Genomic DNA, 115,343 nt, shown 5'->3' on the forward strand with positions numbered 1-115,343 from the left:
TATTTCATCAACGGTTGGGCGCAATGATGGCCCGCTCTGACTGCTATGCCGTCCATATCCAATGCAGTCGCTAAGTCATGCGGATGCAATCCCGTTAAATTAAAAGATATAACGCCGTTACGATACTGAGGATCTTGTGGCCCGTAAACCGTCAATCCCGGAATTGCCAATAACTTAGGCAATGCATAATCAACTAGTTGGTTCTCATAATCAGCAATATTTTGCATACCAATATCTTTCAAATAATCAATTGCTTTCCCTAAGCCGATAGCTCCCGCAACATTTTGGGTACCTGCTTCAAATTTCCAAGGAATATCAGCCCAACTACTCTGATACTTCTCTACAAAATCAATCATCTCACCGCCAAATTGGTAAGGTGGCATCGATTTTAGAAGATTACTTTTACCATACAAAACGCCGATTCCCATCGGTCCTAACATCTTATGACCTGAAAAAGCATAGAAGTCAGCATCCAATGCCTGAACATCAACTGGTTGATGTGGTACTGCTTGAGCACCATCAGCAACTATAACGGCGTTATGATCATGTGCCATTATAGCTAACTGTTTTATATCATTGGTAACTCCTAAGACATTACTTGTTTGCGTCAGAGCAACGATCTTCGTTTTGTTTGTGATTTTTTGATTGGCATCATTCAAATCCAATTGGCCATCGGCTGTTAGTTCAATGTATTTTAAAGTTGCATGTTTCCTCAGTGCCAATTGTTGCCATGGAATTAAATTACTGTGATGTTCCATGTAGGAAACTACGATTTCATCCCCAGCTACAACATTATTTTCTCCATAAGTTGAAGCCACTAAATTTAAACCATCGGTCGTACCCTTAGTAAAGACAATCTCACGACTACTGGCAGCATTGATAAATTTCTGAACTTTCACTCGAGCAGCCTCATATTCTTCGGTTGCCCGTTCACCTAACGTATGGACACTGCGATGCGTATTAGCATTGTCATTTTGATAAAAACGAACCATTTCGTCAATTACTACTTGTGGCTTTTGACTTGTAGCGGCGTTATCCAAATAAACTAATGGCTCGCCATTAACTTTTTGATTTAGAATTGGAAAATCATTACGAATTTTCTGAAATTTTTTGTCCATTTTCCAACTTCCTCTCAATTGTCTGCACTAATTGCTCACGAATTTCTTTTGATGGAATAGAAACTAACACATCCCCCAGAAATCCACGAATAACCATCCGTTCAGCGGTTTTCTTATCAATCCCACGACTCATCAAGTAATAAAGTTGGTTTTGATCAACTTGACCAACACTAGCCGCATGTCCAGCTAAAACATCATTTTCATCAATTAACAAAATCGGATTAGCATCTCCATGCGCTTTACTCGACATCATCAGAACACGATTTTGTTGTTCGGCATTAGCACCAGAGGCTCCGTGAATAATGTGACCAATACCGTTAAAAATCAACTTAGACCGATCCATGATCACACCACGTTGATTAATGTGGCCAATCGAATGCTTTCCATAATTAGTCACCCGTGTATTAACGCCTTGTTGTTGGCGACCCGCAGTAATATCCACTACTTTGATTTCCGCGTGTGAACCTTCACCGTATAGATCAGTGTCAAAATCAGCCACCGTGTTACCGAGGTTCATCATCCCAATTGACCAATCAACTGAAGCATTTTGGCCCACATAAGCTCGACGGCTCAAATAAGTTGTGACATTTTCGCCTAATTCATCAACCGCCGCATATTTAATATCACTATTATTCTTAGCAACGATTTCGACAATACAATTGGCAATCGCCTTTTGGTCACCTGAGGTCGTCATTTTTTGAATAAATGAAAAGTGCGTATTTTCTTCGGCAATAATTAAAACGTGTGAGACAAAGGGTTTTTCAGCATCTTGTACAAGATTTATTTCGATTGGTTCACGCACGGTAGTATTTTTCGGCACGTACAAAACAACCCCCTGATTCATGAAGGCTGTATGATACGCCGTTAATTTATTTTCATCTGGACTGATAACTTTTTGCATATAATACTTTTGCATTAGCTCGGGATATTTATTAATTGCATCAAAAATATCCATCAATTCATAATCATCATTAGATGTTACCGGAGTAGTTACGTTACCCTTTACATCCGGTGTCATTTGCCAATTATGAAAATCAAAGCGCTGAATCTTTGGCAAAGATAGTTCATCCATCACATCCAAAGCCATTCGCCTTTTTTCAATAAACCAATCTGGCTCTTGATTCTCAGTAGCGATTTGAACTAATTTTTCTGGCGTCATAACGCTACCTCCTAATCTTCATCAACCAATTTAACGTCGAGACCTAGTTCGTCTCTTAAACCAGCATATCCTTCATTTTCCAACTTCATGGCTAAATCAGCTGGGCCAGTTTTAACAATTCGACCACCCATCATCACGTGAACAACATCAGGTTGGATATAGTTTAGCAAGCGTTGATAATGCGTAATAATTAAGGCACCAAAGTTATCGCCCCGCATTGAATTGACACCCTTTGAAACTACCTTGAGAGCATCAATGTCCAATCCTGAATCAATCTCATCCAATAAAGCAAAATTAGGTTTAATCATCAAAAGTTGCAAGATCTCATTACGCTTCTTTTCACCACCAGAAAAGCCTTCATTGAGATATCTTTCGGTCATTGATTGGCTCATATCCAGTAATTCTAAATTTTTATCAAGTTCCTTCAGAAATGCCATCACTGAAATTTTGTCATTTTCTGGACGACGAGCATTAATGGCTGCACGTAAAAATTCTGCATTAGTCACACCTTGAATTTCGGCTGGATATTGCATTGCTAAAAAAAGACCTTTGCGTGCTCTTTCGTCAACTGGCATATCCAAAATACTCTCGCCATTTAACAAAATATCACCTTCTGTAACGTGGTATTTCTGCTCACCCATAATAGTTTGCGATAAAGTAGATTTTCCCGTTCCATTAGGGCCCATGATGGCATGGATTTCACCTGTCTTCATGGATAAATTTACGCCCTTAAGAATTTCTTTTTTAGTTTTCTTTTCTTCGTCTTCAATTTCAACATGCAGATTTTTTACTTCAAGTGTAGCCATTATTTTCCTCCAAATTATCCGTAGATATAGTCATTATAGTATAGAAAAAAATTATTTCCTGTTAATCTTATATATCATTTTCATAATAAATTTAATAAAAGTAGTAGAATCAATGGTATAAATATTTTTAAAATTATCGAGGAATAATTTGGTAGGAGGGGAATTAAATATGTTTAAAAAGGGAAATAACATATTTAGCCTACTGATCATAATTTTGTCTGTTCTTATGACCAGCTCAAGTTACATTATTAAAGCAGATAATACGGATACCGGAACTGCCTCAACAGCACCGAAAGATTGGGGTGATTCATTAATTACTAAGGGACAACTTCAAGATTTAAATGGCAAACCACTGACTGAATTTAACCAAAACCAATCAATGCGTGCTTATTGGGAATTTTCAAATCGAAAAAACGGTATTAATCAAGAAATTCATGATGGCGATACAATGGTCGTCAAAGTTCCAGAACAATTGGCACTAACGTCAAGTAAAACAAACGACGCAGATATTTATGCCAATGGAACCAAAACTTCTATTGGAGTCGCCCATTTGAACCCTAATGATAGGACTATCACCGTAAAGTTTAATCAAAACGCTGATGATCTATCAAAAGACTCAGCCTTATTGAAGGGATCCTTTTGGGTCGATAAAATTTCATGGAATACTCAAATGGACCTAAGTAAAGAAATCCATTTAGTTTGGACCACTAATGGTTCTGCAGCTTCAAATCCGGATACTACTGGTCCAGTAACTGTTAAACCGTCAGTACCCGATAGTAGTGAAGTTTTATATAAATATGGTGGATTCGACAAAAATAATATCATTCATTGGACAGTCCGAATTAACTATGCTGGAAAAGAAATTCCTAATGCTGTATATAAAGACATAATCGGACCCCATCAAACACTTTTACTTGATACTATTGTTGCTCATCACGCAACTTTTGATAAAACTACTGGGCAAATGACTGAAGATAAAGATCCGTTTACCATACATCCTGTTAAAAATTCAACTGATGGTTCTACAGGATTCACAATAAACTTGGGTACCATTAATCAATGTATAATGCTCGATTATGACACCCAAACAACTGATGACTCTAAATCTTCATATTATGGAAATACCGGTGATTTGCTTTCTAATTCAAAAGTAATAGAAAACGTTCCAGTTAACCTTTCAACGAACCAACTAGGTGGACAGGCTACTAATAGTGGGGCTGTCACTTCTATTAGAGGATATAAATTATGGAATATTCCTAATACTATGACTAAACCTAAAACCGTTACAATTGATTTATTTCAAGGAACCTCAACTGAACCATATAAAAAAGCAATTGTCTCAGAGGATAAAACAACCGGAGATTGGTACTACGAATTTAATAACTTACCAAAATATGATGACAATGGTAAAGAAATTAGTTATGACGTAAAAGAAGATCCTAAAGAAGCAGCGGCTTTAGGATTTACAGGTATCAGAGATTATACTAATTACAATATAACCAATATACCAACACCCGATAAAACTGTATTAAAAGTAACAAAAATATGGAATGATAATAATAACTCTGCCAACAAACGACCACATGAAATCACAGTGGGACTATATAATGGTGATGGTCACGGTCCTGCAAATTACAAAAATACGGCCACTTTGAGCGATGACCCAAAAAGTAATTGGAGTACCGAATTTACAAATCTTCCAGCAACTGGTATTAGTGATCCTAACTGGTACATTTCTGAAGATTCTATTGCCAACTATATTCATACTTCTGATTCTAATAACTACGACAATCCCAACGACAAGGTTATTACCAATACTTTAGCAACCAGTCTAACAGTGACAAAAAATGGACGGATAGTACCGGCAAAGATATCACATCAAATGATTATCCTGCAATTCAAGTTCAGCTCTACCAAAATGATAAGGCTAAAAACGATGGTAAGGACGAACCTGTAGGTAAACCAATTACCCTAAATAGTGCTAACGATTGGACAGATACGTTCAAAATTAATGAACCAACCGATTCAAGGGATAACCCAGATCAAACTACAAAACTTCCAGTATATGACAGTGATGGTAATAAAATAACTTACCACGCAGAAGAGGTAGCCAGCTCTATTCCAAGCGGATACAGTTCAAATCCAGAATATTCCACAAACGCCGATGGTACTAAAGTAACCATCACGAATAAACAAGCTGATACTAATAACCCAGCAGATGATACAACCAACCTAAACGTCACAAAAATTTGGCACGACGATAATAACAAGGATAATCTTCGTCCTGATCAAGTAACTGTGCATTTATTCAAAAATGGTATTGAAATTGATAAAGCTGATCTTAATAAAATAATAGTTGGGCACACAACTTCACCGGATTAGATAAAAACGCTAAATATACTGTTACTGAGGATAAGGTTGCTAACTACTCAACTAACATCGATAACACTAGTTCAACTGACGTTCAAATTACTAATACTCACACACCAGCGACAACTACGACAACCGATAATAAAACTAATCTAACGGTTAAAAATCTTGGAATGACAACAATAATCAAGATAACCTACGTCCAAATCAAGTTACTGTTCACCTATTAAAGAATGGTAAAATCATTGATCAACCCGTAACACTAAGTTCACTCAATGCTTGGTCATACACATGGAACGACTTAGATAAAAATGGAAAATATACCGTTCAAGAGGATACTGTTGCCGGTTATACAACTACGCAAAGCGACTCCAACGGCGTTATAACGATAACTAATACACACAACGTAACAAAGACACCAGATAATCCTGACAAACCAACTATTCCTGGTGGCAACAATGATAACCACGACAACTCATTCACCAACAATAACGGTGATGGCGATAGCAATCAAAACAATCCTGGCAACGGTGATGGTTCAAACACAACCACCAACTTCACGCCAGACAATCCCATGGTTCCAAGTCCAATTTATCAACAAAACAATCCAAAGAATGGACTCTTACCTCAAACTGGAGCTAAGGACACCAACATTATTTATTCAATCGTTGGATTATTACTTCTAGGATTAATCACTGCATTTGGAATTAAACGTAAACAAGCCTAAAAAAAGGATTCCCATTAATCTTGGGAATCCTTTTTAAATTTCTCTGTATATTCATTACGTAATGCATTGATTCTTAATTCCACAACTTCATTGCGATTAATTTTAGCAAATGCCGAAGCTTCAGTTAACAAATTCTCAACTTCATCTCTAGGTCGATCTTGACCAATAGCAATTTTAGCAGCCAAGAACTTTAAACGTGGTAAATAATAAGTCATATGTTGTTCTGAACATAATCTAATTCCACGATTGACCAAATCTTGTCCTTTATCAAAATCAGTCACTTTGATATAAAAGTCGGCCGTGAAGTAAACAATCGTCAAGATACGTAAATAGGCGTTGACGCTATCCTTGGCATACAACTCTTTCTCATTTTTATCAATGTAATCAAATACCTTTTCAAAATAGAAGGTTGCTTCTTTAATTTGGTTGATACGCAAATAAAACGTTCCCAAACCTACATAAGCAATGTACGAATAAATTGTCTGATGTCGTTCGTCCAAATCATCTAGGATCTGTGAGAAGTAGAAAAACATCTCTTCAGCCTTACCGTTCGTAAGTGCCGTGAACAATCCCTTTTGATAATAATATTGCATCCTCAAAGTTGCATTATTAATCGTATTTACATCAATTTCATTTAAACTTTGAGCAACTTCGGGATAACTTTCCATCATAAATTCACGTTCAATGCGTTCCAAAACTGTTCGCATATAAGAAGTAGAATCTGTCGAATTTTTATAGAGATCATCAACAGATAATCCTAAGCGCTCACAAAGTTTATTTAAGATATTTAATGAAGGTACGTGTCCGTTGTTTTCAAACTTACTTAAGGTTGACTGTGTACAAATGCCCTTGCACAGCTTTACCTGTGACATTTTTAACGACTTTCTACGTTCAATAAAAATATTTATATCCATAATTTTATCCTCATTAAATTTTCGAACCCCTTAGTTAAATTATGCGGAATAGAGGGTAAAGTTACGCCTCATATTCCGCACCATCGCTCAGATCCAAAAGTCCCTTTACTAATACTTGTTATTATCTAATTTATAGGACGATTTGTAAATATATATAAACAAATTTATATTGAATCACAAAATAAAAAAAATAATCAAGAATATTAATCAAACAAGAATCAACAAATCTTTTTCATTATAATGTGAAAAAACATATGACAATTTCACAATACTGCGTTATGATATATCCCATGTAAAAAATACAAGTGTTCAGGATATGTGAACAAAAGGTGGGTTTATATATGGCTAAGGAAAATTTAAGCCGAAGTTTATCTTCAAGACAAATGCAAATGATTGCTTTGGGCGGGACCATTGGGGTTGGCCTGTTCATGGGATCAGCTTCCACTATCAAGTGGACCGGACCTTCAGTCTTGTTGGCTTACGCTCTAGCCGGGTTGATTTTATATATGGTAATGCGTGCTTTAGGAGAAATGCTTTATGTTGATCCTTCAACTGGTTCGTTTGCTAAATATGCGACCGAATATCTGCATCCGGTCGTCGGATACTTAACTGCTTGGAGCAATGTTTTTCAATATTTGGTAGTTGGTATTAGTGAAGTTATTGCTGTGGGAACTTATTTGGAATTTTGGTTCCCAACGATGCCTAAATGGATTGCTGGTGTCGTGGTTGTTGTAACGCTCTGTTTAGCCAACTTAACTTCAGTTAAAGCTTATGGCGAATTGGAATTCTGGTTTGCTTTAATCAAAGTTTTCACAATTATTATGATGATCATCTTAGGTTTCTTCGTCATCGTCTTCGGTGTCGGTAACGGCGGTCATCCTGTTGGTATCAGTAATCTTTGGACAAACGGTGGCTTCTTCACTGGTGGTATAAAAGGATTCGTCTTTGCGTTATCAATTGTTGTCGCCTCATATCAAGGTATCGAAGTTATTGGTATCACTGCTGGTGAAGCTGAAAATCCTCAAGAAAATATCGTTCGTGCCATTCGTTCAATCGTTGGTCGTATTTTGATTTTCTATATTGGAGCAATTTTTGTGATCGTTTCAATCTACCCTTGGGATAAATTAGGTACAATTGGATCACCTTTCGTTGAAACTTTTTCTAAAGTTGGTATTACTTTTGCGGCAGAAATTATTAACTTTGTTATGTTAACAGCCGCAATGTCAGGTTGTAATTCTGGTATTTTCAGTTCGAGTCGTATGCTTTATACACTAGGCCTTGAAAACCACTTACCTAAATCATTTTTAAAATTATCACGACACAATGTTCCTTATATTCCCGTTATAACAATTTCTGTGGGAATCTTAATCGGTTTAATTTTGAACTACTCATTGCCATTGCTTTTCCACACATCAGGTAATGTCTTCGTTATCGTTTATAGTTCTAGTGTTTTACCAGGAATGGTTCCTTGGTTCGTTATCTTGCTCAGTGAATTACGTTTTAGAAAAATCAATCACGACAGAATGAAGGATCATCCTTTCAAAATGCCATTGTTCCCAATCAGTAATTACCTAGCAATCGCATCACTGTTAGTTATTTTAGTATTTATGTTCTTAAACCCCGAGACAACTGTTTCATTATTAGTCGGCGTTGTGTTCTTGATTGTTATGACGTTGATTTACTTCTTCAAAGAACGTAATAAAGAACCAATCACGACAAAATCAACTCAATCTTCTGTTGATGAAGAATTAGATTAAAATTTAAAAGATAAATAAGAGCAGTAATCCGATATTGGATTGCTGCTCTTATTTTGTCTAAATGGAAAAAATTAAGGAGCGGTAACTTGATTTTTTAGTAGGCGGTCAGTCAAACCACCCAATCACATTTATACGCAAACGCTTTCGCGGTATAATTAATATATTAATAACGCGTAATGCTAATTAAATTTTCGACTACGGCTTTAAAATTACTCACTATTCAAACGAACTAGTCGGAAAGAGCAAGCGATTTTGGTCGCTGTGCAGGTGGCGTTGGAACTTTATGTCTACACCACGGGACGGCTTTTGAAACTCGCGGCTTTTGCGAGGTTCAAAATCGAGATTCGAGACCGCCCTTTGGCTCGAATCGGTCCCCATAGCGACCAAAATTGTTTGCTCTTGGAGGCGGTATATTTAATTAGCACCACGCGTTATGAATAATTCTGATAGGAGATAAGCTTAATGGATGAGACAAAGAATCTAATAAATAACGATTTTAAGGATATTATGTTGAACCGTCACTCGTATCGTAAATTTCAAAAAGATGTAGTAATTTCTCGTGAAGAGATTTCTGAAATGCTTGAAGAAGCTATCTCAGCCCCTTCAGCATGCAATCTACAATCATGGTACTTCGTAGTTTGTGACGATGCCAAAGGTAAGGAAAAAGCTCATTCAGTCATGATGCCTTTCAATTACCCACAAGTAGACAGTGCTTCGGCAGTTATCTTCATTTTAGGTGATACACAATCACACTTGAAGTATCGTGATGTTTGGAATAAAGCTTGTGAGAATGGTCAAATCACACCTGAAGAACGTGACAAAGTCTTTAAGACATTCTTGCCATTGTATGAACATGCTGACAGAAGTTTCTTGGAAAAAGATGCCACAATCGATGGCAGTATGGCCGCCATGCAATTATTATTAGTTGCTAGAGCTCATGGCTATGAAGCTAACCCAATGTCAGGTTACTTCTTCGATAAAGTTGTTGATGCCTTTGGCTTAGATAGCAAACGTTATATCCCAATCACGGCCGTTGCTATTGGAAAACCAGAAGGAACGTTTACTAAATCAGTTCGTTATGACGTTAAAGATGTAACAGACTTTATGTAATTAAAAACATGCATCATTGAAAAAAACTTAAAAATAGACACTTGTGAAAATCTCAATTCACAAGTGTCTATTTATTATCAATAACAAATAAATTAGTCGGAAGTCAAAAACGAGAAAAGCCCGCAGTGGCAGCGGTGTTAGGTCGAGTGATTTTCTCGGCCTTACAGCACAGGACGTATTTTGAAATTCGTGTTCTTTGCGAAGTTCAAAATCGAGACCGGAGACGCAAGGCTTCGGTCGGTCCTCACAGCAGGCTTTTTCTCGTTTTTGACTGGAGACGGCAACTACTTAAAAACTGCCAACCCACCAGCTGGATTCTTCCAATCAGGTTCTTGAGCTGTTACAACAAGTTTTTCATTGGTAAAGGCATTTAGTCCTAATTGGCTCATTTCACGACCATAACCTGAACCTTTAACACCACCAAATGGCAATTCTGGCAATGATACTAAGAATGAGTTAACGAAAACCATTCCAGTTTCAATCTTTTCAGCTATAGATTTACCGTGTTGAGGATCGGCTGAAACGACAATTCCACCTAATCCTAATTCCGAATCATTGGCTAAATCAATTGCTTCTTGGTCAGAGCTTACTTTAAATACTTGAGCTACTGGTCCAAACATCTCATCATAAAATTCAGGATTATCTTTATCGATATCGGTCAAAATAGTTGGTTGAATAAATTGACCTGGCAAATCAATTGGTTGATTACCGTAATAAACTTTGGCACCACCAGCAACAGCCTTATCAATTTGGCCTTGTAGCTTTTCCTTAGCACGTTTTGAGTTCATTGGGGCAATCGTTGTCTTAGGGTCCATTGGATCACCAGGAACTAGTTTTTCAAAGTTAGCTTTAAGTTTCTTCAAAAATTCATCGTACAAATTATCTGCCACGATAAAACGTTTATCTGAAGTACATACTTGTCCAGCATTATAAATCCGGACCCGCCATGCTAAATCAACGGCTTTATCAACGTCAGCATCTGATAACACAACGAAGGCATCAGAGCCACCTAATTCCATTGAATTCTTCTTCAAATTCTTGCCTGCAGTTTCGGCAACTGATTGACCGCCACGCTTGGAACCTGTCAATGCGACCCCTTGAACTCGAGGATCAGCAATAATATCGGCTACTTGATCATAACTAGCAAATAGATTAGTTAAACTACCAGCTGGGGCACCTGCTTCTTGAACAATTTTTTCAAAGGCAGCTGCAGAACCAGGAGTATTAGATGCATGCTTTAAAATCATTGGATTACCGACCATAAAGTTAGGCGCAAAGACACGCATAATTTGATAATATGGGAAGTTCCATGGTTCAACCATCATTAAAACACCTGTGGCTTGGTGCAAAATTTCGGCATCCCCAGTATTGCGACTACTGATTGGTGTTGGTTTCAATAAATCAGCCCCATTGTCAGCATAGTAATCGGCAATAATCGCGCAAAGTTCAACTTCACCTTTTGATTCAGCATAAAGTTTTCCCATGTCGATCGTAGCAATCTTAGCTAACTTATCTTCATTCTCACGCAGACGGTCCGCAATTTCATGCAAAATAACTGCACGGCTCTCTACTGGTTCATCACGCCACTTCTTATAAAGGGCATGCCCAGTACTCAAAGCTGTTTCAATTTCCTCACTAGTTGCATCAGGATACGATTTAACAAGTTCATTTGTATATGGATTGACTGTTTTATATGCCATAATCAATTCCTCCTCAATATTTAAGCGAAAAATCTAATAAAACTCTTTTACGTATCCATTGTAAGACAGCGATTACATTTTTCAAGGATTTGCACTCGTCCACTTCTGATATTGGTACGTACCTATTATGAAAAATAGACAAATTATGAACCTTTTTCAAAATTTTTCAAAAAAGTGTAACATAAGGGCATATAAAGTAAGATGAAGGGTGTTTTTTATATGAGTGTCTTCTTTTCGAGTATCCAAGGGATTCTAATTATCATCGGTTTAATTGCAGTCGGCTATGGGCTGAGCGCACTGGGCTGGTTTTCTGAAAACTCAACTCGTTTAATTGCAAAAATTGTTACCCAAGTAGCCTTGCCTACTTATATGATTTCGACAATTACCAAGGACTTTACAGCTGATAAATTAATTAAATTGTTGCCTAATTTAGCAATTCCAGTCATTTCAATGACCATTTTAATTTTTATCTCCATCATTTTAATCAAAGTTTTGAAGATTGACCCCAAACACAAGGGGCTATTCTCTTCCATGTTCTTTAACTCCAATACCGTCTTCGTTGGCTTACCCGTTAATATGGCGCTTTTTGGTGAGAAAAGTTTACCTTACGTGTTGGTTTATTACATGGCCAATACAACTTTCTTCTGGACTCTAGGAACATATTTGATTCAGATGGATGGCGAGATCAAAGGACACTTCAAACTAAAAACAACCCTTAAAAAAGTCTTTTCACCACCACTAATGGGCTTCATCATCGGTTTGATTTTGGTCATGTTGCACATTCAACTCCCTAAATTCTTAATGTCCGATTTTGAATACCTTGGTAATTTGACCATTCCACTTTCCATGATCTTTATCGGTATTTCAATTTACAACGCTGGACTTAAAAATATTTCCTTCCACAAAGACAACTTGGCAATCCTCTTTGGACGTTTTATCTGTGCCCCATTATTGATGGCTGGACTATTTCTCTTCATCCCTGCCAGTCCTTTAATGAAACAAGTCTTCATTGTTCAGGCCGCTATGCCCGTCATGACGAACGCACCCGTTGTTGCCAAACTTTACCATGCTGATTCCGATTACGCGGCTATCATGGTTACCGAAACAACGTTGCTGAGTTTAATCGTTGTACCAATTATTATGGTTTTAATTAAGTAAGAGAGTGGAACAAAACATGCTCAGCTTTCGAGCATTAAGGCAAATAGTGCCAGTAATCCGATTTTGGATTGCTGGCACTATTTGTTTTAAGCGGAAAAAGCTATGTTTTGTTCCACGTTTATGCTACATGTTTAAGGCAAAAATAGTTATGTCACAGCCCCTTTTTAATACTTGAAATTAATCCTATTTTTTACTAACAAATTTTTCAATACCTGTCTTCAAACGTTCAGCCCCATCAACCACGTTACTCTTTGGAGTTGCCAAATTAACTCTCAAGAAACAATTACCATTGCCACGATACTTTGTTCCTTCAGCTAAATACAATCCGGTTTCGTCACGTAAGAATTGATTGAAAGCATCTGATTTGTCAGTCAACTTACTACAATCAAGCCAAGCTAAGTAAGTCGATTCCGCTGGAATAACTTTAATTTCAGGAATATTATCTTGTACAAACTTTTCCAAATATTCTCGATTGGTTTGGATATATTTTCTTAATTCATGAAGCCACTCATGGCCCTCGGTATATGCTGCAATCGATGCGTCAATCGCCAAAATACCAGGTTCACTCAAACCATCAACTGAAATAGCTTTTTCAGCTAGACCGCGCAGATGTTCATTAGGAATAATCATTGTTGATGCATGCAAAATAGCCACATTAAAAGTCTTACTTGGAGAAACTAACGAAATACTGTTGTCAGTCACATCACTATCTAATGAAGCAAAAGGTACATAATCATGACCTGGCATAGTTAAATCACCATGAATTTCATCGGAAATAATCAAAACATGATGTCTCTTAGCCATCTGACCAATTTTGGTTAATGTAGCTCTATCCCAAATATGACCACTGGGATTATGTGGATTGCAGACAATCATTACCGTTGTTTGCGGATCAAGCATTTTATTTTCCAAATCTTTCCAATTAATGCTGTACTTACCTTGTTTATAAATAAGCTCACTGTTCAAAATATGCCGACCATTATTTTCGATAGCTTTGAAAAATGAATTGTAATTAGGTTCTTGAATTAAAACATTGTCACCAACATCAGTTAAATGACGCAAAATCGAACCAATCGTAGGCATAATTCCCGTACTAAAGATTAGCCAATCCAATTGTAGTTCAAAATTGTGTTCTTCCTTATACCAACTAGCAACCGCCTCATAATAACGTTTAGGAACATATTGATAACCAAAAATACCACGATCAACGTCTTTGTGCATGGCCTCAATAATTGCCGGTGCTGTTTGAATATCCATGTCAGCAACCCACATTGGCAATTCATGTTCTTTAACATTCCACTTCTCAGAATTAGAATTACGACGGTCATTTATTTTATCAAAATTAAATTGCATAACCTTTCCCCCTTTTACTTAATCACTCACAGAGTATCATCAAGTTAACTTGGATTGCCAGTAGGGCCACTTCCGGGAACGAGAAATTTAGGCTGCTGTGGGGACCGACGAAAGCCAAGGTCTTTCGTCTCGATTTTGAACTTCGAGAAAACCGCTCGAATTTCAAAACTCGTCCCGTGGTGTAATGGCTAAAGCCATAACGCCACCTGCACTGCTGCCTAAATTTCTCGTTCCCTCCAGCTAATGTATTTGTTATTTTGTATGGTATTCAATCATTGAGGTTCAAATTTCATTAAAATTCACCATTTTTCTTCCAACAGATTAAAAAAATTCATAAAATACAACAAGTCGGAAGAGCTGAGGTAGGTTAACTCGCCGTGAAAGTGCTGTTAGATCGAGTGCTTTTCTCGGCCTTACAGCACCGGGCGTGTTTTGAAATTCGCGTACCTTGCGAAGTTCAAAACCGAGGACTGAGACCTTGGCTCAGTCCGGTCCGCACAGCGAGTTAACCTGCCTCAGCTCTGGAGACATCCCCCCAAGTTAAAGCTGTAAATTTAATTCTAATCATGTAATAATGTTATGTACATTAAATTAGAAAGTGTGTTAATTATGCCCTCTTTATTTCGAAAAAAAGACATTGCTAATGATCTTTTACACGAAGAAACAAGCCTTAATCGGACTTTAACAGCCAAAGACTTAGTCATCATGGGTGTTGGGGTTATTGTCGGTTCTGGTATTTTTATTACTCCCGGTATCATCGCTGCAAACTATGCCGGACCTGGTGTGATTTTGACATATCTTTTAGCCGCCTTAGTTTGTATCGGTGCTGCTTTTTGTTACTCTGAATTTTCATCAACCATCCCGTTAGCTGGTAGTGCTTATACATATTCCTACTCTGTCTATGGCGAAATTGTCGCTTGGATCGTTGGTTGGTCGTTAATTTCTGAGTATCTCTTTGCTGCATCTTCAACGGCTGTTAGTTGGTCAGCTTATTTTCGTAACTTGCTGGCTGGCTTTGGAATTCACTTGCCTAAAGCATTACAGTCCGCTGCTGGAACGGTTGGAAATCCCGAAGGCCGTTTTGATATCGTGGCTTTTGTGATTGTTTTAATCGCTACAACGCTACTACTTCAAGGTATGACGGAATCGATGAAAGTTAATACTATCATGGTTTACATCAAAATATTCGTTATCCTATTATTCGTTGCCGTTACGGTCTTCTATGTTAAACCTAAAAACTACAATCCTTTCTTGCCCTTTGGTGTCGGCGGAATCGGACGTGGTGCTGCGGTCGCCTTCTATGCTTTCTTAGGTTTTGATACTGTATCTTCAGCTAGTGAAGAGGTTAAAAATCCAAAGCGTAACATGCCGATTGGTATCATCGCTTCCCTATTGATTGTTGCTATTCTTTATAGTCTCGTTTCATTAGTCTTAGTTGGAGCTGTTAACTACAAACAACTCAATGTGGCTGATCCCGTTTCACATGCCTTAAATATTTTAAATCTTAACTGGGTCTCCGGTATCGTTTCGTTAGGTGCCATTATGGGTATGACTACCGTTTTGTTAGTCGTTATTTACGGTGGAACTCGTTTGATTTTTTCCCTCAGTCGCGATGGTTTATTGCCTCGCCAGTTTGAAAATCTCAGTAAACAAGGTGTGCCAATCCGGAGCACTTTCTTAGTTGGATTAGTAGCCGCTACTGTTGCCGCTGTTATTCCAATTGAGAAAATCACTGAACTAGTTAATATTGGTACTTTGCTGGCTTTTGCGGTAACTTCAATTGGAGTTATCTCGCTTCGTCACAGTAAAAATACCAAGAATTTAAAACCGGCTTTCCGTGTACCGTTATATCCAATTTTTCCAATCGTGTCCTTTGCCGCCTGTGTTTACTTAATGACACAGTTACAATCGTTCACTTGGAAAATGTATGCCGCATGGACTGCTGTCGGCTTAATTATTTACTTTAGCTATGGTTTCCGTCACAGTAATGAAAAATAAGAGTACTGGGTAGCTTCAAATCTGCCCAAGACTCTTATTTTTTTACTATTATTTTTGTTTCACATACTGAAACTTTTATCATAATTTTGGTTTTAATTTCAAAACATACTATCTTACTATTTGAGAAAGGAACCGCACATGCCAAATTCAGCATCGACTTTACGCAATGGTTTAAAAATCTTGGAAATTTTAAAAAGTACTAGCGGACTTCGTCTAACAGAAATATCTCAACAATTGGGATTGAATAAAACGACTGTTTTTCGACTCTTAAGTACCTTAGTTGAGTTAAATTATCTCAAAAAAATTGATAATAAATATTCTTTAGTTCATCAGACCGATATCACTAACCAATATAACGATCCGTACTTAAATTGGGTCGCCATTCCAGTTTCCAAAAATATCACTAATAAATTCCAAACAACCGCTTTTATTGGAATTTTACGTGGTAAAGACGTCGTTATCACTCAAGTATTTCCAGCTAATCAGGGTTTCGATGAATTCAAAGTCCTGGGAAATGTGACTCCAGTTAATTTGAGTGCTCTCGGCAAAGGAATTGTTGCCTTCCTACCCCAAGATGAACAGACTAATATTTTAAAACAATTGAATTTTGATATTGCGACTAAATACACCTTATCTGATCAGTTAACTTTCCAACAGAATTTAAAAATCATTGCCCAACAAGGATACGCCCTTGATGATGAAGAAAGCACCATTGGAATTCGTTGCTTAGCTGTGCCAATCTTTCGCAATCAAAGAGTCATTGCTGCCCTCGGAATCTCAGGAACTTTTGATAAAATTCCTCGTGGCAAATTAAAGCAAATGGCTCACGAACTCATTAGTTGTAGTCGGGAAATAACTAACGAGTTTTTCTAGAGGAGAATAATATGAAAACAGTTGTAATTACAGGTGCCGCTTCTGGTATGGGACTTTGCGCAACTAAAAAGTTTTTAAATAATGGCTGGCAAGTTGTGATGGCCGACTACGATATTAAAAATGGTCAAGCTCAAGCTGATTTATTAGCCAAAGAATTCAAGGATGCGGTTCAATTCAGACAAACTAACGTTGCTGATGCTAAGTCGGTCGCTGATTTAGCAACCTTCAGTCATGAAACTTTCGGTAACATTGATGCCCTAATTAATAATGCTGGAGTCTTTGTGAAGGGCGCTTTGCATGAAGTAGGCGAAAACGATTGGGATCGAATTATGGCAATTGACGTTAAATCTGTCTATTTAATGACTAAGAGCTTTGTTCCTGACATGATTCAACAACGTAACGGCGTTATATTAAATACCGCCTCAATTTCCGGCTTGATGGGCGATTTCAACATGGCTGCTTACAGTGCCGCCAAAGGTGCCTTAACCAATCTTGTTAAATCAATGGCCTTAGATTATGGAAAGTATGGTATTCGAGTAAATAATATCGCTCCTGGACCAACTAATACTCCAATGTTCCAACAAAACCCTCAAGCCGTTATTGATGAATTTAAAAATGCTAGTCCGATGAAGAAAATCGTTGAACCAGAAGATATTGCTAATATGATGTTTTTCTTGGCCAGTGATGAAGCTGCTTCTGTTACCGGCCAAAACGTTGGTGTTACAGCTGGTTTCGGCATTTATAGTAGTCAGCCTCAACAATAAATTTACGTAATAAAAAAATAAATAACATTAATTCGAGCAAATGGGTTCCATTTTCGCGCAAAAGAAGGCATACTATATACATTGTATTAGAGTTGGTTAGAGACTTAATTTTTCATTCGAATGGTTACTTTCTGAGATTAGCTTAATAATGCAAAAAAAGTTGCGCAAAAAGCGCTGGAGGTTCTCATTCATGGAACAAGGTACAGTTAAATGGTTTAACGCTGATAAAGGTTTTGGTTTTATTACTCGCGAAGATGGTAGTGACGTATTTGCTCACTTCTCAGCTATCCAAGGTGATGGTTTCAAGACTTTAGACGAAGGTCAACACGTAACATTCGACGTAGAAGACGGCGACCGTGGACCACAAGCTACTAACATCGTTAAAGACTAATTAGTAGTTTAAAATTTTAAAGGGACTTTAGTAATCAAAATTATGATTACTAAAGTCCCTTTTTTTGATGTCCATTATAATTAACTTACAATTAATTGTTCTATCTCCTTAATAGTTTAATATATAAACCAAAATATTATTTGATTATAAAAAAATACCATTTTCGTAAAAGATTCTTACAAAATATGAAGTAAATAATTTTATCCCAATTCTATAATTTGAAAGTGACATATAGTGACAATTTGTACATATTTTCTCACTAAATATATAAACAATCAGGGGGATATTTATGAGATTTCAACAATTAAAACGTGATCCTAACGCAATCATGAGGAAAAAGTTAGTCAAATCCAAGAAGGCGTGGGTCGTAGTAAGTAGCCTTTCCTTTGCTGGTGGACTATTACTTCTAGGAGGCCCAAATACCATTGCTAAAGCCGATGTCACCACAGAATCAGCTAAAGTAGCGACCGTTGTTGCTCAAAGTAATAGCGTAGAAACCCAGGATTCCACGCAAACTACTCAATCGAATAATAAAGAAACCAGCCTAACGGGCTCAGACACAACAGTTAATAGTGATTCTAAAAATCCAATCGACACTTCTGCATCCTCTAACATAGACAGCAATACAGCGGAAAAGGATACGAAAATAGCTACAAATACTGTAACGAAAGATGACAATGCAACTCCATCATCTGAAGAAAATTCCACTGTAGAAAATGATTCCATTTCGACTCCTTCAGGAGCACCTGTTACTTCAGCTGCTAAAATATCTACATTTTCGTCTACCACACCTACCGACGTAGAGGATAAAGTGATCCTTACTGATAGTTCAACCACTAAAACGAGTGACTCAGCAAGCGCTGATTCTAACAATCTTAAAGATAATGAAAAGGTAACTAATGAGTCAGTAGTTATAGATCCGGTATCAACCGACTTAACTGCCGATAAACTAACTAGTGATGCACTTGCAGCCCCCATTTCCGAAGACACCAGCGTCACCACTGATTCTGGTACTGGTTGGACCTATGATTCAACCAGTACAACCTTAAATATCACTGGTCAATTGGATGATTTTAAAGGTGGAGATACAGAGCACTGGGGCGGAAATACAGGCTCAATCACCACAGTTAAAGTGACTGCTCCAGTTAAAGCACCTACCGATTCATCATACATGTTCGCAAATATGACAAGCTTAAAAACCATTGATATCGCGAAACTAGATACTAGCAATACGACTAACATGCAGGGCATGTTTAAAAATGATACTAATATAACAAACATCGATCTTTCTAGTAATAATTTAAGTACAGCCACAGACATTAGTCATATGTTTGAAAATGACACTAGACTTACAAATGTGGATATAGCTTCTGGTAACACAACAACTGACCCTAGACCCGGTAAACCGTTTAAAAAATTAACAGATGCAAGTTACGCTTTTGCAAATGATATAAACCTAACAAATATGGATAGTTTGAAGAGTTGGCAAGGCTGGTATCTTACTGATTTAAGTGGCATGTTCAAGGATGATGCCAAAATAAAAAGTTTAAATCTTAGTAATTTAATGTGGACCATGATGGGAGGAAGACCTAATACAGGTGATTCTTCCATCGGTGAAGGTATGTTTGATGGAACTGATTTACAATCAATTACTTTAAGTTCATCACTATCCTTCAGCCCTAAAACTGCCCTTACCTCATCGTATGGTGGTCAGTGGACATCTAACGTTGGTGAACTATCCGGCAAATCATTCAGTTTTCTAGGTGTACCGTTGATTGATAATTCTGGTACAGCAACTAGTGGTATTGGTAGTTTATACAACGGTAAAGCCGTATCTAATGATATTACACTTACTTATAATGCTAACAAATTATCTGATGGTACTACTGTATCTAATTTGATTACTATTAACACTAATCATGGTCCGATTTCATTTATTGCCCAAGGAACAGTCGGTCAATCTAGCACTATTAACGTTCCAGACACATTTAAATTTGAAGATGGAAATACATATACAAGAACTTCTGCCCCCACCGTTCAAGTAACTTTTAATCAAACACAGTCTACAGCAGCTAATGAAGCTACCTATGTAGGTGCTCTAATCTCAAATGGTACAGCTACTATTTCCACTAATGATGGCAATCAAGTGGTTAACGATATCTCTGGACATATTGGTGATACCGTTGATATCACTGTTCCTACTAAAGAAGGCTATACACCTGATAAATCCACTGTTGCTGGTATCATCCAACCCGATGGTTCTGTCAAAGTAACTGACACTGTTACTTACATCGGTAACGAAATTACTGCTCCTATTACTATTTCTACTAATAAAGGGGAAATCACAGTTAATGACGTTACTGGTAAAGTTGGCGATACTGTTGATGTTACAGTCCCTACTAAAGAAGGTTACACACCCGACAAGTCCACTGTTAAAGCTACTATTAATCCTGACGGATCCATCACTACTTCTGATACTGTTAAGTATAGTGGTAATTCTATTACAGACGGCAAGGCAACCATTTCTTCTAACTTGGGAAATCAAGAGGTCGATAATATTGCTGGTACCGTTGACGATACTGTAACAGTAACAGTACCAATTAAGACAGGTTATACACCTGACAAAACTACTGTTTCTGGTGTCATTCAACCTGATGGGTCCGTTAAAGTTACTGACGCCATTACTTATACTGGTAACTCCATTACAAATGGTTCAGCTTCAATATCCTCTAATGACGGTGAAAAAACTGTTACTGATATCTCTGGTAAAGTTGGTGATACTGTTGATGTCACTGTTCCTACTAAGGAAGGTTACACACCTGACAAAACTACTGTTTCTGACGTCATTCAACCTGATGGGTCTGTTAAAGTAACCGACACTGTTACTTACACTGGTAACTCCATTACAAATGGTTCGGCTTCTATCTCTTCTAATGATGGTGAGAAGACCGTTACTGGTATCTCTGGTAAAGTTGGTGATACTGTTGATGTCACTGTTCCTACTAAGGAAGGTTACACACCTGACAAAACTACTGTTTCTGGTGTCATTCAACCTGATGGGTCTGTTAAAGTAACCGACAACGTTACTTACACTGGTAACTCCATTACAAATGGTTCGGCTTCTATCTCTTCTAATGATGGTGAGAAGACCGTTACTGGTATCTCTGGTAAAGTTGGTGATACTGTTGATGTCACTGTTCCTACTAAGGAAGGTTACACACCTGACAAAACTACTGTTTCTGGTGTCATTCAACCTGATGGGTCTGTTAAAGTAACCGACAACGTTACTTACACTGGTAACCCTATTACAGATGGCTCAGCTTCTATCTCCTCTAACGATGGTAATAAAACCGTTACTGGTATCTCTGGTAAAGTTGGTGATACTGTTGATGTCACTGTTCCTACTAAGGAAGGTTACACACCTGACAAAACTACTGTTTCTGGTGTCATTCAACCTGATGGGTCTGTTAAAGTAACCGACAACGTTACTTACACTGGTAACTCCATTACAGATGGCTCAGCTTCTATCTCCTCTAACGATGGTAATAAAACCGTTACTGGTATCTCTGGTAAAGTTGGTGACACTGTTAATGTCACTGTCCCTACCAAAAAAGGCTATACATCTGACAAAAACACTGTTTCTGGCGTCATCCAACCTGATGGGTCTGTTAAAGTTACTGATACTGTTACTTACATCGGTAACGAAACTACTGCGCCTGTTACTATTTCCACCAATAAGGGAGAAGTTACAATCAAGGACGTCACTGGTAAAGTTGGTGATACTGTTGACGTTACCGTTCCTAATAAAGAAGGTTACACACCTGATAAAAACACCGTTAAAGCTACTATCAATCCTGATGGGTCCATCACTACTATCGACTCCATTACTTATACTGGTAATCCCATTACAAATGGCTCAGCTTCTATCTCCTCTAACAATGGTGTGAAAACAGTTACTGGCATATCTGGCAAAGTTGGCGATACTGTTGACGTTACCGTCCCTACTAAAGATGGTTACACACCCGATAAGTCCATTGTTTCTGGTGTTATCCAACCTGATGGGTCTGTTAAAGTTACTGAAACTGTTACTTATACTGGTGATCCTATTACAAATGGCTCAGCTTCTATCCCCACTAACGATGGTGAGAAAACTGTTACTGGCATATCTGGTAAAGTTGGTGACACTGTTGACGTTACTGTTCCTAATAAAGAAGGTTACACACCTGATAAAAACACTGTTTCTGGTGTCATCCAACCTGATGGGTCTGTTAAAGTAACTGACATTGTTACTTATACTGGTAACTCCATTACAAATGGCTCAGCTTCTATCGCTACTAACAATGGTGAGAAAACTGTCACTGGTATCTCCGGTAAGGTCGGTGACACTGTCGAAATCACTGTTCCTACTAAAGATGGTTACACACCTGATAAAACTACTGTTTCTGGCATCATCCAACCTGATGGGTCTGTTAAAGTAACTGACGCTGTTACTTATACCGGTAACTCTATTACAAGCGGCTCAGCTTCTATCCCCACTAATGATGGTGATAAGACCATTACTGGTATCTCTGGTAAAGTTGGTGATACTGTTGACGTCACTGTACCTACTAAAGAAGGCTACACACCTGATAAAAGTATTGTTTCTGGTGTCATCCAGCCCGATGGTTCTGTCAAAGTAACTGACACTATAACCTATACCGGAGTTGATAATCCATCCCAGACACTAACAGTCAAAAATCCAGATGGTACAATTTCACAATTATTAATTCCTGCTGGTAAATATGGCGATAATCCTGTGTCAGTAACTGCTAAGGAAATGTCTGGATACAAAGCTCCATCAGTAATTGTCACTTACAATGCAGACGGAATACCAACAATTACAGATGCCATTGACACCTCAAAATCCATTTTAGAAACAGATGAACTTTCATATACGAAGAATCCATCTCATGGTTCGGGAACCGTTAAACCTGTAATTCCAAACTCCGACGAAGGAACAATTGAACACAAGGTACAAACAATTTCCACATATTCCGACAAACCAGACGTCGAACTTTACCAACTAGGTGCTGATAACAAGATGGCTCCAATCACAAGTCGCTATCTAGCCACAGCCTCAAACTGGTACAGCGATGCTACAATCACAATTGATGGAATTAGCTACTTCCGTGTTGCTACTAATGAATGGGCTAAAGTTGGAGAAGTCTATCCATATCAAGCTCTCAATTTACACATCAGAACTTACGACGATTCTGAAAAAGATCTCTACAAGGCTGAAAACGTCCTAATTACTAAAGAAACTCTCGCTCCAGACAGCAGTTGGATTACTGATCGTGAAACTTACGTTATCAACAATACTAAATACTATCGTGTTGCTACCAACGAGTTTGTTAATGCTAATGATGTCTATGTTTACTCACCTGTAAATATGATCGTAACAACTCATGCTGACAAATACACACCTCTTTACACTGCTAAGGGCACTGAAGTCACAAATAGAACTCTATCAAATAATACTAGTTGGAAAGTTGATAGTGTCGTATATATCAACGGTGACAAGTATTACCGCGTCGCTACTAACGAATTTGTTAAAGCTAGTGACGTTGATGTCGAGAATTATCGTTAATACAAGTCCAGATAACACAAAAGGTCCTATCGAACTTATTTAAAAGTTCGATAGGACCTTTTTATATAGTCAGCGGCTCTAAAACGAGCTACAACAGGTCAGCTCTCTATTTTAAAACGAGTTCCACAGGCCAATTTCTTCCGCTTTGCCTAACTTCCCAAATCATTCGCAAAACCCAGCGAATAATTCGTGAAGTCATGCAAATGCTCGGAAATTACCGGGCCTGTTCCACTCTCTTATTTTACTGAGTAATTAGGAGCTTCCTTAGTAATAGTAACATCATGTGGATGTGATTCTCTCAAACCAGCATTTGAGATTTGAACGAATTGTGCATCTTGTAGTTCCTTCAAGTTATGAGCACCAACGTAACCCATACCTGAACGCAAGCCACCAAGCAGTTGATAAATTACATCGCCAACGGCACCTTTGGCAGCAACTCTACCTTCGATACCTTCCGGAACTAACTTGTTAGCTTCATTAACACCACTTTGGAAGTAACGATCTGATGAACCATGTGACATGGCAGCTAAACTACCCATTCCACGGTAAGTCTTAAAACGGCGACCTTGATAAATTTCGAATTCACCTGGTGCTTCGTCAGTACCAGCCAACATTGATCCAAGCATAACGGCGTTACCACCACCTGCTAGAGCTTTCACAATGTCACCTGAATACTTGATACCACCATCGGCAATAATTGTCTTACCGTATTCGTGAGCAACACTTGCTGCATCATAAACGGCAGTTAGTTGAGGAACACCAACACCGGCAACGATTCTTGTTGTACAAATTGAACCAGGTCCAATACCAACTTTAACAACATCAACACCAGCATCATAAAGTGCTCTTGTACCTTCAGCAGTAGCAACGTTACCAGCAATTAATGTTGCCTCTGGGAATTGTTCTCTAATTTGAGCAATCTTTCTCAACACACCAGCTGAATGACCGTGAGCTGTATCAATAATAATTGCGTCAGCACCAGCCTTAAGTAATGCTTCAGCACGTTCAAATGTATCACTTGTCACACCAACAGCTGCAGCAACTAATAGGCGACCATATTGGTCTTTAGCAGCGTTAGGGAATTCTTTAACTTTTTCGATATCTTTAATTGTTACTAAACCACCTAAACGACCATTTTTGTCAATCAAAGGTAGTTTTTCAATCTTATGTTCTTGGAGAATTTCTTCAGCTTCTTTAAGTGATGTACCAACTGGAGCTGTGATTAAATCTTCACTTGTCATAACAGAGCCAATTTTAACAGAATAGTCTGTAATGAAACGAAGATCACGGTTAGTAATAATACCAACTAATTTCAAATCTTCTGCATTTGTAACGATAGGAACACCACTGATACGATAAGTACCCATCAATTTTTCTGCTTCACTAACTTTATCATCGGCTGTTAAATAAATTGGATCGATAATAACGCCGTTTTCTGAACGTTTAACTTTTGAAACCTCGTCAGCTTGTTGTTCAACACTCATATTCTTGTGAATAACACCTAATCCACCTTGACGAGCCATCGCAATAGCCATTGGTGCTTCGGTAACTGTATCCATACTTGCACTCAAAATTGGAGTGTTTAGTTTAATATTCTTAGCTAATTGAACTGATAAATCTACTTCATTTGGTAAAACGTGACTCTCTGCTGGTATTAATAAAACATCATCAAATGTGAATCCCTTTTTATCAAATTTTGTATCCCATGCCGACATGATATTCCTCCTAAGATTTTATCTTTACCTATTAGTGGGTAAAATTTATAAACATGGTATCTAATTTTTCTAAGTTAGTCAATTAAAGTTTGTGAAAAAAAAGAACCTATCGTTGATACGACAAGTTCATTAATACATCTTTATAGATATAACTTTATAATTTAACAACTTCTGTTTTTTTAAATAAAAGTCAAAACTACGCTTCTTCAAACATAATTTATATTTGATGATATTGCCCTTTTTGGAAATTAATTCGTCAATGCGATATAGATCATCGTTATAATTCCGTTTTAAATAATCAGCTGTTGCGCTATCAGCTGATATCTCGGCTATAACATCTTCATCTTCTAGGGCCCTTTTACAAGCTTGAATCATTCTTCTACGAATAAAATCATTTATAAACAACGCAATAATTATACCCGATATTATCAGCAAAAGTAGCCCACCATATAATTCCATAGTAACTACACTGGTTAGATTCATAATCATCAACACTTTTTATAATTTTATTTAAATAAATCATATCATTTCAACATTATTGTTATCAAATTGGACGCTTAGTATACATGTTATAATTTGGCACTTTTTTATCTTCATGGTAAGATTTCTCTACAGATGTTTTAGGGGGACTATTTAAATATGAAAAAGTTAGTTCGGGACAAAATACCCGATATTATTCCTGACGAAGCTACTTTTGAAGTTCTCTCCAACGAGGACTATCGACTGTCACTCCGTGACAAAATCACCGAAGAAGCCACCGAAGTCAAAAACGCCGAAACACGGGCTAATCTAGTCGAAGAATTAGGGGACCTCGAGGAGGTTATCCGTGCTATTTTGGAAGACGCATCCATTACTTATGAAGAAATGGATAGTTTGCGTCAGGCAAAAATTAATCAAAAGGGTAAATTTGCTCAAAAATTTGTTATGATAAAACCCGATGAAGAATCGTAATAGTGTTATGGTTCTTCTTTTTGTTTGCTTGATTGCGATTCTTGTATAAACGTTTACGGGACTAGGGTGTGTCTTCAAATTATTTATATTATAGATATGCCGTCTCCAGATTCGGACAGTGGTTACTGGCAGTGCGGAACGGCCCGAGCCACGGTCTCGGACCTCGGTTTAAGCCTTGCAAGTTCGGCAAGTCTTAAACGCGCCCGGTGCTATAAGAACGACAAAAACGGTCGTCCTAACACCACTTTCACTGCCATTAACCACTGTCCAAATCTTCCGACTAGTTCTTTATTAACTCAAGGATAGCTTGATACCACAAATATTTTTCATGGCTTTTATTACCATCTTGATAGGACTATGGAACAACCATACTATATAAAATATTTATCCTTGTCAGAATAGATTCTTATCAGACTAACTTGAAGACAGACCCTAGTTTGAACCAAAGAACAACCTCGAAACTCGCTTTTGAACTTTGCATTTTTTTGGCTTCTGATTCAATTTGTACATCAAAACAAAACGGTTTAATATGGTACTTATACTTTTAATAGAAAGAAGATTACAATGCAAATCTTAACTTTATTTTTGGTGGCATTAGTTGCTCTTGAGCACATTGGCATCGCCGGTTTAGAAATGTTTGCTAAACCTGAAATTCAAGCTAATGCTTTTGATATGCCAGTTAACTTTGTAAAAACCAAAGAAGCACAAACTGCTTTAGCCAATCAAGGCATTTACAATGGTATGCTCGGCCTTTTAATTTTAGTAATGATTTTATTTTTCACTGGTTCAGTTTTAAAAACGATTTTAATTTTATTGATGCTCTATATCATCGTAGTAGCAATTTACGGCGCCGTTACAGCAACAAAGAAAATCCTTTACCTTCAAGGTGCACCAGCACTAATAGCCTTGATTTTTGTTGCCATTTTTTATCATTAAGGTAATTATTTATATGATATAAATAATCAACAACATCAAATTTACTAAAGTTAAAAAATAGTCGGAAGAGCTGAGAAAGATTAACAGGCAGTGAAAGTGGCGTTAGGGCTTTAGCCCTTACACCACCGGGCGTATTTGAAGACTTGCTTGCAAGGCTTCAAATCGAGGTCTGAGACCTTGGCTCAGGCCGGTCCGCACAGCCAGTTAATCTTTCTCAGCTCTGGAGACGGCACAACACAAGTAATTTACAAAGAATGGAAAACAAAATGAAAAAAGATTCATTATTAAAGAGTTCCTTATGGATCTCACTTAGTGGGATTCTTTCCCGTATTCTCTCGGTTGTCTACATCATCCCGTGGAATATTTGGATTGGGCCTGTTGCTGTCGGAGCTGCAAATGCTTTGTATGGTAAAGTCTACAATATCTACAACTTATTTTTGATTATCGCAACCGCGGGTATTCCTTCTGCCATTTCTAAAGAAGTCGCCGCTCATAACGCTTTAGGTCGCTTTGATCAAAGTGAAAAACTTTTTAAAAAATATACGATTTACATGTCCTTAGTCGGAATCGTCTTAGCACTGATTATGTTTTTTGGGGCTAAATACGTTGCTATTGTTTTGGCAGCCGGCGATATGCGCGTTGTAACGCCAATCAAATACTTGAGTATCGCGATGTTGATCATTCCGGCACTTGGTATTTTGCGTGGTTATATTCAAGGATATGCCTTTATTTCTTATTCAGCTTTTTCACAAGTTATCGAACAAATTGCTCGTGTAGCATACATGCTTTACGCTACTTACACAATTATGATTTTACAAAAGGGTAACTATATGTCAGCTGTTAACCAATCAACTCTGGCATCATTCATTGGTGCAACGCTTGCCTACGTATTCTTACTTTGGATTCGAATTAGAGTACGCCGTTCGGTTACCGTTACAGATATTAAAACAACTGCTGATATACCAACCGATGAAAATGTTCCAGAAATCAACTTCAGTTCTATGCTTCGTTCAGCTATTCCATTCTTGCTAGTTGATACGATTATGACCGTTCTACAATTGTTTGACCAAACTACATTTACTTGGATTTATGAACTGATTCTACATGCCAGTCAAAAAACTATCGATGATCTATATGCGATGTTTGGTTTCCAAGCTAACAAGTTGATCATGGTCCTAGTTTCTCTAGCTATTTCAGTTTCTGCATCAGTTATTCCCGCACTTTCAGCAATGGTCAGCCGTCAAGTCGGTGCCGAACAAATTCAAAAATTGATGCGTAATATCGTTCAATTTACCTTGTTCATCATCTTGCCCGCTACTTTCGGTATGATTGCTATCAGTCGTCAGCTTTGGACTGTTTTCGTTTTCTACGACCAGAGTATTCTTGGTTCCAAAGTTTTGATGGTTTCTTGTTTGGAAGCTTTCTTCTACTGTGTCTTCCTAATTTTGGAAAACATTTTGCAAGTCTCTCATCATGTCAAAAAATCACTTGTCTACTTAGTGATTGCATACCTACTTAAAATTGTTCTACAACTACCATTAACCCTCGCTATGGGCGTTTATGGACCTCTAGCAGCCTCAACAATTGCTTTCATGGTTATGGGACATTTTGCTTTCCGTTTGATCAACAAGCAATTTAACGTCGTTGATAAAGAACTTGCCAAAAAATTATTCAAGATTTTCATCGATGGCTTAATCATGCTAGTTGTCGTGGTTATCGCTGATTTCTTGGTTGTGAAAGTTATTTCTGACGCCACTAAGATTGGTGCTACTATCGTTATTATCATCTGTGGTTTGATTGGGGTTGCCGTTTACGGATTCCTCAGTTACAAAGATGGTTCATTGAAGATTTTGAAAGATATTCGTGATACAAAGATTTATTAAAAGTAAAACGAAACATATTCAGCTCTTGAGCATTAAAACAAACGAGACTAGTAACCCGATTTTTGGGTTGCTAGTCTCGTTTGTTTTAAGCGAAAAAAGCTATACTTTACTGAGCGATACGAACTTGACCTGATCCACTCTTGATAATTAATGGATGACTACCATTTTCACGATAACGTTGTCCACTGCCAGCTTTTTTGATGCCATTTAATTTGAACTGACCAGACTTAACTGAAACATCCAAACCATCACTAGTTAACTGATATAAATCAGTCCGTCCATTGTGTTTATCCAATTCACCATGACCTGTAATCGTTAATTTACGAGCAATGGTCGTCCCATTAGAATGTTGTAATTGTAAATCTTTAACAGTTAGATCATTCAATTTCAACGTTCCATTCAACTGTTCAATTTGAAGATGATTTAAAGTTTTAGGAGGTAATGTCAAAATAATTTTGGCACTCTGACCTACTTCCCACTGATGTTTTGAAAAGTTATTCTCTGTGATACTTAATTGACCGTCTATTTGCTTGATTTGACACTGTTTTTGACCTACATTGGTCAACTGTAAATTAGCCTTTTGTCCTGTTCTAACTTGGATAGCAGCCGTGCGTACCGAAATATCAATCGAGTTGATTTTTTCAGCCACATTCATATTTTTAGTTTCCAATTTTGTCATTGTAAACTGATTAACATTCAAACGTTGATTAGTATTCGCTGTCCAACCAATCAAGCCAACAATCACGACAGTAACGATTGCAACTAGTATAAGTAAAGCAATTAATATTTTTTTCATTTTATTCCTCTTAACTATGAATGAATAATTTTTACATTCATTCATTTTCTTTCAAAAAAAATAATTTTAAAATATGCTTATTTTAAAATCACCAATAAAATCCCATCAATTAAGTCATTTAAAACTTGGAAATAATTATCTGTTTGAATCTCACTTTGATGGAAATCTATAACTGTTAAGGCATTGAACAAACTAATAATTCGTTCCTTCGACATGCCCACTTTCAACAGTTTACGTTTCTCCCAGCTATCAATCAAAGTCATTAAAGTCGCATAAACCACACTATCAGTTACTGCGTTTTTATTTGTTTTAGAGATTTGACGATTGAGGGCTGCGTTTACAAACCATTCTTGCAAGATTAAATTGGCTTGCGACTGTTTTAAAATCTCTTGAACTATCTTGCGCACTACTTTTTTAGGATCACCAGTTAAATCCACTTCACTTAAAATGGACTGCTTAACTTGTTCATTTTCAGCGTTATAAATATCAATAAAAATAGCCGATTTAGAAGGATAGAAATTATAAAAGGTGCCGACAGCCACCCCTGCTTTGGAAGCAATGGCCGCAATATTAGTTGCCTTGAAACCTTGCTCTAAAAATAGCTTTCGAGCTGCATCATAAAGCTTTGCTTGTTTTATCTCCATCAGAAATTACCTTTCATCATTTTATGAATGAATAATAATTTAATTCATTCATTTTGTCAAACGATATTTTTATACATCATTTATTTGAACTATAATAATGGTATATATTCCTAGGAGGTGTTTTTGTATGGCGTACGATAAAAAGTATATGGAACTTGCAGCTAATGAAGCTCAAAAAAATGTTGGTACTCATGAGGGTGGTCCCTTTGGAACTGTCATTGTTAAAGATGATTTAGTTATCGCTCAGGGACGTAATCACGTTCTTTCTAGCAATGATCCAACGGCTCATGGTGAAATTTATACAATTCGGAAGGCATGTAAAAAATTAGGCACCTACGATTTATCCGATTGCGAATTATACACCAATGCTTATCCCTGCCCAATGTGTCTTGGAGCAATTATTTGGGCTAACATCAAAACTTGTTATTATGGCAACACGGCAGAAGATGCGGAAGAAATTGGTTTTCGTGATGATAATATTTATAAATTTATGAATGACGGTTGCCAAGATAAGAGTATGTTGAATCTGGAGCAACATGATCATGATTTAACTATTAAGTCATTTGAGAGTTTTGCGGATAACGCTGAAAGTAAGATTTACTAAAAATAATAATCTCTAAAAGAGTATTCACATATGAAATGAACAAATCATATGTGAGTACTCTTTTGTTTTAAATACATATTAGAATTTAACTAAACTGCAAATACAACTTATTTCCGCACACATCCGGAAATAAGTTGTATTTGTTAGCGCTTTCATTAAAAGGTAATCTTATAAACGTAGAGAGGAGGTAGAAATAATGAAAGACAACTACGCTAAGTTATTATTACAACTCGAGAAAAAGACATCTGGAATCTCCGGAAACCAGCTTTCTGAATATTTAGGAGTTTCAACTCGATCAGTTAGAAACTACGTTAAAGATTTAAATAATAACTACTTACAAGGTGCTCAAATAGAAGCCAGTCCAGACCATGGTTATATTTTGAAAGGACAAATTACCAGCATTACTGAAACTGGTCAACTGGAATTCGAACAACGTGCATTCTTTATTTTGCGGTATCTGATGACATCCTCGCAGGTGACGACTTACGAAGATTTAGCAGATCAATTACATTATTCTCCTCAAACAGTTCGCAACGATATATATCGAATTCAAGAATTAATCGCTGAAGAACAGCGGGACGTTAAATTACAAGCAATCATTTTTAAAGGCGTCGTCCTTGAAGGTGATGAACTCGCAATAAGAAGTTTGCTAGATAGTTTCTTTAATCCTAACTCTACAACATTTGAACAATTAGAACGTGAATATAATTTTTACTTTGAACCTTGGATTACCCCATTAACAATCCATTCCCTTTTAGAAATCATCAGACAAGAATTCACTAAGCATAGTCTTAAAGCAACACCATCTTTAGTCAAGCCAATTGCAAGCTACATAATTATTGCCAATCACCGTGATAAATTAGGCTTCAAATTGAACCAGATTTTACCTGAAACTCAACAACTAAAAATGGAAACTTTAAACTATGCATCTAAATTACTAAAAAGAGGATTTGAGATTTTTAACGACATTAATCCAGACAACGTGGAAACTTGGTGCTTTGCTTGGTTACTAGTAAGCCAACAACTACTAACTGACAACGTTGTAATTAACTTTGAAACAGACCCACAACTCAAACATCGCGTTCAAGAAGCATTATTGCAACTTGGTGAAACATATAAACAACCATTTCTACATGATTCTAAGTTACAAACCGATTTATTACTACACGTTTCAAGAGATATGTACCCTCTACAATATCAATTTTATATTGAAAATTCTTACTTACACCACATCAAAACAGACTATATTTTGGCATATCAATACGCTGTAGATTTTGCTAACAGTCTAATTAAATCATTGAATTTAAAAGTGCCTGATAACGAAATTGGTTATTATGCCTTGCACTTTGCATCATTTTTGGAACGAAACCAACAAAGATCAATTGATATTGCGGTAGTTTTTGCTAGACGACCAGTAACAGGTCAAATGCTAGCTCGTCGTATTGAGGAAAAGTTTTCCAATGTTCAGGTGGTTTCAATTGTCGATACTAAACACGTTACCGACATTCCCAAAGTTTCTTTAATTGTTGCTTCCAACGAAGTAAATATTGATTCTAAATATCCCATTATCTATGTCAATGATTGGTTAGATTCAAATGATAATAAGAAATTACAATTACAAATCAGTCGTATAATACTAAATCAAGTTTTAAAAGGTAGCCTTTTGATTCACGGGACATTTAAAGATAAGAAAGAATTAATTAAAACAGTTCTTCACAAAATGGGAAACGACGGATTATATAAAGACATTATTAAACGCGAACAACTTTCATCTACTGAAACTGGAAACTTTGCAGCTATTCCCCATCCAATGAGAATACCAGATGTATCTGAATTTGCACTTGGTATCGTTATTCTAGATGAACCAATGAAATGGGATAAAGAGCAAGTTCGACTAGTTATTGTCGTTATTCCAACCCATGATCAACTATCAAGATACGAAATGATATTTAAAGAGCTACAACGTGTTGTTACTAATAATGAATTGCCAAATTTATTACCAAACATTTCAAGTTTGGATGATTTTATTAACCTGATTGCTAATGCAAATCAGAGTTGAAGTAAGGAGTAAAACCACATGAAAATTTCAGAACTATTAACTGTAGATACGATTAATCTTAATCTACAGGGTAACGGTAAAGATGATGTTATAAAAAGTCTTGCTCATAAGTTATACGATGCCGGAAAAGTGAATGATTTAGATGCTTTTATAAAAGATGTCTGGGCCCGTGAAAATGAAGTTTCTACAGCCGTTGGTAATGGTATCGCAATTCCGCACGCTAAAAGTAGTCACGTAAAAAATGCGGCTATTGCTTTTGGTAGAGCACTTCCTGGCATTAAATATGGCGACGATAATTGTCAATTGTTCTTTCTGATTGCCGCTGGAGAACATGCTTCTAATGAACATTTAAAAGCACTCTCCAAGTTATCTGGATTCCTAATGGATGATATCTTCCGAGCCAACCTAATCTTAGCTCGGACTCCGCAAGATGTCGAAAAATTAATTGCTGACAAGGAAAAGGCTGATGCGACTGACACAGCTCAGCCAAAACCAGATACTACGAATTCAAAGCAATCAATTGTCGGAATAACTGCTTGTACAGCTGGTATTGCTCATACCTATATGGCAGCTCAAGCTTTAACAGATGCCGGTACAAAATTACACATCCCAGTCAAGATTGAAACTCAAGGTTCTTCTGGAACTGAAAATGAACTAACTTCAGAAGAAATTAAAAATGCTTCTGGTATCATAATTGCCGCAGATAGAACTATTGATTTATCCAGATTTGATGGTAAACATGTTCTACAAACATCAACTAAAGAAGGTATAAATGAACCCGAGAAATTAGTTCAGTCGGCCCCTCAATCTGATATTTATCACGGTAATAATAATTCAAGTGCAAAAACCAGTTCATCTGGGAAAAGCCAAGCTAAATCAATTGGATTTGGCATTTACAAACATCTAATGAACGGTGTTTCATTCATGTTACCTTTCGTGGTTGCAGGTGGTATTCTAATGGCTATTTCATTCATGTTTGGTACTCAATCGTCGAATCCTGATAGCTCTCAATATAATTCATTTGCCGCCTTTCTAAATATGGTTGGGTCTAAAGCAGCATTTGGACTGATGGTTCCTATATTCGCCGGATATGTTGCTTACAGTATTGCAGATCGACCTGGATTAGCTCCAGGAGCAATTGGAGGTATGCTTGCTTACACAGGAGGCTCCGGCTTCTTAGGTGGTGTAGTCGCCGGATTTGTCGCTGGTTACATCGTTGTAGGTCTTAAAAAGATTCTCAGCAAGCTACCAAGTTCACTACAGGGATTAAATCCAGTTTTACTATATCCCGTTATTGGTACATTCCTAACTGCTACAGTCATTCATTATTTGATTAATACTCCTGTAGGGTCATTTAACAAAGCACTAACAGCTTGGTTGCAACATATGTCTGGAGCCAATGCAGTTCTAATCGGATTTATTTTAGCTGCATTACTAGTTAGTGATATGGGTGGTCCATTAAACAAAATCACATACGCCTTTGGTATCCAAATGTTAACCGCTGGTGTCTATGCACCAATGGCTGCAATCATGTGTGGTGGTATGATTCCACCGATTGCTTTAGGACTTGCAACAACATTCTTTAAGAATAAATTTACTGCTCAAGAAAGAGAAACTGGTAAAGTTGCATATGTTCTAGGAGCCTGTTTTATCACTGAAGGTGTCATTCCATTTGCTGGTGCTGATCCTTTACGTGTTATTCCAGGAAACATCATCGGCGCCGGAGTTGGTGGGGCATTATCAATGTTATTCGGTATAACTCTTCAAGCTCCACATGGTGGTATATTCGTAATTCCAATTGCCATCAATCATCCCCTACTTTACATTCTATGCATCATAGCAGGTGCCATTGTTGAATGTTTAATCGTCGGCTTAACTAAAAAAACAATCTCAGTTACTGATGAGAAAACCGTTAAACCCGTAGATAAAGAGAATGAAGTTGCTTCAATTTTTTAAACTTATAAATAAAAAAATAATTTAAACAAATAGAGAGGAAGTATTCATTATGGTTCTAGTTTCAGCAAAGTATTTAGTAGATAAGGCTTATGAAAATCATTTCGCAGTTGGTGCATTTAACGTAGGTAACAGTGAGTTTGTTAAAAATATTCTAAGTGTAGCTGAAGAGCTACGTTCACCAGTAATCTTACAAGTACACCCCTTCGAATACGATCTTATGGGAAGCGACATTGTTAGATATATTAGAGAAATGGCTATGACAGCAAATGTTCCCGTAGCCGTTCACCTAGACCATGGTCGTGATATCAACGATGTTATGAGAGCAATTCGTGACCAAATGAATTCAGTTATGATTGACACTTCTGGACTTTCATTTGATGACAATCTGGCAGCAGTAAAACAAACTGTTGACTTGGCTCATAGAGTCGGAGTAGCTGTCGAGGCTGAACTTGGTAGCATTGGTAACCGTAATGCTAGTGCTGCTAATAACATGGGGCGTGTTTATACCGATCCCGACAGTGCTAAAGAATTCGTTGACGCTACTGGTGTAGATGATTTGGCAGTAGCTATTGGTACAGTTCATGGCCCTTACCCAAGTGGAGATAATGATATTAAAATTGATCGTCTAGATGCACTCAATGATAAATTGAAAATGCCACTAGTATTGCATGGCGGTTCAAATAATCCCGAGCAAAAGATTCGCGAAGCAGTTGCTCATGGTATTGCCAAAGTTAATATCTCAACAGATATTAAAATGCCTTTCTATCATGCAATTAAAGATACAGTTATTAATCGTCCTAACGACTATGAGCCTTGGATGATGACACCCGAAGCTGACGAAGCACAAAAGAAAGTTGTTCGTGAAAAGATGTTACTCTTCAGTAGTGATGGTAAAGCTGATTTATACTTTGCTGATTCAGTCAACTTAAAACCACTATATCCATACTCAACAGATATCGTTGACAAAATCATCTATGATCAACAACCTGATGAAACTCTAGTAACACAAAAATAACTCGAAATAGTCCGATAAGTTGAGTTCCTAACCTATCGGACTATTTTTAACGATAAGGAGTAATAACTATGAAATTTGATGGACCCATCCAATGGTTTGTTTACGAAGGCCTTCACAGTAATCTAAAAACCATCTCTACCGATTATTTCAATATAACAAATAAAAGTTTTTATAATCTTCTTTCAGATAATCAAAATATGAATGACCTACCTGATGATTTGTTAAAATTGTTTGCTAAAAAGATTAGATTACTAACTGATGATCATATCATGGACGAATACGACCTAATTGAATCAATTAGAGGGCTACTAACACATTATGATGAAATGTTATTAAATAAGAATTACTTGGATAAAGACAGCAAGGACAAACAGCTAACATACTTCAGTCAACAATCCCAATTATTTGAAAAAATAATTACTGAGATGCGTCCATATATTAAATGTGCCCTTTTTATAAATAAGACAGGTGAACAAATTTATTCACTAGTATTCGATAAGAATATTAGAATAAACTATTTTCCTGCAGGTCAAATAAACCAATTGGGTCATTCTATTATTACAATTGCTCAGGACGAATCGTTTACTTGGACGTTCATAGAAGATGAATTAAACATAACCGACTTACAAAAAAAATTAACTAATTTACAAAGGTCTCTTAATTTAAAACAATCTATTAAGTAGACAACAAAAAGGGATTGCCTCTGCAATCCCTTTTTTATCTCTAATTTTTATGTCTAAAGAAATTCACTTCTCCAAGGATCCATACCTTCGTAAAGACTTGCTTTACCAACTGATTCAAATAAATCATTCTTATGGTGAACAACCTCTTTAGCAGCATCAATACATGTTGGGAACAAATTGTTAGGATCCCAACCATCATCTTCTGCCAGTACCTTTCTAGCCTGAACAAAGAATGCGTGTTTATAGTCTGAGGAAATATTGACTTTAGAAATACCCGTCTTAACTGCTTCCGCAATTTGATCATCGGGATTTGAAGAACCACCATGTAATACTAATGGATTATCAACAACTGCCATAATATCTTTCAAAATATCAATACGAATCTTGGGAGTAACATCTGATGGATAAATTCCGTGAGCCGTACCAATACCCACAGCTAACGTGTCTACACCAGTCTCTTCAACAAACTTCTTAGCATCTTCCGGTTGAGTATAAATACCATTTTGTAAATGTTCTTTAATGTGATTACCAGTTTGTCCAATTGTTCCTAATTCACCTTCAACAGTAACCCCAACTAAATGACACATATCAACTGTCTTTTTAGTTATTGCAACATTATCTTCCCACGAAGCTAAAGAACCATCAATCATAACAGAACTAAATCCATTGTGGATAGCACGGGCAACATTATTAATTGTATCACCATGATCTAAGTGAAGAACAAATGGAACTTTGCTGTTCTTAATACGTTGCAATACGTAGGCGAAGAAATCATCCTTAGCATAAGCCATTTCTGTCGGATGGACCGCAATAATACCAGGTGCATTATCAGCTTCACATTGTTCTACAGCAGCCTTAAGTAATTCAGAATTCGAAACATTATAAGCACCTACTGCAAAATGATTTTCCTTAGCAACTGACAACATTTGATTCATATTCAATAACATAATTAATACTCCCTTTTATTTTAGTATTTTTATTCTGCTTTATTTGTTGAACCTGATAATTCAATGTAATACTTAACCACTTCTTTAGCTGGATCTAATGTCTTATTCATTAAATCTACATATTCCATATCTCGATTACCTTGTTGCGACCTAAAAATCGAATCTGCCTGAGCCTTCATAACATCTGAGCCAACATTTACCTTATTAATGCCACATTTAATTGCTTTTTGGATATTATCCTTGCCACATCCTGATCCACCATGTAACACTAATGGTTTATGTGTCCCAGCCTTAATTTTCTTTATAATATTGAAATCAAAGACAGGTACAAAATCTTTTGGCATAATTCCATGACTAGAACCAAAAGAAATCGCTAGAGCTGTAACATCAGTTCGCTCCATAAACTCAATTGCTTTTTCTGGATCAGTATACATATCTGCTTGTGTAAAATGATCTCCAGCGACAGCACCCATATTACCGATTTCTGCTTCAACACTAGTATTAAATTTAGATGCCAATTTAACTATCTCATTGGTTATTTGAATATTTTCTTCAAAACTATGCTCGGAAGCATCCATCATTACACTTGAAAAGCCATCTAGAATGCTATCTCTAACATACGATTCGGATTTTCCATGATCCAAATTTATTGCTACATCGACACTCGCATCTTTAGCCATTTTGATAACTGGTGGCAACACATATTCTTTAGGAATATGTTTCTGTAAATGCTCCATTAATAAATCAATAATTATCGGGGCATGTAACTCTTCTGCTGCTGTAATTGTTGCATAGGCGCTTTCTAAGTTGAAACAATTGATTGCCATTATCGCATAATTTCCATAATTAGCTTTATTCAGCATTTTTTTCATTGAGACATACATTGTGTTTCACTTCACCTCCCTATGTGATATTAATATCACCGATATCTATATCTTCTTCCTCATCTTCCATACTCTTTTCTAGTCCATCATTTTCAATTGGTTCTTTCTTCCAAACAAATAAAATCAAACCCGTTATTGCTGAACCAACTAATAAAGCGACAAGGAACAGCAATGGATGGTTCATAGCAGGTACTATGAATAATCCTCCTGATGGAACAGGGCTTTTAATTCCCCACATCATTGACAAACCACCACCAATAGCTGCTCCGAAACTACATGAAACAACCAATCTAATCAAGTCAACTGCGGCAATTGGAATAACACCCTCAGTAATCATGACAATTCCCATTGGAAAAGCAATTTTAATGTTATCTTCCTCCTCTTTTGAATAGATTTTATGATGGAATATTTTGGAAAGAGCCCAAGAAATTGTGACTCCAAATGGGGGAACCATCGAGGCTAAAATTTTAACGGCTTCTGGTTCTTGAACCCCCTGCAGTAAAAGTCCATCGGCAAATAATGAAGCAACTTTATTAACTGGACCTCCAAAATCGAAGGCGGCCATACCTCCCATGATCATTCCGAAAACAAATCTGGCCGATCCCTGCATTCCATTCAAGAAAGAGGTCAATCCATTAGTTAGCCATACAATCGGCTGTCCAACAATAAAGAACATTAGAACTCCCATAATCAACGATGACAAAAGTGGAATAATCATCATCGGTTTAAGTCCTTCAGCCCAATTTGGTACCCTAATATATTTAACTAATGCAAGTACTAACCAACCGGTGATAAAACCACCAAGCATACCACCTAAGAAACCAGCTCCAATATTGTATGAAATAATACCACTAAGTAATCCAGGAGCTATACCGGGCCTATCAGCAATTGAATAGGCTATGGCTGCAGATATAACCGGAGCCAATAATCCCATTCCCCACACTCCAAGGGTGGTTAATGCTGATGGAAGAGTATAACCTCCTTTAAAATCTGTTATTACTTTCCCGCCCGTTAGGTTTCCTATCGCAATTAATAAACCAGCTGCAACAACTAAAGGTAACATGTAAGAAATTGCTGTCATCGCATGCTTTTTTAACTGTAATTTCTTTAACATAACTTTTCTCCTTGTTTGTATATTAAGCACGGATCAATAACTATTCTTTGGAACCAAATATTTAATTATGCTGTGGTATGTAATTTTGCAACTACCGCTTCCAATAACTTAGTAGGAGCCTTAATTGCAGTATTTGTTGGTACTTCCACCACTTTCTTATCTTTAAATCTATCTTTACCACCAATCTTGATATCCACAACAAGCAAAACAAAATCTGCTTCTTTAATCTGCTCTGTAGTAAGTTCATTTTCTGTTCCAATAGTTCCTTGTGTTTCCATATGAATTTCATAGCCTAACTTTTGAGCTGCTTTCATGACCTTTTCACGAGCAATATAGGTATGGGCAATTCCCGAAGTACAGGCTGCTACACCAACAATTTTCATTTTTATTCCTCCTCTGGTTGTGCTTCAAATAATTCAATCAGTTTTTCTTTTGTTTTAATATCATGTAAATTTTGAATAAAGGATTCATCCGCTAATAAAATAGCAACTTTTTGAAGCAGTTTGATATGTAATGTATTGGCATCCGTATCTTTTACAGCGAAAAGAATGATGATATTAACTGGTTTGTTATCTAATGATTCCCAAGCAATATCATTTTGACTAATCCCAATTGCTATAGTTGTATTCTTAACGGCTTGGGATTTTCCATGGGGAATAGCAACTCCTTGACCTAATCCTGTCATTCCCTCAGTTTCTCGCTTCAACACATCGTCTATAAATCCTTGCCTATCAATAACATCTCCATGTTTAACTAATAAATCAGTTAGCTCAGCGATTGCGTCTTCTTTACTTCGTGATTGTAAGTTTAATGAAATAAGCTCTTGAGTAAGTACCTGGCTTATATCAAAATTATTTATATCAATTCCCAACTTTCTCCAACTCCTTTAACAATTTTTCAACTCTCGCTTGATCGTTAGGTGTAAACATCGCGTTGACCAAAATCACCGGTTTCTCGTCATTCTTAGATTTGTATCCAATCGTGGTTATAATTAAATCAATCACTTGATTAAACTCTTTTTGATTATTTTCATATTGTCTAAGGGAAACAACATCAATAATATTCAACTGTGGGAAATATTTTTTTACTTTAACTTTCAATAATTCGGATGTTCCAACTCCACTCGCACACATAATCAAGACATTGATTTTTTTTGGATGCTGTTCAATATACTTAGCAAAATAGAGAGTCAAAAATCCAATTTCGTCATCTGAAAGTTTTTGATGATATGATTTTTTAAAAATTTTATTAGTCGCTCTTTTCACATTCTCAAACGTATCTGTATATTCAATTTTTATATCCTGTAATAATTTGTTTCGGATGTTTATGTGATTACTAACTCGATTTAACATTGGTTTTATATGGCCTAATAATTCATTCTCAATATCTGATTCACGAATTGTGATATTCATTTCATTGCCAATCTCTTCAATCAAGTTACGTGTTAAACTCCGAACTTCTTTTGAATATGATGTACTATCATCTGATTCTGAAAAAAGCCTTGATGAAATTAAATATTGAAGAACATAATATTTTTCAATATTTGGAATATAGCGGTGCAAATAAAGTTCTAGATTATTAATTACTTTTTCAGCAATTTCGTATAATCGCGCATTAATGGTAATAATCTTTTTCTCAGAAGTAGTCAGTTCTTCTTTTTCATTCTTAGAATCAATCACACCTTTTCGATAACGATTAATCAAAATGTATATGTGGGAAAAAATATTGATATTGTAAGGATAAGGAATTGTTGAATTTAAATTCAATTCAATAACTTGTAACTGCCTAATAATAAATTCCATATCATATGAACTTAGATCTGGAAACTCTCCTTTAAGGTCTTTTAAATTAATCACGTTCGTTTTATTAATTGTTTCAATAATTGCTTGTCTAATAGAACTTTCTAATCCTGAAATTTTTACCCTGCGATTTTTCCTTATTAATTTCAGATTGTACTTATTAATCTTATCTTTGATACTTAATAAATCCATATTACTAACAGTTTCACTAACAAAATAAGGTTCAAATAACGTATCTGTAGAAGTGAACTTAGGTGAATTAAATAGCATTCGTAATAAAATCTCATTCCGTCTTTCAACCGGAGAGTAGTTGCTCCCCTTACTTACACCTAAACCTGCTTTAAGATAATTATCATAATTTAATGCATATCCTTTTCCCTTTTCGGATATGACTAAACAGCCAACATCACTTTCAACATTTATCTGCTTCACATATCTTGCTATAGTCCTGGTAGATACACCAATTTTTACGGCAATGTCCTTGGAGTTCAAATATCCTGGTTCTTGTGAAAGAATTTCTAAGATGGCTTTTTCCTTTTCTCCAATGGACATTTATGTCACCTTCTTTCTTGATTACAAATATATTATATATGGCATTATTGAAAGCGTTTTACCGGTTATTGTCAGGTGTATATGACAATTTTTAGACTTTAATATTCATTTTATCCAGAAAAGCGCTTACTGAATGATTTATAATAATTAACATAAAGTTCATATATAGGAGGAAATACATTTGTTAGTAGGAAGTATTGAAGCAGGTGGGACAAAATTTGTCTGTGCCGTAGGTGATGAAGATTATCGGATTAAAGATAGCATCCACTTCCCCACAACTACACCTGAGGAAACATTACAAAAAACAATCGATTATTTTAAACAATTCGACATTGAAGCCCTAGGGATTGCCTCCTTTGGTCCCATCGAATTACGTAAAAATTCTCCAAAGTATGGTTACATTACATCAACGCCTAAGCCTGGTTGGAAGAACACTGACTTTATCGGCAAGATGAAAGAAAGCCTTGACGTACCAATGTTTTGGACGACCGATGTTAACGGTTCAGCTTATGGTGAATACGTTATGTCGACGTTATCAAATGAAAAAATCGATTCGTTAGTTTATTACACGATTGGAACTGGTGTCGGTGCTGGTGCCATTTCTGACGGCAAATTTGTCGGTAATATGGGCCATCCTGAAATGGGTCATACATTCTTGAAACGTCACCCTGATGATCTCGATTTCAAAGGAATTTGTCCTTTCCACGGTGACTGTCTTGAAGGTCTAGTGGCTGGACCAACTTTTGATGCTCGTTTAGGCAAGCCTGGTAAAGACGTTCCATTGACTGATCATGTTTGGGATATCATGGCTTACTATGTTGCTCAAGCAGCTATTCAAGCTACCTTGATTCTTCGCCCTGACAAAATTGTCTTTGGTGGTGGCGTTGTCAGCGAAGCTTTCTTAGTTAAAGTACGTGCGCAATTTAAAGAATTACTAAACGATTATGTTGAAGTACCAGAACTCGAAAAATATATCACGATGCCTATTGTTAAGAATAACGGTTCCGCAACGCTAGGTGACTTTGCCTTAGCCATTCGTGAATTACAAGATTAACAAAACTACTATTGGCTTAAATATGCAGCATAAACGCGGAATAAAACATAGCTTTTTCCGCTTAAAACAAAAGACTCCAGTAATCCAAAATCGGATTGCTGGAGTCTTTTGTTTTAATGCTCGAAAGCTAAACATATTTTGTACCACTCTTTTTTTAGTTACTTTCACAAATAAATATGCTAAGTTGAAGCTAGAAATATTTTCTGGGGGGCAACTAATGAAGCTATGGCATAAGGTGTTTTTAATAACACTAGGTATTTTAATATTAATCGGTCTACTATTTTCAATTTGGACCAGTTATCAAGATGCTATTCAAACCTTCTTTGCCTATGCTTTCGACCGCCAAACTCTAATCAATTTATTACGACATCAAGGTAAGCATAACGCCGTTTTATTCATGGCCGTTATTGCGATTGGATCGGCTATTCCTGGTATGCCTATTGCAGCAGTAGCGGTTCTTTCTGGAGTCTGTTTTGGCAGTTGGCTTGGCTTTGGAATCAATATCGTTGGTACAGTCTTAGGAAATTTATTGGCCGTTTACATATTGGGAGAATTTCCTCATACTGCCCGTCCAAGTCGTTTTCGCCCCATTGCTGATAGATTGAAAAACATGAACCACCCTCGCTTAGGATTAAGTATTGGTTACGCTATACCTATGTTACCAACCTTATTGGTGAATTACGCGGCCATCGAAATGAAAATGTCTTTTAAAAATAAAGCTCTGTGTATCTTAATTGGCTCGTTACCTGTCTCATTTCTCTATGCGTTCGGTGGCGATGCCCTACTCCTAGGAAATACCAAAATAGTTATCATCGTCGTAATCTTAGTGCTGTTATTATTTGGCTTATACGAGATTATCCGTCGGGATCAACGAATTATTAAAGCTAGAAATTAATTGTTGAGGTGAATAATATTGTTATTACAAGAGAAAATTGACTCCACTAATTTTTCTGCAAATGAACAAATTGTCGTGAATTTCATTGAACATAAACAAGAAACTATCAACGAATACTCAACCACAAAAATTGCTAAAGAGACGTATACTTCTCCATCCGTATTGGTTCGAATTGCCAAAAAATTGGGGTTTAACGGCTGGATCGAATTAAAAAATGCTTATGTAGACGAATTAACTTATCTACACAAGCATTTTAAAAATATTGATGCTAATATCCCGTTTTCTGGTAATGATTCTGTCCTAAGCATTGCCAATAAATTAGGACAATTAAAAAACGAAAGTATTTTAGACACAATATCTCTAATTGATTCCAAATCATTTTCTCAAGCAATCCAACTACTCAACCATTCCCATAGCACGGGAATCTTTGGACTTTCAAATATATTATTTCAGGCTGAAGAATTCGCTTTTAAAATGAGACATATTGGCTCCAAAGTTCAAACTTTTCCGATTCAAAATACAATGTTCCAAGAAGCTGCCATGATGACTTCCAATGACTGTGCCATCTTTATCTCATACTCCGGCGAATCAGATCCATTGTTCACTGTCATTAAAATACTCAAGAAAAATCACGTCCCCATAATTGCAATCACAAGTATCGGTGACAATAAACTCTCTAAATTAGCCGATATAACGTTACGCATCTCAACTCGTGAGCATTCCTATACCAAAATTGCCGGATTTTCATCACAAGAATCAATCTCATTGATTTTAGATATTTTATATTCCGGTTATTTTGCTCAACACTTTGATGATAACTATAATTACAAAATCAACTTATCTAAGAAGACTGAATTTAGGAATATTGACAATCATATTATTCAGGATAATTAATAATTCCTCGATCAATATAGCTTTGAACTGCCTCTTCAACCGTCTCAAGCGGCGTGTGGTTTGGCGAATAACCAAGTAACTTTTTAGCATTTTCGATGCTATATTGTCCACTTCTAGCAATATGATAATATGTATGCTCAACTTCAGCATCATTCCCGATATATTCCGCCCATTCTTTCCATGGCAAAAATCCAATCTTTGGTGTTTGATTAAAGAACTTATACATTGCCGTTGTATATCCGTATAATGTCCACGAAGTATCAGAAACAGCATGAAATGACTCGCCTAATGCTTGATTACGATGTTGGATAGCCTTAACAAACATCTGCGCTACGTCGTCAGCGTGAACATGGTGAAGTGTTTCCATACCAAAATTTGGTAAGTAAATCTTTTCACCATCAGCAATCCTTTGAAATACATCAGTATTATTATTCCCCAACGGATTAATAATAGTCCAACCTGGTCCAGAAATTTGACCAGGCATAATTATTGTGGCTGGAAAACCATTTTTACGATATTCGTCTTTTAAAAACATCTCTCCAGCGTATTTATTTTTACCATAGTCATCCAAAGGATGCTTGATACCATTCGGATCAGCGGGTAACGTTTCAGCACGACCATGTGCCCAAACTGACGAACAGAATAAATAATGAGTCAAGTTGGTGCCTTTCAAAGCAGCAACTATTTTTTTGGTGTCTTCAATTTTAAAACTAATCAAATCAATTACAATATCTGCATTAACATCCGCAACTTTTTGCGCAAAATTTGGATCTTTAACACGGTCTAAACTTAAATGTTCAACCCGTTTCCATGCACTATCATTTTTTGTATAAGAATCATGCTTACCACGACTTACGGCAATAACCTCATGCCCTAGTTTCACTAATTTAGGAACCAAATATGAACCAATATGACCATATCCACCTAATACAATAATTTTCATAAATGAAATCCTCCTTGAACTTGAAGACATTCTAACATCCAAATTGAATCCAAAATTACCTTTAGAACAGATTAGAAAAGCTTTTACAAAAAGTTTCATATTATCGTTATTTGATGTAAAAAAATAAAACAGGTTTCTGCCCAATTTTAGTTAGTTGATTTTATAACTAACTTTGAGTAGAAACCTGTTTGTAATCATAGACTTATATGTATTAGTTTACGCGTGGTACTTTTAACTATGAATTTAAAATTATTAAACTAGCCATAAAGAGCAAGAAATTCGGGTTGCTGTGCAGGTGGAGTTAGCGCTTTAGTGCTTACTCCACGGGACAACTTTTGAAATTCGCGTTCTTTGCGAAGTTCAAAATCGAGACTCGAGACCGCCTTTCGGCTCGAGTCGGTCCCCATAGCGACCCAAATTTCCTGCTCTTGGAGGCGGCATATTTAACTACCACCAAACGTAATTAGTCTCTTTTTCTAAAAATAATAAACTTACTAAAAATATAGTTAAGTAAAACAACGACTACATTGGCAATCAATTTAACAATAAACCCATTTCCATGTAATAAAATCATTCCGATAAACATTGTTCCTTGATCAATCAACCAAGAACCACCTCTGAATAAGAAAAATGATCCCATTTCTTGAAAAAATGCTTTCCAAGTCGTCGTATGAGAGTCAAAGACCCACAATTTATTGGTAACATAGGCAAAAATAACTGAAATTAGATACGCAATCGCATTAGCTATTTGAGAATTCATGCCCATAGCACGCCACAAAAGCGCAAAGGCCACGTAATTTACTACTGTTGTTAAGACTCCAAAAAATAAATAAGGAATCGCATCTTTATATTTATTCCATAATTCTTTCATCATTTATGATTTTCCTTAATGGTTTAATTTCCAATTTTTATAGCTTAATCCCAAGAAGTAGGCAATAACTTCAAAGCTTGAAATAAAGAAAGTTACGGGCCAATTGGTTACAAAAGCTAAGTACAATCCTAACCAAACACCAGCCAATGACAAACCAACCGACACCATGATCAGCTTAGGAACAGTATGAACAACATATTTAGCTGTAGCACCTGGCAATGTCAACAATACGAAGACTAACAACGAACCCACGATTTGAGCGCCAATACTGACGCTAAGAGCCAATGTTACTAAAAAGGCTATCGAGAGTAATCTGGTCTTCAAACCGGCTGCACGAGCGCCAATATGGTCAAATGAATCAAACGAAAGTGGTTTATAGAAAATAATAAACACAAAAATGACAAATAATGCCAAAATCATCAATTGATGAACTTCTTTAGAACTAATTCCGACAATACTTCCGAATAAGATATTTGTCGCATAACTACTTGATTCTGAAGATAACGACAAGAATAAAATTCCTAGACCAATGAATAACGATGATATGGCGCTAATTGATGCCTCTCGTCGCGACGATTCCGAACTCAAACTACCCACAGCGATGGAACTGATCAATGTAAAAATAATCATCCCTGCCAGTGGTGAAATTCCAACTAAAATACCAAATGAAGCACCCGCAAAACCAATTTCTGACAAGGTATGGGACAGAAATGACATGTTTCGAGAAACAACGAATACCCCAACTAATCCAGCCGTTATAGCGATAAAAGTGCTGGCAATAAAGGCTTCACGCATAAATTCATATCCAAACATAACCTAACCTCCCATATCAAACATATCTTCCGAAACGTCTGCCACATTAACTTCTTCAATCGTTTGATGTTCGAAAAATAATGCCCGACTAGTGTACTTTTTCGTCAACTCATAATCATGAGTAATGAAGATAACCGTTAAATTATATTTGTGATTCAATTCTTCTACCAGATCCATCAGTTGCATCTTAACTTCAACATCAAGACTGGCTGTCGATTCATCCAAGATCAAAATCTTCGGATCATTCAACAATGCTTGTGCTAAATAAGCCTTTTGCTTTTCACCACCAGAAGCTAATCCTAAAGGACGATCCTTCAAAGTTGTTAACTTCGTTTTTTCCAAAATTTGCTTGATAGTCTCGTTATCTTGGCGACGTTTAGCTGGACTCAAAGTAAACTTCAGATTCAATCGCACAAATTGTTCAATATTTAAAGGATAATCAATATCAATATTTCGGAATTGGGGCACATAGCCAATTGTTTGTTTATCAATCTTCAATTCACCACTAGTTTTCTTTTCCAACCCCATCATAATCTTGACTAGAGTGGTTTTACCGGAACCATTAGGCCCAATCAAACTAACAAAGTCACCATTATTAATAGTGAAATTTAAATCCTTAAAAACTAGTTGCTTCCCAAAACTTTTGCTTAAATTCTTTGCCTCAATCACAGCTATTTCTTCACTATCCTTTCAATCTGAATGATGTTTCCATCCATCCAGTCATAATATCCTAAATCGCTTGGCAATGTTTCCGTAAAGTAAACAATTGGAACATGATTTTTCTTAGCTAAACTTGTCATCTTCGTAATAATACCGCTAGTTACTTGTTTATTAACAACTAAGAAACTCACGCGATGATTCCTCAAACCATTTTCCATATCTTTAATATCCTCAATTGAAGGGTCCGTATCATCTTCAATCGATTTGGCGAAATGTGGATTAGCAATCGTGACACCAAGATCTTTTAGTAGATAGTAAGGCAAAGGTTCTGTGACATAAGCTTTCTTGCCATTAGTGTATTGCTTTAAAGCTTGTTCTCTTTGGATTAAACTATCTAACTTTAAATCATATTTCTTAAAATTAGCTTGATAATAAGTTTTATTTTTAGAATCAACTTTTGCCATGTGTTGGTAAACCGCATAACTCAATTTCTGAACATTATGCACACCAAACCAAACATGCTCATTGGCACCATCTTTTTTATCAAGCACACTTCCAGCAAAATCAATTAAATTTTTATCCTGACTATTAGCCGTTACAATCTTATTGACCCAATCATCATATCCCAGACCACTAGAAACAATTAAACGTGAATCAGCAATCAACTTAGCATCATTACTAGAAGGTGAAAAACTGTGCGGATCAACATTAACCGATTTAATGATTGATTCCACTTTGTATTTATCACCGACAACACTTTTGATTGGTTCAATGTAAGTGTTGACCGTGGTTGTAATAATCTTTTGAGACGTAGACCGCTTAGCACATCCCCCGATGACCAGTAGCAGCGAAAACAAAACCACTAAGAAAACTTTTCTCTTTCGCATTTATAATCCTCTATTTTTACTTTTTAAAGTATAGAAATTTGAAATCATATTACCTTTATTAAAAAAAATAAATCTAACATATCTTGCTTAGTAAAAGTAATATAACTTCAATAAAAACACATATATGTATTCTATACCCATTTGATTGTTATGACTTTCAAACTAAATTTCCATGGAATAAATATAAATTTTATAAATCCAAAACTCAGTTAGTTTCAGTTCATTGTCTTCAACGAATACCCTAGCCTGCGGGTGATAGCGAGTTAGTCAGCAGTGAAAGTGGTGTTAGGACGGCCGCTTTTGCCGTTCTTACACCACTGGACGTGTTTTGAAACTTGAGCGATTTTCTCAAGGTTCAAAACCGAGTCTGGAGACCTTGGCTCCAGACGGTCCCACAGCAGACTAACTCGCTATCACCCGCAGGCGGCATACTTATACAACCAAAATAGAGGCCAGAACAAAACCTAAGTTTTGTACCGACCTCTTAAAAATATAACTAATTATTATTGCAAAGGCAAGTTACACCTTATTACCAAATTTGGAAATACTGTCCATTTGCAGGAACTAGATAGCTTCCAACTGGTGAATCAGAATTTTTACTGTAGATATTAATTTGATATCCAGTAACGTTATCCCAGGTAACTTTTCCATTAGCAACATATTGTGTCGTTGTCTTGTCATAGGTTGAACCTAGTTGATTAGCTAAGTACTCAACCGCTTGATCTGAAGTCGTTAAATTGACTTGAGATTGTTGCGTTTGACCTTGTGATGATTGATCACCATTAGTTGTATTATTGTTATTTGTATTATTAGCGTTGTTATTGCCATTTGATTGGCTATCATTATTCGAATCACTTTGATTATTATTAGCCTGAGCATCGTCAGAAGTTTTGTCTGTTGTATCATCTTCTGCACTCTTGGTGCTGGCCTTAGGCGTTGTTGTCTTCTTTTCCTTAGTAGGAGCTTTCTTGGTACTACTACTTGTGTCAGAACTTGAAGCTGACTGTGTACTTGCCGATTGTGATGAGCAACCTGCCAATAAAATACCTGACAAGACAACTGTGAAGATAGATAATTTCTTAAACATGCGCGAAGTACCTCCTTATACACTCAGTATTATATCGGAAGTAGGTTTATTCTCGCAATGTTTCGCATGAAACATTAATAAATCTTAGTAAAATCGATTTTTTCACCACGACGAATCTTTTTGGCAAACTCAATCGATTTGTCGACGATGATTCCTTGACCATCAATAACATTATATGGATGATCAGGCGCTTTTTCTTGAGCAAGCGATAATTCGGTACAGCCCAAAACAATTACATCGCAATCAAATTTATCATGCATTGTTTGCAAAATATCATAATATTTGTTGGCATCGACTTTACCTTTAATTTTGATATCATCGTAAATCAAACTTTCAACTTGGTCTTGGACAGCTTGATCACCCAAACTATATTCAAAACCAGCGTCTTTGATTTCATTCTCATAAATATGATCCGCAATCGTACCCTTTGTTGCAATCAAACCAATTCGCTTAGCCTTTGGGTACTTCTTTTTCATCACACTGATAGCCATGTGTGGCATGTGAATCAAAGGTATATCGGTTGCTGCTTGCAATTCTTTATAGTAATAATGAGCTGTATTGCAAATTAACACCATGAATTCAGGTTTGAGCAAACTTTGTTGCTTAATATCTTCAACTAGTGGAGGCAAAAAGCTGGGTTTGCTGTGATCTAAGATATGAGCTGTTCGATCAGGAACAGTTGAATGATTAACTAAAATATAATCTAAATAATCTTGGTCCTTTTCAGTCGGTGTTCGTTCGTTTAACAAATGAACGTAACTTTCGGTGGCTAAACTGCCCATACCACCCAACACTGTAAAGAATTTCTTCATAACTTTTAACCCTCAATATCCTTTAGAATTTTCTTGGCGACAACGGGATCACTTGGATATGGTACATCTTCACCCTTTGTCTTTTGATAAGCATCGTTTCCTTTAGCGGCCAAAACAACGATATCATCGCCGTGACTTGACTTAATCATTTCACGAATGGCTTCTTGACGGTCAAGAACGGTTTTTACATCAACCTTAGTATGGTCGATTTTTTCATCAATTTGCTTACAAATATCAGCCGGATCTTCAAATCCAGGATCATCTGTAGTCAAAATAGCTTGATCAGCTTGTTCAGTCAAGACTCGAGCAAAGCCTTCACGTCTAGAAACTCCTTTATCACCAGGACTTCCTACAACGACTTTCACCTTTGATTCAGGGTATTCACGTTTTAGAAAGCTTAATAAAGCATTCATACTAGCATAATTGTGGGCATAGTCAACAAAAATTGTTCCGTGAGATTTGGTGTTAATGTGTTCCATTCTCCCCGGGACAAACGCTGATTTTAAACTATCAGCAATCACCTCGTTTTTGACACCCATCTTCTTGGCCGCAATAATTGCCGCCCCAGCATTCAATTCATTGAAATCACCGACTAGACCTAATTGATAAGTATATTCACTGTGGTCTTGTAAATCTTCAGCCTTGTCGCTTTCAGCTGTGAAAGTAAAGACTGAATCATTTAAATTGGATTCCTTATTACGGATACTAAAGTCAGTATCACCAACTTCATTTTTAGCAAAACGGTAAATATCTTTGTCATCACTAGTCTCTTTGGCAGCAGCGTAAACTGTGTCATAGTCATTTGTTTGACGATTAATGATCTTTACTTTGGAGTTGATCATCAATTGCTTCTTGCAGTTGAGATAATCAGCATATGTAGGATGTTCATTAGGTCCAATATGATCTGGAGTAATGTTCAAGAAGCCACCAATATCAAACTTCAAACCGTAAACACGGTTCTTCTTATAAGCTTGAGAAGATACTTCCATAACTAAATATTTGATGCCGTTATCAACGCAAGTTCTCATATCGTGGAACAATTCCATTGATTCAGGAGTTGTTAAATCAGACTTAAATTCGTCTTCAGGCTTTGGACCAACAATACGATCAACGGTTGAAAAGAGTCCGACTTGCTTTGGATAGGCATGTTTCAAAATATCATACAAGAAGTATGAAGTCGTTGTCTTACCTTTGGTACCTGTGAAAGCAACGATAAATAAATCATTTTGCGGATTGCCATAAAACTCTGAACTCAATAATGCCAAAGCTTTGGAAGCATCCTTAACAATTAAACGGTCAATATCTTGACTATATTCTTTCTCTGAAACATAGATTTTAGCATGATTCTTAATGGCTTGATCTAAATACTCGGCTTTAAATCTATTACCTTTGCAGAAGAAGATTCCGTTGGTTTGATCTTCTTTAGAGTTGTAACTAATGTTAGTTACTTCTAGGTTTTCATCAGTTACTGAACTTGAAACCAATAAGTCGTGTTTCTTCAAAATCTCTAAAGCATTCTTAATTTTTAAACTCATTCTCTACACACTCCTAAAATAGATGTTTAAAAAATTCTATGATTTGATCCCACCAAGATTTCTGGTTTGTCTTCTTATGAACTACTTTTTTAACATCTGCCTTTTTAAACGGAAGATAACCACCATCAGTGTTAGCAGCAATTAATTTCACCGTTTGTTTTTTATGAATTGCAGTAAAACCTAAGTCGTTACTGCTTACATTATAACGTAAATTTTCGACATGATAATTTTTTGGTAACCAAGTATAAACAGGTTCATAAGTTTTATACTTTTTATGCTTAATCGTAACTGTAGCATCTTTTTGTAAAATCTCTTTGCGTTCATAGTTATCCACCAAATAATGGACTAATTTTTGGGTACTGCGGAAACGTTTATCACGGTCTTCTTTTTCACCTTGAGCGTTCAGAACGACGGTCACTATGCGAGTATCATTCAATGGCAACGTTCCAACAAAGGACTCTCCTGCCGCATCAGTCGTACCAGTCTTCAAACCATCAAACTCGTAACCTTCCTGATAATCACGATTACCTTTAAGCAATAAATTCAACGAATCATAAGTCTTAACTTCATTATCAACTGGAAAACTAAATTTAGCCTTAGATGTCGTTTGAACGATTTCAGGATATTCATCCAAAACGTGTTTTACAATGACACCAATATCATTGGCTGACAATTTATTTTCGTTTTCTTTAGTACCCAAATACATATCAGGTTCCAAATCTGAGTTATTTAAGCCGGACACATTGAATAATTGAGCATTCTTAATGCCCCAATCTTTGACGGTTTTGCGCATCAACTTAACAAAATCACCTTGATTACCAGCAACCTTGTCAGCCAACATCATGGCAGCTGAATTGGAAGATACAATCCAAGCGGCGTTATATAAATCTCTGACACTATACGACTTATCAGCATCTAAACGGACATTAGTCAATTCGTTTCGTTGCGTCATATCGGCTTGAGCTTTCGTTGGTGTCAGCATATCTTTCTCGGAAAATTTACCTTCTTTGATAGCTTTAGTAACCAAATACAAAGTAATAATTTTCGTAATTGAACCGATAGCCAGTTTTTCGTCAGCGTTTTTAGAATAGACGACTTGCCCAGTATGTTCATCGAAAACCATCCCCGCACTAGCATTTAGTTCCAAAGTTACATTGGCCGTTTCCTCAGCGTGAACCGTTGATGCAAAAATTGGTAACGTCAAGATAACGACTGACATTACCAACATTAATTTCTTAACGAAATTTTTCATTTTTAAACCTCACAAATCAATCTTGAAATTAAGAAATTGGAAAATGGCTGATAAATGATGTTCGTTCATCATCTGAAGTTACAGCGATTGTTCCTCCATGCAACTGCACCATACTTTGGGCAATTGCAAGTCCTAAACCTGTTCCCCCAGTTTTCTTAGAGCGAGAATCTTCCACACGATAAAAGCGATCAAAAACGTGCTTTAAAGAATCTTCGGGAATAGGTTTACCATTATTGGCCACCGTTACGACGACCTCTTTTTCTTTTTGTTCTGCCGTTAACCAGATATGAGTGGCGCCTTTTCCGTATTTCAAGGCATTCATGATCAAATTATTGAAGACACGACCAAGTTTTTCGGTATCACCTTTCATCAAAATCTTGTTTGGTGTTGAGTTGACGATAATTTCCATACCGCGTTTATTAGCTTCCAACTCAAAATCAGCCGACAATTGATCAAGCATTTGAGCCATATCAAACTTAGTCATATTTAACCGACTTGTTGCATGTTGAACATTGGCATATTCGAAGAGCGAATTAACCAAATTTTGCATTTCTTGTGACTTTTTATAAGCGATATGAGTATATTTTAAAATTTGTCCCAAGTCACTATAATTTTTACTCTCAATCAAACCCAAATAACCAATGACTGATGTCAAAGGAGTTCTAATATCATGACTGACATTACTGATCAGCTCATCTTTACTCTTCTCAGACTGCTTTTGTTCCTCAGCCCGACGATTCATATTAGAAATCAACAAATTAAAACTATCAACAATACTTTGTAAATTATGGTTAACTTTGATATTCACTTCTTTAGTGAGATTATCAGCTGCTGTTTTTTGGAGGACTTGCTTAATTTGATTCAATTCCAAATTGTGGTAGGTACTGATCACAATCAAGTACGTCAAAAAAATTTCCAACGCTAAAACAACGACAATTACCCACAATTTATTTGCCATCAAGGTTTGCCAATTGGTTTGTAAATTAGCTATCAAATTATTTTGACCAAGACTACTAATTAAAATTACGTTTATTATCTGAAATAAAAGAAAGGTGCCTATTCCTTCAACAAGGAGGACACCTTTTTCTCCTACACTCAGTTTGATTCTTTTGTTCAAAATCAAACCTCCACTTTGTAGCCGACGCCCCAAACGGTTTCAATAACTTTCTCACCGTTAGTAGCTTCTTCTAGTTTATCTCGTAAATGACTCACGTGTACCATTACTGTTTTAGCCGAGACGACACTCTCTTGTTTCCAAACACGTTCAAAGATTTCATCAGCTGAAAAGACACGATTAGGATGACTTGCAAGTAAATAAAGGACCCCAAATTCCAAAGCCGTCAACTGTACCTTTTGTCCAGAATCAGTCACAACTTCGTGGGAATCTTTGTAAATCGTAATTGGCCCAACTTCTAATTTGTCGGGCACATTTTTGGCTGTTTGTTGGGTACTACGGCGCAAAAGTGAACGAATTCGGGCCATGATCTCCAACGGATTGAATGGCTTAGTAACGTAATCATCTGCACCCGTAATAAGGCCTTGAATTTTGTCCATATCAGTCGTTTTAGCAGATACAATAATAATTGGTATTTGCGATTCTTTCCGAACTCTTTTAACGACTTCGATACCGTCAATACCAGGCATCATAATGTCCAATACCATCAGCGCTATATCGCTATGAGCAGACAATTGGTCTAGTGCTTCTTGACCCGAATTGGCTGACAATGGTTCATAGCCTTCGTTTTTAATATAAATACTGAGTAATTCTACGATTTCTTTATCATCATCGACAACTAAGATTTTCATTTAAATAAACCTCACAAGCGAACATATATTTACAAGTCTACAACTAGTTAGTATTATACAATAAGATGTTACTAGATTACTAATCGGGTCGTTGGATAAGGTCATGCCGCCGGAGGGGGCCAATGATGAAGTCTGCTGTGGGACCGGCCCGAGCCAAGGTCTCGGACCTCGATTTTGAGCTTCGCAAAGTACGCGAATCTCAAAATACGTCCTGTGGTGTAAGAGCTAAAGCTCTAACACCACTGTCACTGCTGACTTCATCATTGGCCCCCTCCAGCTAGGTTATTATTTAATTGAAATGTATTTCCCCTTTTTATAAGATTTAGTAATTACAAAAAGATTTAAAAAATATGCGTGGTACTAGTTAGTCCTTTGACTATTAATTCAAAACAAAGAATAAACTAGCCGGAAAGAGCAATAAATTTTGGTCGCTGTGCAGGTGGAGTTAGCGCTTTAGCGCTTACTCCACGGGACGACTTTTGAAACTCGCGGTTTTTGCGAGGTTCAAAAGCGAGATTCGAGACCGCTCTTTGGCTAGAATCGGTCCCCATAGCGACCAAAATTTCTTGCTCTTGGAGGCGGCCTAGTACTAACCATTAAAAATTTAAACAATGAAAGAGAGCCACCATGGAATTTTTGAAGAAAAGAATGAAATTTATTTTGATTATCGTTTTCTCCATAGCAGTCATTGCTTTTGTACAATATGAAATGCACTTTGACCATAATATTTCGCTGAAAAAAGTCGGTTTTCTGATGACTATTTTGCAAGCTGCGGCTGGTGGCTATGGATTATACGGACTAGTGCAATTTTTTAGAGTTAAATAAATTCTATTCAGGTTGAGGATGAGAGTATGGATGAATATTTGGCAACATTAACTGATTCAGATGATAAAATTTTAGCAAAAAAGATGCACCAGATTATTTCTGAAGTTTTGCCGGATGCAGAAGTTCGTTTATCTTATGGCTTGGTTGGTTATTATCAGCCTAAACAGATTTGTTTCTTTGGTATTAATAAACAACATATCGGTTTTTATCCAACCGATAAACCGATTAAGCATTTTGAAAAGGAAATTTCTCCTTATTTGAGTGGGAAAACTACACTTAGGTTTCCTAAAAGTGAAGCAGCTATTCCGGTGGATTTGATTCAGGAGATTGCTGTTTGGAATTTGAATAATTGATTATTTGGGTATTAAAAAAAGTCTTTCTTCTCAATTTTTTTGAGAAGAAAGACTTTTTGTTTATATATTCAGTGGCTCTAAAACGAGCTACACAGGCCAATTTCTTCCGCTTTTCATAGAACTGTAAACTGCCCGCAAAAACCGGTGTGCAATTTACAGTTCTACGAAAATGCTCGGAAATTCCCGGGCCTGCTCCGCTCTCTGATATTTAAACGAGCTACGGCAGGGCAACTCCTTCCGCTTTGCCTAACTTCCCAAATCATCCGCAAAAAACGCGGATAATTCGTGAAGTCATGCAAATGCTCGGGAGCTGAACGCCCTGCCTTCGCTCTCTTGTTCTTAAACGAGCTGCGGACGACAGATTCCTGTGCATTTCTACGCTTCCCAAATCATCCGCAAAGTTCGCGGATAATTCGTGAAGCTAGGAAATTGCTCGGAATCTAACCGGTCGTCCTCCGCTCTCTTTTTTAAAAGAAAGAACGTTCCTTATATCCTGTCATTGAACGGAACAAGAATCTTCCACCGAAGGCAACTGCTGCTGCTATGAAGTAGCCGATTGCGTTTAGTGGTGGGTTGATTGATGTTGGTACGGCTGTCATGGCTGCTAGGAAGACGAACATGAAGACTAGTCCGACTACTAAATAACCGATGGTTATTCCCCAGCCTGGTCGTTCGGACTTAGGTTTCTTCATTTGGTTATTGAACCATGATAATAATGCACCCCACATTGCTGACAAGACGATCAATGTAATGATACCTGTCTGGCTGTTAGGATCATTCTTAGCAGCGCCTTTGCTTGTTAAAGCAACGATTCCGTATAACAATCCAAACAATGAAAAGAACAATAGTGAAGTATCAAGCCATGAAGCCCAGAATGGTGTCTTCTTTGGCTTTTTCACTGGATGTGTAATATCCTGAGCTCTTTGTGTCACGGGTCCATAAAGTTGGTTAGCTGGAATCCCTTTGATTTGGTTTTCGATAATTTCGGGAAGAAGTTTGTCAATTTCGGTCTTGGCTTCATCTTCTTTAAATCCATCGTCCATCAAATACTTATTAAGTTTAAAAATGTATTCGGCATTTTTATTACTTAATTTTTTGCGTAAATCATCAGCATCTGCACTGTAGATTTCGCTTTTGATTTCTTCTTTTTTTTCATTCTTAGCTGAAGCAACTTTTTGTTTTTCAGCAGCTTGCTTATTCTTTTCTCTTAAATCCTCAGACATATTACTCCCCCTGGTTTAGACGTTGAAGCGGAATTCGATAATGTCACCGTCTTGAACTTCGTAATCCTTACCTTCAACTCGTAATTTACCGGCTTCTTTGACGGCTTTTTCACTACCTAATTCATCTAGATCACTATATGCCATAACTTCAGCACGGATAAATCCACGCTCGAAGTCAGAGTGAATGATACCAGCAACTTGTGGTGCTTTCATGCCTTCGTGGAATGTCCAGGCACGTGTTTCCTTACCACCAGCTGTAAAGAATGTTCTAAGGCCTAATAGTTTGTAACTAGCTTTAATTAATTTATCAAGACCTGATTCAGTTACACCTTCAGCTTCAAGGAATTCTTTTCTTTCATCGTCATCTAATTCAGCAATTTCTTCTTCAGTTTTTGCGGAAACACCGATTACTTGAGCATTTTCTTTCTTAGCGTAATCTTCAATAACTTTGTAATACTTCGAAGCTTCAGGATCAGCCATATCATCTTCAGCGATATTAGCAACATACAAGACTGGTTTTGATGTTAACAAGAACAAACCTTTAACAATTTTTGCTTCATCTTCATCAAAGTCGATTGAACGAACTGAACCGCCTTCTTCAAGGACTGGCTTAATCTTTTCTAGAACTTTGAATTCAGCTTGGGCTTCTTTATCTTTTGCACTCTTAGCAGCTTTTTCAACACGTGTATAACGTTTATTAACACTATCAAGGTCAGCTAGACCAAGTTCCAAATTGATAGTTTCGATATCATCTAATGGATCAACTTTACCGGTCACACTAGTAATATCGTCATCATCAAATGCACGAACAACGTGAACGATGGCATCAACTTGACGAATGTTTTCCAAGAACTTGTTACCAAGTCCTTCACCTTTACTAGCACCTTTAACGATACCAGCAATATCAGTAAATTCGAAAGTTGTGTGGATTAATTTTTTAGCAGGGATCAATGAATCGATTCTTGCAAGACGTGCATCTGGTACTTCAACCATTCCGACGTTAGGATCGATCGTTGCGAAAGGATAGTTGGCCATTTCCGCACCGGCCTTTGTAATAGCATTAAATAAAGTTGACTTACCAACGTTTGGTAGTCCGACGATTCCGGCAGTTAGAGCCATTAGTTATTCCTCATTTCTTTTAATAAAATTTGATGGCATTAATTGATCTTTTTTCAAATAATGTTCTTCATTTTCTGGTTTGACCTGGTCAGCTTGGGTTAAAACTTTTTTGAATTTCTTATTGAAATCAGCACGTGGAATCATCACGATATGTCCACAGCCTAAGCATTTAACCTTAATATCCGCCCCTAAGCGAATAACTTCCCAGCGATTTTCCCCACATGCGTGAGGCTTTTTCATTGTGATAATATCTCCAAGTTTAAACATACAATTCCTCTAATCTAAATGGATTCCTAATATGTCTAAAATACGGTTCAAATCTTCCGTATTTGTAAAATCGATTTCGAGTTTTCCATGACCGCTGCGAGTTTCTTTAACTGAAACTGGCGTATCAAAACGTTCCACCAATTTTTCTTCAGTTGCCCGAATGTAAGGTGACTTTTGAGCAACTTTCTTTTTCTTCTTACTATCATGTTTTGATTCAGTAGCTAACTGCTCGAGTTGACGAACTGTTAAATCTTCACTGACTGCACGCTTAGCAAGTTTATCAATTTGATCTTTATCTTTCAAACTGAGCAAGGTTCTCGCTTGTCCCATTGAAAGTTCACCGTTTTGAACTAATTTCTTAGTTGCATCAGGTAAATTCAATAGTCGCAAGTAGTTAGCAATGTAAGGACGACTCTTGCCTAATCTTTGGGAAACCTGTTCTTGAGTAAGATTCAATTTCGTAATCAAGGTTTGATATGCATCAGCCTCTTCAAGTGGCGTTAAATCTTCACGTTGTAAGTTTTCCAAAACAGCGATTTCCATCATCCCTGATTCACTCAACGGCCGAACAATAGCTGGGATAGTGGTTTTCTTAGCAATCTTACTTGCACGGTAACGTCTTTCACCAGCGATAATTTCAAAACCATTGACACTTTCACGAACAATGATTGGTTGGAAGACACCATTTTGTTCAATGGAATGAGCTAATTCGTTCAAAGCATGCTCATCAAAAGTTTTTCTAGGTTGGTACGGATTAGGACGAATATCATCGATCGATAGGTCAACAACTGTCTCACTATTTTCATCGATGGCTTCGAATTCAGAAAAAATCGCGTCGATTCCTCTGCCTAAACCTTTTTTATTTTTGCTTGATGCCATTACGCTTTAACACCTCCTTAGCAAGATCACGATAAGCTTTAGCCCCCTTTGACTTAGCGTCATAGTCAACAATGGGTTGTCCATAACTAGGTGCTTCAGCTAGACGTGTGTTTCGAGGAACGATTGTTTTATAAACTGAATCGCCGAAATATGATTTAACTTCGTCGACAACTTGAGCGCCCAAATTTGTTCGAACATCAAGCATGGTGATCAAAACTCCTTCGATAGCTAAGTTAGTATTGAAATGTTTTTGAACTAAACGGATAGTGTTCAACAATTGACTCAATCCTTCCAGCGCATAATACTCACTTTGAACTGGAATAATAATTGAATCACTTGCTGTAAAGGCATTAGTTGAAAGTTGTCCCAGTGAAGGTGGGCAGTCGATCAAAATAATATCGTATTCTGAATCGACCTCTTCAATTCCAGCTCGTAAACGAGTTTCACGGGCCATCATGGAAGTAAGTTCCATCTCTGCACCGGCCAATTGAATTGTTGCAGGAACAATATCAAGATTTTTATGTTCAGTATGAATAATCGTCTTCTTGAGCGGATATTCATTTACTAAAACATCGTAAACATCTTTTTCAACATTGGCTTTTTTAATACCTAATCCGCTGGTTGCATTTCCTTGTGGATCAGTATCGATAATCAATACTTTTTGACCCATATCAGTTAAACATGCTCCCAAATTGATGGTGGTTGTGGTTTTTCCGACACCACCTTTTTGATTTGCAACAGATATTTTTCGTGCCATTTTATTCCCCTATCTCTAGAAATTGCCGAACAACTTCACAAAATATTTATCTATGGTAATCACTCTTTGGCGCTTTTGCCATAACTCTATAATCTTATCATTTTTATTCAATTGTTTAATAGGTTTGCCGTTTCCGGAGCCAAGAAAGATTAACTGGCAGTGCGGACCGGTCTGAGCCAAGGTCTCAGACCTCAGTTTGAAGCCTTGCAAGCAAGTCTCCAAACATGCCCGGTGCTGTAAGGCCGAGAAAACCACTCGACCTAACACCACTTTCACTGCCTGTTAATCTTTCTTGGCTCCTCCGACTATGGTATTTGTTATATTAATATTTTTAGATTAGTGACTACTTCACGAGTGGTTTTTTAGCGGGTGTTCCTGGTTTACGAGGGTACTTCTTCGGTGTTTTGTTAATTTTACTTACAAAGATAAAATTACGGATTCCAGCGTCGTTTGGTAACTCGACTGATTCTTGTTGCTTAATTTCTCCACCTAATGTTTGGATAGCAAATTTTGCTGTTTCCAATTCTTCTGGGGCTTTTTCGGATTTCATTGCAACAAATTGACCGCCAATTTTAACTAATGGTAAACAAAATTCTGTTAATACATTCATGGCTGCCACGGCTCTGGCTGTTACTACATCAAATGATTCACGGAATTGGGGATTTTTACCAACTTCTTCTGCACGTCCATGAACTAAATTGACGTTATCCAAATTCAACTTGTTAACTAATGTATCTAAAAACTTGATCCGTTTATTCAACGAGTCAACGATGGTAATTTTTAGTTTTGGATTGATAATTTTTAATGGCAATGATGGAAAACCTGCTCCTGATCCGACATCACATAAGGTTAATTCTTCATTTAATAATTTTTCATCCACAAATCCTAAGACGATTGAATCATAAAAATGTTTCAAATAAACTTGGTCTTCTTCGGTAATTGAAGTTAAATTCATAACCTTGTTGGTCTCGACTAATTCATGAAAATAAGTTGCGAACTGATCTTTCTGTGTTGCACTTAAATCAATGCCCTGTTTAGCTAGAGCTTCAAAAAATTCTTCCGGTTTCATTGACATACCTCCACTCGTGAAACACATGTTTCACACCCTTTTATCCTATATTAATGAGAGCGTTAATTCAATGATGAGTTCAGAAAGTCTTTTTAAATTATTGTTGTACTTGCAACAAAATAGTTTTATTATATTCTTAATTTATTTTAACGGAGGTTACTGATGATTAGCGTTAAAAGTACAAATGAACTCAGTCCTAAAGAATTGATTGATATTTTAAAAGCTCGTGTAGCTGTTTTTGTAGTTGAACAAAACTGTCCTTATCAAGAAGTGGATGATGATGATTACAACGACTTGCATGTTTGTTTAATCGAGAATGGCGATTTGGAGGCCTACACACGTATTATCGACAAAGGTGACCATATTACTTTCGGTCGTGTCTTAGTTGTTGAGAAGTATCGTAAGCATGGTTTAGGTGCAAAAATTGTCGGTGCAACGATTGACGAGATCAAAAAACGTTTCCCTAATATGCCTATTCAAATTCAAGCACAGGCTTACTTACAGGATTTTTATGCGGGATTTGGTTTCAAAGCTATCTCCGAAGTGTACTTAGAAGATAACATCCCTCATTTGGACATGTTAATGAAATAAAAAAGTGTATCGGCAAAATATGTGAATTGGTTCTTTCTCAACTTTGGTCATAGAAGTAAATATAAAAAGGGCTAGATATTTTTTCTTGGTATCCAGAAAAAATATCTAGCCTTTTGATTACGTTAAATCTTAATTTTTCCAATTTATTTAGTAAAAAAGCGTCCAATCATCAAATGATTGAACGCCGTGTCGCCCCTGCCAAGGAACTTAATTTTAACACATCTCAGCGCAACCTTCAGGTAAGCAATCGCATTTAACATGTTCAGGAGCAGTTGCCAATTTCCTATCAAGTGTCTTTTGAAGCATCTTGATATCTGCTTGGCTAATATCCATTGTTTCAATCAATTCATCTAAGACTGAACCAGATTTATGGGCACAAAAATCGGCGAATAAACTATTAGCATATTCATTCATAGTTGCCTGTTCTTCAACCGTTGCAGAATAAATGTAACGTCCTTTTTCCTTTTCACGGCTAAGGAATTCCTTTTTAGTCAAACGAGTGATCAATGTCTTGATGGTGGAATCAGACCATGTTTGTTTCTTTTGCATCAGATTGATTATTTCGGAACTTGTCACATGTTTCAAGGTCCAGACAATTCTCATAATTTGCCATTCAGCTGAAGAAATCTCAACTTTTTTCTGTTCTTTCTTTACGGTATCCATCAAAACCTTCCTCTCATAATGACAACATTATATAACAACTGTCGTCTGCAAACTGGAGAAATGAGATGATTGTCATAAATTAGACCTTTTTAATTAGCCAATTCTTTCTTTTCATCATAAACTTCAACACAATAGTCTTTTTGACCACAGGCTGGACAAACAAGTTTTCTAGCTCTTGCGTTGTGCTTCCCCCAAAAAGCCGCCCAAAACTTTGGTTTAAATTCGGTATTACAGTTCGGACAAATATAATTGGTATTTTGATAATAAAAGCGGCTTAACCAAGCGGCCATTACCAAAACCAATGTCATTCCTAGCGCAAATGGCAACCAATCGCCCTTCATAATTCCCCAAACTAAAGTACCAACTTCAATAATGTCTAGCGGAAAACCCAAAAGCAACATCTTCATATGAACTTTTCTTAAAGCTTTTTTATTTTTCATAATATTTTCGATATCTCCAATGTCTTTAATTTTTACTTGGTCGATTTGTGGCAAACTACGCTTTATTTCTTCAATTTTTTTTATTTGTTCTTTGGAAGTTTGTAATTGTGTTTTTAAACCTATCAATTGTTGATCCAGCAAAAGGTTCATAACTTTCATTGAATTATTACTATCCAGAATTTCACTAATTGATTTTAGCGTTAAACCTAAATTTTTTAATAATAAAATCAATTTCAGTTTATTTAAATCCGCATCGGTATAAATACGTTTGCCATTAGCATAAATTTCACTCGGCTTTAGTAAATTCTTTTTATCATAGTACTGAATTGTTCTGACCGAGACTTGAGTCATTTTGGCTAACTCACCAGTCGTATACTCGGACATAATATTCACCTCCTTGATTCTATTTATAGCTTATTACCTTAGGTCGTCTGCAAGCTTTATTTATGGAAAAAAGCATAACGGCGTTTTATAATGAATTTGCATAAATATATTTGTTAATGTTATTTACAGAATTTGTATATACCATTGATATAAATTCGGAATTATCATAAAATATTCTATTATCAGTCAATATTGAGATAGGGGGAATTAATACGAAATATAGTTTTTTTGTACAGTCACAAGTAAACAAAAGTGACAATTCAGTTTTTGGCTATGAAGTACTCTTGCGTAAGGAAGATAATGGTGCTTGGCACTTGCCACAAGACTTTACGGAGTTATCCATTGAAGATCAAGTGCAATTGGTCGAGCAAACGGCTGCTGTCATTAAGAAGAATGCTGGTAGTAACAAGGTTATATCATTTAATTTAAATAGTGAACAAGCCAATGATCCATATACACTTGGGGAAGTAATTGCCTTAAAAAAACGTATTAACCCCGTTGCCCTAACAATTGAATTGACTGAAGCAATGCCTTTGGAACAAATCAAACAATTTAGCGTCCTACTTCATCAATATGGTATCTCATTAGTTATCGATGATGTCGGTACCGGTTCAAACACCTTTGATAATATCAAACATCTTTTACCTTACGTTGATAAAATCAAACTAGCAATGCAAAACCTTCGTATGTCTGGAAAAGCTAATAAGATTCCTGAATATGTTTCATTCTGGGTTCAACAAGCTGAAAGATACTGTCTAGACATGGTTCTAGAGGGTGTTGAGGATGGCAAAGATCAACTACTTGCTAAGAAATACGGAATTAATATTCAACAAGGTTACCTTTACGGTAAGCCTGTTATGCCTTAGCCATAGATACTGAATTAATTTAAGTACACAAGCAAAAAGCAGTTTAACAATCTTTCATGGTTGTTAAACTGCTTTTATTTTTGTCTGCCGTCTCCGGGAGCAAGGGATTTAGGTTGCTGTGGGGACCACCTGGAGCCAAGGTCTCCAGGTTCGATTTTGAACTTCGAGAAAATCACTCGAATTTCAAAACTCGTCCCGTGGTGTAGGCGCTAAAGCGCCAACGCCACCTTCACTGCTACCTAAATCCCTTGCTCCCTCCGACTAGTTCATTCGCTATTTCTAATAAAATTGCCCAATAGTTTGAAGTTTCGTCGATTTTTTACACTTAACTGAAGATAAAAAATCACCTTCATCAAATTATCTTCTATGCCAAAGCATCCCAAGCTGACAATACAACGGGTTCTTGATTATACTCGGAAAGTTCTTTTTCGGTTAGATACTTTTTATTGATGACAACATCATAGACGTAGTCTTCAAACCACTTTTGGTCCATTGTGTAATAACCTTTTTCGCCGTATTTTTCGCCCCATGAGTTTTCTACTTTCCAGCGATTTGGTTGTCCTTGAATAAGGTTTACACCGGTTAAGGTCATTGCATGGGAAACTTCTCCTTGGCCGTAATCGAGTCTTTGAGCTTTATCCATTTGTGAATCAATCCCGAATAGTTGGTCATATTGATAAATATTTCCTAACAAATACCCATTTTTACGGTCAGAATCTTCTAGCACGTCGTTTCCAAACCAAATTGGATCATTGCCTTTTAGTTGTTCAATGGCCAATTCTTGAAGGCGTTCCATTGGTAGGTTGAGAAACTTTTGCGTCTTACCTCCTACCATGCTGCTTTCGGTATCAATTGAATATACTTGATGATATTTTTTATTTGTCTGTGGTGAGTTTACTAAATCAACAAAATCATCAACATCAATCGTAAAGTAACGTTTTAAAAATTCTTTAGGTGTGATTTTGTCAGCGGCGATTAATTTACCATCGTCTGCTTGTAATGACAATTCAAAATCAGTTGGTGGCATTCCGAATGAGTAAACACATAACTTGTAAACTTCAGCCAACATGTCATCGAGTCGCTTATCTAACTCATCTTTGGTTGCTTTATCATGCACCATTTGTCTCAATTCAATCCCATTTTTACGGAGCAATTTGCCTAGTACATCGTCAAATTCAGTTGTATTATCTGATGCACTCGTTTCAGGCATGACGTAATTTGGCACGACACCATATTTTTTAACTAAATTGGCTGCATTTTGCCATAATCCGCCGTCACCATTAGGATAGGAGAATAAAGAATTGACCTTTCGATCTTCGACTGGCAAATCAGCCGTCTGCAAAATTTCTTGATAAAAATAATTTGATTTTTCTAGACGATCCCAGAATGATAAATAATTTTGAGAAAGCTCAAAGTCTTTCAGATTATGCTTGTTAGCAAAATCAGTTCTCAATGTGTTCAAGGCTGAGAACAACCAGCAACGTCCAGAGTGCTTTTGATCAGATACTTTTCCCGTATCAACAGTCACGTTGAATGACGGATTAAGGATCGTTTTTACTTCCGGATTTTCAGTAGCACTAAATATTCCAACTTGTGCTACTGCATTTTTAAGAACATTATTAATTGCATCTTGATTTAAGTTCTTGTTAAAATCTGCTAAAATCTCTTTATTGATTTCTTTTGTCAATTCAATCACCTCGTTGTTTAACTATATTACAACATTTCTAATTATATTGGAGAAAAATTATGTCTAAAGTTATAAAAATTGCTTATTTGTACGAAGATTTAATGAACACTTATGGAGATAGCGGTGACGTTAAGATTCTTAGCTTTCTTCTTAAAGAACAAGGTTATGATACTCAAGTCGATAACATTAGTTTGGAAATGAAATTCAATGCTTTCGATTATGACTTCCTCTTCTTCGGTGGTGGCCAAGATTTCGAACAATCAGTTGTTGCAACCGATTTACAAAGACATCGCCAAACTATTCAAAACTATATTGAAGCTGACAAACCTATGCTTTGTATCTGTGGTGGCTACCAATTCCTCGGTAAATATTACGAAACCAGTGGTGGTCAAACTATCCAAGGCCTTGATATCCTACCTTTCCATACCGTATACAAAGCTGACAGTCGTATGATTGGTGACACAGAATATAAGACTGAATGGGGAACTGTTCGTGCTTTCGAAAACCATAGTGGTAGAACCTACTTTGACGATAAGAGCAAATTAAAACCTTTCGGTGAAATGATTGAAGGATATGGTAACAATCCTGACGACAAGCAAGAAGGTATGCATTATAAGAACGTTATAGGCAGTTACTCACACGGTCCTATTTTGAAAAACGAAAATGTTGCCCGTGCCATTGCTGATAAAATTATTGCTTCACATAAACAACGTATGGCAGCAATCGTTAAATAAAAAAACATCAAATCCATGACGGATTTGATGTTTTTTTATTGTCTATTGTAACGCCGCTACCTGACGCACCATAGCTAATTCTTCATCAGTTGGAATCAATAGAACTTTAATAGCTGAATCAGGACTACTAATTAAGCCTTCTTTTCCAGCTTCATTTAATTTAGCATCTAATTTAACATTAAAAATTGCCAATTCATCAATAATTTGTTGACGTAATTGAACATTATGTTCGCCGATTCCTCCAGCAAATACCAAAGCATCAGCACCATGTAGTTCAGTTATATAACTACCTGCATATTTAACGATTCGGTTAACAAAAATTTCAATAGCCAACTTAGCTTGAGGATTAGTTGCTTCTTGAGCTTTAATTTCACGCATATCCGGTGAGATACCAGAAACGCCAAGTAGACCAGATTTTTGATTTAACATCATCATGATTTCATTTGGATCTGTAACGTTTAATTCTTTCATCAAATAAGGTACTAAGGCTGGATCAACATCACCAGCACGTGTTCCCATCGTTACACCAGTTAAAGGTGTGAATCCCATTGAAGTATCAAAGGCTTTCCCATCTTTAACTGCCGCTAATGAAGCGCCACTACCTAAATGCATCGTTACAAGATTGATTTTATCTTTAGGCATATCTAATAATTCAGCTGCACGCCCCGTCAAGTAACCATGAGAAATTCCATGTTCACCATAACGGCGAATTTGATATTTCTTCGTCAATTCATAAGGCAAACTATAAATCGCATTCATTTCAGGTAAGTCCGTAAAGAATTGGCTGTCAAAAACAGCATATTGCTTAACATCAGGCAAAGTCTTCGCCATTGTTTCAATCCCTTGAGCTTCCATTGGATTGTGCAGTGGTGCAAAGTTACTGAGTTCTTTAATTTGCTTCAAAACTTCAGGTGTCACTTCAACAGCTGATTTAAAAACTTGTCCACCAGCAACTACACGATGTGCTACCGCTGTGATCTCACTCAAGTTTTGAATAATTTCCAAACGTTGTAATTCGTCGAAAACCATTTGTGCTGCGTGAGCTTGGTCCAAGTTATCAACCGTTGTTTCAAATTTTTGGTGATCACCGTATTTAATTGTAAAAATAGATCCTGGCATACTGATTCTTTCCACTAAACCATTGGCTAAAACAGTCTCAGCGGGCATTTCAAACAATTGCCACTTCAAGGATGAACTACCAGCATTAATAACTAATGTCTTTTGCATCGAAATCACTCTCCCATGTAATAGCATACCGGATTTTCTGAAAATTTGTTGAGATTTATTTAAATATGCCGCCTTCAAGAGCAAGAAATTTAGGTCGCTATGGGGACCGATTGGAGCCGAAAGGCGGTCTCCAATCTCGATTTTGAACCTCGCATAAACCGCGAGTTTCAAAAGTCGTCCCGTGGTGTAGGCGCTAAAGCGCCAACGCCACCTGCACAGCGACCTAAATTTCTTGCTCTTTCCGGCTAGTCCTTTGTAATGAAATAATAATTGATTAGCAATCTTATTCGCTTGTACCATAAAAATAGAACGTTTATATTCCTTGCACTCATTAAATTACTTAATGTATAGGACCTTGCACAACGCGTTATTCCAAAGCAAAGAACACAATTAATTCAGAAGAAATTAATAATTCAGAATATCATCAAAGTATTATTGACGAAAAAATATACTTCAAAAACAGTGCATATAACGTTTCTTGATTTTTACTACAATCTTGAATCATCTTATGCACTTAACCGAGTATTGAAAAAAAAATACGCAAACTCAAATACTCAAAATTATCCAAAACGACAAATACCCTAGCTGGAGGGAGTAAGTAATTTAGGTCGCTGTGAAAGTGGCGTTATGGCTTTAGCCATTACACCACGGGACGACTTTTGAGACTTGCGGTTTTTGCAAGGCTCAAAATCGAGTCTGGAGACCTTGGCTCCAGACGGTCCCCATAGCGACCTAAATTACTTACTCCCGGAAGCGGCACCAACCTAATTATCCAAAAACTTATTAGATTTCAATAGAGCAGTAGAAATAGCCGGTGCAATTATAATTGCGACAATCATTTCAGGAACTCCATTTGTTCCGACAATGACCAATAATAATTTATTCAACAAATCAGTTTGAGTTGCGTATGCTTGTGCCATTGCGCTAGCGTACATTAGTCTCATCAAACCTAAAACTAAAACTGTATTCGTCAGTGAGCCTGCACCTGATGCAAGCGCCATACCTAAAACTTTCTTATTTGTATGATTTTTAAACCATAAATAAATCCAGCCAGCAACTAAACCAACGATCACTCGAGGTAAAATTGCCACGATTGGATTTGTAAAGACTGTTGTATCAATAATTGATGTTGGACTAGTGAAAGCACGAATGACCGTACCAATTCCCCAAACTAGACCAACGATTGCCCCATCTTTTGGACCTAATAAAATTGCGGCTACGATTACAGTAATATGAATAATTGTAATATTTATAAAACCAGTTGGTATGTATCCTAAAAACGGTACCATTGATTGTACAAAAATTATCGCAATCAGCACACCCAAAATTGCTGTCCGATACGCCTTTCTTCTTTGCAAAATACACGTACCCCTCAATATTAATTTCCTTAATTTTAACCGATTGCTCATTAAAGAACAAAAAAAAGTCTATGAAAAATAATTAGAGCTTGTCTTCATTTTGGTTATACATGAAGGGACAAAATCACTTTTGTCTTAAACCATGCGAATAAATGTGAAACAAAACATAACTTTTTCCGCTTAAAACAAACAGCTTCAGCAATCCAAGGTCGGATTACTGGAGCTGTTTGTTTTAAGGCTCGAAAACTGAACATGTTTTGTCCTACTCTCTACCTTACAATTTTCAATACTCAATTATTCATTTTCTGCAGCATCAACTGCTTTAATAACTGCATTTCTAAAGCCATACTCTTCCAAAGCTGCCACACCGCGGATTGTTGAACCACCTGGTGAAGTAACTTCATCCTTCAAAGCAGAAACATTTAAATCTGATTGTTTAGCTAATTTACTTGCACCAATTGCCATCCCAATAGCGGCATCATAGGCTAACTTACGACTCAAACCATGTTTCACGCCAGCATCACTCAAAGCTTCGATGAAGACATCTAAGAAAGCTGGAGAACAACCAGCTACCGTTCCTAAAATACCTAGTTCATTTTCAGGAACTTCAACTAATTGACCTGTATAACCTAAAACAGAACCAATCTTCTTCTTGTCTTCTGGTGTAAAGTCATCTGAATACGTAATTCCAGTAAATCCGGCACCAACTTTAACTGGTGTATTTGGAATTGCATGAGCTACTTTAACATCACCCAAAAGTTGCTTAAGATGCGTTACAGAAGCACTACCTGTGAAAGCCACAATTAATTTACCGGCAGCAATTTCCTTCAATTCTTTCGCAACACTGCTCAATGCGTCAGCACCAACTGCAATGAAAATAATCTCTGTATCTGCTAATTGCTTTACTTTCTTGACCATTTGAAAACCTAATTGATCACACAAAAGTTTTGTTCGATTTGAACGGCCACCTTTGACAATAATATCTTCAGAATTGTAACCATTCTTTACTAGACCCGTTATAACGGCTCCACCAATACTACCTGCGCCAATAAATCCAATCATGATGTAATTCTCCTTTATCAAACTTTGTAATTATTATATAACAAATTAAAAGCAAACATTTTCTTATACGCTTCGTCTCATGTATCCTATAAGAGTACAGAGGGGGTGAACGATATGAAAACATATCGCACACGAGCAGAGTTAAAATACGAAGTTAAAAATTTACTCAAGGGTAATTGGAAAAAGGCTATTTTACTATACCTAATTCCACTGATTATTTTTGTCCTAACAAATGGCTACAATAATTCCAATTCACGCGCGACTTTCAGATACAATACATCTAGTTTTGATATTGGAACTTTCTCCAAAATTGTTACTACTTTTGGAATCATTGGTTTTATTACTAGTTTAATTTTCTTATTAATCAATTTATCAGCTAACTTTCGGGCTTTTGATTGGTTAGGTGACCACGACCTTGATTTCGATCCCATCAAAAGTAATTTCACTTACTTTAGAAGTCCTGATTGGTGGCAATTAATTTTCATTTACGTAATTATTAATATTTTTACCTTTTTATGGACCCTATTATTGATTATTCCTGGAATTGTCAAAGGCATTGGTTACTCACAAACGTATTTTGTTTATAAAGATCTCAATGACCGCGGCTTAACTGATGGTTATTCGTTAACGACTTACATTACAAAGAGTCAACAATTAATGATGGGCAACAAGTGGCGTTACTTTGTTCTCCAACTTAGTTTCATTGGTTGGTGGATTCTTGGCGTTATAACTTTAGGAATCGGATTTATTTGGATCTTCCCATATTACAAACTTACAATGGCCAACTTCTATCGCGATTTGGTTGAAAAAAATTCTACATACTTATAGCGAGAAAGTGGGACAAAACATGGTCAGCTTTCGGGCATTAAAATAATAGCGCTAGCAATCCGATTTTGGATTACTAGCGCTATTTGGTTTAAGCGGAAAAAGCTATGTTTTGTTCCACGTTTAAGGGCACCGATAGTCTTGTTTATTTTAATTTACCATTGCATATAAATTGGCATCATGGAAAGCTCCATTTGAATAAATCTCATCCTTTAACTGACCTTCCAAAACAAAACCAACTTTTTTTGCGACCGCATTACTGGCTTCATTAACTTGTTCAGCTAGCAACTTAATCTTATGTAAATTTAATTCTTCAAAGCCTATTTCCAATAGTTTACTTAAACAATCAGTCATAACGCCGTTACCCTGATATTCACCACCAAGCCAATAACCAACTTCAGCTTTTTCATTATCAGAATCGATGTTATGAAGATCAATCATCCCGACAGCTTTGCCATCAATAATAATACTTGCATTCCAGAGTTTCTGTTCTGCGATTCGTCCTTCACAATATTCCAAAAACACTCGTTCATCTTCCACTGACTTAGTTGAATCACCCCAGGGCATAAACTTAGCTAACTGTGGCCGAGTCTTTTCTATTTGTTCGTACAAACTAGCAGCGTCATCAGGATCAACTAGACGTAATTTCACATTTGGGCGCACCGTCCATTCTTTCATAACATCACCTTCAATTGATTAATTTGTATAACGGTATACCACATCGTGCAACAACTGCACAACTGATTCTTTGGCTTTTTCGTCATAGTAGCGTGCAAATCTATCGTCCGCCAAATACATATCAACTAGACCTCGGTGAGCTTGGGTATTGTAACTAGGCCAAGTGTATTGAAGCCACTGTTTGTGCTCTTGATAAATTTTTTCAGCTAACGGTGATTCCAAATCAGGCTTTTTCGTCAACATTACTAAGTCATCAATTAACTGTTTTTCAATTGTTTGCATAGCTTGAAAGTCCTTTTCAGTTAAATTTGAAAATTTCTGATTGGACTGCTCCACTGTTTTTTCACCATACTTCTGGCGGATTTCTGTTCCAAAGTTAGCCTCATTTTCATGCAATTTTTGTTGTTTAAAGGCTTGAAATTTCTCTGTATCTGTCATTTTTATTTCTCCATGATAATCTTTTATGGTCTGATCAATATTTGTTAGGAGTCGTTCAATTTCTACTTGCTTGTCTTTCAGCATTTTTCGTTGGTCCTCTAAGGCCTGCAGGCGTGAAAAATTAGGATCATCCAAAAGCTGTTTAATTTGATTGAGTGGGAAACTTAACGAGCGATAAAACATGATTTGTTGTAATTTATTTACATTTTTTTCATCATAAATACGATAATTACTTTTATTAACCTCTTCTGGTTTCAATAAACCAATTTGGTCATAATATCTCAATGTACGCGTACTGACACCAGCCAACTCGGCTAATTTTTTAATTGTATATTTCATAAATATCTCTCCCAACAATTTGCATTTTAAAGGTTTACGCTACGTCAAGGTCAAGCAAAACTGCTAAAAATTGCCCACTTTTTTCATAATTCCTGTTAAGATAAGGGTTAATAATTATTAGGTGGGTGACTATATTGAATGAATTTACACAAGTTTTAACTATTGCTGGTTCCGACTCTGACGGTAGTGCCGGAGCACAAGCTGACTTAAAGACATTTATGGCTCGTGGCGTATACGGAATGTCCGTATTGACTGCTGCAGTTGCTGGTAATTCATACGGAATACACGATAGCGTGAATATGCCAGCTAGTTTTATCCAAAACCAAATTAAAGATATCAAAGATGACTTCAAAGTTTCAGCTTTTAAAACTGGTATGTTATCTGATTCAGAAATTATTCATACAGTAGCAGATGCCATTAAGGACGAGCCTTTTGGTACTTTTGTCCTTGATCCTGTTATCATTACTAAACATGGTGCCATGCTTCTAGAAGCTGAAGCTTACCAAACTTTGATCGATGAATTGTTCCCTCTTGCTGATTTGATTACACCTAACTTTTATGAAGCCAAGAAACTTTCTGGTCTAGAATTAGAAAATAGAGAAGAAATTGTTAAGGCTGCTCATAAATTACGCAAATTAGGACCAAAAAATATTATGATAAAGGGTGAACATAGTGACGACTCAATTTCTGAAGTTGAAGACTACGTTCTACTAGAAGATGGCCAATCATTCTGGATCTCTGAACCATATGTCAAAACTGAACATATCAACGGTACTGGTGATACATTGTCATCATGTATCGTAGCCGAAGTTGCTAAGGGTCAAAGTATGGAAGATGCCATCAAGACTGCAAAAACATTTACTTACAATGCTATTAAACATGAAATTGCTGTGGGACATAAATATGGTCCTATTAACCATTTTATAAAGGATGATATACAATAGTATTTGTTAGTAAAATTGGAGGTTTATCTATGGTAAGAATAACAAAAATTTCTGCCGGAATTTTATTACTTATACTGTCAATTATTTTAATGATTAAAGCGGGTTTTGAGGGCTTCATCGCAGCACTAGTTGGTACTGGTGCGATTGGTGGTGCAGCAGGGATATTAATGGCTATTACTTACATTATTTCCGCTGCAATTTATATTTTAACCAATCGGACATACAGTATCGTGCCTGACATCGTAGGATTCGTCATCCTTATCCTCGGTGGTCTGATGGGACTTTTCAACGCCAACATGCCTGGTGCTGGATTTCTTAAAATCTGGGCTTGGGTTGGAATTATTATCGGTGCGATCGACTTGATTATCGTTATTGTCGACATGATTATGAACCCTGCTCCTGCTGAAGAACCTGAGGAACAATTCGACAATAATAATCAGTTCAACAATCAACCAAATAATCAATTCAATCAACAACCACAATTCAACCAACCAAATCAATTTAATCAACAACAAAATTACGGTTATAATCCTTACCAGAACAATAACCAAGGATTCAACCAAAACCAAGGTCAAAATCCTAACCAATTTCAAGCAAATCAAAATGGGCAATTTAATCAGCCTAACCAATTTAATCCGCAACAAAATCAAATGAACCAACAACAACCAATGAACCAAAATGGGAATTTTAACAATGGTAACTTTAACCAGCCACAAATGAATAATAATCAAATGGGTAATGGCTACAATAACCAAGGACAATTTCCAAATCAGAATCAAAATATGAATCAACAATCAATGAATCAAAGACGAGGTAATTTCCAACAACCTCAAAATAATAATCAATTCAATAATCCTAACCAGTACAATGGTCAAGGACAAATCAACCAACCAAATCAAAACTTTGCTCCAAATAATCAATTTAACCAACAACCTAGAAACATGAATAATCAACCTAACCAACAATTTGGTCAGAACAATCAAATGCAACTAGGAGCTCCACAACAAAATCAAAATCTTAATAATATGAATCGGACAAGAAGCCGAAGTCATCATTAGGATTTTCAGAGAGTGTGACAAAACATGGTCAGCTTTCGAGCATTAAGGCAAATAAGACCCGCAATCCGATTTTGGATTGTGGGTTTTATTTGTTTTAAGCGGAAAAAGCTATGTTTTGTTGCACGTTTATGTTGCATGTTTAAGGCGAAAATAGTTATGTCACAGCCCCTTTTTATAGCCGTTTTAAATCCTTGCTACGGGACTTTAACACTCACTATCTCAGACTATTTCATCTAACAATATAAAAACCACAAGCTAGCCGCAGGGTGAGCGAAATTTAGTCCGCCGTGAAGGTGGTGTAATGGCATTAGACATTACACCACGGGACGAATTTTGAAATTCGAGCGGTTTTCTCGAAGTTCAAAATCGAGATTCGAGACCGCCCTTTGGCTCGAATCGGTCCCCACAGCGGACTAAATTTCTCTCTCCCTGCGGCGGCCTATTTCAATAAAAAAAATATTATTAATTATTAGTTTTTCCATAAAATGGCACCCTTTTCATTTTCGTAAAATATCTTTATAAATAATGGTCCGCACTCGTTTTTTAAACGGTTATATTTTATATGTAAGATCAATATACTGATTTATCTTTTTTATTTGACAAGCTCAGCTGATATGAGTCTTTTAATCCCCGTCAAAAGTAGATTTTCATGGGATTGGAAACGATTTTTTCACAAGTATAAATCTTGCCAAATACTTTAATTAATCATATGATAAATCTGTATATATAAGGGTATAAATTAATGTTTTAAGGAGGTTATCGCCATGCTCGGTATTGGTTTAAGCATTGTCTCTTTGGCACGTTTCCAATTTGCGATGACAACTGTTTTCCATTTCTTCTTTGTTCCATTTTCAATTGGAATGGGCTTTCTTGTTGCAATCATGGAAACTCTTTACGCTGTCAAAAAAGACAAAGTTTACTTAGATATGGCAAAGTTCTGGGGTAAGATTTTTCTATTGAGCTTTGCTGTTGGTATTGTTACTGGTATTATTCAAGAATTCCAATTCGGTATGAATTGGTCTGAATACTCACGTTTCATGGGTGATGTGTTCGGTGCTCCATTGGCTATCGAAGCACTGTTGGCATTCTTCATTGAATCTGTCTTTATCGGTATTTGGATGTTTACTTGGGATCGTTTCAAACCAGGTGTTCACGCCTTTATGATTTGGATGACTTCAATTGGTACCATGCTTTCAGCTATTTGGATCTTAGCTGCTAATAGTTTTATGCAACATCCTACAGGTTTCAAAATCAATAACACAACTGGTCGAATTCAATTGACTGATTTCGGCGCTGTCGTTGCTAATCCTCAACTATGGAAGGTCTTTCCACACGTTATTTTAGCTGCTTTCATGACTGCTGCTGTTGTTATTACAGGTATGAGTGCTTATGGACTTTTACGTAAGAAGAAGGATGAAAATCATTTCTTCAAGACATCATTACGTTTTGGTCTTTGGGCAAGTTTAATTTTCGCTATTCTTTCTGCTGGTGCCGGAGATCTTCAAACACAACAAATTATCAAAGATCAACCGATGAAATTTGCTGCTACTGAAGGTATCTACGAAGACACCAAAGACCCTGCACCTTGGACAGTCGTTGAATTAATCAACGCTAAAGACCACAAGGCAAGCGGTCAGATCGAAGTTCCAGGTGTTTTAAGTATCTTGGCTTACCACAAGTTAAGTGGTTCTGTTAAAGGTATGAACACTATCAATAAAGAATTACATGCTAAGTATGACAAACAATTTGGTAAGGACATGGATTACTATGTTCCACCTAAGACTCTTTTCTGGAGTTTTAGAGTTATGACAGGTATCGATGCACTTATCATGTTGGTTTCATTTGTTGGTTTGATCTTCTCACGTAAGAAGAAAGATACTATTGAAAACCACAAGTGGATGCTAGTTGTCTTGGGTCTTTGCATTTGGGTTCCATTTATCGGTAATTCAGCCGGTTGGTTCATTACTGAATTCGGCCGTTACCCATGGATCGTTTATGGACTCTTCACAATCGCTCAAGCTGTTTCACCAACTTCAACTGTTGCTAGTCTCTTGTTTAGTAATATCATTTACTTCTTGCTCTTTACCCTTTTGGGTGGCGTTATGGTTTGGTACAGTAGACAAACGCTTCATCATGGACCTTACTTTGAAGAAGCAGACTCTAAACAAAACGTTGACCCATTTGCAAAGGAGGCCTTTGGAAAATGACACTCAGTACATTATGGTTCATCGTAATCGGACTTCTATTTGCTATCTTCCTCTTCTTAGAGGGATTTGATTTTGGTGTCGGTATGTCCACTCGTTTCTTAGCTAAGGACGAAGCTGAACGTGCCGCAATCATGTCATCTATCGGTCCTCATTGGGACGGTAACGAAACATGGTTAGTTACTGCTGGTGGTGCGATGTTTGCTTCACTACCTATGTGGTATGCATCATTGTTTTCAGCCTATTACATTCTTTTCCTACTCGTTTTAGTTGGTTTGATTCTACGTGGTGTTTCCTTCGAGTTTCACAAACATGCTGAAACAAGCACGGGTCGTAATCTTTGGATGTGGGCCTTTTTCGTTGGTAGTATCATCCCACCATTCTTCTTATGTATGATTCTTTTGAGTATGGTTCAAGGTATTCCAATGAATGCTAACGGCGATGCTTTCCCTAAGTTCTTCGACGTTGTTAACTTATTATCAATCGTCGGTGGCGTTGCCGGAGTATTGCTATCACTCGTTCACGGATTAAACTTCATCAGATTAAGAATGGAAGGTCCATTACGTGATCGCGCTCGTAAATTAAATAAAATTCTTTACCCAATTCTTTTCCTTGGTGAAGTAGTCTTCGCAGTCCTTGTCTTCTTACAAACAGACTTCTTTACTAAGAGATTTACTTCATCTTTAATCATCACAGCCCTAATTGTTTTATTCTCGCTATTGGGCTACTATGGAGTCCTAAAGAATAGAGAAGGTTGGAGCTTTGCTGGTAGTGGATTATCACTAAGTATGGTCATTGTTTTATTATTCAACGGACTATTCCCACGTGTCATGATTGCTACTAATCCAGCACACAGTATTTTGATTAAAAATGCTGCTAACTCACAATATACCTTGACGATTATGACAATTGTCGCCTGCATCTTGGTACCAATTGTGGCTATTTACTTCATCTGGTCATACTCTCTATTCACAAAGAGAATAAATCCAAGAGAGAATACGGTGAAATATTAATGATTGATAAGCGTTTATTTCGCTTACCAGGAACAAAACAACTATTTCTAATGCTTGCAGGATTAACTCTCTTGCAAGCATTTGTTGTTTTATTCCAAGGTAAGTATTTAGCAGAAGCATTAGTAAATTCTTGGGAACAAAAGTCCTTGCAAACGATCATCTATCCGATGGTCTTTTTTGCGATAGCTTTTGTTCTACGACATCTTTTTAATTGGCTCAACACCAAAATAGTTGAAAATTATGCTAGTAAGACGTCGGAGAATATTCGGTCACAATTATTGGAAAAAGTATATGTTGCTGGTCCCGAAATGATTTCTGAAGAAGGAACCGGTAATTTGGTGACCTCTTCTCTGGACGGTATCGATTTAATTGAAAACTACTTCAAATTGATTTTTACCAAGTTAATGAATATGTCGATTATTCCGCCAGTTTTATTAGTCTATATTTATATGCAAAACGTGGCATCAGGAATTACTCTAACAGTGATTGTCCCCTTAGTAATACTCTTTATGATCATCTTAGGACTCGCTGCACAGTCAAAAGCAGATGCCCAGTATAAACAGTACACAATTCTATCAAATCACTTCTTAGACGCTCTTAGAGGCTTACCAACTCTAAAAATGTTAGGGCTAAGTAAACGCTATGCCAAAAATATCTACACTGTCAGTGACGAATATCGCCGTCGGACAATGAATACTTTACGGATTGCGATTTTATCGACTTTTGCTCTCGATTGGTTGACAACCTTAGGAATTGCGATTTTAGCAGTCTTCTTAGGCCTAGGCTTGATCAACAACAGTTTTCCGCTCTTTCCTGCTCTAGTTACTTTAATTTTGGCACCTGAGTACTTCCTACCTTTGCGTGATTTTTCCAATGATTACCACGCAACGTTAAATGGGAAAAATGCTTTGAATGCTATCTTTGAAATTTTAGACCGTCCTAGTGTCGCAAAAGATGACACACTAACAGATTTTTCTTGGAATCAAGATTCAAAAGTAGACGTTAAAAATCTTCAATTCACCTATCAAGGTTCTGGTGAACAAGCTGTCAGTCTAGATATTGATAGCCTCAAACTTGCAGGCTACCAACGTGTCGGCGTTATCGGTAAATCCGGTTCTGGTAAAACAACTTTGATCCGTACTTTAGGCGGTTTTCTGGTGCCTGATAAAGCCGATATCAAAATAAATGACCAGTCGATTCCTAACTTCAAGCAGACTAATTGGCAAAAGAAATTAACCTTCTTACCACAATCACCATATTTGTTTGCTGGCTCAATTGCTGAAAATATTGCCTTCTATCGTCCTAAAGCTTCAATGGATGAGATAAAAAAAGCCGCTCATGCGGCCGGTTTGGATGACTTTTTGAACACTTTAAATTCTGGCTATGACACACAGATTGGTGAAGGTGGCCGTGGCATTTCTGGTGGTCAACAGCAACGAATCATGTTAGCTCGGGCATTTCTAGCTGATGATCGTCATGTTTTAATTTTTGACGAACCAACAGCTCACTTAGATATCGAAACAGAATATGCTTTAAAGAAACCTATGGAACAGCTTTTCCAAAATCATCTCGTTATCTTTGCAACCCATCGGCTCCACTGGATCAAAGAAATGGATTATGTCATCGTTATGGATAATGGACAAATTGCTGAACAAGGTACTCCTGAAGAACTCGGGCGTCATAACGGTGCCTATTCTCAATTAATTAATAATATGCGAGGTGATCAACTATGAATTTCTTCAAGACATTCAAACATGATACTTGGGTCAAACCATATATCAAACAATACAAAGGTTTGTTGATCACTGCTTTAATTTTAGGATTATTAACTTCTTTCTGTGCCGCCGCTTTGATGTTCACATCCGGTTATACAATCGATAAAGCCGCCACTCATCCAGTTAATATCTTATTAATTTATGTGCCAATTTTATTAACCCGTGCTTTCGGTATTGGTCGTCCAGTTTTTAAATATATCGAACGTCTCAAAAGCCATAATTGGGTGCTACGTGTTACTTCCGACTTAAGAACCCGTCTCTACAAAACGCTTGAAAGTGACGCTTCATTCTTTACTGAACACCATAAAACTGGTGACATCATGGGACTGCTATCAGAAGATATCAGCCACTTGCAAAATCTTTATTTAAGAACTATTTTTCCAGCAGTTATTTCATATTTACTAACAATCATTGGTTCATTAGCACTAGGTATTTTTAATCCTTCATTTGGCTTTTTCGTCTTCCTATTGCTCTTTGTTGAAGTATTTATCGTTCCATTATTTTCCGTTGCAATTGAAAGTGCCCGTCGTGCCTATCAAAAGGAAGTCAAAAGTGACCTCTATGTTCAATTGACCGATAATATTTTAGGTGTTGACGATTGGATTATTTCCGGTCGAAAAGATGACTTTAAAAATCTTACTTCCAAAAATATTCACGACTTAGATCAATCAAAAAACAAGTCGAAAGCTTTCCGTCGTAACCGTGACTTTGCTTTACAATTAGTCTTCGCAGCTATGGTAGTTTGTTTCCTAATTTTTACTAATCTGACCATGACTCATAATCAGGAACAAGCTAACTTCGTTGCTGCCGTTGTCTTAGCCGTTTTCCCACTATCTGACGCTATTATTCCTGTCAGTCAAGGCTTCGAAGAATGGCCTGTCTATAAAGATTCAATTTTACGACTCAATACTATCAAGCCCGTTCCCAATACCTTACCTGAACAAGTGGAATTAAAGCCGGCTGACTTCAAAACTTTAAAGCTTGATAACATTACTTTCGAATATAACGATGACTCACCAATTTTAATCAAGAATTTTTCGCAAACAATCAAACGTGGTGAAAAATTGGCGCTCTTAGGGCCAAGTGGTATTGGTAAAACTACTATTCTCCAATTGATTTTAGGTGACTTATCGCCCCAACAAGGTCAAGTCAAAATTAATGATCTTGATATTTCACAAATTCAAGTTCATCGTGAACAAATTTTTTCTGTATTGAATCAGAAGCCATTTCTTTTCAATACAACCTTACTTAACAATGTGCGCTTAGGTAACGAACATAAATCAGATGCGGAAGTAAAGAAAGCTCTGGAGCGCGTCGGTTTAAAAGATTTAGTCGAATCATTGCCTGACAAATACAATACAATTGTTGGTGAAAATGGTTCTCGTTTCTCCGGTGGTGAGCAAGAACGGATTGCTTTGGCACGTATCCTCCTTCAGGATGCACCAATCGTCTTACTAGATGAACCTACCGTTGGACTAGATCCAATCACGGAAAACGACTTGCTGGAGACCTTCTTTGACGTTTTGAAAGATAAAACAATTATCTGGGTCACTCATCATTTACAAGGCATCAATCATGTTGACCATGTGGTCTTTATGAATAGTGATGAAATCGAAATGGAAGGTGCACCTGAGGAACTTTATCAAAGTAACGCACATTTCCAAGAACTTTATAAAATGGACCAAGGATTATAGGCGTTATAACGTTATATCTAAATTTGTTAATATCAAAAAAGGTAGATGAAATCTGAACGGATTTTATCTACCTTTTTTTTCAATATTTAAATTTAAGCTTTTACCTAAAGATTAAATATACTTTAAATGCTTGGCACTACAGAACTATATCCCAATTTACTAACTATTTTAATCCCTTAATGTGGAATAACTGCTCCATTAATTGCACCAATAAAACTGTCTTTCAACGATTTTCGGGACAACGTTCTTAATTCATTTATAACGTCGTTTTGTTCTGAACTAAAGTGATATTTTTTACTCAAGGCCAACCTCTGAAAAGAAACATCCAAATCACTGATTGCATCCTGAACCTGATTAAATTGTTGACTAACTTTTTCGGGGCGATTAATGTCATTATATGCTTTTTGAATCAAACTTTTCACTTGCTCATCATCTTTAGGTGTAGACTTATCCAATCGCTCTAAAAGGTTATCTATCTTTCCAACAAAAGCCTCTTTTTTCTGACTATTCATATATACTCCGAACTAATTATTTTATTCTATTAACTAATCGCTTAACGACAGCCTTTAAGACTTTTTGACTGTTATTTTTTGGTAGTTTATCAAGTTCATCAATAGCTCGTTTGGTATAACTCCGGGCAATATCTTTCGCCTGATTCAAATATCCATTATCAACCACGATATTCGTAGCCATTTTATCATCAGTCGATGTTAGCTCTGCTTTGGATAACACCTCGACCAATTGTTCATTCCCCGCTTCCAATCCCAAAATATATGGCAGCGAGTAAACGCCGTTTTTCAAATCTTCATGTGCTGGTTTACCTGTCTGTGTTGAGTTGCTGAAATCTAAAATATCATCAATGATCTGAAAGGCCATTCCGATATCATGTCCAATGCCCTTACAACGGTCAATCAAATCTTGGTCTCCACCACTGACAACTGCACCCATAGCAGCACTCAAACTGAACAGTTCGGCTGTTTTACCAGAGATTTCATGCAAGTACATCTCGGTCGTTGCCTTAACGTTGAAATTGATCAACATTTGGTCTAGTTCACCAACTAAAATTTTCTTCATGCTAAGTGCATTGCGTAAAATATCAAGATTTGACGTTAAATTGCGAGAAATCAATTCAAAATATAATGTAAACAAATAATCACCCGCATAAATAGCGTTACGACGACCGTATTTAGTATGAATCGTTGGTTGTGAACGGCGTAACGGAGAATCGTCAATCACATCATCATGAATCAACGTTGCAACGTGTAAAATTTCTAGCGACGCCGCCAACGGAATCAGTTCAGCCGTTGTTTTTTTATTTTCCCCAAAGTCACTGAACAGCAAGAAAAAGGCCGGACGCAACATTTTGCCACCAGAAGTTAAATCAATGATCATGGAACTGATATCAAGATTGTTGATTTTCACTGCTTGATGAATATAATCAGTCGTTAAATCTAACTTTTCTCCGAGCTGAGGATAACTTTTCCATATTGTATTCGCCATAAAATATTTCTTACCCCTATAACTTTGTTGTTTTCTAATTACTTAATCAAGATAATTTTATAATAACGCACGATACTAGTAAATTATCTTCTAATGCATACATGACGCTAAGATGTGTCTTCAAATTATTTATATTATGAATATGCCGTCTCCAGATTCGGACAGTGGTCACTGGCGGTGCGGAACGGCCCGAGCCAAGGTCTCGGACCTCGGTTTAAGCCTTGCAAGTTCGGCAAGTCTTAAACACGCCCGGTGGTGTAAGAGCTAAAGCTCTAACGCCACTTTCACTGCCCGTAACCACTGTCCGAATCTTCCGACTAGTTCTTTATAAACTCTAAAATGGCTTGATACCTCAAATACTTTTTCTGGCTTTCATTACCATCTTGATAGGATTCTGGAACAACCATGCTCTTAAAATATTTATCCGTATAAGAATAGATTCTTCTCAAACTAAGAAGAATAAACCAGCCGGCAAGAGCAAGAAATTTTGGTTGCTGTACAGGTGGCGTTAGGGATTTATCCCTTACACCACGGGACGACTTTTGAAACTCGCGGTTTTTGCGAGGTTCAAAATCGAGATTCGAGACCGCCCTTTGGCTCGAATCGGTCCCCATAGCGACCAAAATTTCTTGCTCTTGGAGGCGGCATATTTAACCAGCACCACGAATCCCACTATCAAATTAATTTTCAAAACCAATCAATAACACTCACTCAAATTTCCCAGTAGTTTTATAATAAAACAGACTACAAAAACAAAAGGAATGATTATTTGAAACCATCTGTCTTCTTCGAACTTGTCGAGATTAAAGCTAAAACAGCCAGTGTCTTCCCATTTCTCATGGGAACTTTGTATTCATATTATCACTGGCACTCTATTAACGCTCTCGATTTGATTCTCTTTTTTATTGCCATGTTTTTATTCAATATGGCTGTCGATATTAACGACAATTACTGGGATTATAAAAATGCCACTGGCGTTGAAAGCTTCCGTCGTGACACTAACGTTATCGGCATCAATCATCTGAATATTCATCTAATTGGTTGGCTCGACTTTTCATTTACCGCCATCGCCGCTATTATCGGTTTATTCATTGTTTCTAGAACCGGATTACCATTACTCTATTTAGGACTCTTCTCATTTGCAGTTGGCTTTTGCTATGCTGGTGGTCCTTGGCCTATCAACCGTGGTCCTCTAGGAGAATTTTTCTCCGGTTTCACAATGGGCTATATCATCTACTTAATTGCCATTTACATTAACGTGGTCCACAATCCAGTTGTCATTTTGGACTTCAAGTTTTATGCGGATGCTTTACTATCATCACTACTGACTTTTTTTGCCATTTCCAACTTACTCTTAGCCAACAATATTGCTGACCAAGAAGAAGATGTGAAATTAGGTCGTAAAACACTGGTTTACTATTTGGGCAAAGCTAATACTATTTTTATTCTCAAATCTTTATACGTACTAGGCTATCTAGCACTACTTTGTTCTGTTATTTTAGGATTATTGCCTAAAATGATGCTCTTAACTTTTCTTATTACTCCCATTGTCTACAAAAATGCCAAAGCTTTCAGTAAAAATCCTATCAAAAAGAAAACTTTCCCTTTGATTATCAAGAATCTTTTACTGATCACTTTGGCAGAGACAGTGACATTTATTTTGGGCGTGATCTTTAATTTTTAACGCCATCTAATAATTTAGCAAAACCATATGTATCCTGAGCAATCATCAATTCCTCATTGGTTGGAATGGTGTACGCCGCAATTTTAGAATCATCAGTTGTTATTCTAATTTCTTTACCACGAACTTGGTTATTCTCTTGATCGATCTTCAAGCCCATGAACTCAAATCCACTAAGAATATCTTCACGGACTTCAGCCGAATTTTCACCGACACCAGCGGTAAAGGCAATTACGTCGATACCACCCATTTCAGCAATGTATGAGCCCATAAACTTAATAATGCGATTACGATACATTTCCAAAGCCAATTTAGCTCGTTGGTTAGTATCTTCTGCTGCTTCAATATCACGCATATCGGGTGAAACACCTGAAATGCCTAACAATCCTGACTTATGATTCAAAATATCAATCATGTCGTTGATATCAGTAATATCAAGTTTTCTCATCAAGTATGGCAAAATTGAAAAGTCGATATCACCGCTACGAGAACTCATCATAATTCCGGCTAGTGGTGTGAAGCCCATTGAAATATCAAAGGCTTTACCATGCTTGATTGCACTAATTGAAGCGCCGCTTCCTAAATGAAGTACGATAACATTTTTATCTTGAATTCCACCATCAACAATTTTATCCAAACGTTGAGCGATATAACGATGACTTGTACCATGTGCGCCATAACGACGAACATGGTATTTTTTGTAGTCATCCATATCGATACTGTACATGTAATTTTCTTTTGGAATATCAACGAAAAATGATGTATCAAAGACAGCCACTTGAATAGCCTTAGGTACCAATTTCTTGAAAACGTCAATGTAATATGCTTCGACCTTGTTATGTAACGGTGCATATTCCGATAAATCTTCAATTTTACGTAAGTTTTCTTCTGTAACGATTTCCGACTTCTTAAACTCTTCTCCACCGGCAACAACACGGTGACCAAAAGCGACAATATCTTCAAAACGGTCAATGATCTTCATGTCTTTTAAGGCATCAAGAATTGACAAAACAGCGACATCATTGGATTTGATGGCTTCTTCATGTTCAATTTTTTTACCGTTATACTTCAACTTGAACACAGCTTTAGGACTACCCAGGCGATCAATCATACCTGATGCAATTGTTGTTTTTTCAGGCATTTCAAAAAGTTTCCACTTCAAGGTTGAACTACCTGCGTTTATAGCCATAATCTTCATACAAAAACTCTCCTTTTTTTGGTCTAGGTATTCTCTTTAAATAGCTTTATACCAGACTTTACACCAATATAAAAAAATGCTACTCTTTAGTAACTATTATAAGTCTTTTTATGGGGGAATTCATTCGTGAAATTTTTAGACATGCTACGTAAAATTGATGAGAAGCCAGAGCAGCCCGTAACACCCGCTCCTAATTCTCCTAAAAAGGACCAAAGTCCTGAACAAAGCGCTCCAGAATCAACTTCTGATAGCCAAGTTGCCACGCAACCAGAGAATGAAAAAGAGAATCTACCAATGTCTGTTCATGATAAACGTATCAATATTGAAGAGCAAATGAACGATCTTTCTCATCAATATGCACAATTACGCAACGACCTTAAAACGAACCTTTTCACTGAAAAAGATGATTTCGAAGCTAAGAAAGATACGCTTGATAAGTATCTTAAGACACTTAAGCGTGATGAAAAAGAATCAAACGATAAACTTGCCGATACAAAAGCCCAAAACGATGATGCTGCTAAAGAACATTTAGCTAGTGTCAATGCTGATCGTAAAGAACAAGAAGAGAATCTTGCCAAATTACAATCAGAATTAAACGAATTGAATGCCGAAATCAATACTAAGACTGCCAAGCTAGAATCACTTCAAAGTGATTTGGCTAAAAATGAACAATCCGAAGCAGATATGTCAACTTCTATCAAAGAAGAAAAAGACTTACAAAAGATGCTTACTTTGATGGAAGACCAAAAAAATTCTATCAATACACTTTATGACCAAAGAAAAGATCTTAAGAGTCAAATCAATGATGCTCAAGAAGATATTACTAAACTTAACGGTGAAGCTGACGACTTAAATACCAATATCCGTCAAGTTAACTCCCAAATCAATGATTTCAAACAACAAGCAAATGAAATCGAAGACAAGATGAAGAGCGACCACAACTACCGAATCGAAACAATCGCCGGTCTGGAACGTCATATCCAAAGTCTTGGTGAAGAACATTCTAAAATTGATGGTGAACTCAGTGAAGTTAATGACAACATCGACTACATCAGCAAATATATTAAAGATGTCTTCCATTCAGCTTATCTAGTGCGTGACGTTTATCTTGATAAAGATAAAGAATATTACGTAGCTGCCGATGATTTTGGTTCTGAAGCAGTTCAAAATGACCTCTTCGGTATGATCAACTACCTTGAAACTAAACTTCAAAAGCCCGTTACAGTTGTTTCAACTTTCTATAACAATCATATCCACGAAATCATTGACGCTAAAGCAAAGTCAGAACACTTACCAATTCCAAACGTTGTTAATCTTTTTGATCAACTTCAATCAAGTCCTAATCCTACTGACAAAAAGGTCGCTATTCCGGCCAATGAAAGCTGGGTAACTAGAACTGATGTCGAATCACAAGATACTTTCATCTATGATCAAAAACAAACTTTACTTATGACAGTTGAATACTTCGATAAGAATATTGATCGGATTAACTATTACAAGAACGATCAAATCGTTAAGACAAATATTTATAACGGTGATGGTCAATTATCATCAACCCAAAACTTCAATAAGAACAAGGAACTATCTGAACAAAACTTCTATAGAACTGATGGTTCAATCGTATTAACAGTTATTTTTGAAAAGAACAAACCTGTCAGTTACCAACTATTTGACAAGAATGGTCTTTTGGAACATGACTTCAATGAAAAGTCAGAGCTTATCACATGGTGGCTAAAGAGTATCTCTCCAAATACCGAAAACTCAGTCTTTGTTGGTAACAATTCTGATTTACTATATCAACTAATCATGAGTGTTAATAGTATTTCTAGTGACGATACAATTCGTCTACTCCAAGATGTTGTTAAGAATATCGATGCTGTAATTGATTTGCTTGATAAAAATAACGATATTAAAGATATCTTCGTTCAAACAGATGACGACCTTCACGCAATTGAGAATAAGACAAACCGTGATATTAGTGTTAGTGTTATTAATACATCAAGCAACGGCATGTTATCTCTTCCCGAATCATTAAAAATCTAAATTAAAAACGCTCATTCGTGAGTGTTTTTTTATAATTATTGCGAAAGTGAAAGAAGTTATGAAAACTATATCGATTATCGTTCCTTGTTTTAACGAAGAGGAAACCATTAATATTTATTATGACGCGATGACCAAACTCAAAGAGGAAACTAATAAATTCAAGATTGAATATTGGTTCATTGACGATGGTTCAAAAGACCGCACTTATTCAATTCTCAAAGATCTACAAAAAAACCACAGTGACGAAGTTCACTTCATTTCTTTCTCAAGAAATTTTGGTAAAGAAGCGGCGTTATATGCTGGTCTTAACGCTGTAACTGGTGACTATACTGCCGTTATGGACGTTGATTTACAAGATCCTCCTGAGATGTTACCTGAAATGTTCGATCTTCTTGAAAAGAACGAATATGATTGTGTCGGTACCGCTCGTATGGACCGTGAAGGCGAAAATAAAATTATTTCCTTCTTCTCTGAAGGCTTTTACAAAGTCATCAATAAAATGTCACAAACTAAAATCATCCCCGGTGCTAGAGATTACCGCTTAATGACTAGACAGATGGTCGAAGCAATCAAATCAATGACCGAATACAACCGTTTTTCTAAGGGAATCTTCAGTTGGGTTGGTTTCAAAACCAAATACTTACCTTACAAAAACCGTGAACGCTCAGCTGGTACAACCTCATGGAACTTCTGGAAACTACTCAAGTATGCCATTACCGGTATCGTCGATTTTTCCGAAGGCCCATTAATGTTTGCTACATGGATGGGAACAATTTTCTCCATCACTTCAATAGTTGCAATTATTGGAATAATCATCAGAAAATTCATTAATCCATTAAGTAGCGTTAACGGCTGGGCTTCACTAGTATCAATCGTTTTATTGATCGGTGGAATTCAATTGCTCAGTATTGGTATTTTGGGGGAATATATCGGGAAAATTTTCCTAGAAGTGAAGAAACGTCCAATTTATATCGTTAAAGATAAAAAGTAACAGCAGCATAGAAATGAGAATTATTCACATCATTTCTGCGCTGCTTTTTTTTTATATTTCATCTCTCGAATTGAGAATAATCAACCTGTAATATTCCAAACTACTTACCATTCATCCAAAACAAAGAATAACTTAGCCGGAAGAAGCAAGAAATTTAAGTCGCTGTGCAGGTGGTGTAAGAGCTTTAGCTCTTACACCACGGGACGACTTTTGAAATTCGCGTACTTTGCGAAGTTCAAAAGCGAGCTTGGAGACCTTGGCTCCGAGCGGTCCCCATAGCGACTTAAATTTCTTGATTCTGGAGGCGGCCCCCCACAAAAATAACTATTTAGATATTATCGCATGATAAACGATATACATTACTATATAATAATAGACGAATAGACTAAGGGGATTAAAAAAATGAATGTACGTGATCAGCAAGCTGAAAATACTAAGAAGGCAATTTTGAAAACTGCCGCCGAAATGTTTTTATCTCAAGGCTATCAAGCCACTTCAACGCGTAAAATCGCTCAAGAACTCAACATTACTCAACCAAACATGTATCACTATTATAAAAATAAAAAGGTCCTCTATGTGAAGGCCATTGAATATGCCGTCAGTGGCTTTAGTGACAATCTTTTAGACGCATATAAGAGCCACAAAGACCTACCTTTTGAAGAATTATTACTGTACATGTCTCAATATATGATTGAAAACTTCCGGATTAACTATTTTGTTATGCGAAATGATATTGAGAACTTCTTTACCGATGAAGAACGACGTGACCTCAGTAAAAACTGGGACGGAGGCTATTATAAAGTCCTCTTCAACGTCTTCCAATCTCACAAAAGTGAACTCCGTTCTGACCTTGCCATTCCGGTTCAAGTTGGAACTTTTTTGACAATGTTACTCCCTTACATTGAATACAATGATGCCAAAAGGAAGCGCAATATTGCTAATCTAAAAACGGTTATCAATATTTTTATCAATGGCATTAAGAAAGAATAGGAATTTGCCATGGAATTTATCACCCTTTTAGCATTAATGCTTTTCTTAACTCTCATCATCAGCCACCTGTTCAATCGTCTAAACTTACCTGCAGTTGTCGGCCAATTAATTTTGGGGGTCATCTTAGGTAAAGGCGTTTTGAACATCGTCAAACCCACCCATGAAGTGGAACTCTTTGCCGATATTGGCGTTATTTTATTGATGTTTCTAGCTGGTCTTGAGAGTGACCTAAAATTACTTCGTAAACATCTACTACCTAGTATCAACGTTGCTATTTGCGGCGTTATCTTACCTGTTGCCTTAACACTGGGAACAGCTTTAATATTTGGTATCAACTTAAAAGAAAGTATCTTCATGTCCGTTGTATTTGCCGCTACATCAGTTTCAATTTCGGTCGAAGTTTTGAAAAGTTTAAACTACCTTTCTAGTACGTCCGGAACCGTTATATTAGGAGCTGCGGTGGCCGATGATATTTTAGCTATCTCTATTTTGAGCGTTATGTCAGGAACTTTGACCGGTGACTTTTCACTCAAAAAAATCTTATTATTACTAGCTATGTGGATTTTCTTCGGCGTTTTAATTGTTGTCTTACACAAATGGGTTATCCCACAATTGATGAAATTATCAGATTACGTTGAAGCGACACATGCTCAAACGATCTTTGCCCTAGTAATTTGTTTCATCATGGCTTTTATCGCTGACAAAGTTCAATTGGACTCTGTTTTAGGTGCTTTCGTTGCCGGCATCGCGGTTTCAAATGCCGCTGATTTTGATGAAAAAGTTAGTCGTAATATTGAATTAATTGGTTATTCTGTCTTTATTCCTATTTTCTTTATTAGTATTGGTCTCAATTTAGAATTCAATAGCTTTATCCACGACTTCTGGCTCATCGCCCTCTTTACTATCACTGGAATTATCGGGAAACTCTTTGGTGCTGGCTTTGGCGCTCGTATCTCTGGCTTCGATATGAAGGATTCTTACGTCATCGGATCAGGTATGATTTCCCGTGGTGAAATGGCCTTGATCGTTGCACAAGTTGGATATGGGGTGCATCTATTATCAGAAGAATACTACTCAGCAGTTATTTTCAGTGTCATTTTAATTACAATTATTGCCCCATTCTTTTTAAAACACTCAATTAGTAAAAATCCTTTGTAGCATATGATTTTTAGAATCTACGCGAACGATATATAATAGTAACGTAAACGTTTAATTTCGAAATAGAAGGAGAAGGTAAGTAAATATGGCACACATTTTAGTTTTAGGTGCTGGCTATGGTGGTTTACGAGCTGCTCGTGACTTGGCTAAAGAAACCCCAGCAGGCACACAAATTGATTTAATTGATCAACATGAAAAGCATGTTGAAAAAACAGCTTTACATACTATTGCAGCAGGAACTAACCGCGCCGATGGAATTAGTTTCGACGTTCGTTCAGTTCTTCCTTCAAATGTTAACTTCATCAAAGCAACTGTTTCCAAACTCGATTTGGACAACAAAACGGTTGAATTCTCTGACCATGACGACATCACATACGACTATATCGTTGTAGCTCTAGGTTTCCGTTCTGAAGACTTTGGACTTGAAGGTGCCAGCGAAAATGCTTTGATCCTTCAAGATCTCGAAACAGCTAAAAATATTTACAAAAAGATTAATGAAAATATCGCTAATTACAAAGAGTCACAAGATCCTGCCGACTTATCCATCGTCGTTTGTGGTGCCGGATTTACTGGTGTCGAGATCTTAGGTGAATTAGTTGATACTGTTAAGATTTTAAAAGCTAAATATGACGTTCCTGAAATAAAAGTTACTTGTCTAGAAATGGCCACAAGAATTTTACCAATGTTCGATGAAAACTTAGCCAGCTATGCCGTTGAATATCTTGATAAGAATGGTATCAAGCTCTTAACTGGCGCTAAGATCAAGAAGATCGAACCTAAAGCTGTTGTCTACATGGATGGTGATACTGAAAAGAGTGTTGCTGGTAGTACAATTCTTTGGACTGTCGGTGTTAGTGGTTCAGACGTCATCAAGGATTCTGGTATTGAAGCACGTAGAAACCGTGTTATGACAACCGAATTTCTTAACTTAGAAGCTCATCCTGAAGCTTACTTTATCGGTGACGATTCAGCCATTATCCCTGCTGGCGAAGAACGTCCATACCCAACAACTGGTCAATTGGCTACTGCCGAAGGTGCTGGTGCTGCATTTAACATTGCCGCTGCCTTGAATGGTAAAGATTTGAAACCATTCATCTATCACTCAATGGGTACCGTAGCTTCACTTGGTCAAAATCATGGTATTGCTGAAATTACTGACAAGAACCTCAAATTCAAAGGTCCTATTGCTTCTCTACTTAAACATCTTTCAGCTGACCGTGGAATTATGGAAATTGCTGGTCTTAAGACTGCTATTCGTAAAGGAACAATTTAAAATATTCAAATTATGTAAAAAAACTCCCGTTAGGGAGTTTTTTTTGATTTCATTTTTGAGATTGGAACAAAACACGGTCAGCCTTCGAGCATTAAGGCAAATGACTCTAGTAATCTGATTTTGGATTACTGGAGTCATTTGTTTTAAGCGGAAAAAGCTATGTTTTGTTTCACGTTTATGCTGCATACTCAAAGACAACAATAGTCTTGCACCAAACTCTTTGATTTAATTTTTGCCCAAATCTATACTGGAACTTGTATAAAGTAAGGGGTGTAGACTATGGCAATCAAGAAGAATCAAATTTGTGCAATCTGCGGCAATCGCTTTACCATCATGGAGGGACTCTTTTTAAGAGACCTGAGCGATCTGTTAAAACAGCAAGTTATCAAAACCAATAGTTTTGCAAAAGAATCATCCTTCATCTGCTTAAAAGACCTTCAAACATTGCGTTTAGAACATATGCAGTCAATTATTGATCAAGATCTAAAAATTGATCAGGAAATGAACGATAAACTCAAAAAAGAAATGGCTAAGGATACTTACGTCATTACCAATATCAATGAAACCATGTCGGGCAAGCGAACCACTGGTGAAAAATTGGCCGATGCAGTGGCTAAGTTTGGTGGTAGTTGGGGATTTATTATTACCTTTACGATCATTTTAGTCATATGGATGACAATCAACGTAGTGCACCTCTTTGGCGTTAATTTCGATCCGTATCCATTTATACTACTTAATCTATTTTTAAGCTGTGTGGCCGCCGTACAGGCTCCTATCATCATGATGAGTCAAAACCGACAAGCTGACCGTGATCGGGTAGACTCTGAAAATGATTACAAAACAAATATGAAATCAGAAATGGAAATCCGGATTCTGCATGAAAAACTCGACCAATTGAATGAAGTACAATGGCCCCACATTTTGGATATGCAAAAAATGCAAATTGAAGTTTTAAGTGAAATTGAAAATGAGATTCAATCATTAAAAGCTAGTGATGAAAAAAAGCGCGACCGCAATACTCGACACCCTAGTCGTGACTAAAAGCACGCATATATGCCACCTCCAAGAGCAAGAAATTAGGTCGCTATGGGGACCGACAAAAGCCAAGGTCTTTTGTCTCGTTTTTGAACCTCGCACAAATCGCGAGTTTCAAAAACCGTCCCGTGGTGTAAGCACTAAAGTGCTAACGCCACCTGCACAGCGACCTAATTTCTTGCTCTTTCCGGCTAGTTCATTGTTTGTTTTTGAATCAATATTAAATAACATTAAGTATAATTTTGACATCAATGACTAGAATTAAAGGGTATGGAGTATGTTCTGAATCTTTTGATTTTAAAAACATAAAAATTATTTCAATTCCATAATCAAAAAATCAACTAACACCATGAGTAATACAGCCATTTTTTTGCTTAGGCTAAATAAGATTCGCAATCCAAAATCGGTTTTTTTCTCAATTTTGAATTGCGAATCGAATATAAAAAGGCTAGATATGTTTTCCTGGTATAGAAAATGCATCTAGCCTTTTATCGAATCAATTAGTTATGCAGTATAAAAAATAACAAATATATTAGTCTCTGGGTGCAAGAAATGTTGGCTGCAGTGCAGGTGGCGTTAGGACTTTACTATTACACCACGGGACGAGTTTTGAAATTCGCGTACTTTGCGAAGTTCAAAATCGAGGTTCGAGACCGCCTTTCGGCTCGAACCGGTCCCCACAGCGCCAACATTTCTTGCACCCAGAGACGGCAATTAACCAAATTTAAGAAAGAACTTAAGCTAATTCCAGATTGGGAATGGCAATATCATCTTTAAAGACTTTCTTAAGTCCTTGAGTAATCGCTACTCCAACAATTGAAACAAAGGCAATGGTAAAGATAACGCCGAATAACTGTAGTCCAAATTGTTTCAAACCACCACCATAAAGTAAACCATTCGTTATAACGCTCTTATTAACTGATTTAGTTGCAAAAAGGCCAACGCAAATCGAACCGATTATCCCACTAACACCGTGACATCCAAAGATATCTAGATAGTCATTTAAGTGCCATTGATACTTCAAATAATTCATAAAATAAAAACTACCCAGAGCTGAAACCACTCCAATAATGACTGAACCAAAGACCGTCACATAACCAGTACCGGGAGTAATCCCAACTAGTCCACAAATACTTCCCGTACAAATGCCGCTCAATGTTACTCGTGCTTTGAAAATTTGTTCTAGAATGATCCAAGTAACTAGAGCTGAACAGGCTGCTACTGTGGTTGTTAAAACAGCATTTAAAGTTTGGAAACTAACGTTTAAAGCACTTCCAGCATTGAAGCCATACCAGCCTAGCCACAATAGAACGGTCCCCATTAAAATCCAGAGGTTATTCCCTTTAGCCTGCTCGTTGTTATATTTATAAGGTTCACGTAAAAGAATTGCTAAAATTAAAGCTGTAATTCCGGCATTAATATGAATAACCGTCCCACCGGCAAAATCTAGTACCCCAGCTTGGCTAAGAAACCGGTTGATGACCAAACAATATGTGCCAATGGATAATAAATAAAAATTGACCAGAGTAACACAAAGAAAACGACGAATCTAATTCTAGTACGACTAGCCACGGCGCCTAAAAAAAGAGCTGGCGTCAAAATGGCAAACATCATTTGAAAAAGTAAATAAATTATTGTAGGTAATTTTGTTGTACCATAAGTAGACGATAAGTCTATGCCTGACAAGAATAGATGGTTAAAATTACCAATCACTCCGAAATTATCACCCTCAAATGCGATAGGAAATCCTATGGCTATCCATAACAACCCAGCTAATCCGAACATTAAAAAACTGTCAAACAGGATTCTAGTGACATCCTTATGTGGAACGAAACCACTATAAAAAACAGCGATGCCTGGAACCATTAACCAGACCAATATTGTTGAGAGAATCATAAATACTACATCCATATACATCACACCCTTTTATACAACGTTTCTTATAATTTTAGGTATTGTATTACAAAATTTATTCCATGTATACCAATTAGATTTCTCAACAATCATAAATATTTTGAATTTGAGGTAAAAAAACTATAATAAGCCTTGTATAAATAGCATCTGTATACAAAGGAGTTCGTATGAAAAAGAGAAATTCATCCTTATCTACCTTGGGTATGTTGATCACCCTCGGCATCGTCTATGGCGATATCGGGACCTCGCCTTTATACGTAATGAATTCAATCATCAATAGTGCTGGCACCATGGCAGACGCCAAACCAGAATACATTATTGGGAGTGTCTCGCTCATTTTTTGGACTTTAATGTTAATCACTACAATTAAATATGTCCTGATTGCTATGAAAGCAGATAACAATAAAGAAGGTGGTATTTTCGCCCTCTATGCTCTCGTGCGGTCAAAGGGAAAATGGTTAATTATTCCAGCTCTGATCGGCGGTTCAGCTCTACTGGCTGATGGAACTTTGACTCCAGCTGTAACTGTAACTTCCGCCATTGAAGGTATTAAAGGACAAAAATTTGGGAACTTTGTCTTTTCCAATAGCCAGGCAACCGTTTTAATCATCGTTACAACGATTCTTTTAACGATATTTATTATTCAAAAGTTTGGAACTGATCGAATTGGTAGATCCTTTGGACCGATAATGTTGATTTGGTTCAGCTTCATTGGTATAGCTGGATTACTTAATCTAACTAATGACCTGAGTGTTTTGAAGGCTCTCTCCCCAATTTATGCGATCAAGGTTTTGTTCAGTCCCGTTAACAAGGCTGGTATTTTCATTCTTGGTAGCGTCTTTCTAGCAACAACCGGTGCAGAAGCGTTATACGCCGACATGGGACAAGTAGGCAAACATAATATTTATGCAACTTGGCCATTCGTTTACTTAATGTTGATGCTAAATTACTTTGGTCAGGCAGCTTGGGTTATCTCTAACTATCAAAATAATCACTACAACCAAATAAACGGCATTAATCCGTTTTATCAAATGTTGCCCGAAGAGTTCAAAATTTTCGCAATAGTTATCGCCACGATGGCAGCAATTATCGCGTCACAAGCTTTGATTACGGGTTCATTCACCTTAGTTCAAGAAGCAATTGGTTTAAAAATTTTACCTCGACTCAAAGTTAAATTTCCTGGTCAAGTACAAAGCCAACTTTACATTGGAACAGTCAACTGGATTCTTTGTGCCATCACTGTCAGTATCGTTTGGGGCTTTGGCTCGTCAGACCACATGGAAGCAGCCTATGGACTAGCCATAACTTTGACGATGCTCATGACCACAATCTTGTTAAATCAATTTTTAATTATGAAAAATCACCATATTTTGGCCAATATTTTCCTAGTTGCTTTCTTTGCTCTAGAAAGTTTATTCCTACTATCCAGCCTAATTAAATTTGTTCATGGTGGATACGTAACGGTCATCATAACGCTCGCTATTTTAACAATCATGATAATTTGGTTCTATGGCAACAAGCGTCGTGATGCTTATATGGCTGAAAGTGAAAATGTCTCATTACTAGATTTTATTCCGCAATTGGAGAAATTGAGTACTGATGAAGGCATTCCTACTTATGCAACAAACTTAGTTTATATGCTAAAAATGGGACCAGATTACTCTATCAAACGTTCAATCATCTACTCCATCTTGGACCAAGATCCAAAACGGGCTAAAGTCTATTGGTTCATAACGGTGAATCAAACCAATGCACCTTATGAATGCTACTATTCCGTCGATATGATGCACACAAGAAATGTTGTTAATGTAACGCTGAACTTAGGATTCAAAAAGTCACAACATGTTAATATTTACATACGTGAAATCATCAATAGCCTGTTAGATCAAAATATTATCGACGATCAAACACCAACTTACTCCATGGTTCCAAAGCGCCGCGTTGGTTCCTTCAAATTCGTTATTCAAAATCAACAATTTCAAGACTTAGGTGCCCAAGAATACATGCGGGGCTGGGATCGATTTTTAATTGGTGGACGTTTATTACTCCAAAATATCACTATCCCTCCAACACTCTGGTACGGTTTGGAATTCAGTGATGTTGTCGAAGAAAAAGTTCCCTTATTCCTTGGCAGTCATTACGATCAATATCTAACTGAGAAAAAAGTCAGTAATTCGGTTAAACCTAGCAAAACCTCAAATAGAAATTAAGAAAGAACCACCCCTATCATAACGGTGGGACAAAATTTTAGACATTAAAAAAACCGTCACAAGAAATCAAATGATTTCCTATGGCGGTTATTTTTGTTATTACTTATGCTCCTTCAATCAAATCACGTCTTCTATAACCAATATATCCTGCCACAATCATAACCAAACTAATGACGGTAATTGTAGCAAAGGTTGATCCATCGAACTTATCGATTGGCATTCTTGGTATCCAAGTTTGAATTGACGTCTTGTTAAACCAGTCTGGCAAATCTAGGATTCCACTAAAGTAATTTAACATGAATGAGTAAATCAAATAGATATAAGCTAATTTGGACAATTTAGGCGCCCAGCCTAGAGCTAAACCAGCTAAGCCGATAAAGAATAGCATGGATGGGAAGAAGTTAAAGCCAGCTTTGAGAAAGTCACTGATCTCCATCACTGACTTACTACTCATACTGGATATGGCCGTTTCTCCTAAAGTACCAGCAGATATGAAAATACCTATGGCACCCATAATGATGGCTAAGCTGATGGTCGACCAGTAAAGTTTACCCCGTGTTACTTTAGTCGAGAAAGTTTGACTCATCCGACCATGACTTTCTTCCGTGAATAACTTATTTATCAAAACGATTGGCAAAATAGTTGCTAGTACAATCATGACCATCATAATTGTTGAGGTAAATGACTCTTCAATTGAGTGCCCTGACATCGTAAACATTTGTTTTACCAAAGGACTACTGTTAAGAAACTCCTGCATATCTCCGTAAATAGAACCATAAGCAGCGCCCATAACCGCGAAGCCAACTAGCCAACTGATAATGATTCCGCGGCTAAGTCTCAATAAGAATCCAGGAATCGACAACATTGTAAAGTTCGCATGTGCTTTTCCTTGAAATTCATGAACATAACCGGATCCCATATCACGATTTCCTTCTAAGACGAAAGAAACTAAACCTATTACTATTAAAAAGCTAATACCATACACAATTGGCAACCAATCATTTTTAGTGAATGGATATGTCAGATAGATCCAACTCATCGGATTCCAAACTGAGTAATCCAAGTTAGATACGTCTGTTCCCGCACGAATAATATAAAGTAGACCAATGATTCCAATTGAACTACCCGTAGCGCCTGAAGCATTTGGCATTATTTGTGCCATTAAAATTCCAATCGCAGCACCGACTAGACCAGCCATTGCGATGGCAGTACCAAATAGAAAAATTCCTTCAGTAGATAGTGATTTAAGGCCAAAACTCAACATAACGCCACTAGTAAATAATCCTAAAACGACATTGATGATGATTGTTTCCAAAACAACAGCAACCGAGTTAGCTTGACGACCGACTTTGAATGAACGAACTAATTCAGTTAATCCTAAATCTTCTTCTTTTCTAGTGTGACTAACGACGTGTAACGCCGACATAATCATCGCAAATAGGCCACAGAACAATAACATTTCATTAGAATACATTGCACCAATAGTGTAATTAGCCGCATTTTTGATGGGCGTAGGACCAACCATTGAAATCATGGCTGGGTTTTGCATAGTCTCGTACATTCCACGTAAACCATTACCTTTAGCCAGTTCCTTAAAGGCGGGGACAAAAGCTCCAGAAAATAATCCTAAACCAATTATCCAAATAACGATTTTTCTCCAATCACGTTTCAGATATTGCAGAAAGAGAGTATCCCAACGTGCAAATTTTTCACGCATAATTTATCCCCCTAACCTTCATAGTGACGCATGAATAAGTCTTCCAATGTTGGTGGAACTGATTCAAACTTCTTGACGCCAAATTTTGTTGCCTCAGTTAAGATATCGTTAATATTTTCATTATCGGCTGAAAATGTGACCCGATTACCCTTTTGAATAAAATCGTGGACCCCATTTACAAATTGCATATCGGTCGCATTTGTTTCGGTCACCATATTGATTGTTGAACGAGTTAGATGACGTAATTGATCCAGCGTACCTGATTCAACCACTGTTCCCTGACGAATAATTACCACCTTATCAGCTAGACGTTCAACCTCACTGAGAATATGTGAGGATAGTAGGATTGCCTTACCTTCAGCCTTGATTTTTGCCACTTCTTCCTGAAAAACAGCTTCCATCAAAGGATCCAAACCTGAAGTTGGTTCATCAAAAATGTACAAGTCAGAATTAACTGACAGTGCCGCAATCAAACCGACTTTTTGACGATTTCCTTTTGAATAGTTCTTAGCCTTCTTTTTAGGATCTAATTCAAAACGTTTAATCAAGTAATCGCACTTTCTGTGGCTACCATTACCATGTAATTTCATGAACAAATCAATGATTTCACCACCAGTTAGATTCCCCCATAAAGCGATATCTCCTGGTACATAAGAAATCTTTTGATGAATTTGGTAACTATCTTTCCAAACATCCTTACCAAAAACAGTGACATTCCCTGCATCACGTTTGATTATCCCTAGAATAGTCCGAATAGTCGTCGATTTTCCAGCACCGTTAGGTCCAATAAATCCAACGACTTCACCAGAATCAACCGTAAAATTGATATCGCGTAAGGCGCGGAATTTACCAAATCTTTTTTGTAATCCTTGAACCTTAACAATTTCCGTCATAATAAAATGACTCCCTTCAAAATATTGATAACGTGCTTTCCGGTTCAAAAATAATGTTCTAATATAGTCCCTACGGTTCATAAATACCCTATATGCAAATATTTTTAAACTAAAGTTCATTTATTAGACCCATAATATCCATTGGTAATCGTTTAGTCAATAGATTTATCAAAAAAATATGAACTAACATTAGTTTATTAGTCCATAATATATTACAATGTAGTAGATAAAGAACTAGATGACTTTTTAAAGTTTAAAAGTGAGGAACAACTATGGACGGATTTGAAAAAAGAACTTTAGAAAAAAAACGGCAAGTCATAGACGCAACTTTTGATCTATTAAACACTCCTAAGGGTGCCGAAAGTATTACTATGGACGAAATTGCCAAACAAGCAAACGTTGGTAAAACTACGATTTTTAAATATTTTGATAATAAAGATAACCTCTACAAGGCAGTCTATAAAGACTTCCTGAACAATTTAGCAGCTGGGGCGTATAAAATCACCGAGCAAAATTTACCATTTGAAGATACGATGATTGCCTTGAGCCAAAACAAAATTAATGCTTTGGAAAAAGTTGATAAGCAATTTTATAACGATATGATGAAGTTCTATACAGAGAAAAAAGATGACGGCTTAACATTGTTAATGAAAACTTATCAAGAGAATAGTATTTCGTTGATGCTAGATATATTCCATCGCGGTCGTAAGGAAGGCAAGATAGATTTAAAATATTCCGATGAATTTTTGATGTTGTATTTCCAAGCAATGGTCGAAGGTATATCCAGCCCTGATATCTATAAACGAATCTTGCCATACACCAGTGAATGGACCGAAGTTCTAGTAAGAGGACTAGCTCCCAAACCAAAAAAGGGCCTGTGAGATAACTTTTTCCGCTTAGAAAAATAACTCCAACAATTAGAAGTTGAATATAAAAAAGCTAGATATTTTTTCCCTTGGTATAAATCCAGGAAGAAATATCTAGCTTTTTTGATTATATTCAGTTTCAAATGTCGAATTAGTTAGTTACATCGTATTAAAAATAACAAATGTATTAGTCTCCGGTTGATAATTGGTCTTTTGATTATTGATTCAAAAATAATGAATGAACTAGCCGGAAAGTGCAAGAAATTTTGGTCGCTGTGCAGGTGGTGTAATGGCTAAAGCCATTACACCACGGGACGACTTTTGAAACTCGCGGTTTTTGCGAGGTTCAAAATCGAGATTCGAGACCGCCTTTTGGCTCGAATCGGTCCCCATAGCGACCAAAATTTCTTGCGCTTGGAGGCGGCATATTTAACCAGCACCAAACGCTTTCCTCATATATATTATGAGAGATTTTTAGTATCATTACAAGACTGTTATTTAGCAGTTTAACGTATTACCATTAGATATCTAATATACAGGAGGTATCGTTATGGATAAAACTTTCGCATTGGAACAAAAACATTTAACCATGGTTCACCAGACGCTCCAAGAAACTCTTGCTAAGATTGAAATATTACTGTCCGACAATGCAAATCAGGCAAAAGATTTCAAAAAAACTGCCGGTAAAGAAACGGCCCTAAATTTTGACAGTTATGCTGACAATTTAGATACCTTCGCCGCAATTGAAACCATGAATAAGCAAATTGATTCTTTCAATAACAAGCAATCTCAACTTCAAAATACCAAATCAAGTGTGACCCGTTTGTTACCTGCTCCTTATTTTGCTCGCATTGATTTGAAATACCCTGACGAAACGGAATCAATTCCCTTTTACATTGGCTCCGCGGGATTTTCTCCAACACCTGAAGAACCAATGATAATCGATTGGCGCTCACCAATTGCCGACTTATATTACAACAACAAAATTGGCAAAACACATTACATCGCTAACGAACGAACAATCGATGTGACAGTTGCCACAAGAAGGCAGTTTTTATTACATAACGCCGTTTTAGAGGATGTTTTTGACACCGATGTTGCGATTCAGGATCCGCTGCTAGTTAAGACTTTACAAGCAAATAAAAATAGCCAGATGAGTTCCATTACCGCAACAATTCAGCAAGAACAAAACATCATCATTCGTGATACCAAAAGCCCAGCACTGTTAGTAAATGGAATCGCTGGTAGTGGCAAAACCTCAGTTGTCTTGCAACGAATTGCTTATTTACTTTACCGTTACCGCGATAATCTAGTATCAAGTGACATGTTGCTCCTTACCCCAAACACATTATTTACTAACTACATCAATCAAGTTCTCCCTAGTCTCGGTGAAAAATCGCCGTTACAAATGACCTTTGCTCAACTAATGACTACCTTTATCAATAAATCAATGCCTTTTGAATCGGATACCAGTCATGTCCAAGATTTAGCCAATAAGTTAGATGATTTGGTACTGACAGTGGCTGACTTCAAAAATATCACTTTGAACGATGTCACTATTTTCAGTCAGGCAGATATTAAGCAATTTTTCGAACAAACGTCGAAAACTATGTCTTTGGCTAAGCGTATAACGGCGTTATCTTCCATTTTGACTGCTGAAATCGAATCAAGAATTGAACACGCTTCGAAAGATGGTAAAGTTCAGGCTGAATTATCAGACTTAACCGACTCTCAGCAGGAAAAAATCTTTGGTCGTTTAATTTCACCCAGTTCCGACCTTGCCGTTCAAAAAGCCACTAAAAAAATGTTACTATGGCGCAATCGTCAACTTCTGAATCAGATTGACCAAAAGGCATGGTTGAATATTTCTCAAATTATAAAATCAGTCTTGAATACCCATAAAATTAACGATTTAGATTATACTTTCACCCGTTTAAAACTATTGGATCTAGCACAGAAGAATCTTAGATTTGTGATGATTGACGAAATTCAAGATTATTCTTTAGACCAAATATTATTTTTGCTGACTGCCTTTCCCAAGGCACATTGGACCTTGGTAGGAGATCAATTGCAATCTATTTTAGAGTCCAGCCATCCTTTGACCTTTAATAATCTAATGGGGCTATTTGAGTCACATCATATCGCCGTTACACAAAGAAATTTGTATACCAGCTATCGCTCAAGTGGTGCCATCACTAAGGCTTTCATCAAACACGGATCTCCCGATTTAATTGATAAGGTCAATACGATTCAGATCGGTGGTAAAGAACCTGAACTTATTGAAAATCAAGATTTTGAATCACTACTTATTAATTTAAAGTCTGAAATAAAACAGCTAGATAACGGTGAACTCTCGGCCATCATAACAAGTGACCTTCACCTAGCTCAAGCAATTCATGACCAAATAAAACAGACAGTTCTGGGCACTACTGCCGAGAAACTGCCTGCATCTGGAATCATAGTTTTACCCTTAACTTTAGCCAAGGGACTGCAATTCGACAATGTTATTATTGCCGATGTTAATTCAAAATATTATCTTGATACTCAATTTGGTCAAAATCGTCTTTATACTGCTTTTTCAAGAGCATCACGAACACTTATCATTAATTCCATTGTTGATTAAATAGCGGAGACTATCTCAGCTCCTAAGCTATTTTGAAAGTGATCCAACGCCCAAGCATGACCAGCTTGATTAAATGATGCTACGCCTTGTTCATGAACAACAATGTGATAATTCAAATTATAAGCATCCACCGCTGTATGTAGCACGCAAATATCAGTACAGACACCGACTAAATGTAAGGTGTCTATTTTGCGTTCACGTAAGCGAATATCCAAATCAGTTCCTGCAAAGGCACTGTACCGGGTTTTATCGAACAACTTAACCTTTTCATCATCATTGTTAGCATCAAACCATTCCTTTAAACCACCGTACAATTCACGCCCCCAAGTACCACGAACATTGTGGCTCGGAAAAAGTTTTGTTTCCGGATGATATGGGTCGTTGGGCTTGTGTACATCAGTTGGCAAAAAGACCCAATCACCATTCTTATGCATCTTTTCAGCCAAATAAATGATTTCAGATTCAATCTCCTGACCAGGCTTACCGCAAGTTAAGGCACCCTTTTCAGCAACAAAATCATTCGTATAATCAATAATTAGTAACGCTTGTGAAGACATAGTAATTCCTACTTTCTTCCAGTTATTCAGTTACGCTCACATTATCCAAAATAAATGAGTCTTAGGTCAATTTATCTGCATATGTGCCGCCTCCAAGAGCAAGGAATTTTGGTCGCTATGGGGACCGATTCGAGCCAAGGAACGGTCTCGAATCTCGCTTTTGAACCTCGCAAAAACCGCGAGTTTCAAAAGTCGTCCCGTGGTGTAGGTGCTAAAGCACCAACGCCACCTACACAGCGACCAAAATTCCTTGCTCTTTCCGGCTGGTTCGTTCTTTGATTTGCATCAACAGGGAATAATCTTAAATCTATAATCAAAAAATCAACACACGCATATTAATATTTTTAAAAATGAAGACGATTTGAACATAAGAAAATCAACTCCAGCATCCAAGTCGAAATAATCTTTTATGTTATAATCACCCTAATAATTCACTATTAGGGGTTTATTATTATGCATAAGAAACAACGCGGTTCTTTCAATACAAAATATCTAATTTTTACCATTGTTGGTGTCGTAATCTTTGCCATTTTATTATCCGTTATAACGCTAAAGGGTCCTAAGCCAGCCGGAAATACTGCAACAAGCACTAAGCCTAAAACTGAATACAAGACCGTCAAAAAATCCCTCGACAAACAATTTAATCAAAACGGACGTGTTGTTGTCATTAAGGAAGAGCACAATATCAACGACAGCACTAGTAAACATCCCCATACTGTCATTGTTGTGAAATTAACCGATAATCAAACCCAAAAATACTTGAAAACAACTTATGAAGCAGTCCAAAATATTCAGGCTACAGATGATCAAAAACAGTATATTTATTCAATTCAAAAAATTGTTTCTGACGAAGCCAAAAAGCTACACAACAATTACGACGTTATCCAATTCGTTTATAAGGATGGCAAAAAATACATCCCTGTCGCTAGTTCCCAAAAACATAAATTTTTGATTTCACCTGTCCGACTAAGCAACTAAATCTTTGAACTAGAAGTAACACTTTTTTCCAGAGGCTTAAATCTTTTCGTCAATTTAACTTCACTACGTTTTAATAACGTTTCAGGATTAACATCATACTTACTACTGATCATCAAAACTTGATCTAAAACGTCAGCTAATTCTTCTTCTAAATTATCCATTAATTCTTCATGGGTCTTTTTAGCTTCACCGGGATGGTCACGTCCAATTTCTAGAGTACGCACTGCTCGAGACAATTCTCCAACCTCTTCGGTCACAAAATTTAAATGAATAAATGTTGGATATTGATACCAACCGCGACCTTCGTAGAATTCTTTAAGCCATGCTTGGTGATCTTTTAAATTAGACATAATATCTCCTTATTTTTTTACTTTAACGAGTTTGTGTTATGCGGATGACAACAGCTTTATTGCACACTCTGGCACCTACAATAATACCGATTTTCTTGAGAACTTGTTTAATATCACTAGAACTTTTAAAATTATCATTTTTCTATTTTTAAACACGACAATCCTCTTTAGATCAAGTTATTTTGTAAATTATAGTAACGCAGTTAATTTTATGAGTTATCGGCAAATTTCAATAATGCGTTATGAAATATAATGGGACCGTGACATAACCATTTTTTCATCAAACGTGCATCTAAATAAATAGCTCCAGTAATCCGATTTTGGATTACTGGAGCTATTTATTTAGACCCTTAACTATTTTCAGGTGCTTCTTCATCTTTAACTGTTGTTTCATCAAACTTAATAATCTTTTGGGCGATTTCCTCAGGTTTTTCCATCATAGCCAAGTGACCAGCGCCTTTGATGTCTTCAATCTGCAAGTCCGGTACACGTCCGATAGTTGCTTTAGCATCCTTAACGCCGTTTTCTGTTAGGACTTGATCACCATCACTAAACAAGGCCAAGGTAGGAATCTTAAATGAACGTAGACGCTTGTTTAAGGCTTTCTCTGACAAGTAATCAACTGACATCTTTTGTAGTTTTCTAGCAGTCTTTCTGTCGACACTATTAGCGGCTTCATCAACTACCTTGGGGTTCTTCAAACTATTACGATCAAAGTTCTTCTCAAAGTACATGCTAGCTTTAACTGGTGACTTAGCCAATTTGCCTAGCAATGGAATACTTGCGACAGCCGAATGAGCGTCCATATCAGCGTAGTTATCATTAGCGGGTGTATTTAATAGGATCAACTTATTAATAGTGAATCCACGCATTTCTGCCATATTTACGGCAATCAAACCACCAACACCGTATCCAAAAATAACTAACTTACGAGATATTTTTAAACGCGCCATCGCTTCTAATAAATTCCATGCTTCTGAATCAATTGTATATTGATCATTCTTGGAATTAGATGATTTGCCTTGACCAAGAAGATCAAGCGCAACGATTGTTTGGTACTTACTCTTTAAATAGGGAATCATTTCATTGAAATACTCAATTGAACCATTGATTCCGGGTACCAGGACAATAATACTGTCGCTGTCAACGGGACCGATTAGATTTGTATTTACACTACCCTCAGATGTAGATAATATTTTTTCCAAATTATTCTGCCTCTTTAGTTTTTACTCATACTAAAAATATACCTAACTTATGAAGATTTTGCATGGTTTCTAACGTTTTTTAAAATATTTTTATTTAATAGCCTAATTTTATTGACAATTTTCCCAAAATGCATTAGATTGGACTAGACCAGAAAGATAGAGATGGGAGAGTAATACAATGAAGATAATTAAAGTTAAAGATACACAAATGGGTGGTAAGGAAGCCTTCAAGCTTGTTAAAGCTGATATCGAAAACGGTGCTAAAGTTCTTGGTTTAGCTACTGGTAGTAGCCCAATCACACTTTACAACGAAATGACAAGTAGCGACCTTGACTTCTCAAACATGACTTCAGTTAACTTGGACGAATATGTTGGATTAAAAGCTGACAATGACCAAAGTTACCACTACTTCATGAAAGAACACCTATTCAGTAAGAAACCTTTCAAGAATTCATACGTTCCCGATGGTTCAAATCCTGACGCAGCTGCTGCTACATCAGCTTACGACAAGATTATTGAAGAAAATCCTATCGACCTTCAAATCCTTGGTATCGGTAGAAATGGTCACATTGGTTTTAACGAACCAGGCTCACCTTTCGATGGCAAGACAAGAAAAGTTGGTTTGACAGAATCAACAATCGAAGCTAACACACGTTTCTTCGAAGACGAAAAAGACGTTCCTCGCTTTGCTTATTCAATGGGTATCGGCTCAATTATGAAGGCTAAGAAGATCATCCTTCTAGCTTACGGTGAAAACAAAGCTGATGCTATTGCTGCTACTGTTGACGGTCCTGTTACAGAAGACTGCCCAGCAAGTGCATTGCAAAACCATCCTGATGTAACGCTTATCGTTGATGACGCTGCTGCATCAAAATTAAAATAATTAGAAATTAAAGTGCAAATTAAGTAAAACAGCTCCAGTAATCCAAAGCGGATTACTGGAGCTGTTTGTTTTACGCGAAAAAAATTATATTTTGTATTTACTACTCTACTAAATCTTCCTCAAAGTGATCATAACCATTTTCCGACGTAACTTTTACTTTCGGAAAATCTAAGAAGACAAACAATAAACTCATAATTAACGTTAAGTAGCAGTACCAAACCCAGGGCACAATCGCAACGGGAGAAATTTTGGCCATTCCTCCGGCAACTAATAACTGTCCAGCATAAGGTATCAAGCCTTGAACATGGGTCGCAAACATCGACAACAAAGTTGAAACACGAGCCCGAGATAGTTTAAATTTCCAACCAATTTCTGTAGCCAATGGGCCTACCGTAATAATGGCAATTGTATTATTAGTTGTTGCAACACACAACAATGTCACCAGCGCTCCAATCGAAAATTCAGCACCATGTTTTGACTTAGTCTGCTTGCCCAACGTATCCATCAGCCACTGAATTCCACCGAGATATTTCATCAACTCAACCAAGCCGCCAACGATTACGGAAATGATGGCAATATCTTCCATACTAGCCATCCCACTTTGAACATATTGCATTGAACCAATCAAACTAAAATCACCATGGATCACACCAATCACGATTCCGGACGCCACACCAATAATCATAATTGGCATAACATTTAAACCTACTAACGACAGAACAATGACTAGAATATAAGGTATTAAATCAACCAAATTCCAACTATAAGAACCAGTTAAAACAACCGTTTTGATTGGATATATTGCCAATAAAATAATGTTAATAACAATAGCTGGCAAATATGTAATAATATTCAATTTGAATTTCTCTCGTTGTTCAACACCTTGCGTCTGAACAGAAGCAATCGCCGTCGCAGAAATGAACGATAGATTGTCACCAAACATAGCTCCACCAACAACGATTCCTGCCATCAGCGCTGGGTTAACTCCTGTTTTAGCAGCCACATCAACGGCAACCGGCATCAGTGCAGTGATTGTTCCCATGGAAGTCCCCATCGCAAAACTTAAGATACAACCGATAATGAAAATTCCTGGCAAAATCATATTTGCTGGTAAAATACTCAGCCCTAAATTGGTTACTGACGAGACGGCATGCATTTTTGAAGCTACACCTTGGAAAGCTCCCGCTAGGATAAAAATAACCACCATCATGATTAAGGTTGGTTCTCCACCACCTCTGCAAAAGGTCATAACTTTTTCTGAAAATGATAACTTCTTAGTTCCTTTTGGAGGAGCAATTCCAAAGGCAACCATCGAAGCTAAAATCATCCCTACTAGCAAGGGCATACTATCAAACTTTCCTGAGATAACACCAGTTAAAGCATACAAAATTAAAAATATAATCAGTGGTAGTAATCCCTTGATACTACCCTTTTTTGTTTCTTTCATTGAAAACTCCATTTATTTCAAAAATAATTTTTCATAAACATACCTTAAAAATATTAAGCCACCTCAATTAATTAGACAAGTCATTCCGACAGTCTGATTGAAATGACATAATGACAATATATCTTAGTCCGGAAATAATATTATTAAGCAATATCTAAAAAATCATCCCGAGATAAATATCGAAGCTGAATAATATTCATAAAAAAACTGCTAATTCGTTATGAATTAACAGTTTTTCTAGACCAAATTTTATTTTTTAAATACATTAATATCGCTACCAGAACAATTATTGGCGTTAATTTCAACGGGAAAAATAACATTATGAAAACACCTGCAACAACGGGTGAAATCAATTCACTCATAATGGTTGTGGCAATAATTGCAACAATGAATAATCGGTCAAAATTAGGTAGCATCTGTGCCACCGCAAAACCTTCAATCATAGCTGCAAAGGTGATTGGGAAAATATGTCCTCCACGCCAATTAAACGTGAGACACCAGGCTAAGAAAAATAATTTTAAAAGTCCCATCCCTATCAAAAATATTGCTGTTTTGTTGGCCCAAGCACCAATCAATAAATCTAAACTGTGTTGCCCGGAAAATAATAAATCTGGAGCAAAAAGTGCTATCAGCGCAATAAAAATCGCACCTAATGTCACTTTTAATCCTAAAGATAAATTCATTTTACTTATCCACATGTGGAAAACTTTGTAAAATAATTTACACATTTTTCCAAAAATAATGCCAGCTATCATCAGCAATGGTAGTAGCCAGATATCCACAGGCTGCCAATTTGAAGTTCCAAGTTTTGTTATGAACGACGGCTGATCGGTTTGACGAATCAATAATGCAAACGCAAAAACTCCGTTAATAATAAATACTAGGTATAGAATTCTTTTTTGTTTTATAACTGAGGGGATTTTCGGCGCGTTAGCGCCGACGTATTTTTGCCTAAATTTGAATGGATTTGAAAGTCGTTTTAGAGATTCCAATAGTGGCATTTTTTTTAACTCGTCATATTGGAAATACAAATATCGTAATTTATCAGCCTGCCAGATCGACAATGAAATAATCGCACTCAACAAAGCTGCTTCCGGACCTACCCCGGCGCCAAAACTTAAGATAACCAATGTAATCAACAAATTGAAAAAAACATCATGGTAATCAATTGTTTGATTTAGTTTTAATTCATGCATTGAATCTTGCGAAGTTTTGGGTAAATCAGGCCAACGTTTTAACAAATAATAGAGCACTAAACTACCTAAGAATATCAATCCCATTTCAATAATTTGGTTATGACTCGACCAAACTAATTTTGAAGTAAATCCCTCGACAACTAAAAATGTCGCTGCAATTAGGCCAATAATTGCACTCAAGATAAATCCATAAGCTACTAAAACTACTCGTTTAATCACGCTCACCCTCTCTTATAATTGCAAGCATTATAACATAGTAGATTTTATGGTTTTTAGGAGAGTGTGACAAAAGAGGGTCATTCGAGCATTAAGGCAAAAATAGTTATGTCACTCCCCCATTTTGAAGACAAAAAAAGAGGAGAAATTTGCACATCTGCAAATTTCTCCATGTGGTAAGGTGCGACGATTTTCCAAACGCTTGCGCGCCAACCTTCTACCCTTACCTCGGTTTGGCACCGTTATGTAGTATTGCATGAATACTATCTATAAGTCAATCTTTTAATTATTAACTAATCTTATTCGTATTCGCTTTCACGATTAAAAGTGCTGTAACTCTTGAGGCTACGGCTTTTTTAATTTAATTGTTTCACATGGAACATATGGTACAAAAACGCATGTTCGTCACTATATGTTGTGGTACGTTCCAATTAGCTATTTTTGTAAAGAATTTACAAGATTGAAACATAACTTATGACTCAAAATTGCTGATTCTGGACTAACTGGATTGGCTGTTCCTTCAGAAACGGCCTGTAAAAATGCTCTGATAATTGGATCAAATCCACGCGTAACCAAGGTATTTTCCCAATCAGGTCGTGAGGTCTGAGTAACGCTTCCTGTTTGATAAGTTTGTAATGAGTTGAGATTAGTTACGACTTGACGAGTTTTTAAACCCTGAACAGTTGATAGTTCAAGATTGCTACCACCAACCATATTAGTAATAATTTGTGCCTGACTCTTACTGCCGTTCAAAGTGATATAGCCTTGTTCCAAATTTCCATCTTTAGTAACTAAGAAATTATTAACGGTTTTAACTTTCTCATCCAGCAAATAAACTGCTGTATCAACGGAATGAATCATTAAATCAAAGATTGCAAATGCCGTGGGTTGCACTGCTTCTTCACGTATTTTTTCTGAGACAATTGTTCTTTTATCAGTAATTTGTTTCAATTCATGATTGAACGGTGCGAAACGACGATTAAATCCGCACGTTAAGATAAGATGCTTTTCCTCGGCTAATTTATATAAGGTTTCGACTTCTGATAAATCTTCAGAAATGGGTTTATCAACATAAACGTTAATATCAGCATCCAACAATTGCTTAATAATTTCAAAATGCGTCTGTGTGGGTGTATGAACGAATACTGCCAATGGTTTTTCTGCAATTAATTCATCCAAAGTCTGGTGAAAATGTTTAAAGCCGTACTTCTTTTCCAACATCTCACCTTTTGTGGAATTCCTTGTCGTTAAATGCCATTCAAACTTATCCTGCATCGTTGCCATCACTGGCAAATATGCCTTCTGTGCAATATTTCCTAATCCAATCACACCAATTTTTTCCATAGTCTCACCTCAAGTTAATATTCATTGAACAGTTGCAAATGTTCTTTGAGATACTGTCCGGTTAAGCTGGCAGGATTATCTGCAACCGTTTTCGGAGTACCCGTTGCAACAATTTTACCACCATTCACGCCACCTTCGGGACCTAAATCGTTGATATAATCTGCATTGGCAATAATATCCAAATCATGTTCGATCACAATGATTGTTGCATGCTTTTTCAACAATTTATTGAAAACATCTAACAGCACACCAACATCTTTTGGATGCAAGCCGACACTAGGTTCATCAAAGATAAATAACTGATTTTTTTGACTGTGCTTCATAAATGTAACTAATTTCATTCTTTGAGCTTCACCACCAGATAAGGTAGGTGTACTTTCACCAAGCTTGAGATAACTTAAACCGATACTGATCAAAACATCCAGCGTATTTTTAATATTTGGTACATCTTGGAAAAAGTCAGCCGCTTCCTTAACGGACATATCGAGAATCTCTGCAATATTTTTCCCATGCCAAGTAATATCCAAAATATCCTTCTTATAACGATTACCATGGCAAACAGGACATGTTTGGACCATATCAGGTAAATACTGAATATCTAAGGTAATGACACCTGTACCGCCACAGTTAGGACAAGCACCTTGCTTATTATTGTATGAGAAGTATGTTGGTGTAAATTTCTTAGCCTTTGCTTCTGGAGTTTCAGCAAATAACTTACGTAAGTGATCCAAAATTTTGGTATAAGTCCCAACAGTGGAACGGACGTTTTTCCCAATTGGCACTGAATCAACTTTAACGATATTTTTTATATCAGCGGTTTCGACCGACTTAACAAAATTAGGCAATTTTTCACCTTCAATTTTATCGGTCAACGCTGGCAATAAACTGTCAAAAATCAAGGTTGTTTTACCAGATCCAGACATTCCTGAAACTAAATTGAGTGATTCCTTACTAAATTTTGCTGTCAAATCGTGAATGTTATGTCGATCTTTAATTGACACACTTATCGTGCCATTTTGAAATGGTTTAGTTGCTTTGTGTTTGATAATATCAGCCGTTCCATTCAAATAAGGTTGAATTACTGACTCTTTTTCAGCTTTGATTTGCTCAACCGTACCTTGGCTAATAATTCGGCCGCCATCACTACCTGAGTCAGGACCAATTTCAATCACATAATCAGCTGCCGCAATAATACTTGTATCATGATCAACCACGATTAGTGAATTACCCAAACGAACTAACTCACGCAAAATTTTAATCAAACCGTCAACGTTGGCCGCGTGAAGTCCAACACTAGGTTCGTCAAGGACATACAAAACTCCTGTCATTTGGTTCCGAATTGTTCGTGCTAATTGGATTCGTTGCAATTCACCAGTCGACAATGTATTTCCAGCTCGCGAAATTGACAAGTAATTCAAACCTAAATCTACGATCGGTGCTAACAAATCTAATAATTCAGTCGTCAAATTCTTACCCAAAGCCTGCATATCGGTTGGTAGCCAAGCCATTACTTTTTGACAAAATCCCTGTAATTCAGAAATAGTAAAGTTGGATACTTCAGCAATATTTTTACCAACTAACTGATTGCTAAATAATTTAGGATTGAAGCGACTACCATGACAATCTGGACAAACTTTTTCAGAATAAAACCGTTCCAAACGTGTCAAAGTATTTTCATTTTTGGTACTTTTCAAACTATTTTTAACCGCTGTAACGGCGTTCTCATATAAGGCATTCAATCTAAATGAGCGACCCGTTTTGGTTGGAACTAAAATCTCCTTCTTTTGTTCCGGTCCATTAATAACGATATCTTTCTCTTTATCAGTCAAATCTTTGAATGGCACATCGGTTCTAACGCCAAGTTCTTTAATAATTTCTTTCTGTAACGTCCGACCAGGTAAATTCCACGATCTAATGGCACCCTCATCAATCGTCAAACTTTCATCAGGAATGATTTTATCGATTTCGATTTCTTTCAAAAATCCTGTTTCCTGACAAGTAGGACAAGCCCCATCTGAATTAAAAGCAAAATCTTCTGCTCCAAAATTCATGAACTTAACGCCACAAACAGGACAAGTTATCATCCCCATATTTTCATCAGAAGTAGGTAGATCCATCGCCTCAGAAATTTTCAAAGTTGGATCCAACCGGTGACCATTAGGACATACAACTGAGGCCAACCGAGAAAACATTAATCTCAAGATGTTCAAGCTTTCCGTCATTGTACCAACTGTTGAACGCACACTAGGAACAACTGGACGTTGCCGCAAAGCAATAGTTGAAGGTAGATTTTTGATATCTTTTACATCAGAACGTCCCATTTGGGTAATTCTTCTTCTCGTATAAGTTGATAGTGCATTGAGATATTTCCGGGCTCCTTCAGCATAAATCGTATCCATCGCTAAAGAAGATTTACCCGATCCTGAAACACCAGTAATTGCTACAAATGAATTTAAAGGTATTTCAACATCAATATTTTTGAGGTTATTAGCATTGGCACCAGTAACTTCAATGTTATCCGGAATGTAATTTTTATGTCTTATTGTCATAATTTCCCCCTCACTCAATGGGTTGATTATAACATTGGTGGTGGTTTTTTCGTTTTGGGGACACTTAAGCTTTCGTAGCGGCGTTACACTCGATTTAATTAATCGTTATAACGGTTAATTAAATCCATTCTTTTTTATTTATCGGTCGATAATTAAGCCTAATTAAAATACCACAAAGCCCTT

At 36.8% G+C, this 115,343-nt stretch carries 99 protein-coding genes and 3 pseudogenes (1 of these 102 only partly in view); 48 read left to right on the plus strand and 54 right to left on the minus strand.

Annotated elements, in window-relative coordinates:
• The 3 genes in view from D1B17_RS11960 to sufC are tightly spaced (at most 11 nt apart) and all read right to left on the minus strand, a layout consistent with a single transcriptional unit that may run on beyond the window.
• Positions 1-1,118, minus strand: the 5' portion of a protein-coding gene (locus D1B17_RS11960; RefSeq protein ID WP_120141416.1) for a cysteine desulfurase. Its footprint begins 112 nt before the window's first position; only the first 1,118 of its 1,230 coding nucleotides appear in the window; it begins with the start codon at positions 1,116-1,118; its stop codon lies off the left edge, out of view.
• The gene (gene sufD, locus D1B17_RS11965; RefSeq protein WP_120141413.1) at positions 1,090-2,277 is read right to left on the minus strand and encodes a Fe-S cluster assembly protein SufD; all 1,188 of its coding nucleotides are present in this window, start codon (positions 2,275-2,277) and stop codon (positions 1,090-1,092) included. The genes D1B17_RS11960 and sufD overlap by 29 nt, the downstream gene beginning before the upstream one ends.
• 11 nt (positions 2,278-2,288) lie before the next feature.
• A complete protein-coding gene (sufC, locus tag D1B17_RS11970; RefSeq protein ID WP_120141411.1) occupies positions 2,289-3,083 on the minus strand; it encodes a Fe-S cluster assembly ATPase SufC in 795 nt (264 codons plus the stop codon).
• A 226-nt stretch (positions 3,084-3,309) separates the two neighbouring features.
• On the opposite strand from sufC, the gene D1B17_RS11975 reads away from it, so the two are divergent.
• The 5 genes and pseudogenes from D1B17_RS11975 (at position 3,310) to D1B17_RS11995 (ending at position 6,180) form a co-directional block, all read left to right on the plus strand.
• Positions 3,310-5,040 (plus strand): Cna B-type domain-containing protein, encoded by a 1,731-nt coding sequence (locus tag D1B17_RS11975; protein ID WP_166806685.1) that lies wholly within the window; start codon positions 3,310-3,312, stop codon positions 5,038-5,040.
• Positions 4,956-5,465: a Cna B-type domain-containing protein gene (locus D1B17_RS13020; protein WP_420868415.1), complete on the plus strand. Its 510-nt coding sequence runs from the start codon at positions 4,956-4,958 to the stop codon at positions 5,463-5,465. Before D1B17_RS11975 ends, D1B17_RS13020 begins: the two co-directional genes overlap by 85 nt.
• Positions 5,447-5,683, plus strand: a pseudogene (locus D1B17_RS13025) (Cna B-type domain-containing protein); the annotation flags it as partial. The gene D1B17_RS13020 and the pseudogene D1B17_RS13025, both read left to right, overlap by 19 nt.
• Positions 5,677-5,793, plus strand: a pseudogene (locus tag D1B17_RS13030) (Cna B-type domain-containing protein); the annotation flags it as partial. The pseudogenes D1B17_RS13025 and D1B17_RS13030, both read left to right, overlap by 7 nt.
• Before the next feature lie 234 nt (positions 5,794-6,027).
• Complete coding sequence (locus tag D1B17_RS11995) at positions 6,028-6,180, plus strand: LPXTG cell wall anchor domain-containing protein (RefSeq protein WP_120141405.1); 153 nt, start codon at positions 6,028-6,030, stop codon at positions 6,178-6,180.
• Between the two features lie 14 nt (positions 6,181-6,194).
• Here D1B17_RS11995 and D1B17_RS12000 read toward each other — a convergent pair whose 3' ends face one another.
• Positions 6,195-7,094 carry a helix-turn-helix domain-containing protein gene (locus D1B17_RS12000; RefSeq protein ID WP_120141403.1) on the minus strand — a complete coding sequence of 300 codons (900 nt, stop codon included), beginning with the start codon at positions 7,092-7,094 and terminating at the stop codon, positions 6,195-6,197.
• A gap of 341 nt (positions 7,095-7,435) precedes the next feature.
• Here D1B17_RS12000 and D1B17_RS12005 point away from each other — a divergent pair, with 341 nt between their 5' ends.
• Both D1B17_RS12005 and D1B17_RS12010 read left to right on the plus strand, forming a co-directional pair.
• Positions 7,436-8,851, plus strand: coding sequence for an amino acid permease (locus D1B17_RS12005; RefSeq protein WP_120141400.1), 1,416 nt, complete (start codon positions 7,436-7,438; stop codon positions 8,849-8,851).
• A 462-nt stretch (positions 8,852-9,313) separates the two neighbouring features.
• Entirely contained in the window at positions 9,314-9,961 is a 648-nt protein-coding gene (locus D1B17_RS12010) for a nitroreductase family protein (RefSeq protein ID WP_120141398.1), read from the plus strand.
• A gap of 284 nt (positions 9,962-10,245) precedes the next feature.
• Here D1B17_RS12010 and D1B17_RS12015 read toward each other — a convergent pair whose 3' ends face one another.
• Complete coding sequence (locus D1B17_RS12015) at positions 10,246-11,661, minus strand: NAD-dependent succinate-semialdehyde dehydrogenase (protein WP_120141396.1); 1,416 nt, start codon at positions 11,659-11,661, stop codon at positions 10,246-10,248.
• Between the two features lie 219 nt (positions 11,662-11,880).
• Between D1B17_RS12015 and D1B17_RS12020 the strand changes: the two genes are divergently transcribed.
• Entirely contained in the window at positions 11,881-12,819 is a 939-nt protein-coding gene (locus D1B17_RS12020; protein ID WP_120141393.1) for an AEC family transporter, read from the plus strand.
• 183 nt (positions 12,820-13,002) lie between these two features.
• On the opposite strand, the gene D1B17_RS12025 is transcribed toward D1B17_RS12020, so the two are convergent.
• The gene (locus D1B17_RS12025; RefSeq protein WP_120141390.1) at positions 13,003-14,172 is read right to left on the minus strand and encodes a MalY/PatB family protein; all 1,170 of its coding nucleotides are present in this window, start codon (positions 14,170-14,172) and stop codon (positions 13,003-13,005) included.
• Positions 14,173-14,781: 609 nt separating this feature from the next.
• Between D1B17_RS12025 and D1B17_RS12030 the strand changes: the two genes are divergently transcribed.
• The 5 genes from D1B17_RS12030 (at position 14,782) to D1B17_RS12050 (ending at position 23,824) form a co-directional block, all read left to right on the plus strand.
• Positions 14,782-16,170, plus strand: a complete 1,389-nt coding sequence (locus D1B17_RS12030) for an amino acid permease (protein WP_120141388.1) — start codon at positions 14,782-14,784, stop codon at positions 16,168-16,170.
• Positions 16,171-16,308: 138 nt separating this feature from the next.
• A complete protein-coding gene (locus D1B17_RS12035) occupies positions 16,309-17,043 on the plus strand; it encodes an IclR family transcriptional regulator (protein WP_120141386.1) in 735 nt (244 codons plus the stop codon).
• 11 nt (positions 17,044-17,054) lie between these two features.
• A complete protein-coding gene (locus D1B17_RS12040; RefSeq protein ID WP_120141384.1) occupies positions 17,055-17,807 on the plus strand; it encodes an SDR family NAD(P)-dependent oxidoreductase in 753 nt (250 codons plus the stop codon).
• Between the two features lie 190 nt (positions 17,808-17,997).
• Positions 17,998-18,198 (plus strand): cold-shock protein, encoded by a 201-nt coding sequence (locus tag D1B17_RS12045; RefSeq protein ID WP_120141382.1) that lies wholly within the window; start codon positions 17,998-18,000, stop codon positions 18,196-18,198.
• 289 nt (positions 18,199-18,487) lie between these two features.
• Positions 18,488-23,824: a beta strand repeat-containing protein gene (locus D1B17_RS12050; RefSeq protein WP_120141380.1), complete on the plus strand. Its 5,337-nt coding sequence runs from the start codon at positions 18,488-18,490 to the stop codon at positions 23,822-23,824.
• A 236-nt stretch (positions 23,825-24,060) separates the two neighbouring features.
• Here D1B17_RS12050 and guaB read toward each other — a convergent pair whose 3' ends face one another.
• Together guaB and D1B17_RS12060 are read right to left on the minus strand one after the other, a co-directional pair.
• Positions 24,061-25,539 (minus strand): IMP dehydrogenase, encoded by a 1,479-nt coding sequence (gene guaB / locus D1B17_RS12055; RefSeq protein WP_120141378.1) that lies wholly within the window; start codon positions 25,537-25,539, stop codon positions 24,061-24,063.
• Between the two features lie 129 nt (positions 25,540-25,668).
• Complete coding sequence (locus tag D1B17_RS12060; protein WP_137432133.1) at positions 25,669-25,998, minus strand: hypothetical protein; 330 nt, start codon at positions 25,996-25,998, stop codon at positions 25,669-25,671.
• A gap of 180 nt (positions 25,999-26,178) precedes the next feature.
• Here D1B17_RS12060 and D1B17_RS12065 point away from each other — a divergent pair, with 180 nt between their 5' ends.
• From D1B17_RS12065 to D1B17_RS12075, 3 genes are all read left to right on the plus strand, one after another.
• Complete coding sequence (locus D1B17_RS12065; protein WP_120141374.1) at positions 26,179-26,490, plus strand: nucleoside triphosphate pyrophosphohydrolase; 312 nt, start codon at positions 26,179-26,181, stop codon at positions 26,488-26,490.
• Positions 26,491-27,054: 564 nt separating this feature from the next.
• Positions 27,055-27,426, plus strand: coding sequence for a DUF1304 domain-containing protein (locus D1B17_RS12070; RefSeq protein ID WP_120141372.1), 372 nt, complete (start codon positions 27,055-27,057; stop codon positions 27,424-27,426).
• Between the two features lie 266 nt (positions 27,427-27,692).
• Entirely contained in the window at positions 27,693-29,309 is a 1,617-nt protein-coding gene (locus D1B17_RS12075; RefSeq protein WP_120144149.1) for a putative polysaccharide biosynthesis protein, read from the plus strand.
• A 106-nt stretch (positions 29,310-29,415) separates the two neighbouring features.
• On the opposite strand, the gene D1B17_RS12080 is transcribed toward D1B17_RS12075, so the two are convergent.
• Together D1B17_RS12080 and D1B17_RS12085 are read right to left on the minus strand one after the other, a co-directional pair.
• Positions 29,416-30,105, minus strand: a complete 690-nt coding sequence (locus D1B17_RS12080) for a DUF4097 family beta strand repeat-containing protein (protein WP_166806686.1) — start codon at positions 30,103-30,105, stop codon at positions 29,416-29,418.
• A 77-nt stretch (positions 30,106-30,182) separates the two neighbouring features.
• Positions 30,183-30,749: a TetR/AcrR family transcriptional regulator gene (locus D1B17_RS12085; RefSeq protein WP_120141368.1), complete on the minus strand. Its 567-nt coding sequence runs from the start codon at positions 30,747-30,749 to the stop codon at positions 30,183-30,185.
• 127 nt (positions 30,750-30,876) lie between these two features.
• Here D1B17_RS12085 and D1B17_RS12090 point away from each other — a divergent pair, with 127 nt between their 5' ends.
• From D1B17_RS12090 to D1B17_RS12110, 5 genes are all read left to right on the plus strand, one after another.
• Entirely contained in the window at positions 30,877-31,353 is a 477-nt protein-coding gene (locus D1B17_RS12090; RefSeq protein ID WP_120141366.1) for a nucleoside deaminase, read from the plus strand.
• Positions 31,354-31,549: 196 nt separating this feature from the next.
• Positions 31,550-33,412: a BglG family transcription antiterminator gene (locus tag D1B17_RS12095; RefSeq protein WP_120141364.1), complete on the plus strand. Its 1,863-nt coding sequence runs from the start codon at positions 31,550-31,552 to the stop codon at positions 33,410-33,412.
• An 18-nt stretch (positions 33,413-33,430) separates the two neighbouring features.
• The gene (locus tag D1B17_RS12100; RefSeq protein ID WP_120141361.1) at positions 33,431-35,368 is read left to right on the plus strand and encodes a PTS fructose transporter subunit IIABC; all 1,938 of its coding nucleotides are present in this window, start codon (positions 33,431-33,433) and stop codon (positions 35,366-35,368) included.
• A gap of 49 nt (positions 35,369-35,417) precedes the next feature.
• Positions 35,418-36,383, plus strand: coding sequence for a class II fructose-bisphosphate aldolase (locus D1B17_RS12105; protein WP_120141359.1), 966 nt, complete (start codon positions 35,418-35,420; stop codon positions 36,381-36,383).
• 68 nt (positions 36,384-36,451) lie between these two features.
• The gene (locus D1B17_RS12110; RefSeq protein ID WP_120141357.1) at positions 36,452-37,066 is read left to right on the plus strand and encodes a hypothetical protein; all 615 of its coding nucleotides are present in this window, start codon (positions 36,452-36,454) and stop codon (positions 37,064-37,066) included.
• Positions 37,067-37,119: 53 nt separating this feature from the next.
• Here D1B17_RS12110 and D1B17_RS12115 read toward each other — a convergent pair whose 3' ends face one another.
• The 6 genes from D1B17_RS12115 to D1B17_RS12140 all read right to left on the minus strand — a co-directional run bounded on the left by D1B17_RS12115 (position 37,120) and on the right by D1B17_RS12140 (position 42,362).
• On the minus strand, positions 37,120-38,013 hold the full coding sequence (locus tag D1B17_RS12115) for a ketose-bisphosphate aldolase (protein WP_120141355.1): 894 nt from the start codon (positions 38,011-38,013) through the stop codon (positions 37,120-37,122).
• Between the two features lie 29 nt (positions 38,014-38,042).
• Entirely contained in the window at positions 38,043-38,897 is an 855-nt protein-coding gene (locus D1B17_RS12120) for a class II fructose-bisphosphate aldolase (protein WP_120141353.1), read from the minus strand.
• 19 nt (positions 38,898-38,916) lie between these two features.
• Entirely contained in the window at positions 38,917-40,011 is a 1,095-nt protein-coding gene (locus D1B17_RS12125; protein WP_120141351.1) for a PTS fructose transporter subunit IIC, read from the minus strand.
• Between the two features lie 65 nt (positions 40,012-40,076).
• On the minus strand, positions 40,077-40,394 hold the full coding sequence (locus D1B17_RS12130) for a PTS fructose transporter subunit IIB (RefSeq protein ID WP_120141349.1): 318 nt from the start codon (positions 40,392-40,394) through the stop codon (positions 40,077-40,079).
• 2 nt (positions 40,395-40,396) lie between these two features.
• Positions 40,397-40,876, minus strand: coding sequence for a PTS sugar transporter subunit IIA (locus tag D1B17_RS12135; protein WP_120144147.1), 480 nt, complete (start codon positions 40,874-40,876; stop codon positions 40,397-40,399).
• Positions 40,872-42,362, minus strand: a complete 1,491-nt coding sequence (locus D1B17_RS12140) for a BglG family transcription antiterminator (RefSeq protein ID WP_120141347.1) — start codon at positions 42,360-42,362, stop codon at positions 40,872-40,874. The genes D1B17_RS12135 and D1B17_RS12140 overlap by 5 nt, the downstream gene beginning before the upstream one ends.
• Positions 42,363-42,543: 181 nt before the next feature.
• Here D1B17_RS12140 and scrK point away from each other — a divergent pair, with 181 nt between their 5' ends.
• From scrK to D1B17_RS12155, 3 genes are all read left to right on the plus strand, one after another.
• Entirely contained in the window at positions 42,544-43,416 is an 873-nt protein-coding gene (gene scrK / locus D1B17_RS12145; protein WP_120141345.1) for a fructokinase ScrK, read from the plus strand.
• A 217-nt stretch (positions 43,417-43,633) separates the two neighbouring features.
• Positions 43,634-44,311 carry a TVP38/TMEM64 family protein gene (locus tag D1B17_RS12150; RefSeq protein WP_120141343.1) on the plus strand — a complete coding sequence of 226 codons (678 nt, stop codon included), beginning with the start codon at positions 43,634-43,636 and terminating at the stop codon, positions 44,309-44,311.
• Positions 44,312-44,329: 18 nt separating this feature from the next.
• Entirely contained in the window at positions 44,330-45,205 is an 876-nt protein-coding gene (locus D1B17_RS12155; protein ID WP_120141341.1) for a MurR/RpiR family transcriptional regulator, read from the plus strand.
• On the opposite strand, the gene D1B17_RS12160 is transcribed toward D1B17_RS12155, so the two are convergent.
• The 11 genes from D1B17_RS12160 to D1B17_RS12210 all read right to left on the minus strand — a co-directional run bounded on the left by D1B17_RS12160 (position 45,189) and on the right by D1B17_RS12210 (position 55,871).
• Complete coding sequence (locus D1B17_RS12160) at positions 45,189-46,148, minus strand: NAD-dependent epimerase/dehydratase family protein (protein ID WP_120141339.1); 960 nt, start codon at positions 46,146-46,148, stop codon at positions 45,189-45,191. The two genes, D1B17_RS12155 and D1B17_RS12160, sit on opposite strands and share 17 nt — an antisense overlap.
• 463 nt (positions 46,149-46,611) lie before the next feature.
• A complete protein-coding gene (locus tag D1B17_RS12165; RefSeq protein ID WP_120141337.1) occupies positions 46,612-47,022 on the minus strand; it encodes a GtrA family protein in 411 nt (136 codons plus the stop codon).
• A 12-nt stretch (positions 47,023-47,034) separates the two neighbouring features.
• The gene (locus D1B17_RS12170; RefSeq protein ID WP_120141335.1) at positions 47,035-47,832 is read right to left on the minus strand and encodes a metal ABC transporter permease; all 798 of its coding nucleotides are present in this window, start codon (positions 47,830-47,832) and stop codon (positions 47,035-47,037) included.
• Positions 47,833-47,835: 3 nt separating this feature from the next.
• Positions 47,836-48,501: a metal ABC transporter ATP-binding protein gene (locus D1B17_RS12175; protein ID WP_120141333.1), complete on the minus strand. Its 666-nt coding sequence runs from the start codon at positions 48,499-48,501 to the stop codon at positions 47,836-47,838.
• Between the two features lie 2 nt (positions 48,502-48,503).
• On the minus strand, positions 48,504-49,379 hold the full coding sequence (locus D1B17_RS12180; protein WP_120141330.1) for a metal ABC transporter solute-binding protein, Zn/Mn family: 876 nt from the start codon (positions 49,377-49,379) through the stop codon (positions 48,504-48,506).
• 529 nt (positions 49,380-49,908) lie between these two features.
• Positions 49,909-50,466, minus strand: coding sequence for a hypothetical protein (locus D1B17_RS12185; protein WP_120141328.1), 558 nt, complete (start codon positions 50,464-50,466; stop codon positions 49,909-49,911).
• Positions 50,467-50,540: 74 nt separating this feature from the next.
• Positions 50,541-51,278, minus strand: a complete 738-nt coding sequence (locus D1B17_RS12190; RefSeq protein WP_120141326.1) for an aspartate/glutamate racemase family protein — start codon at positions 51,276-51,278, stop codon at positions 50,541-50,543.
• 5 nt (positions 51,279-51,283) lie between these two features.
• The gene (locus D1B17_RS12195; RefSeq protein ID WP_120141324.1) at positions 51,284-52,813 is read right to left on the minus strand and encodes a UDP-N-acetylmuramoyl-L-alanyl-D-glutamate--2,6-diaminopimelate ligase; all 1,530 of its coding nucleotides are present in this window, start codon (positions 52,811-52,813) and stop codon (positions 51,284-51,286) included.
• Between the two features lie 13 nt (positions 52,814-52,826).
• Positions 52,827-54,065 (minus strand): D-alanyl-D-alanine carboxypeptidase family protein, encoded by a 1,239-nt coding sequence (locus tag D1B17_RS12200; RefSeq protein ID WP_120141322.1) that lies wholly within the window; start codon positions 54,063-54,065, stop codon positions 52,827-52,829.
• 28 nt (positions 54,066-54,093) lie between these two features.
• A complete protein-coding gene (locus D1B17_RS12205) occupies positions 54,094-55,182 on the minus strand; it encodes a sensor histidine kinase (RefSeq protein WP_120141320.1) in 1,089 nt (362 codons plus the stop codon).
• A gap of 2 nt (positions 55,183-55,184) precedes the next feature.
• Positions 55,185-55,871 carry a response regulator transcription factor gene (locus D1B17_RS12210; protein ID WP_120141318.1) on the minus strand — a complete coding sequence of 229 codons (687 nt, stop codon included), beginning with the start codon at positions 55,869-55,871 and terminating at the stop codon, positions 55,185-55,187.
• Positions 55,872-56,519: 648 nt separating this feature from the next.
• Here D1B17_RS12210 and D1B17_RS12215 point away from each other — a divergent pair.
• The gene (locus D1B17_RS12215; RefSeq protein WP_166806687.1) at positions 56,520-56,696 is read left to right on the plus strand and encodes a hypothetical protein; all 177 of its coding nucleotides are present in this window, start codon (positions 56,520-56,522) and stop codon (positions 56,694-56,696) included.
• A 26-nt stretch (positions 56,697-56,722) separates the two neighbouring features.
• Positions 56,723-57,049, plus strand: coding sequence for an iron chaperone (locus tag D1B17_RS12220; protein ID WP_120141314.1), 327 nt, complete (start codon positions 56,723-56,725; stop codon positions 57,047-57,049).
• 467 nt (positions 57,050-57,516) lie between these two features.
• On the opposite strand, the gene D1B17_RS12225 is transcribed toward D1B17_RS12220, so the two are convergent.
• The 6 genes from D1B17_RS12225 to rsmG all read right to left on the minus strand — a co-directional run bounded on the left by D1B17_RS12225 (position 57,517) and on the right by rsmG (position 62,363).
• Complete coding sequence (locus D1B17_RS12225; RefSeq protein WP_120141311.1) at positions 57,517-58,272, minus strand: DUF1129 family protein; 756 nt, start codon at positions 58,270-58,272, stop codon at positions 57,517-57,519.
• Between the two features lie 15 nt (positions 58,273-58,287).
• A complete protein-coding gene (ychF, locus tag D1B17_RS12230) occupies positions 58,288-59,391 on the minus strand; it encodes a redox-regulated ATPase YchF (protein WP_120141309.1) in 1,104 nt (367 codons plus the stop codon).
• 3 nt (positions 59,392-59,394) lie between these two features.
• Positions 59,395-59,658 carry a DUF951 domain-containing protein gene (locus D1B17_RS12235; protein WP_120141306.1) on the minus strand — a complete coding sequence of 88 codons (264 nt, stop codon included), beginning with the start codon at positions 59,656-59,658 and terminating at the stop codon, positions 59,395-59,397.
• Positions 59,659-59,667: 9 nt separating this feature from the next.
• Complete coding sequence (locus D1B17_RS12240) at positions 59,668-60,537, minus strand: ParB/RepB/Spo0J family partition protein (protein WP_120141304.1); 870 nt, start codon at positions 60,535-60,537, stop codon at positions 59,668-59,670.
• The gene (locus D1B17_RS12245) at positions 60,518-61,294 is read right to left on the minus strand and encodes a ParA family protein (protein ID WP_120141301.1); all 777 of its coding nucleotides are present in this window, start codon (positions 61,292-61,294) and stop codon (positions 60,518-60,520) included. The genes D1B17_RS12240 and D1B17_RS12245 overlap by 20 nt, the downstream gene beginning before the upstream one ends.
• A gap of 343 nt (positions 61,295-61,637) precedes the next feature.
• The gene (gene rsmG / locus D1B17_RS12250; protein ID WP_120141296.1) at positions 61,638-62,363 is read right to left on the minus strand and encodes a 16S rRNA (guanine(527)-N(7))-methyltransferase RsmG; all 726 of its coding nucleotides are present in this window, start codon (positions 62,361-62,363) and stop codon (positions 61,638-61,640) included.
• Between the two features lie 162 nt (positions 62,364-62,525).
• Between rsmG and D1B17_RS12255 the strand changes: the two genes are divergently transcribed.
• Positions 62,526-62,954 (plus strand): GNAT family N-acetyltransferase, encoded by a 429-nt coding sequence (locus D1B17_RS12255; RefSeq protein ID WP_120141294.1) that lies wholly within the window; start codon positions 62,526-62,528, stop codon positions 62,952-62,954.
• Between the two features lie 213 nt (positions 62,955-63,167).
• On the opposite strand, the gene D1B17_RS12260 is transcribed toward D1B17_RS12255, so the two are convergent.
• Together D1B17_RS12260 and D1B17_RS12265 are read right to left on the minus strand one after the other, a co-directional pair.
• Positions 63,168-63,617, minus strand: a complete 450-nt coding sequence (locus D1B17_RS12260; RefSeq protein ID WP_120141292.1) for a CopY/TcrY family copper transport repressor — start codon at positions 63,615-63,617, stop codon at positions 63,168-63,170.
• Positions 63,618-63,706: 89 nt separating this feature from the next.
• Positions 63,707-64,441, minus strand: a complete 735-nt coding sequence (locus tag D1B17_RS12265; protein WP_120141290.1) for a MerR family transcriptional regulator — start codon at positions 64,439-64,441, stop codon at positions 63,707-63,709.
• Between the two features lie 206 nt (positions 64,442-64,647).
• Here D1B17_RS12265 and D1B17_RS12270 point away from each other — a divergent pair, with 206 nt between their 5' ends.
• Positions 64,648-65,307 carry an EAL domain-containing protein gene (locus tag D1B17_RS12270; RefSeq protein ID WP_120141288.1) on the plus strand — a complete coding sequence of 220 codons (660 nt, stop codon included), beginning with the start codon at positions 64,648-64,650 and terminating at the stop codon, positions 65,305-65,307.
• A gap of 364 nt (positions 65,308-65,671) precedes the next feature.
• On the opposite strand, the gene D1B17_RS12275 is transcribed toward D1B17_RS12270, so the two are convergent.
• The gene (locus D1B17_RS12275) at positions 65,672-66,994 is read right to left on the minus strand and encodes a C1 family peptidase (protein WP_120141286.1); all 1,323 of its coding nucleotides are present in this window, start codon (positions 66,992-66,994) and stop codon (positions 65,672-65,674) included.
• A 56-nt stretch (positions 66,995-67,050) separates the two neighbouring features.
• Here D1B17_RS12275 and D1B17_RS12280 point away from each other — a divergent pair, with 56 nt between their 5' ends.
• Positions 67,051-67,728 carry a type 1 glutamine amidotransferase gene (locus D1B17_RS12280; protein ID WP_205880169.1) on the plus strand — a complete coding sequence of 226 codons (678 nt, stop codon included), beginning with the start codon at positions 67,051-67,053 and terminating at the stop codon, positions 67,726-67,728.
• A gap of 42 nt (positions 67,729-67,770) precedes the next feature.
• Here the strand turns inward: D1B17_RS12280 and D1B17_RS12285 are convergent, their stop codons facing one another.
• The 3 genes from D1B17_RS12285 to proC all read right to left on the minus strand — a co-directional run bounded on the left by D1B17_RS12285 (position 67,771) and on the right by proC (position 71,375).
• On the minus strand, positions 67,771-68,955 hold the full coding sequence (locus D1B17_RS12285; RefSeq protein ID WP_120141282.1) for an acetate/propionate family kinase: 1,185 nt from the start codon (positions 68,953-68,955) through the stop codon (positions 67,771-67,773).
• A 764-nt stretch (positions 68,956-69,719) separates the two neighbouring features.
• Positions 69,720-70,364, minus strand: coding sequence for an ECF transporter S component (locus D1B17_RS12290; protein WP_166806688.1), 645 nt, complete (start codon positions 70,362-70,364; stop codon positions 69,720-69,722).
• Positions 70,365-70,607: 243 nt separating this feature from the next.
• The gene (gene proC / locus D1B17_RS12295; RefSeq protein WP_120141278.1) at positions 70,608-71,375 is read right to left on the minus strand and encodes a pyrroline-5-carboxylate reductase; all 768 of its coding nucleotides are present in this window, start codon (positions 71,373-71,375) and stop codon (positions 70,608-70,610) included.
• A 114-nt stretch (positions 71,376-71,489) separates the two neighbouring features.
• Between proC and D1B17_RS12300 the strand changes: the two genes are divergently transcribed.
• The gene (locus D1B17_RS12300; protein WP_120141276.1) at positions 71,490-72,203 is read left to right on the plus strand and encodes a DUF975 family protein; all 714 of its coding nucleotides are present in this window, start codon (positions 71,490-71,492) and stop codon (positions 72,201-72,203) included.
• Positions 72,204-72,350: 147 nt separating this feature from the next.
• Here D1B17_RS12300 and D1B17_RS12305 read toward each other — a convergent pair whose 3' ends face one another.
• Together D1B17_RS12305 and D1B17_RS12310 are read right to left on the minus strand one after the other, a co-directional pair.
• The gene (locus D1B17_RS12305; protein WP_120141274.1) at positions 72,351-72,878 is read right to left on the minus strand and encodes a GNAT family N-acetyltransferase; all 528 of its coding nucleotides are present in this window, start codon (positions 72,876-72,878) and stop codon (positions 72,351-72,353) included.
• Positions 72,879-72,896: 18 nt separating this feature from the next.
• On the minus strand, positions 72,897-73,655 hold the full coding sequence (locus D1B17_RS12310) for a MerR family transcriptional regulator (RefSeq protein ID WP_120141272.1): 759 nt from the start codon (positions 73,653-73,655) through the stop codon (positions 72,897-72,899).
• A gap of 131 nt (positions 73,656-73,786) precedes the next feature.
• Here D1B17_RS12310 and thiD point away from each other — a divergent pair, with 131 nt between their 5' ends.
• The 6 genes from thiD (at position 73,787) to cydC (ending at position 82,343) form a co-directional block, all read left to right on the plus strand.
• The gene (gene thiD, locus D1B17_RS12315; RefSeq protein WP_166806717.1) at positions 73,787-74,599 is read left to right on the plus strand and encodes a bifunctional hydroxymethylpyrimidine kinase/phosphomethylpyrimidine kinase; all 813 of its coding nucleotides are present in this window, start codon (positions 73,787-73,789) and stop codon (positions 74,597-74,599) included.
• A 29-nt stretch (positions 74,600-74,628) separates the two neighbouring features.
• Entirely contained in the window at positions 74,629-75,657 is a 1,029-nt protein-coding gene (locus D1B17_RS12320) for a hypothetical protein (RefSeq protein WP_120141268.1), read from the plus strand.
• 764 nt (positions 75,658-76,421) lie between these two features.
• The gene (locus D1B17_RS12325) at positions 76,422-77,864 is read left to right on the plus strand and encodes a cytochrome ubiquinol oxidase subunit I (protein WP_120141266.1); all 1,443 of its coding nucleotides are present in this window, start codon (positions 76,422-76,424) and stop codon (positions 77,862-77,864) included.
• On the plus strand, positions 77,861-78,874 hold the full coding sequence (gene cydB / locus D1B17_RS12330) for a cytochrome d ubiquinol oxidase subunit II (protein WP_120141264.1): 1,014 nt from the start codon (positions 77,861-77,863) through the stop codon (positions 78,872-78,874). The genes D1B17_RS12325 and cydB overlap by 4 nt, the downstream gene beginning before the upstream one ends.
• On the plus strand, positions 78,874-80,607 hold the full coding sequence (gene cydD / locus D1B17_RS12335) for a thiol reductant ABC exporter subunit CydD (protein ID WP_120141262.1): 1,734 nt from the start codon (positions 78,874-78,876) through the stop codon (positions 80,605-80,607). The genes cydB and cydD overlap by 1 nt, the downstream gene beginning before the upstream one ends.
• Complete coding sequence (cydC, locus tag D1B17_RS12340) at positions 80,604-82,343, plus strand: thiol reductant ABC exporter subunit CydC (RefSeq protein WP_120141260.1); 1,740 nt, start codon at positions 80,604-80,606, stop codon at positions 82,341-82,343. Before cydD ends, cydC begins: the two co-directional genes overlap by 4 nt.
• 176 nt (positions 82,344-82,519) lie before the next feature.
• On the opposite strand, the gene D1B17_RS12345 is transcribed toward cydC, so the two are convergent.
• Entirely contained in the window at positions 82,520-82,855 is a 336-nt protein-coding gene (locus tag D1B17_RS12345; protein ID WP_120141258.1) for a bacteriocin immunity family protein, read from the minus strand.
• 16 nt (positions 82,856-82,871) lie between these two features.
• A complete protein-coding gene (locus tag D1B17_RS12350) occupies positions 82,872-83,843 on the minus strand; it encodes a polyprenyl synthetase family protein (protein WP_120141256.1) in 972 nt (323 codons plus the stop codon).
• Positions 83,844-84,612: 769 nt separating this feature from the next.
• Between D1B17_RS12350 and D1B17_RS12355 the strand changes: the two genes are divergently transcribed.
• Positions 84,613-85,527, plus strand: a complete 915-nt coding sequence (locus D1B17_RS12355) for a 1,4-dihydroxy-2-naphthoate polyprenyltransferase (RefSeq protein ID WP_120141252.1) — start codon at positions 84,613-84,615, stop codon at positions 85,525-85,527.
• Here D1B17_RS12355 and D1B17_RS12360 read toward each other — a convergent pair.
• Complete coding sequence (locus D1B17_RS12360) at positions 85,517-86,722, minus strand: acetate/propionate family kinase (RefSeq protein WP_120141250.1); 1,206 nt, start codon at positions 86,720-86,722, stop codon at positions 85,517-85,519. The two genes, D1B17_RS12355 and D1B17_RS12360, sit on opposite strands and share 11 nt — an antisense overlap.
• Positions 86,723-86,848: 126 nt before the next feature.
• Between D1B17_RS12360 and D1B17_RS12365 the strand changes: the two genes are divergently transcribed.
• From D1B17_RS12365 to D1B17_RS12390, 6 genes are all read left to right on the plus strand, one after another.
• Positions 86,849-88,765, plus strand: coding sequence for a coiled-coil domain-containing protein (locus tag D1B17_RS12365; protein ID WP_120141248.1), 1,917 nt, complete (start codon positions 86,849-86,851; stop codon positions 88,763-88,765).
• A 58-nt stretch (positions 88,766-88,823) separates the two neighbouring features.
• Positions 88,824-89,756 carry a glycosyltransferase family 2 protein gene (locus tag D1B17_RS12370; RefSeq protein WP_120141246.1) on the plus strand — a complete coding sequence of 311 codons (933 nt, stop codon included), beginning with the start codon at positions 88,824-88,826 and terminating at the stop codon, positions 89,754-89,756.
• 402 nt (positions 89,757-90,158) lie between these two features.
• Positions 90,159-90,746, plus strand: a complete 588-nt coding sequence (locus D1B17_RS12375; RefSeq protein WP_120141244.1) for a TetR/AcrR family transcriptional regulator — start codon at positions 90,159-90,161, stop codon at positions 90,744-90,746.
• A gap of 36 nt (positions 90,747-90,782) precedes the next feature.
• Positions 90,783-91,904 carry a cation:proton antiporter gene (locus D1B17_RS12380; RefSeq protein WP_240704415.1) on the plus strand — a complete coding sequence of 374 codons (1,122 nt, stop codon included), beginning with the start codon at positions 90,783-90,785 and terminating at the stop codon, positions 91,902-91,904.
• Between the two features lie 85 nt (positions 91,905-91,989).
• Complete coding sequence (locus D1B17_RS12385) at positions 91,990-93,177, plus strand: NAD(P)/FAD-dependent oxidoreductase (protein ID WP_120141240.1); 1,188 nt, start codon at positions 91,990-91,992, stop codon at positions 93,175-93,177.
• Between the two features lie 279 nt (positions 93,178-93,456).
• Complete coding sequence (locus tag D1B17_RS12390; protein ID WP_120141238.1) at positions 93,457-94,218, plus strand: DUF1003 domain-containing protein; 762 nt, start codon at positions 93,457-93,459, stop codon at positions 94,216-94,218.
• Between the two features lie 730 nt (positions 94,219-94,948).
• Here the strand turns inward: D1B17_RS12390 and D1B17_RS13035 are convergent.
• A pseudogene (locus tag D1B17_RS13035) lies at positions 94,949-96,129 on the minus strand (ammonium transporter).
• Between the two features lie 164 nt (positions 96,130-96,293).
• Here D1B17_RS13035 and D1B17_RS12400 point away from each other — a divergent pair.
• Positions 96,294-98,336 carry a KUP/HAK/KT family potassium transporter gene (locus D1B17_RS12400; protein ID WP_120141236.1) on the plus strand — a complete coding sequence of 681 codons (2,043 nt, stop codon included), beginning with the start codon at positions 96,294-96,296 and terminating at the stop codon, positions 98,334-98,336.
• A 103-nt stretch (positions 98,337-98,439) separates the two neighbouring features.
• On the opposite strand, the gene D1B17_RS12405 is transcribed toward D1B17_RS12400, so the two are convergent.
• Positions 98,440-100,053, minus strand: a complete 1,614-nt coding sequence (locus D1B17_RS12405; protein ID WP_120141234.1) for an ABC transporter permease — start codon at positions 100,051-100,053, stop codon at positions 98,440-98,442.
• An 11-nt stretch (positions 100,054-100,064) separates the two neighbouring features.
• Entirely contained in the window at positions 100,065-100,946 is an 882-nt protein-coding gene (locus D1B17_RS12410; protein ID WP_120141232.1) for an ABC transporter ATP-binding protein, read from the minus strand.
• Between the two features lie 272 nt (positions 100,947-101,218).
• On the opposite strand from D1B17_RS12410, the gene D1B17_RS12415 reads away from it, so the two are divergent.
• Together D1B17_RS12415 and D1B17_RS12420 are read left to right on the plus strand one after the other, a co-directional pair.
• On the plus strand, positions 101,219-101,827 hold the full coding sequence (locus D1B17_RS12415) for a TetR/AcrR family transcriptional regulator (RefSeq protein ID WP_120141229.1): 609 nt from the start codon (positions 101,219-101,221) through the stop codon (positions 101,825-101,827).
• Between the two features lie 535 nt (positions 101,828-102,362).
• A complete protein-coding gene (locus D1B17_RS12420) occupies positions 102,363-104,435 on the plus strand; it encodes a HelD family protein (RefSeq protein WP_120141227.1) in 2,073 nt (690 codons plus the stop codon).
• Here the strand turns inward: D1B17_RS12420 and D1B17_RS12425 are convergent.
• A complete protein-coding gene (locus D1B17_RS12425) occupies positions 104,432-104,992 on the minus strand; it encodes a cysteine hydrolase family protein (protein ID WP_120141225.1) in 561 nt (186 codons plus the stop codon). The genes D1B17_RS12420 and D1B17_RS12425 overlap by 4 nt on opposite strands.
• A 453-nt stretch (positions 104,993-105,445) precedes the next feature.
• On the opposite strand from D1B17_RS12425, the gene D1B17_RS12430 reads away from it, so the two are divergent.
• Positions 105,446-105,970 carry a hypothetical protein gene (locus tag D1B17_RS12430; protein WP_120141223.1) on the plus strand — a complete coding sequence of 175 codons (525 nt, stop codon included), beginning with the start codon at positions 105,446-105,448 and terminating at the stop codon, positions 105,968-105,970.
• On the opposite strand, the gene D1B17_RS12435 is transcribed toward D1B17_RS12430, so the two are convergent.
• Entirely contained in the window at positions 105,967-106,320 is a 354-nt protein-coding gene (locus D1B17_RS12435) for a MazG nucleotide pyrophosphohydrolase domain-containing protein (RefSeq protein ID WP_120141221.1), read from the minus strand. The genes D1B17_RS12430 and D1B17_RS12435 overlap by 4 nt on opposite strands.
• A gap of 350 nt (positions 106,321-106,670) precedes the next feature.
• The gene (locus D1B17_RS12440) at positions 106,671-107,525 is read right to left on the minus strand and encodes an alpha/beta fold hydrolase (RefSeq protein ID WP_120141219.1); all 855 of its coding nucleotides are present in this window, start codon (positions 107,523-107,525) and stop codon (positions 106,671-106,673) included.
• A 178-nt stretch (positions 107,526-107,703) separates the two neighbouring features.
• Between D1B17_RS12440 and D1B17_RS12445 the strand changes: the two genes are divergently transcribed.
• On the plus strand, positions 107,704-108,408 hold the full coding sequence (locus tag D1B17_RS12445) for a glucosamine-6-phosphate deaminase (protein WP_120141217.1): 705 nt from the start codon (positions 107,704-107,706) through the stop codon (positions 108,406-108,408).
• Positions 108,409-108,508: 100 nt separating this feature from the next.
• On the opposite strand, the gene D1B17_RS12450 is transcribed toward D1B17_RS12445, so the two are convergent.
• The 4 genes from D1B17_RS12450 to D1B17_RS12465 all read right to left on the minus strand — a co-directional run bounded on the left by D1B17_RS12450 (position 108,509) and on the right by D1B17_RS12465 (position 115,160).
• On the minus strand, positions 108,509-109,855 hold the full coding sequence (locus tag D1B17_RS12450; RefSeq protein ID WP_120141215.1) for a Na+/H+ antiporter NhaC family protein: 1,347 nt from the start codon (positions 109,853-109,855) through the stop codon (positions 108,509-108,511).
• A gap of 218 nt (positions 109,856-110,073) precedes the next feature.
• Positions 110,074-111,051 (minus strand): chloride channel protein, encoded by a 978-nt coding sequence (locus tag D1B17_RS12455; protein ID WP_137432134.1) that lies wholly within the window; start codon positions 111,049-111,051, stop codon positions 110,074-110,076.
• A 651-nt stretch (positions 111,052-111,702) separates the two neighbouring features.
• Positions 111,703-112,611, minus strand: a complete 909-nt coding sequence (locus D1B17_RS12460; RefSeq protein WP_120141211.1) for a Gfo/Idh/MocA family protein — start codon at positions 112,609-112,611, stop codon at positions 111,703-111,705.
• A 14-nt stretch (positions 112,612-112,625) separates the two neighbouring features.
• Positions 112,626-115,160: an excinuclease ABC subunit UvrA gene (locus D1B17_RS12465; RefSeq protein WP_120141209.1), complete on the minus strand. Its 2,535-nt coding sequence runs from the start codon at positions 115,158-115,160 to the stop codon at positions 112,626-112,628.
• Positions 115,161-115,343 lie beyond the last annotated feature (183 nt).

The sequence above is a fragment of the Companilactobacillus zhachilii genome (assembly GCF_003606365.2).
GTDB lineage: Bacteria > Bacillota > Bacilli > Lactobacillales > Lactobacillaceae > Companilactobacillus > Companilactobacillus zhachilii.

What these genes read in the sequence shown, in the direction of transcription:
- D1B17_RS12040 (WP_120141384.1), top strand. Translation starts at nt 17,055, where the DNA reads ATGAAAACAGTTGTAATTACAGGTGCCGCTTCTGGTATGGGACTTTGC.
- D1B17_RS12075 (WP_120144149.1), top strand. Translation starts at nt 27,693, where the DNA reads ATGAAAAAAGATTCATTATTAAAGAGTTCCTTATGGATCTCACTTAGT.
- D1B17_RS12265 (WP_120141290.1), bottom strand. Translation starts at nt 64,441, where the DNA reads ATGTCCGAGTATACGACTGGTGAGTTAGCCAAAATGACTCAAGTCTCG.
- D1B17_RS12320 (WP_120141268.1), top strand. Translation starts at nt 74,629, where the DNA reads ATGGTAAGAATAACAAAAATTTCTGCCGGAATTTTATTACTTATACTG.
- D1B17_RS12065 (WP_120141374.1), top strand. Translation starts at nt 26,179, where the DNA reads ATGAAAAAGTTAGTTCGGGACAAAATACCCGATATTATTCCTGACGAA.
- cydD (WP_120141262.1), top strand. Translation starts at nt 78,874, where the DNA reads ATGATTGATAAGCGTTTATTTCGCTTACCAGGAACAAAACAACTATTT.
- D1B17_RS12240 (WP_120141304.1), bottom strand. Translation starts at nt 60,537, where the DNA reads ATGGCATCAAGCAAAAATAAAAAAGGTTTAGGCAGAGGAATCGACGCG.
- D1B17_RS12455 (WP_137432134.1), bottom strand. Translation starts at nt 111,051, where the DNA reads ATGCATGAATTAAAACTAAATCAAACAATTGATTACCATGATGTTTTT.
- D1B17_RS12390 (WP_120141238.1), top strand. Translation starts at nt 93,457, where the DNA reads ATGGCAATCAAGAAGAATCAAATTTGTGCAATCTGCGGCAATCGCTTT.
- D1B17_RS12085 (WP_120141368.1), bottom strand. Translation starts at nt 30,749, where the DNA reads ATGGAGATAAAACAAGCAAAGCTTTATGATGCAGCTCGAAAGCTATTT.
- D1B17_RS12080 (WP_166806686.1), bottom strand. Translation starts at nt 30,105, where the DNA reads ATGAAAAAAATATTAATTGCTTTACTTATACTAGTTGCAATCGTTACT.
- D1B17_RS12360 (WP_120141250.1), bottom strand. Translation starts at nt 86,722, where the DNA reads ATGAAGATTATGGCTATAAACGCAGGTAGTTCAACCTTGAAGTGGAAA.
- D1B17_RS12010 (WP_120141398.1), top strand. Translation starts at nt 9,314, where the DNA reads ATGGATGAGACAAAGAATCTAATAAATAACGATTTTAAGGATATTATG.
- proC (WP_120141278.1), bottom strand. Translation starts at nt 71,375, where the DNA reads ATGATTGGATTTATTGGCGCAGGTAGTATTGGTGGAGCCGTTATAACG.
- D1B17_RS12285 (WP_120141282.1), bottom strand. Translation starts at nt 68,955, where the DNA reads ATGCAAAAGACATTAGTTATTAATGCTGGTAGTTCATCCTTGAAGTGG.
- D1B17_RS12375 (WP_120141244.1), top strand. Translation starts at nt 90,159, where the DNA reads ATGAATGTACGTGATCAGCAAGCTGAAAATACTAAGAAGGCAATTTTG.
- D1B17_RS12165 (WP_120141337.1), bottom strand. Translation starts at nt 47,022, where the DNA reads ATGATGAAAGAATTATGGAATAAATATAAAGATGCGATTCCTTATTTA.
- D1B17_RS12305 (WP_120141274.1), bottom strand. Translation starts at nt 72,878, where the DNA reads ATGAAAGAATGGACGGTGCGCCCAAATGTGAAATTACGTCTAGTTGAT.
- D1B17_RS12300 (WP_120141276.1), top strand. Translation starts at nt 71,490, where the DNA reads ATGAAAACATATCGCACACGAGCAGAGTTAAAATACGAAGTTAAAAAT.
- D1B17_RS12400 (WP_120141236.1), top strand. Translation starts at nt 96,294, where the DNA reads ATGAAAAAGAGAAATTCATCCTTATCTACCTTGGGTATGTTGATCACC.
- D1B17_RS12310 (WP_120141272.1), bottom strand. Translation starts at nt 73,655, where the DNA reads ATGAAATATACAATTAAAAAATTAGCCGAGTTGGCTGGTGTCAGTACG.
- D1B17_RS12245 (WP_120141301.1), bottom strand. Translation starts at nt 61,294, where the DNA reads ATGGCACGAAAAATATCTGTTGCAAATCAAAAAGGTGGTGTCGGAAAA.
- D1B17_RS12345 (WP_120141258.1), bottom strand. Translation starts at nt 82,855, where the DNA reads ATGAATAGTCAGAAAAAAGAGGCTTTTGTTGGAAAGATAGATAACCTT.
- D1B17_RS12225 (WP_120141311.1), bottom strand. Translation starts at nt 58,272, where the DNA reads ATGTCTGAGGATTTAAGAGAAAAGAATAAGCAAGCTGCTGAAAAACAA.
- D1B17_RS12095 (WP_120141364.1), top strand. Translation starts at nt 31,550, where the DNA reads ATGAAAGACAACTACGCTAAGTTATTATTACAACTCGAGAAAAAGACA.
- D1B17_RS11975 (WP_166806685.1), top strand. Translation starts at nt 3,310, where the DNA reads ATGACCAGCTCAAGTTACATTATTAAAGCAGATAATACGGATACCGGA.
- D1B17_RS12100 (WP_120141361.1), top strand. Translation starts at nt 33,431, where the DNA reads ATGAAAATTTCAGAACTATTAACTGTAGATACGATTAATCTTAATCTA.
- D1B17_RS12260 (WP_120141292.1), bottom strand. Translation starts at nt 63,617, where the DNA reads ATGGATACCGTAAAGAAAGAACAGAAAAAAGTTGAGATTTCTTCAGCT.
- D1B17_RS12200 (WP_120141322.1), bottom strand. Translation starts at nt 54,065, where the DNA reads ATGAAAAATTTCGTTAAGAAATTAATGTTGGTAATGTCAGTCGTTATC.
- D1B17_RS12195 (WP_120141324.1), bottom strand. Translation starts at nt 52,813, where the DNA reads ATGAGTTTAAAAATTAAGAATGCTTTAGAGATTTTGAAGAAACACGAC.
- D1B17_RS12465 (WP_120141209.1), bottom strand. Translation starts at nt 115,160, where the DNA reads ATGACAATAAGACATAAAAATTACATTCCGGATAACATTGAAGTTACT.
- D1B17_RS12070 (WP_120141372.1), top strand. Translation starts at nt 27,055, where the DNA reads ATGCAAATCTTAACTTTATTTTTGGTGGCATTAGTTGCTCTTGAGCAC.
- D1B17_RS12015 (WP_120141396.1), bottom strand. Translation starts at nt 11,661, where the DNA reads ATGGCATATAAAACAGTCAATCCATATACAAATGAACTTGTTAAATCG.
- D1B17_RS12030 (WP_120141388.1), top strand. Translation starts at nt 14,782, where the DNA reads ATGCCCTCTTTATTTCGAAAAAAAGACATTGCTAATGATCTTTTACAC.
- D1B17_RS12000 (WP_120141403.1), bottom strand. Translation starts at nt 7,094, where the DNA reads ATGGATATAAATATTTTTATTGAACGTAGAAAGTCGTTAAAAATGTCA.
- D1B17_RS12110 (WP_120141357.1), top strand. Translation starts at nt 36,452, where the DNA reads ATGAAATTTGATGGACCCATCCAATGGTTTGTTTACGAAGGCCTTCAC.
- D1B17_RS12120 (WP_120141353.1), bottom strand. Translation starts at nt 38,897, where the DNA reads ATGTATGTCTCAATGAAAAAAATGCTGAATAAAGCTAATTATGGAAAT.
- D1B17_RS12160 (WP_120141339.1), bottom strand. Translation starts at nt 46,148, where the DNA reads ATGAAAATTATTGTATTAGGTGGATATGGTCATATTGGTTCATATTTG.
- cydB (WP_120141264.1), top strand. Translation starts at nt 77,861, where the DNA reads ATGACACTCAGTACATTATGGTTCATCGTAATCGGACTTCTATTTGCT.
- D1B17_RS12025 (WP_120141390.1), bottom strand. Translation starts at nt 14,172, where the DNA reads ATGCAATTTAATTTTGATAAAATAAATGACCGTCGTAATTCTAATTCT.
- D1B17_RS12385 (WP_120141240.1), top strand. Translation starts at nt 91,990, where the DNA reads ATGGCACACATTTTAGTTTTAGGTGCTGGCTATGGTGGTTTACGAGCT.
- D1B17_RS12125 (WP_120141351.1), bottom strand. Translation starts at nt 40,011, where the DNA reads ATGTTAAAGAAATTACAGTTAAAAAAGCATGCGATGACAGCAATTTCT.
- D1B17_RS12220 (WP_120141314.1), top strand. Translation starts at nt 56,723, where the DNA reads ATGGATGAATATTTGGCAACATTAACTGATTCAGATGATAAAATTTTA.
- D1B17_RS12180 (WP_120141330.1), bottom strand. Translation starts at nt 49,379, where the DNA reads ATGCGAAAGAGAAAAGTTTTCTTAGTGGTTTTGTTTTCGCTGCTACTG.
- D1B17_RS12255 (WP_120141294.1), top strand. Translation starts at nt 62,526, where the DNA reads ATGATTAGCGTTAAAAGTACAAATGAACTCAGTCCTAAAGAATTGATT.
- D1B17_RS12170 (WP_120141335.1), bottom strand. Translation starts at nt 47,832, where the DNA reads ATGTTTGGATATGAATTTATGCGTGAAGCCTTTATTGCCAGCACTTTT.
- sufC (WP_120141411.1), bottom strand. Translation starts at nt 3,083, where the DNA reads ATGGCTACACTTGAAGTAAAAAATCTGCATGTTGAAATTGAAGACGAA.
- D1B17_RS12290 (WP_166806688.1), bottom strand. Translation starts at nt 70,364, where the DNA reads ATGAGCAATCGGTTAAAATTAAGGAAATTAATATTGAGGGGTACGTGT.
- D1B17_RS12210 (WP_120141318.1), bottom strand. Translation starts at nt 55,871, where the DNA reads ATGAAAATCTTAGTTGTCGATGATGATAAAGAAATCGTAGAATTACTC.
- guaB (WP_120141378.1), bottom strand. Translation starts at nt 25,539, where the DNA reads ATGTCGGCATGGGATACAAAATTTGATAAAAAGGGATTCACATTTGAT.
- D1B17_RS12460 (WP_120141211.1), bottom strand. Translation starts at nt 112,611, where the DNA reads ATGGAAAAAATTGGTGTGATTGGATTAGGAAATATTGCACAGAAGGCA.
- rsmG (WP_120141296.1), bottom strand. Translation starts at nt 62,363, where the DNA reads ATGAAACCGGAAGAATTTTTTGAAGCTCTAGCTAAACAGGGCATTGAT.
- cydC (WP_120141260.1), top strand. Translation starts at nt 80,604, where the DNA reads ATGAATTTCTTCAAGACATTCAAACATGATACTTGGGTCAAACCATAT.
- D1B17_RS12435 (WP_120141221.1), bottom strand. Translation starts at nt 106,320, where the DNA reads ATGTCTAATTTAAAAGATCACCAAGCATGGCTTAAAGAATTCTACGAA.
- D1B17_RS12005 (WP_120141400.1), top strand. Translation starts at nt 7,436, where the DNA reads ATGGCTAAGGAAAATTTAAGCCGAAGTTTATCTTCAAGACAAATGCAA.
- sufD (WP_120141413.1), bottom strand. Translation starts at nt 2,277, where the DNA reads ATGACGCCAGAAAAATTAGTTCAAATCGCTACTGAGAATCAAGAGCCA.
- D1B17_RS12035 (WP_120141386.1), top strand. Translation starts at nt 16,309, where the DNA reads ATGCCAAATTCAGCATCGACTTTACGCAATGGTTTAAAAATCTTGGAA.
- D1B17_RS11995 (WP_120141405.1), top strand. Translation starts at nt 6,028, where the DNA reads ATGGTTCCAAGTCCAATTTATCAACAAAACAATCCAAAGAATGGACTC.
- D1B17_RS12445 (WP_120141217.1), top strand. Translation starts at nt 107,704, where the DNA reads ATGAAGATAATTAAAGTTAAAGATACACAAATGGGTGGTAAGGAAGCC.
- ychF (WP_120141309.1), bottom strand. Translation starts at nt 59,391, where the DNA reads ATGGCTCTAACTGCCGGAATCGTCGGACTACCAAACGTTGGTAAGTCA.
- D1B17_RS12090 (WP_120141366.1), top strand. Translation starts at nt 30,877, where the DNA reads ATGGCGTACGATAAAAAGTATATGGAACTTGCAGCTAATGAAGCTCAA.
- D1B17_RS12410 (WP_120141232.1), bottom strand. Translation starts at nt 100,946, where the DNA reads ATGACGGAAATTGTTAAGGTTCAAGGATTACAAAAAAGATTTGGTAAA.
- D1B17_RS12215 (WP_166806687.1), top strand. Translation starts at nt 56,520, where the DNA reads ATGAAATTTATTTTGATTATCGTTTTCTCCATAGCAGTCATTGCTTTT.
- D1B17_RS12190 (WP_120141326.1), bottom strand. Translation starts at nt 51,278, where the DNA reads ATGAAGAAATTCTTTACAGTGTTGGGTGGTATGGGCAGTTTAGCCACC.
- D1B17_RS12420 (WP_120141227.1), top strand. Translation starts at nt 102,363, where the DNA reads ATGGATAAAACTTTCGCATTGGAACAAAAACATTTAACCATGGTTCAC.
- D1B17_RS12185 (WP_120141328.1), bottom strand. Translation starts at nt 50,466, where the DNA reads ATGTTTAAGAAATTATCTATCTTCACAGTTGTCTTGTCAGGTATTTTA.
- D1B17_RS12415 (WP_120141229.1), top strand. Translation starts at nt 101,219, where the DNA reads ATGGACGGATTTGAAAAAAGAACTTTAGAAAAAAAACGGCAAGTCATA.
- D1B17_RS12325 (WP_120141266.1), top strand. Translation starts at nt 76,422, where the DNA reads ATGCTCGGTATTGGTTTAAGCATTGTCTCTTTGGCACGTTTCCAATTT.
- D1B17_RS12045 (WP_120141382.1), top strand. Translation starts at nt 17,998, where the DNA reads ATGGAACAAGGTACAGTTAAATGGTTTAACGCTGATAAAGGTTTTGGT.
- D1B17_RS12140 (WP_120141347.1), bottom strand. Translation starts at nt 42,362, where the DNA reads ATGTCCATTGGAGAAAAGGAAAAAGCCATCTTAGAAATTCTTTCACAA.
- D1B17_RS12060 (WP_137432133.1), bottom strand. Translation starts at nt 25,998, where the DNA reads ATGGAATTATATGGTGGGCTACTTTTGCTGATAATATCGGGTATAATT.
- D1B17_RS12450 (WP_120141215.1), bottom strand. Translation starts at nt 109,855, where the DNA reads ATGAAAGAAACAAAAAAGGGTAGTATCAAGGGATTACTACCACTGATT.
- D1B17_RS12350 (WP_120141256.1), bottom strand. Translation starts at nt 83,843, where the DNA reads ATGGCGAATACAATATGGAAAAGTTATCCTCAGCTCGGAGAAAAGTTA.
- D1B17_RS12020 (WP_120141393.1), top strand. Translation starts at nt 11,881, where the DNA reads ATGAGTGTCTTCTTTTCGAGTATCCAAGGGATTCTAATTATCATCGGT.
- D1B17_RS12380 (WP_240704415.1), top strand. Translation starts at nt 90,783, where the DNA reads ATGCTTTTCTTAACTCTCATCATCAGCCACCTGTTCAATCGTCTAAAC.
- D1B17_RS12425 (WP_120141225.1), bottom strand. Translation starts at nt 104,992, where the DNA reads ATGTCTTCACAAGCGTTACTAATTATTGATTATACGAATGATTTTGTT.
- D1B17_RS12370 (WP_120141246.1), top strand. Translation starts at nt 88,824, where the DNA reads ATGAAAACTATATCGATTATCGTTCCTTGTTTTAACGAAGAGGAAACC.
- D1B17_RS12235 (WP_120141306.1), bottom strand. Translation starts at nt 59,658, where the DNA reads ATGTTTAAACTTGGAGATATTATCACAATGAAAAAGCCTCACGCATGT.
- D1B17_RS12050 (WP_120141380.1), top strand. Translation starts at nt 18,488, where the DNA reads ATGAGATTTCAACAATTAAAACGTGATCCTAACGCAATCATGAGGAAA.
- D1B17_RS12430 (WP_120141223.1), top strand. Translation starts at nt 105,446, where the DNA reads ATGCATAAGAAACAACGCGGTTCTTTCAATACAAAATATCTAATTTTT.
- D1B17_RS12405 (WP_120141234.1), bottom strand. Translation starts at nt 100,053, where the DNA reads ATGCGTGAAAAATTTGCACGTTGGGATACTCTCTTTCTGCAATATCTG.
- D1B17_RS12130 (WP_120141349.1), bottom strand. Translation starts at nt 40,394, where the DNA reads ATGAAAATTGTTGGTGTAGCAGCCTGTACTTCGGGAATTGCCCATACC.
- D1B17_RS12150 (WP_120141343.1), top strand. Translation starts at nt 43,634, where the DNA reads ATGAAGCTATGGCATAAGGTGTTTTTAATAACACTAGGTATTTTAATA.
- D1B17_RS12115 (WP_120141355.1), bottom strand. Translation starts at nt 38,013, where the DNA reads ATGTTATTGAATATGAATCAAATGTTGTCAGTTGCTAAGGAAAATCAT.
- D1B17_RS12105 (WP_120141359.1), top strand. Translation starts at nt 35,418, where the DNA reads ATGGTTCTAGTTTCAGCAAAGTATTTAGTAGATAAGGCTTATGAAAAT.